The following is a 115,343-nucleotide window of genomic DNA, read 5'->3' as shown; positions in this document are numbered from 1 at the left end:
TTTGTTATTTAATCTTATTTGTGCAGGTATCCTACGACCAATTCTATTATTACAATCGTTTTGTGGAATATCTTCTTTTTCTAGTTTAAAACGCATCTCCACCTCCCTTTGCGATTAGATATAGTTAATTTATGGGTATTAATTATTGATTAATAATGATGATAAGTAAATATGATTATGCTTTATACTAATTTAGTTATAAACTAATTTGTGAAAGAAAGTTATTTTTTTACAACTGAGCATAAAAATGCTTTATATTATCGAATTTCTTACCACTCCAGCTCTTTCATCTTATAGATGATGATGTTCCAGTGCTTGATACTGAAATCTAGTTCTTCCATAATCTCGTTGGAAACGTTTTCAGTATAGGGATAAATTTTATTAATCTACAGAAAAGCCCTCACCCTTAGGGTAAAGAAGCTAGTTAAATTTGTCAAGCAATTTTTTCATGACCAGCTAGATAAATAGCTACTTCTTCAATTTGATTGAAGTAAAAAACTGGTTTCCATTGCGGTAAATAAGCAACATTACTGAATCTTTGCCGTCTTTTTTTACTGCTGAATCAATTTGTTTTTGAAAATCATTAGTATTTTCAATATCGATTCCATCTAGTTGGATAATTATATCACCTTTCTTAATAACACGTAGTGTAGAATTACTACTACTATCTACACTAGTAACTACTACACCCTTTGTGGGTGCATTTTTTTTTAGTTCTTTTGGCAAATTTGAAACGGTTAAACCACTTATATAACTAGATGTTGATTTATTTTCTTCTTGATTATTACCTGAATCATCATTTGTAGATTCCTCGATTGCAACCTTGATATTGACTTCTTTACCTTTTCTAAGTAACTTAACCTGTACTTTCTTTCCGGGCTCAGTTCGTGAAACCATATGAGGTAATTGCGTCATTCTATCAATTTTTTTGCCGTCAAACTCTAATAGTATATCACCTACTTTGATTCCTCCTTTCTCTGCAGGACTGCCCTTTACTACGCTTGCAACTAATGCACCTTTGATATCTTTTAAACTCAAGGATTCAGCAAATTCTTTTGTTATAGGCTGAACTTGCACGCCAAGCCAACCATGTTTTATTTTTTTACCACTTTTTAATGTGTCAATAATTGAAATAGCTAGATTAGATGGTATAGCAAAGCCTATACCCACGTTACCGCCAGACTCAGATGGGGAATAAATAGCAGTATTAATACCTATAACTTTTCCATTTAGATGAAATAGTGGTCCCCCTGAGTTACCTCTATTAATTGCAGCATCAGTTTGAATAAATTCATTCATAGTACCAATACTAATGTCTCTAGATCTTGCAGACACAATTCCTGTACTTACAGAGCCACCCAAACCAAAAGGGTTGCCTATTGCAATAACTGTATCACCAACTCTTGCTTTATCAGAATTACCAAATTCAACAAAAGGAAGATCTTTATCAGAATTAATCTTAAGCACAGCAAGATCAGTTTTTGCATCATAGCCTAAAACTTCTGCTTTGAAATAAGTATTATCGTTCATAGTAACTGTAATATCTTGGGCATTTTTAATAACGTGATAGTTGGTTACTATGGTTCCACTTTTATCTATAATAAATCCAGACCCAAGTAACGTCACTTCTCTATTAATGCTAGGAGCTCTATCGAAAAATTGATCAAAATGCTCGAAAAATTCTCTAAAGTCATCAAAGAAATTATTTCTTGGCGTAAAGGGAATTTTAGTTCTACTGTTATTTTCTTGCTTAACTATTTGCTCACTTGAAATATTTACAACTGCGGGAATAAGTTCTTCCACTATATCAGCAAGCCCTTTATTACAACTACATACAGGATCTGCAACTGTTTTTGCAAACAGATTAGCATATGAAGAAAATGAAATTAAAAAATATGCAAATATAGATAAAATAAATGCTTTACTTTTCATAAACTATTTCCATCCCTTGTTCAAAATATCTAAGAAATTATTATTTGGTGAAAGCACAAATTTAGTATTACCCTCAGCAAATGATTTACTGTAAGCTTTCATAGAGCGATAAAAGTTAAAAAACTCTTCATCAACCTTGAATGCCTCATTATAGATTCTAGTTGCTTCAGCATAACCACGGCCTCTTATTTCATGTGATTCTTTTACTGCACTAGAGACAATTCCCCTTTTTAATTTATCAGCTTTTGATCTAATTTCTTGTCCAGCTTGTTCTCCTTCTGCTCTAATTTCTTTTGCTTCCTTTTCTCTTTCAGTTTGCATGCGGCGGAATATTGCAGAACTATTTTCTTCTGGTAGATCTGCTCTCTTAATTCTTACATCTATTATCTCTATGCCAAATTTTCCAGCTTCAGAATAAACTCCACGTTGAATTAATTGCATAACTTCTGATCTCTTTTCATTCAACAAACTAATTAATGAAAATCTTCCTATATTCTCCCTTATGTGAGCTTCTATGACAGGATATAATCTTCTAACTAGCCCTGATTCATTTTTCACAGTTTGATAAAAAGTAATAGGATCTATTATTTTATATTTTGCATAAGCATCTACTATAATACGCTTTTGATCTGCAGTTATCACTTCCCTTGGAGTTTTATCAGGACTTAAATCTAAAATTCTCTTATCAAGAAATTCTACGTTATTTATAAATGGCAATTTAAAATATAAACCACTGTCCCTAACATCTTTTACGACTTTACCGAGTTGTATAACTATTGCTTGTTTTGTTTCTTGAACAACGAAGATTGAATTAGATAAGGCAATCAATAATACAACAAATATAAAAGCAAAAACAATTTTTATATTACTACTCATGGCTATTTTCCTAAATTTGTAAGAGGTAAATAAGAGAACATACCTTTCAGATCGTCTGTTATAACAAACTTATCTACCTTGCTGAAAATATTTTCCATAGTTTCAAGATAAATACGATTCTTAACAAGAGAAGGATTTTGTCTATATTCTTCGTAAAGAGATAAAAAGCGATTTGCATTACCTTTTGCTTCATTTATTATTTCATTCTCGTATGCTTCTGCATCTAATTTTATCTTTATTGCTTCACCTTTTGCACGAGGTATAATATCATTACTGTAAGCGTATGCTTCGTTTATGGTACGCTCCTTATCTGCGCGAGCACTTTGTACATCCCTAAATGAGCTAATCACCTTTTCTGGTGGATCAATTTTTTTCATTTGAACGGATAAAATCTCTATACCCATTTGATATCCATCAAGAATCTGTTGCAATAAAATTATAGTATCTCTGGAAATTTCAGCCCTGCCTTGACCTTCGAGTGCAAAAGAGATCGTATTCTTACCTATTATTTCTCTCATAGCACTTTCAGCAGCATTTTTAACGCTAAAACCAGGTTTATAATCCCGCACTTTGAATAAATAATCTTTAGCATCCCTGACTCTCCATTGGACCTCAAAGTTAACGTTGACTATGTTCTCATCTCCGGTAAGCATCACTCCTTCACCACGATCTGTATCTCGCCCATAAGAGCTGCTTATCCCAATTTCTTCACGATTTACTTCTTTAACATTTACTTTAAAAACCTTACCAATAGGGTAGGGAAAGTGATAACGCAAACCAGATGTTTCTGTATTGGAATATTTGCCAAAAGTAAGTTCTATACCTTCCTCACTCGGATGGACAATATAGAAACCAGTACAAAGATAAAACAACAAAACAATAAAAATGATGAAATAAGGTTTTTTCCCTCTATTTCTGGTTAAGCCATTAAAAAAGCATCTTATATCAGACACAGCTTTACTTAAAATATCTTCATTACTTGAACCTGACGGTTTCTTTCCAAGATTCCAAGGATTACGCTCATCCATAAAAATTATTAATTGTATAACTAATACGCTGATATTACTTAATCTTATCAAAAAATGCAAAACTATTTTGTTTGCAGATTAATGATCGGAGTGAAGGATGTGATCATACACTTCCTTTTTCTCTATATGATATGGTCAATTCTACAGAATTTCTGGCTTTTTTTGAATTCTTTATTGTCGTTTTTGATAAGTATCTTTAGTTGTATATTAATTATTAACATAAAAGACAATGCCTGGGATTTAGGAAACTTAATTTTAATCAAGTAGCTGCATAATAAATCATCGTCAAGTAATAGAATGACATTATCTACTATACAAATTACCTGCAAATTGCAATGTTCGAACAATTGTGTATCTGAGTTTTGAGATGACGAAACTAGGGTTGTATAATCTATACACATTTGTGACAATTTCTTACCTTCGCTCAAATAACTTTTCAATATCGCTTAATTTCATTTCTATATAGGTTGGTCTTCCGTGATTGCATTGTCCAGAATATGGTGTTTTTTCTATTTGCCTCAACAACTCATTCATCTCCTCTAATTTCATCTTTCTACCTGCTCTAATTGATCCATGACAAGCAATTGTAGCTAGTATTTTATTTATTTTATCCTCTATAGGTAGAGTATCTTCTATTTCTATTAATCTATCCACTATATCAATTAGCATTTTCTTCACATCTATTGACCCTAAGATTGCAGGTATTTCTTTTACTATGATCGCATTTTCTGATTTAATTTCGATATCAAAGCCCATTTCGAAAAGCTTATCCTTATAAACTTCTATCATTTCCATACCGGCTTGACTTTTGATTTCAACCATTTCAGGCAAAAGAAGTTTTTGTCTTTTTATACTTGATTTCTCCTTTAAGCACTCGTATACTAGTCTTTCATGGGCTGCATGCTGATCTACTATAATTAGTTTGTCTCTTACCTCGGCAATAATATAAGTATTGTAGATTTGACAGTGTGCAAACCCAAGTGGATAGTCCCTTATTAGATCGGTTTGTTTCCTTTCCAAAATTGTAGTTTCTGCTCGTGGAGGAGATTTTTGCATACCAGTATAATCAAACGATTTTGAATGTTCTGATAAGCTTTTTCTCTCTATATTTGGAGAAGTAAATTCTCTCATTAACTGGTTTTCAAAAGGATCCGACCTTCTTCCATAAAATTCATTTTTAAGACTAGACCTACTAAAAGGATCTGATGATAGATGATTCGTTGTTGTTCCATTCTGGGCCAATACAGTTTCTGCAAGATCTATTCTCTTTGATAGCACTTTTATTAGCCCTCTTCTCACTATTTCATATATTAGCCTCTTGTTCTGAAACCTTACCTCTGATTTATTTGGATGCACATTTACATCAACTTGATCATACGGTATCTCTAAGTGCAGCGCTGCAAAAGGATATCTATTGCTTGGAATAAGGTCGTGATACGCATAACGAATTGCACCAATAAGTAGATTATCTTTAATTGGTCTACCATTAACAAATGTATAGATCTGAGTTGAATTGCTACGATTGACAGTAGGTTTACAGATGTATCCTGTAAGTCTAATGCCATCTTCTTCTTCACTAATTTGCAAAGAGTTTTCATGAAATTCTTCTTCTACTTCGCATAGCCTGCTAAATAATGAGTTCTGCTTAGCATACTTAAGAAGCTTCTTATTATCGGAGATAAGAGTAAACTCAATTCCATAATTGATCATTGCTAAGTTGTTTACAATATCAACAATGCTTTGTGTTTCTGCCCTTTCGGTTTTGAGAAATTTTAGTCTATTTGGTGTGGCAAAAAATAAATCTCGTACTTCAATATATGTTCCTATCGATAAAGGATAAGGAACAAGCTCTCCTATTTTTTCTCCCCCCTCATACCTTATAGACCATGCTTGATCTGCTTTGCTTGCCTTAGATGATAATTTTATTCTGCTTACTGCTGCAATTGAAGGCAAAGCTTCTCCTCTAAAGCCAAGATGCTTGATCTCTATCAATTCACTGTCACTCAATTTTGAAGTAGCATGGCGCATAAACGCAAGTTCTAAATCATCCTTTTTTACTCCGCTACCATCATCGATTACAGTAATGAGGTTACGCCCACCACTTTCTATCTTAATTTCTATCTCTGAGCTTCTGGCATCTATTGCATTTTCCACTAATTCCTTTACCACACTTGCAGGCCTTTCTATTACCTCTCCTGCTGCTATACGATTTATGGTTTTTGTATCTAAAAGAACTATTGCCATTATAATGTTGGTTTTTCTTTTACTGCTTTAGTTTGCCCCTCTCTCCATTTTTTTAATCTATCTGCAATTTCACTATTAGAAATCGACAATATAGATGCAGCAGTAATAGCGGCATTGCATGCTCCACTCTCTCCTATAGACATTGTTGCAACTGGAACACCTTTTGGCATCTGCACTATAGATAATAGACTATCTAGCCCATTTAATTGCTTGCTATGCACAGGAATACCGATAACAGGTAAATAAGTAAGCGATGCAGTCATACCAGGTAAATGAGCCGCTCCTCCTGCACCAGCTATAATAACCTTAAAGCCTTTTTCTTGAGCAGACTTAGTAAAATTAAAGAGTCTCTCTGGTGTTCTGTGTGCGGATATTATAAATACATCATGTGAAATTTCCAATTCTTTTAATAGGTTAATAGCATGCACCATAGTGCCATAATCCGACTCGCTTCCCATAATTACAGCAACATCCTTTTTCATTTTTTCTGTATTAGACATGATTTTATTTACTAACCAAATAGTATTTCAGAAGCAACAGATATTTAAATTAAATTACGAATATGATATAGCATTCTTATTAAATAGAAACTTTAAAAATTGAAATGAATCCCTATATTAAAATATAGAGGTATAAATTTCGGATATAAGGGTCTATTCATAATCTTTTTAGAAGCAAAGCGGTGGAAGCAAGAAGACGATTTGTAAGCTAGTATTGAATTTTGCTTATCACAATTGTCTACACTTTTCTATAAGAGTATTAGAGACTTACCTTTTGACAATACGGCAAAGATTTCTACAGTTACATCCTTTTATTTGTTTCTTTGCAATTACTTTTTTATATATGTTTCAAAACACTTTCTTTACTTCCGCTATGTTTTTTACTTCATTTATTAAAATAATCTTGCCATTTTGAAAACATTGTTGATTCACTGAAGCCACTTTTTAGGACCTGTAACACTATGTAAAATATATCCTAAATCTTCTTGATTTTGTTTCTTTCTACAGAACTCTACTCAGTTTTTCTCCTACTCATCTTGCTCTGTTTTCATAATTTACATACTCTATCTCCTGCTTTATTCCTTTCTTGAGATCATGTACAGTCTCTAAAACGAGTTTGTAAAATGATTATTTCTGTATTTTAAACTTTGCAATTTCAACTTATTCTCTTTAATAGTAAGTTTTTTTCAAAATAATAGTGGCTTTGTTGCATAGCACTGATAGGCATGTAAATCACAGTGAATTTACGCAGCTAATTTAAATTTAGCCATACCTATATCAGTAAATTTGTTCAATAAGTAGCACTTAATTAACAGCTCTTTTTCACGATTTACCTCTGATTTATTTTTCAAGCCAAACCCAAATATTTGCTTCAACCTATAGAAAAAGACTTCAATATAAGACCGTGCTCCATACTTAACTTTTTTCTTCCATTCATTAATACCATCTTCATAATTCTCATATGACCTAATTCTACTAATATACTTGTTTCTTTCTGATAAGTAGTCAGCTAAACAAATTTTAGTATCCTTCCTAGGGCGAATAATAGGCACAATATTGTATTTTCTGCATTCTTTATACACACTTTTTATATCATAAGCCGCATCTGCTCGAATAGAACAAATGTTATATTTATCACTGACTTCTTCTAACATATCGCAGACCGGCAAATAGTCTACAGCAACACCACTAGTGTAGTTCATGCTTATTGCTTTCTTATCATTTATGTTTAAAACAACATGTAATTTTCTTACTTGACCATAACCACTGTATTTCCTTTTTCGAATATTAAGCTTACTATGCCCACCGTTATTATTGTAGATACTAACTCTAGTGCTATCTACGGCAATTTCAACATTTTCCAGATCATCTTTATTGCTTCTATGGTCATCAATCTTCAAATTAAGCTTTTTAAATCTTCTGGAAGCTTGTGTATAGCTGATAATCTTAAGTTTTTTGCCTATTTGTACCATATAACCTTTTACAAAACCTACAGCTTGTCTCAAGCCAATTCTAAAAAGATGAACTATTATGTGTATTAAAATTACAACTTTATCACTATAAGTGTTATTGCCACCTGCAACTTTTGGACTATTTTCATACCAATTTTCTATGGCTTGATTAACAAAATGAAAAACATTTCCTCTTTTTTTGAGAAACTCGTTATATTCTCTTTGGTTACTTACTCTCATTTTTTGTGGCATAAGTTGTACTTGTTTGAAAAATGCCTATTTTACAACAAAATGCGTTAGTAGCCATATATTAAAAAGCTTTTCTTCTTACAATAACCTCAACCAACACTAGCTATGCAACAAAGCCAATAATAGTTTGAAATTACTAGTATTTTGATAAAAATTATAGTCAATTTAAAATTTTGAGTATCAGTATATCATTATAGTTATTGACAAATTATATAATATTAATATATTGGTATATTAAATATTATGATATAATATTTAATAAAGCTAGTTGGTATGTGAGAGTAAAAATTATGGAAACAATATCATTAAACAATCTGGATAGTGAAGCAATAAAAAAAAAATTGCTGAGCATAATAAGTAAAATTATAGGAAAAAATACTTGGACTCAAGCTTGTGCGGCTGAGAAACTTGGTATTGATCAACCAAAGGTGTCACAAATTAAAAGTGGTAAGACAAGTGGTTTTTCTTTAGAGAGACTGTTAGGTTTTTTGAAAAAGCTTGATCATGAAATAACAATTACAATAACAGAAAATCAATCAGTAAAAGCTAAAGAAGAAAAAGTAGAATGTAGAATTGGATCTCAATAGATCCGAAGTTGACATCTTATTTTTTGTGATATAGTATAAAGTTTATCAAGGTAGTATTTTATGATTGAGTCTATTGTAGAAAAGTGTGTAGAACAGGTACACAACCGTTTTAAATTGGTTCTGCTAGCAAGTCAAAGAACGCATGATTTGAGTACAGGGGCAAGCGATCCCGTTGAAATGGTTAAGTTTAAAGATCATAAGGATACGATAGTTTCTTTATATGAAATAGCAGAAAAGAAGGTGAATACTCATGAGTTGTTTAACCTTTTGGTGAAAAGGTGCAAGGAGCACATGAAAGGAAACACAGATAATACTTATATTAATAGTCCAAGTAAGCTAGCAAATTTGTTAAATTTTTCTGATCATCAACTTAACACAAGTCTGGATGTAAGTCAAGAAAGCCACTATGATGAAATAGATGATCAAGATAGTGGTGAAGAAGTACCGATTTAGAAATCTGCAGAGGTTATAATAGCTTATAAATGATTAGTATTGCTATCTATGCGCTTTTGTTCTGTATGAGTGTAATGTTATGTTGTATAGTATTTAGGTCAAGTGATGTGTACAATAAGATTTTAGCATTCAATAGTTTATCAACACAAGTAGTTTTACTCATAACAGCAATATCGATTACTCTGAATGATTTTTTTTTAATTGATATAGCATTACTATATGCTAGCATCAGCTTTATATCAACTATAGCGCTAATGAGATTAATGTTGTTTTGATAATTTATGGTAGCATCCATTCTCATATTTTTAGGTGTTTGTTTAATATTCATTTCAAGCGTAGGAGTAGTAGTATTTCCTGATTTCTATACTAGACTACATGCTGCAGGTATTGCAGATTCTAGTGGCGCAATGTTGTTGTTGATTGGTTTTGCTTGGCAAAATGAATTTTCAATCAATACTATTAAAGTTATATTATTGATTTTTATAATATGGATAGCCAATTCAACTAACAGTTATATTTTAGCGCGTACTTATTATAAAAGTAAAGACTATTAAAGAAGGTTAAGATGCTAGAAATACTGAATCTAATATTACTTTTGCTGTTACTCACGGTTACAGTTTTTATAGTTCTTTCGAAACATTTGGTTGTAAGTGCTGTTCTAATGTGTGTATTTAGTTCACTTATTGCACTTATGTACTTGATTATGAATGCGCCAGATGTTGCAATTACTGAAGCTTCTGTTGGTGCAGGATTGAGCACAGTCTTTATGTTTGCAGCACTCTCTTTGGTAAAGAATTACAAAGCAAATTTATCTCATAGCCCCACAACACTTTTTTTTATGTTATTTTTGACTGCATGTTTATCATACTTTATGATTCAATTACCAGATTTTGGCAGTCATAATGCTCCAGTTCACTTGCACGTTGCTCCTTATTATGTAGAAAATACTGAAAAAGCTATTGGTATTCCTAATATAGTGACAGCTGTTTTAGCAAGCTTTCGTGGCTATGACACATTTGGAGAAACTATAGTAGTTTTTACTTCTGCACTTTGTATAATGTTAATATTAGAAGAGAAAGAAAGTGATTAAAGATCCGGTATTAAGTGCAGTAACATTTTTGATGATACCTTTTATCATTTTGTTTGGTTTATACATACAGTTTCATGGTGACTATACTCCAGGTGGAGGTTTTCAGGCGGGAATAATTATTGCTTCTGGGATAATATTATATTCTATGTTATTTGATATACCTACAACTTTAAAAGCAATACCTTACTCTATTATCAAATTTACTAACGTACTAGGTATTTTAACCTATGGAGGAGCTGGTATTATAACAGTTTTATTTGGCCAAAATTTTTTATCCTATAGTATATTGTCAGCTGATAGTAGAACAGGTCAAAAATTGGGTATTTTCTTAGTGGAGCTGGGTGTATTGCTTACCGTCTCTTCTTCCATGTTAATCATATATATAAATTTTGCTCGCAGGAAAAAACAATGACTCTATATAATTATTTAGGCATTACTATATTAATGGTGCTAGGTTTCTATATCATTGTAAATGATAAAAACTTAATAAAAAAAATGATGGGATTAAGTGTCTTACAAGCATCTGTTTTGTTGTTTTACATATCTTTAGGGTATGTAAAAAGTTCTTTACCTCCTATATTGACTTCAAATTTTCACTTATATACCAATCCTATACCTCACGTCTTAATGCTTACTGCTATAGTGGTTGGAATTGCAACATTTTCAGTTGGATTGTCCATAGTAGTAAGAATGGAGAGATTAGTTGATTAAGAAGAGTGTGAATAAATTGACAGTATCTTAAACTATATGAAGTAGCAAGTAACTATAAATTAAGAATAAAACTATAAGCTTGCTAATTGTAAGTTTATTTGATAAATAAGAAATAAAATTATAAACTGTAAAGGTAATGATGTCAACTATTAATGGTACGGAAGATAGGAAAAAGATCATCAAAGATCTTGTAACCAAAAGTATAAGAAAGGGCGGTTTTATCACTTTTGATGATATAAATGATAAGTTGTCAGATGAAAGTTTTCCACCTGATTTTATAGATGATACTATAGCTTTATTGCAAGACTCTGGAATTAACATACTCGAAAGTAGTGAAGATGAGGAAGAAGCTCCTTCTAATGATGATGGTAATAAGCTTGATGATGATGAGACATCGTTGAATACTACTACAACTTTAGTGCAAAATGATGATCCAGTAAGGATTTATTTACAAGATATGAGCTCTGTAAAGCTTTTGTCACGAGCAGATGAAATTAAGATAGCAAAAAAAATTGAATCTGAAAAGCATAACATGTTACGTGCAATAATTGAAACATCAGTGGCATTCAACATGATCAAAACATGGCGTGATGATTTAAGTGGGGGAACTTTTTTGCTGAGAGAAATGATAAATCTAGATGCAATTTATAACTCTGATTTCAATATGGTAGCCAAAGAAGAAAGTGAAGCTGAAGATGTTAAAGATTATGTTGATGATGAGGAAAAAGGCAACGATGAAAAGGGAAATGAGAGTGAAGATATAAGTTCAGCGAATTTAAACATTTCTGTTCTTGAAATGGAAAGTGATTTATTGCCAAAGGTTATCACAGCATTGGATGAGATCATTACTTTAACAAATGAAGCATTGGTATTGAAAAAAAATTCTAAAGATTTCTCTAATGAGCTAGAAAATTTATATAATCAAATATGGTCTGTAGCATTACAAATTCAGTTTAGTGATGCTGCTATTGCCAGAATTACACAAAAACTTTACGAAATAAATAGACTAATCACGTTTGAAGAAGCTAATCTTATTACTGAGGCTAGAAAGTACGATATTGATAGAGAAAGTTTCTATAATATTTATTGTGCTGTGCTTTTAGAGCACGAATTGAGCGAAATCAGTCTTTTAAAGAAGAATGAAAATCATTCCCTTTTTACAGGTGAATTAAAAAATAAATTCTTAAGGTTTATAAACGATAACTATGAATATATAGCTAGTGCCTTAAGAAATATTAAGAGTTATGTACAAGGAGATAAAGTACAAGAGTTTAAGGAGCTAATCAAGAGAATACAAAAACACGAACGAGAAGTCTCTGAAGCAAAGCAAGAGATGATAAAGGCTAATTTAAGGCTAGTGGTTTCAATTGCTAAAAAGTATTCAAAAAGAGGACTTGATCTACTTGACTTGATACAAGAAGGCAATATTGGTCTTATGAAGGCTGTAGATAAGTTTGATTACAAACGTGGATATAAATTTTCGACTTATGGTACTTGGTGGGTAAAACAATCAATAACTAGGGCAATACCTGAACAGTCTAAAGTAGTTAGAATACCAGTTCATATGGTGGAAATTATCAGTAAAATCAATAAAGCATTAAGAAAGATGACTCATGGAATGGGTAGAGAGCCAACATTAGAGGAATTAAGTATAGAATTGGCAATGCCGATAGAAAGAATACGTAAAGTTATGAAAATAGCAAGAGATCCAGTAAGTCTTGAAGCTCCAACAGGAAAGGATGATAGTAGTACCTTCGGTGATTGTATAGAAGATAAGCGAGTTTCTAAACCAGAGGATGCTGCAATACTTGCCGACTTGCGTGGCATTACGACCAATGTTCTTGCAACTTTAACACCAAAAGAAGAAAGAATTCTAAGGATGCGCTTTGGCCTTGGTAAAGATGGAAAGGAGCATACCTTAGAAGAAGTAGGAAAAATTTTTAATGTTACACGTGAAAGAATTAGGCAAATAGAGGCAAAAGCACTACGTAAGTTGAAACATCCAAGCCGTGCTAAAAAACTTAGAGGTTTCTTTTAAGGCAGAAGGGCTGCTCAAAAAATAGGTAAAATTCAGCCAAAGTTCTATAATTTTACCCTATTTTTCTTTTTTTATAGGCTTCATAGAGCAGTATGATTAGATATTGAATGTTATGGCAAATGAAAAGAATAACTCTAATTCAAAGTGTAAAAATTTTTGTGTTCTGGGTGATAGTTTATCTGATAATGGTGTAATTATTGAAATTTTAATAACTTATCCTTTGTAAGAAACGTGAAACTTAATGCCCCTTTTTATTAAGGAGGATTTTTAGCAATGGCCTTACTGTTGTTGAATATGTAGCAAGGTATTTAGGTTTAGAAGAATTTAAGTCATCATGGAGATGCTCATTTTTTGATCGATACTATGAACAGTAAGGTCATAACTATGCGATTTTATATGCAACAGCATCTGAAATTCTTAACCCTATTTTTTCTTATTTCCTCAATAAATTTCGTTTAGTTAATCAGCTAAACGCAGTAATTAAACATCATCCAGACGTAGGTAAAGGAGATTTTATTTTTCATTATAATCGAGGAAATAATATTATGGGTGCCACTGCTTATAACAATGTTAAAGCAGAAAAAGTATTGAAATAAAGCGGTTAGTGAAATATGTAATGCATTTGGTTCTAAATGAATATGGTGTAAAGCATGTGATTGTTGCAAATGTGACTGAGGTTGGTTTGATACTAGCTTTAATAAAGACGAAAAGCAAGAGAGCTGGCTGCAAAGCTTACACAGAGTTTCAATACAAAATTAGCTAATGATTTAGATTATATGAAGAAAGGTGCAGATCTTGAAATAAAAGCATTCGATCTTAATTCTAAAATGAAAAGTATGCTTGGTAAATATAAGAGCAAAGGGTTAAATGATCGAGATGCATACCTATCAAACATCGTAGACCAGTTTGGGGGAGGGTGATTTGGAAAAAGTATAAAGATACTCTTGTTGATATTTAAAGGAAGGCTTGATACTTACTATAATTCTGGATGCAGCACAGAAATACTAAAGGATTATTTCTTTTTTGATTATTTTTATCCAACTGCAGAACCTTATTGTGAAGTTGGTAATGAAATGTATGAGTTGATAAAAAATTAGATTTCTTTTAAACATCTTTACGGTTTGTAGTAACTATCTGCGTAGCTGAATGGTAAAGGGAGGGGGGTAAACAAAGTAATCTAAAATATAGAGAAAATACAACGGTGCTTGATACATAGCTATTGCGATTTTATCCTCTTTTTGTCATTTTAGTGCTAGAATGACATTCTGCGAGTGAAGTTTATTCTTTGATATATTAACTATAAATATAGAGAAGTCTTACTAAATAAAAAGGTAAAAGGAACCTCTGAGTAGTGAAATTTTGACTCTATATTACTGTAAGTGGTGCTGTAATAATGTTCTAACAAGCGCGACTTGGCTGAGTATAGAAAAAATTTAAAAAACCGCTATAATTTTACGTAATCTACCAATAAACACCTAAGTTTTTACTGGATTTTGTGATTGATCCTACAGTCAAAAACAAATTTTGAGTCATAAATACTTTTAGTGCCATAATAAAATAGGGAGGTTTGTCAAGTAAAGTTCTTTATTTCATTAGATGCGCTGCCAAATTGTTATGCAAGCAAGTTTTTTAGTTTTCGTATATCCGAAGTAATTCTTGTGCATTGGCCTTGATTAGAGTCGGACATTCTCTATCATTTAATAATGAATGCAATATTTCAATTGCACCTTTAATGTCGTTACTGTGTATCTTTACTATAGCGATAGCTTCTTGGCTTGAATAAGGGTACACTGCATTTGATTCTAAATTACTAATTTTATCTCTATTTGTTTTTTCACCGCTGGAGTGAAGTAAGCTCATTACTTCTAAGTATTGTGCTAACTCACGCAAAACATCAGGAGCATCTTTATCGTCTGCCAAATCATTATAAATAATAGATGCTGTGTCTGTTGGCATTGAATCTGAGATATGATTGAATGCGCGTTCAAAATTTGCTAAATACTCCCAATTTGAATCTATTTCTTCTAGCAGTGACTTATTATCTTTTTTTAAGAATAATACTTCGTAAAACTTGTCACCTGCAGTTATAGATTGTTTTGTGTTATCAATGTTGCGCAATAAGTATAATGTGATGCCAACTAACATTGGCGCGAGTGCAAGCAGAAAGATGTATTTTTTCATGGTAATATTCCAAATAGTTATATATTTATACATTAATGCTTTTGATTTGCAAAAACATATTGACATAGTGATTATATCACATAATAATATTCTTAGAGTTGTTTGAATAGTTGGAGATTAAAATATTTCTAAAGTAGAAATAAAGACAGCAGTATTAAGCTAAATTATTTTTTGTCGGATTTATCCGATGTACCCTCAACCTTTTATAGGTTGAAGTCTAAATTTGAGAGTTTGATCCTGGCTCAGAATGAACGCTGGCGGCAGGCCTAACACATGCAAGTCGAACGGAGTTATATTGTAGCTTGCTATGGTATAGCTTAGTGGCAGACGGGTGAGTAATGTATAGGAATCTACCTAGTAGTATGGAATAATTGTTGGAAACGGCAACTAATACCGTATACGCCCTACGGGGGAAAAATTTATTGCTATTAGATGAGCCTATATTAGATTAGCTAGTTGGTGGAGTAATAGCCTACCAAGGCAATGATCTATAGCTGATCTGAGAGGATGATCAGCCACACTGGAACTGAGATACGGTCCAGACTCCTACGGGAGGCAGCAGTGGGGAATATTGGACAATGGGCGAAAGCCTGATCCAGCCATGCCGCATGAGTGAAGAAGGCCTTTGGGTTGTAAAGCTCTTTTAGTGAGGAAGATAATGACGGTACTCACAGAAGAAGTCCTGGCTAACTCCGTGCCAGCAGCCGCGGTAATACGGAGAGGGCTAGCGTTATTCGGAATTATTGGGCGTAAAGGGCGCGTAGGCTGGTTAATAAGTTAAAAGTGAAATCCCGAGGCTTAACCTTGGAATTGCTTTTAAAACTATTAATCTAGAGATTGAAAGAGGATAGAGGAATTCCTGATGTAGAGGTAAAATTCGTAAATATTAGGAGGAACACCAGTGGCGAAGGCGTCTATCTGGTTCAAATCTGACGCTGAAGCGCGAAGGCGTGGGGAGCAAACAGGATTAGATACCCTGGTAGTCCACGCTGTAAACGATGAATGTTAAATATGGGAAGTTTACTTTCTGTATTACAGCTAACGCGTTAAACATTCCGCCTGGGGACTACGGTCGCAAGATTAAAACTCAAAGGAATTGACGGGGACCCGCACAAGCGGTGGAGCATGTGGTTTAATTCGATGCAACGCGAAAAACCTTACCACTTCTTGACATGGAAATCATACCTATTCGAAGGGATAGGGTCGGTTCGGCCGGATTTTACACAAGTGTTGCATGGCTGTCGTCAGCTCGTGTCGTGAGATGTTGGGTTAAGTCCCGCAACGAGCGCAACCCTCATCCTTAGTTGCTATCAGGTAATGCTGAGTACTTTAAGGAAACTGCCAGTGATAAGCTGGAGGAAGGTGGGGATGATGTCAAGTCATCATGGCCTTTATGGAGTGGGCTACACACGTGCTACAATGGTGTCTACAATGGGCTGCAAGGTGCGCAAGCCTAAGCTAATCCCTAAAAGACATCTCAGTTCGGATTGTACTCTGCAACTCGAGTACATGAAGTTGGAATCGCTAGTAATCGTGGATCAGCATGCCACGGTGAATACGTTCTCGGGTCTTGTACACACTGCCCGTCACGCCATGGGAATTGGTTTCACTCGAAGCTAATGGCCTAACCGCAAGGAAGGAGTTATTTAAAGTGGGATCAGTGACTGGGGTGAAGTCGTAACAAGGTAGCAGTAGGGGAATCTGCAGCTGGATTACCTCCTTAGGCTTTGTACGTAATTCACCATTTCAAATAATAGTGTCATTATGTACTATACTGCTGTCTTTACTTCTACTTTATTTTTTAATTTCTCGATAACGAAATTTTATGAGTAACAGGCCTCTTTCCCCACATTTACAAATATATAAAGTACAAGTTACTAGTTTTTTTTCTATTATGCATAGATTGACTGGTATCTTGCTATTTCTTTTATTAATCATACTTTCTTGGTATTTTATATTATATGTTTACTCCCCTAAGTTAATTATAGTAAGGTGCTTAAATGCATTATTGTTCACTCCTGTTGCTAAATTAGCTTATATCTTATGCTTTGTAAGCTTTATGTATCATTTTCTTAATGGTATTCGTCATTTATTGTGGGATGCTGGGCTTAATTTAGAAATTGCTAGTGTTTTAAAAAGTGCTATATTACTAACAATAATGCTATTTCTTTCTACTATGGCTTTTTTATTTATATTTATATGAGTCAATCTGTAAATTCAGTACATCATTGGTGGATCCAGCGTGTTTCTGCGGTGATTTTGTTATTTTTATTTCCTTGGTTTATTTACTCATTTTCTTGCACATTTTATGTTGATAGCCCTTTATCTTTTAATGAAAAATTATTTCAGGCTATTAATCATCCACTAGAGCTTTTGTTTTTTGTTATACTGGTGTTTTGCATTTTTTGGCATGCAGTTCTTGGAATGCAGGTAGTGTGTGAAGATTATATAGACAGAGTACCTCTAAGGATTTTTACAATTACATGCATGAAATACTTATCAAGCATTACTTATATAGTCCTTGCTTTTACGACTTTTTTCTTTTATAGGCATATTTTCTTGTAAAGTTGCCAGTTCTATGTTAATATATTATTAGTGTACTAGTTTTATTATTGAACTACAGCGATTTTGGTTTAGCAATATGTTAGAGACATTGAAAAAGTGGGGAATAGACCTTACGCTAAAGGTGAAGGATCTATTTAGTTCATCTGAGTCTCAAGTTTATGTCAAAGACCTTAGAAAGGTAATGATATATGAGGATGGACGAAAGTGTCAATATCCAAAAAATTATGATCAGATTGTAGATTCTGGGAGAGTTGTAAAAAAAAATGACAAGCTTGTAAAAGATAAAGACGGAAATCCAGAGTACCAGCTTATATATAATGAATACAAATTTGATCTAGCCTTGGTTAAGGAAATTGATAAAAAATCTTACTTTACTATTGACTTTTTAGTTAGTAAAGGTAGGCGTGAGGTTAATGATTATAGTAAATTTTATAAGCCATTTAAGTTTTCAAAAATAGATCTTGAAAAACACTTGCCGGTCTTTGAGGTTGATACTAAGTTACTTAGATTAACTAATTCTTCTTTTCTTGCTAAAAAAGGTTGCTTCATCAATGATGACACGGGAGAAGTTGATGAGAAAGATAGAGATGAAAAAGGAAGAAATGGAAAATTACTATACGCTAGTGATTACAAGAAGCTAAGCACCCATTTTTCAGAAATTAGAGATCAGGATGGTAATCTAGAGCTAGATAAAAGTCTTATATCTGTTTCTATCGTTTTTGCTACAAGCTTGGCTAAAGTTTGTACTAAATTGTTGACCTCTCTTCCTATAAAGTTAGGGGAGTATTTAATAAGCGAACAAAACCCAATTGCAAAGTCTTTTGGCTATCTTTTGTTCACCCCTGCAATGGCAGTAAAAAATTTAGTGAATATGGGAGCTACCATACTTAAGGCTCCAATTTTATTGTTTGTAGCAAATGAGAAAAAGTATGGTGATGCTTATCTTACTATGTGGAAACACCAATTGAAAGAATGTTGGAAAGAAGTAAAAAGCGACTTTAATGTTGTTACAAATGGGGAAAGGCCAAAGCCGAAGCAGAAGGATCATAAGCCACTTAGCATAGCGGGTACATGGAAAGAGCTTAACGCTAGAAAATCAGATATTGAAAAAAACTTAGAGAAGGGGTTGAGCAAAAATAGTGAAAGTATAGATAAATCTAGAGAACTAGGTGTTGGAGAAAGCTTAAAGGAAAAGTTGCAAAACAAAACTGATGAAAAAGTAGCTGCAGCCGTTAATCAAAAAAGCAACACTCCTCATATTGATAGAGAGATAGAAAGAAGACAAGACTCATCACGAAATGTAGGGACTCCATCACGCTCGTAGTCAACCATCACTTTAAATTACTTTTTACTTTAATCATCTCACAATAAAAACTTGCATGCATTTTGCCGTTAGTATAAGATATTAATCAAATAATTAATATCTTAATTAAATGCGCCCTGTAATACTGTGTGGTGGTAGTGGCAGCAGACTTTGGCCTCTATCTAAGCCAAAGCAATTTCAGAAAATATTTAGTCAGAATACTATGTTTCACAACACTTTGTTGAGGCTAAAAGGCGATTATATGCCACCCATCATTACCACAAATATACAATATGAGTCATTATTGATGCAGGAATTACATGCATTACAGGAATGTAAAGTAGTTTTTGAACCAGTTAAAATTGGGACAGCGGCAGCAATACTAATTGCTGTGCTTCTCTGCGATAGGAACGAGACAATCTTAGTTCTGCCTTCAGACCATTTTATAGGTGATTTGAATAGTTTTTATGTTTCTATTGAGAAAGCGTCTAAGCTAGCCTCTGAAACTGACTCTATAGTCACTTTTGGGATAAAGCCTCATGAATTCAATTCGGAATACGGCTATATAAATGCAGTATATGGTCAGAAAGGGAAATATCACATAGTAAAGAGCTTTATAGAAAAGCCTGAATATGAGCTGGACAATAATCATTATTGGAACTCTGGAATATTTGTGTTTAGAGCAAAACGCTATATAGATGAGATAAAAAAAATTGCTCCGACTCTCTATAATTTATGTTGTGAAAGTATGAAGCATTTTGTACCACGAGAGAGATTTCTGTATTTAGAACAGCAAAATTGTGCAGGAATGGGTGATACATCTATTGATCACCTAGTGATAGAAAAAGCAGAAAATATTGCAATGGTAGAAGCTAATTTTGATTGGATGGATATTGGTACTTGGAGTTCAGTTTTAGAACTGAGTAAGAGATTTAGTGAGAATTTAGTTTCATTTCAGCATGTAACAAAAGGAAGAGAGCCAGTTTTGATGACAGAAAATGATGAAAAGATTTTATTAGGTAGAGTTTATAAACGGCAAAATAAGAGCCTAATGTTGTTCATTAATAAAGTTAAAGAAGCAAAGCCAACAAGGAAAGAGATTAAGCCATGGGGATTTTATAGTGTGATTTTAATGGGTAAGGATTTTCTTATAAAATACCTTTTTATAAATCCACTGAGCTGCACTTCTAAGCAATTTCACCACTATAGAGATGAGTACCATATAATACTATCAGGGGTTGGATGCGTGAGTTTAGATGACAAAACATATGCTATAACAAAAAATCATGTAGTAGAGATTCCAAGGAAGGTGTTTCATAAAATTGAGAATAAAAGTACAAGATTTCCTCTTGAGATAGTTGAGTTTCAGGTAGGAAAGTTTTTATCTGATAATGATATAGTAAGATCGGACGATATATATGGAAGGTCTTAATATAGAATATTGAATATATTCTATAAGCTTGCTAAATTTAGACAACCTAATTTGAGGTAAAGGAAAAATTACAGTTATATGAAGCATAAAAAGTATGATATTTAAATCTTAGTATAATGTCTATTGCCTTTGAATTTACTATGGCTATTCGCTATTTGCGAGCAAAGAATTCTAGATTTTGCTCTATAATGGCCTTGTTTTCTATTATTGGTATTGCTCTTGGAGTTGCAACGCTAATAGTAGTAATGTCTGTAATGAATGGGTTCAGAGCAAAGCTGCTCGACTCTGTACTTGGCATTAATGGCCATATTAATGTTTACTTTGATAGAAGCATAAATTCAGATTACCACGCAGTGTTAAAATCTATTGAGAAAATCCCAGGTGTATTAAAAGCTACTTCTATGACCAATGATCAAGTGATCGTTGCATCAAATGGTGGAATTGTGGGTAGCGTAGTTCGTGGTGTATCAGCTAAAGACTTATTTAATAACACTACCGTTAAGAATAATGTAATTATGGGTAACGTGGAAAAATTCGATGAAGGTATCATAATAGGGGCAAGATTAGCAGAAGCTTTGAATATTGATTATGGTGATAACATTATGCTTATATCAACTGAAGGATTTGACGCACTGTCTGGTGAAATACCAAAAATGAAAGAATATAAAGTTGTAGCAATATTTGATATGGGTATGTTTGAGTACGACAATACCTTGATGTATATGCCCATGAAATCAGCTCAGGCTTTTTTTAATTATAAAGATAGTGTGAGAAATATAGAAGTGTTCATAGACGATATTGCTGCGGCTAATAAGCTAGCAAATGCTATAGTAGAAGAAACAGGAATGAAAGCTGAAAGTTGGCAATCTCAGCAAAGCCATTATGTTAATGCTTTAAAAACTGAAAGAAATGTGATGTTTTTAATTCTTACTTTGATTATAGTTGTGGCAGCATTCAATATTGTTTCAAGTTTGATGATGATAGTGCAAGAAAAGAAATCCGCAATTGCAATTATGCGTACGTTTGGTGCAACAAGTGGAAGCATTATGCGCATATTTTGTGCTTGTGGGCTATTAATTGGTTTTACAGGAACTTGTCTTGGCTCTGTTATAGGAGTTATTTTTTCTCTCAACATTGAAAATATTAGAGTGTTTTTAGAAAACATTACCAACATCAAGCTATTTGATCCTATGATATACTTTTTTTCAAGTTTGCCAGTGATATTAGTTTCTCAAGATGTAGTGAACATTTCTGCACTTGCATTGTTCTTGTCATTTTTAGCAACAATTCCTCCTGCATTGCAGGCAGCTGCACAAGACCCAGCGGAGATATTACGTTATGAATGATACTCGAAAAAAATGCATAGGTTGGTTCTTAATTATATTGTTATTTGTTAGCCATATTGCAATAAATAACATAATATTTTTCAAAATAAATCAGCAAGAAAGTGAAAATAGTATAAATGGTTTAACGGAAAAGATGGATGAACTTAGAGTATTGCTTGAAGTGAATCAATCTAGGGTAGAGAAAAGGATATTTGACTTAAAGAGAAATCTGCACACTCAATGTGAGCAAGGTGATGGTAGTTTAAGGCATAAGAACCTCGCAAAGTTGCTGCTACTTGTGATTAAGATGAAGAATTCGTTATTGCGAGAAGCCAAGTTTGATAATCATATAAATTCAATAAAGCCTTTGATATCAGAGCTTGACGATCCAGAGATAGAAAATGCAGTAAATGAATTGGAAAATTTGAAAGAGGTAGATACTTTACGCGGGTTGAAATTGTCTTTTGAGAAGAACATGACTGTTATTAACTACAATAAAAGTAACTTGTTTAAAAAAATCATTTCAAATTGGATAAAGATAGATGATCGTAGTGATCCACTCAGGTTAAAGCTTGCGGAAATTGAAGAATTAATAAGCGATAATGATTGGCAGAGCATAGCCACCGCAATAAGTGACTTAACATACCCAGAATTCAAACCATGGCTTAATAAATTGAATGATTTTATTGTAGCTTTCAAGAATACTTCAATAATATATCGTCACTTATTACAATACATCTCATGATTTATTTTATAATTTTTGCTTTTTCGTTTTTATTTGGCATATGGATCAAGGTAAGTGGTGAAGTAATAAAATTGGAATTAGGCAATTACACTATAAGTATTGATCTATATTTCGTTATTCTTGCTTGCGTAGTCTTATTATTTTTATTGATTGCAGTTGCACGTTTTTGTTCTTCTATTTCATCAACATTTGCTAACATAAAAAATAGAAGAAGAAGTAGGGAAGAATTGCTTCTCTTTGAAGCTTTCTTTAGCTTAGACTTAGGTAATATAGAGAACACCAATAAGCTAATTAAAAATCTAAATGAAGAAAGTGATAAATTATCTTTAGTAAAGCTCTTTAATTCAGGTAAAACGGGAAATTACAGCTTTTTCAGCCATAATTTAACGAGTATTGCAAGTAAAAATCGCAACTTAGCTCTACTTCTGATAAATAAACTGATTATTCACCTAAAGCAAGAAAGGTTAGTCTTTCAAAAATTTATAGAATATTGCTCTAGTTCAATTAATGATAAAATTTTGTCTATTCCCTTTCAAATAGAGCATTGTATATTGCAAGAAGATTGGATAAATGCAATTTCAAAGTTAAAGGAAGCTATCAAATTCAATATTTTTCTTCCCTTTGATCGTAAAAAGATGTTAGCGGTTTTTTATTGCGCTTTAGCAAAGCAATACGAAAGTAAAGGAAGTTTTTACAAAGCTATAGATTATTTAGCTAAAGCACAAAGTTATTATGCAACTTTTCAGCCCATCAATTATTTAAAGGCAGAATTATATATCAAGCTTGAAAAAATCAGAAAAGCTTCCACAGTATTAGAGGAAGAGTATACAGTAAATCCTACTCCTCAATCAGCTAGAATGTATATCAAGTTAAATAATAAAGGCGCTGAAAGACTATATAACTTACGCCCTGATTATTATTTTAGTTATTGCTTGCTTGCTTTGTCTTCAATTAGCTTAGGGAAATATGATCTTGCAAGTCAGCATTTAGATATTGCTATGAAAAAAGCTAATTACATATCAATCTACCTTGTTATGGTACAGCTCAAGATTATGTTGCAAGAGTATGATCAAGCAATTTATTGGTTAAACAGGATGGACTCAGAAGCTGTGCCTGATCCAGGTTGGAAATGTGCTGATTGTAATAAAGAGCTAAAGCAATGGGATTATAAGTGCTCAAGTTGCAATAGTCTTAATTGTATTTACCTTATATTATAAGACTCCATAAGGTGTGATACTTTTACATCGAGATTGCTTTAATATAATCTTTATCTCAAAACAGTAAATCTGTGAGTTTCTTAGTTAGGTTTGACTCCAATGTCAAAAAAACTTGTTTTTAGACATTACCAGTTATATATTTTAATAAATTAGAATTATATACAAAATGAAGAGCTTAAAGGAATTATCCTTAAGAATTAAAAATATTAAGTCTGTGCAGAAAACCACGAAAATAATGCAAATGGTTTCTGCAGCAAAATTATTACAAAGCCAAAAGAAATTATCAAATTCAAAATTGCATATATCTAAGCTGCATAGCATTATTTCTTCACTAGCGCTATCAGCGGATCAAGAGTTACTAGCAAGAATTCTAAATATCAATAATGAAGATTCTTTCCTAGTATTTATTATTGCATCTGATCGTGGTTTATGTGGCAGCTTTAACTCCTCTGTTGTTAAATTCAGTCAGGAGCATATAAACAAATTAATTGCAAATGATAAGAAAGTAGACATTGTTTTTTTTGGTAAGAAAGCTTTTGAGACAGGCAAAAATAGATTTAATTCTAAAAATATCTTGAAGGTTGAAAATAGTAAGGGAATCACACTAAAGCGTGTGGAAGCCTTGGTTAGTGATATAGATCTAAGTAAATACAATAAAGTTAAGGTTTTTTACAGTAAATTCTATAATACCTTCATGCAAAAGCCAATATTAGAAACAATAAAACCATGGAGTAAAGACTCATTATTAATTGATAATTCTGTAGTTAGTCCTCTAACAGATTACAGCTATGAGTATGAACCACAAAATATTGAGTTTATTTTAAAATCTTTGACTCAAGATTATGTTACAGCTGCTCTTTATTCTGCTTTACTTGAAAGTGCAGCAAGTGAAAATAGTGCTAGGATGGTTGCTATGGAATCAGCAAACAGAAATACAAAAGAAATGCTAAATAAACTAGCATTACTTTATAATCGTTCTCGTCAAGCAGCAATTACAACTGATTTGATTGAAGTTATAGGTGGTGCAGAATCTTTATAGAAACTCAAGGAATGAAAAATGAATATATTAAATATTGCAGCAGATATCACTAAACTAATAAAAAAGCAGAATCAAGACGCAGAAGTTACAATATATGAAACTAATAAGACCTCGGTTTCTCAGCGTCTATCAAAAATTGAACAAATATCACAATCTAGAAACTGTACTGTCGGAATTAGAGCTATAGCAGGTAAGAACAAAGCTGCGTATATTTCCACAAACGATTTGAATAATCTTAGTAGTGCAGTGAGCCAAGTGGTGGAAATGGCAAAGAATGCCCAGGAAGATCCTTATATTAGTTTTGCTGTAGATGGCAGTAATTATATCTCTTCTGCAGATTTAAATATCTCAGATAATAATGTTGTAACAATTGATAAATTAAAAGAAATTACTGAAGCTACAGAAAATTCAGCTCTTGCACATAAAAATATTATTAATTCCGAAGGAGCTTCATCTTCACATACTTCAGTAAATACAGTATTATCAACCGTTTCTGGTTTTGTTGGTTCATTTAGTAAGTCAACTTTTGTTAATCAGGTTTCTGTTGTTGCTGGAGAAAAGAGTGAAATGAAAATAGGCTACGATTACGATGTAGCATGCAACTTCAGTGATTTAAAAACACCGGAGTCAATAGGGAAAGAAGCAGCAAAAAGAGCAATAGATCAATTGGGTTCATGTACAATCAGGACAGGCAAATTTCCGGTTGTTTTTGAAAAAAGAGCAGCAAAAGAGCTAGTAAAGAGCTTTGCTTCTGCCATAAATGGTAGCAATATTGTAAATAATAGCTCTTTTTTGAGAAATAGTTTAAATAATCAAATTTTTAATACTGAGATTAGCATTATTGATGACCCATTGTTACCAAGGGGTATAACATCAAGACCGTTTGACGGGGAAGGAATAATGAGCAGAAGAAATGAATTTGTAAAAAATGGAGTACTGCAAAACTGGATTTTAGATCTATATTCGGCTAGGAAATTAAACTTGGAAACGACCGCAAATGCAACTCGTGCAAGTAATGCTGCAATTATTCCTTCAGCTAGTAATTTCTATTTCAAAAATGGTAATAGATCGTTTAAGGAATTAATTGACGAAGTAAAAGAAGGAATATATGTAACTGATTTATTTGGTTTTGGTGTTAATTTAATCAATGGCGATTATAGTCAAGGTGAATGCGGATTTTTTATAGAAAATGGTAAAATAACGTATCCAATACACGAGATTACTGTTGCCGACAATTTGAAAAATATGTTTAGCAATTTAGTTGTTGCAAATGACCTAACTTTCTGTGGGCAGTTTAATTCACCAACGATTAAAGTTAGCGAAATGACAGTAGCAGGTTCACTTAGTGATTAAAAATTTTAGTTGCATTAAGTACAATAATTGTGTAATATTACTATGTAATGTTAAGAATAGACTATGGAGTATAGAAGTTTAGTTGCAGTAACTAAGCTTAAAGCATTCTAAATCGTAATTTCAAAGTTTTTCATCACATTAATAATATTAGTTAGTAGTTTAGGAGTTATCCATATGGAATTTGGTAATATAAAATGGTTTAATGTTGAAAAAGGCTATGGTTTCATTAAGCCAGAAGGTAAAGGTGAGGACGTTTTTTTACATGTTAGTACATTAGAACGTTCAGGAATAAGACCTGATGCACTTCGAGGAGAGGATAAAAAGGGAGGAATGAAAGGGGAAAGAGTAAGTTATGAGCTTAAAGAAGAGCGTGGTAGGAACGGAGAAAATAAAAAGTCTGCAATAAATTTAAGATTGGAAGATTAGTCTATCGTGAAGCTTTTTAATAGGGTAATGTATTGTGAGTAATTTTCATGAAATGGGGCTTCCAACTTTGCTTAGGCAAGCTCTAAGTAAAAATAATCTTTGTGTTCCAACCCCGATTCAGGTGCAAGCGATTCCTCTAGCTCTTCAGGGCAAAGATATTCTTGGGTCTGCTCAAACGGGAACTGGAAAAACCTTAGCGTTTGCTATTCCACTGGTTGCTAAATTGATGAATGAGCCAAGCATTGGTTCAGCTTTAGTCATCGTGCCAACCAGAGAGCTTGCTCATCAGGTAACAAGTGAGATAAGAAAACTCTTATCTCAAAGTTCTTTACTAAGAGTTGCTTTGTTGATCGGAGGCGAGCCTATTTTTAGGCAGCTAAATCAGCTTCAGAAAAAACCACAAATTATAATAGGTACTCCTGGTCGTATTATAGACCATATTGAGCGTAAAACTTTAGTTACTCGGAATGTTGGTATTCTTGTGCTTGATGAGACGGATCGTATGTTTGATATGGGCTTTGGAATTCAGATTGAAGAAATTATGAAGCATTTGCCTAAAATAAGGCAAAATCTTATGTTTTCTGCAACTCTTCCTGGAGAAATAGTAAAACTTACTGAAAAATATCTTAATCAACCAGAGCGTGTTTCTGTTGATTGCCAGGCTACAACTTCTGTAAAAATTAAACAAGAAGTTGTTTATGCATCAGAATCAGAAAAATATGGCAAGCTTGTTACACAATTATGTCAGCGCAAAGGATCGATCATTATTTTTGTTAAAACAAAGCGAGGAGCGGATCAGCTAGCTGACAAATTGCACAAAGATGACTATAGCGCTTTGGCAATTCATGGTGATTTAAGGCAGCACAAGCGTGAAAGAGTCATTGATTCTTTTCGTCGTGGCCGCAATCAAATCATGGTTGCAACAGATGTTGCTTCTCGCGGCCTTGATATTCCGCACATTCAACATGTTATCAATTATGATGTACCACAATCGCAAGCTGATTATGTTCATCGTATAGGTAGAACTGCACGTGCGGGAGCTGAAGGATTTGCATTATCTTTTGTTACACCTCAAGATAAGAGAAGACTGCCTTCACTAGCAGATAAAGAAGGAGAGCCAAATTTTGATTGTAGTATGCAATCTCAAAAACGTAACAGCAAAAAGATCTTTAAAAGGCCAAGTACGTTAAAGGCTAAATACGGTAGAAAAAAGATCAATGTATTTAAGAAGAAAAGCAGAGTACTAGAAAAAGCGTATTAATGTACTTAACTATTCTTCTATTCTTTAAAAGCTCCAGTAAACTTGCTGCAAAGTGAAGTGATTGGAGGATGGTAGAAAGAATATATAGCTAGCCCAAATTAGATTTACCTACAATTTGATAATCTTAATTCTGCTGCTTATAACGTTTTGAGATTATCACAACGGTATAATGTTAGGCTGTGTGGACTATAATCTGTAGCTTAATTCAATTTGGCTACAACGAGCTGCTAGATTTCAGTTTTTTTAATAATTGTGTGCTACTAATTATATATAAATTTACACTTTTAAAGAGAATAGATGATTTCTAAAAATTTAGAGGCAAGTTTAAATAGAGCGTTACAGATTGCTTCTGATTGTAAGCTTAAATATGCAAAAGTGGAACATTTGTTGCTAGCATTAACCAAAGATGTGGATGTAAATTATGTTTTATCAAGATGTAACATCAGAGCTGGTGAAATCATAAATATAGATAATATTATATTAAGGAATGATCGTGGTAATAATACAAAAGGTTTTTTACAAGACAACTCCGAATTAACTGTCAATAAAGTTGAGCCTGATGTGCTATTTCAACGCATAATACATAAAGCCATGATACGAGCTCATCGTCTGGGAAGAAAAGAAATAAATGGAGCAAGTATTCTATTAGAGATTCTGTCTGAGCAAGATTTATATATTGAAGAGCTATTACGCAAACAGAATGCAAAGGATTCTAATTTGATTTATAACATATCCAATATAAAATATTCAGGTGATATAGAAGAATATGTAACTAATCGCAAGATAAAACTTGATAAGAATAACGATATCTCTACTGTAGCAAATAAAGGTGAATTATTAAAAGATGAAGAAGTTCTACAAAATTATTGTAGAAATTTAAATGATTATGCAAGAAGCAAAAAAATAGATTATGTCATTGGTCGTGATTATGAATTAAATCGCACTATAGAAATCTTGCTAAGACGCAGAAAAAATAACCCTTTATATGTCGGAGAACCAGGTGTTGGTAAAACAACAATAGTTGAAGGCTTGGTATTGAAAATTATTGAAGGTAGTGTTCCGAGTGCACTGAGATCCAGCATAATTTATGCTTTGGATTTAGGATCACTTCTTGCAGGAACACGCTATAGAGGTGACTTCGAAGAGAGAATAAAATCTATAATAAAAGTAATTGAGGCAAAACCTGGCGCTATTCTTTTCATTGATGAAATACACACTATTATTGGAGCAGGTTCAACAAGTGGCAGCTTTCTTGATGCTGGCAATCTGCTCAAACCTGCACTTGCAAGAGGTGCGTTGCGTTGTATAGGTGCAACTACATATAGAGAATATAGCAATAGCTTTGAAAAGGATAAAGCATTAGCAAGGAGGTTTCAAAAAATTAATGTAAAAGAGTCTTCTATTAATGATACAGTAAAGATACTAGATGGTATAAAGCATTACTATGAAAGGTATCATGGGGTATATTACACGAAACATGCCATTAAATCTGCAGCTGAACTTTCACACAAGTATATTACTGGGCGAATATTACCTGATAAAGCAGTTGATGTTATAGATGAAGCAGGGGCGTATTGTAAGTTACAAAAAAACAGGCGAAAAATTATAAACAGTAGAGATATTAAGAATACTATCACTAGGATTACAAACGTACCTTGCGAGCTTGATGATGTGCAAAGAGTAAAATCTTTGAAAGAAAATCTCAAGAAAGCCATTTTTGGTCAAGAGCAAGCGATAGAGTCTCTTGTTAATTCTATTAAAATTGCTAAATCTGGTCTAAGAAGTTACAGTAAACCCTTGGCAAATTATCTTTTTGCAGGACCAACTGGCGTAGGTAAGACTGAGCTTGCAAAGAAATTAGCACAGAATATGGGTATGAACCTTATACGATTTGATATGTCCGAGTATATGGAACCTCACACAATATCTAGAATGATTGGTTCCCCTCCTGGATATGTGGGTTACGACCAAGGTGGATTGCTTACAGAATCTGTATCTAACAATCAATATAGTGTGGTACTTCTTGATGAAATTGAGAAAGCTCATAGTGATATTTACAATATATTACTACAAGTCATGGATTATGGTTATGTTACAGATACTTACGGGCGTAAAGTTAATTTTTCCAATACAATTTTAATTATGACAACCAATGCAGGTGCATTTGAGCGTAGCAAAAGTTCTATTGGCTTTGGGTATAAGGACTTTAATATTGGTGATAGCGAAAAAGCAGTAGAACGGATTTTTAGCCCTGAATTTCGTAATCGCTTGGATGCAGTCATTTCTTTTTCTGACCTCAATTTAGATGTCATTTTGTATATTGTGGATAAATTTGTTCAAGAATTGAAAAAGCAACTTATGCAAAAGGGCATAAGTTGCTCAGTCGAAGAGGAAGTAAAGTTTTATCTTGCACAAACTGGCTACAGCAAAGAAATGGGAGCACGTCCGATAGAGAGGTTGATTGAAAAAGAGATAAAAAGTCATTTGGCTGAAGAAATGCTGAATCGTCAATTAATCAAAGGAAAGAAATTAAGGATTTATATGGATAAACAAGAAATTGCTTTTGATATAGTTTAAATTCTTGCTTGAGTATTAAATTTGTAGTATAGTCACTATTTTTTAATGAGGCTATAGTGGCAAGTTTAACCAGAAATCAATATTACAGTAATCAAGATTTACAGAACTTATTTTCAAGGCTGGGAATAAAAGCAGAAGAAGTAATAAGCCAGGAGTTTGATGATGTACTTAAGTTAGTTGAGCGGCACTTTAGAAGAGCTTCATTAAAATGTCACCCTGATAAAGTAGTAGGAGAGAAAGAGAAAAAAATAGCTGAAGAAAAGTTTAAAAAACTTAGTGCAGATAAAGATAAGCTAGAGAAATATCTTAACGACTTAAAAGCAGCTGGCATATCTATAACATTACAGCGAGAAGTGCAGGAAAAACAAAGGAGAATCAATGAGATTCTATTGCGTAGAGAGAAAGCTGTGAATAGAGCATGTTTATTTTTTATATTAGCAAATGTGGTACTTGGTCCGTCGCATAAAGTCAAATATTGCTTATCGCAGCTTGCTAACAGTGGCAAAGTGCAAAATATTGCTTATAAATTTTATGCATTCAGCATCGGAGTTTGGCCATGGTTATTTATTATATCCTTTTGTAGTATTATCTATGCAGCAAGTAAACAAAGAGGCTCACAAGAGGAAAATCTAGATAGGTTAAATAGAAGATACAATCTACTTATTGCTGCTGATAATTATGTGATATGTATGGCAGCAGCGTTTGCTGTGTGCAGTTTAGCATCGGAAATTGCACAAAATGGCTGTCCTGTTCAATATGGAACAATGCTGATAGTTAATTTGGCATTGGATTTATTACTTATTGCTTTACTTAGAACTTTTACGAAAGCTTCTGAATTATATAGCGAACACTGCATTCAGCGTTTATATGAAGAAGACACAGAATTTAGCTACAAGGAAAAATTTGCATGGTATGACTACAAATTAGTGCTTATGCCACTCATTCTTCCTATTGTTAAAATGTATTTTGAAGATTTAATTCAAGAAAAACCACAGCAGCACACCACCGATCCTAAAGTTACACCTTTAAATATAGGTGTAGGAACAAGAGCATAAAAAGATCTTTGCTTCAACTATGGTTTTTGCTACACTTTAAGCAAACTTGAAGGTGTTAATGAGTAAAGAAGTAAACCGAATTCTAGATTATTACGAAAGTGAAAATCCTGGGGTAAAAGCAAATCTTGCTCGTATTCTTATGCATGGAAAACTTAGTGGAACTGGCAAGTTAGTAATTCTCCCTGTAGATCAAGGATTTGAGCATGGGCCAATAAAAAGTTTTGAAGTTAACCCTAATGCTTACGATCCGCATTATCATTTTCAGCTTGCAGTTGATTCGGGAGTAAGCGCGTACGCTGCTCCGCTTGGTATGATCGAAGCTGGTGCTTCAACTTATGCTGGAATGCTACCACTTATTTTGAAGCTTAATAGTGCTAACTCCTTGCACTCGAAAAACTTAACTTCTGATCAAGCAATAACTGCTTCTGTAAAAGATGCGCTGCGTTTGGGTTGCGTAGCTGTTGGGTTTACTATATATCCTGGTTCTGCTAAGTGCTTCGATATGATGGAAGAAGCTCGCGAAATTATAGCTGAGGCTAAGTCTTGCGGCCTTGCCGTAGTGCTATGGTCTTATCCACGCGGTGAAGGAATTTCCAAAGAAGGCGAAACAGCAGTTGATGTTATTGCCTATGCTGCGCACATAGCAGCTTTACTTGGCGCTAATATAATCAAAGTAAAACTTCCAATTAACTATTTGGAAAGGGAGAAAATAGAAACAGAAAATATTGAGTCATTATCTAAAAGAATTGAATATGTTAAAAGATCTTGTTTTGCAGGGAAAAGAATAGTAGTTTTTTCTGGTGGCGAGTCAAAATCAGTGAATGACATATGCAATGAAGCGAAAGAAATTAAGCAAGGCGGTGGTAATGGTTCAATTATCGGGCGTAACACTTTTCAAAGAAAAAGAGAGGATGCTTTATCTATGCTAAAAGATATAATGGATATCTATGCATAAAAAACGGCTGGGTGGCAGAATGGCTTATGCGGAGGACTGCAAATCCTTTTATACCGGTTCAATTCCGGTCCCGGCCTCTTACTCCAATTAGATCGTTTTTTCTTCTGAAATTTTAACAAGAAGTGTGGCTTTTAATGAAATATTTAAAAAAATAAGATACTATATTCAAAATATAAGCAGTAAAATGCCAAAGAGATTAACAGAAGTTTTATTATTGATTGGTTTGCCCTTCTTGCTTACCAGTTGCACTTTTCACTATTTATTAAAGAGCTCGTATACTCATCTTGCACCAGAAAAGTACCCTTCATCCAACAAACAGCCGGTTTACGTCGGTACAGCTTACAGTGCACAGACTATATATAATGCGTTATTTAATGACTTTCTGTTAATAGGTAAGTCATCATTCACAGCCAAACATGGGCGTGCTAGTCAATATGTTAACTATGGAAGAGAAGTTGGAGCAGATGTGATAATCGTATCATTTCAAAATATGCAAAAGGATAAAGAGCATTTTAGCATCACAGAAAAACTATTATGGGACACAAGCTTAACAACATTTCATACAAGGACCATTATAAACTTTGATCAGGACGTACTCTTTCTAAAAAAGGTAGGTGATGCAAAAGCTCCATGGGAATATGTCAAAGGAGAGTTCAAGCTTCACGAAAAAGACGATACTGATCCATATCTAGGGAATTGGGTAGGGTATAGAATATGCAAGATTGCAATATCTTCTTCAGAAGATGAATACTTAGGATTTGTAAATGAAGATAATTGTAAAGAAAAATCTGGAATAAATAAGATGCTTGCTTGGAAAAATGGGGATGTAAGGTTGCGGATTAATAAACAATCAAAACAGGGATTTTATTTAAATCGAAATAAGATTCCTATACTAATAAAATCTCAAATTAACAAATTGTATCCGTTCAGCGGAGTGGCAGAATAAGGTAGACAAGGTGATCTAAAAAGATAATCATAGAGCAAAAGTGAGGTAATGTGGTAAACCTTTTAGAGCTTTGCAAAAATTTACAGCAAAAAATAGAAAAGTTAGAAGCAAAAATAGAAAAGCTGGAAAGGGAGAATGAAAGTTTAAAAGCAGAGAACAAGGCTTTAAAGATAGAGAACGCTGAATTAAAGGAAAGGCTTGGTTTAAACTCGAAAAATTCATCTCTACCAAGCTCTAGAGAGTTGTACAAAATAAAAAAGGACAAGCCAAAGAGCGACAGAAACGTTGGTGGTCAGGTTGGTCATAAAGGAAGTTTTCGCGCCAAAATGGATGCAGATGAGGTGATAAAAGTAAAGTTGTCATCTACTTGTGAATGCGGAGGAGGGATTGCAATATGCAATGGACCGTACATTCATCAAAAAGTTGATCTTCCGGAAATTAGGCCTTATGTAGTGGAATATCAGATGGAGCATGGTCGTTGCCGGAGATGCGGAAAAAGAAGAAGCAGTAAGTTACCAGAAGGTGTTACGTCAGATACATTTGGTCCAAGGGTTAAGTCAATAATTGCAGCGTTCAGCGGATTCTACAAAAATTCAAAACGCGAAATAGCGAGTGTCGTAAATGATATCTTCAATTTGAACATAAGCGTCGTTAGCATATCAAATAGTGAACATAGAGTTGCTTCAAAATGCAAAAAAATGTATGAGCAGATCGAACAAGAGATAAGTAGGAGTAAAGTTCTACATATTGATGAAACGAGCCATTATAACAAAGGTAAACTCGCTTGGTGTTGGATGTTTGCAAGCAATACGGCAAGTTTTGTGAAGTTGACAGAGTCAAGAGGAATGAAAGTTTTAAAAAATAACGCATGCTGCAATCATAATAGCTTAGTGGTAACCGACAGGTACGCAGTATACAATTACTTTGCTGATGAAAAAAGGCAAATCTGCTGGGCACACTTAGCAAGGGATTTTGAAAGATTAGCGCATAGTTGGAATATTGAAGTCAAAGTTCTTGGCTGTTACTTAAGAAATGTAGCTACTGAATTATTTGCACTAAAAAAGGCTTTGCTAAAAAATGAGATAGATGTTTTTAGATTTGCCAGACGTGCCAGAAAGTTGCGAAAACGTACAAGGTATTACTTGAAGGAAATATCCTACTTACCTGAAGCAATTGGAGCCTCTCGAGTTGCGAAAAATATTTTGAAATCTGAAAGAATGATGTGGAATTTTTTAGATGACCCAAAAAACATTCCGCTGACAAACAACCATGCTGAACAGCAGATACGGCATTATGTCGTTTACCGCAAAAATTCGTATTTTACACAATCAAAGCGGGGAAATGCATTCCTTGAACGGATAATTTCGTTATACTTAACATGGAAACAAAGGGGTCTCAATCCTTTCCAAAACCTCTTATCTATTGTTTCTTAAACCACTCTCCTGAACGGATACAACAAATTTGGCTACCTCGAATTAGTAGATAAAAATACTGATCAAGTTCTGGTTTCCCTTCAGAAAAATTAGTTTTTACTACTCATAGAAACTATATACTTACTATTTTGATAAACCTCAAGCTTTCTAAGTTATTCTTGTTGCATGGTAAAAAATAAACTAAAAATAAGCAAAGTGTTTTACAAAATGATATTACGTAATTTATTGTTTTTACTGCCGCCTGAAATTGCTCACTCCTTGGTAATAACGGCGTTAAAAAAGATGCCCTGTAGGAAACCTATAGAACTACCTAAGTCTTTAAATGTAAACTTTTTTGGTAATAAAATTAGGAGTCCTGTAGGTCTTGCTGCAGGTTTTGATAAAAATGCGGAAGTTATAAAGCCGATGCTCTCATTTGGTTTTGGATTTATTGAGGCTGGTACTGTAACTAAACATCCCCAATATGGAAACAAAAAACCGAGAATTTTTCGATTAATTAAAGATGAAGGAATAATTAATAGATTGGGATTTAATAATAAAGGAGTAGACTATTTTCTTAAACAGATAAGTGAAACTAAACTTGGTGATTGTATTTTTGGTATAAATATAGGAAGAAACAGTACATCAAAGGACCAAATCAGCGATTATGTTGACTTAATAAAGATAGTATATGGAAAGAGCAATTATATAGTACTGAACATCTCATCCCCAAACACACCTAACTTGCGCGATTTGCACAATAAACAAGAATTATCCAAATTGTTGAAATCTATCACTCTAACTCGGAAATCAATCGATAGCTCTGAATCGATACCGATAATATTAAAAATTTCTCCAGATATAGATCAGCAAGCAAAAGAAGATATCGCTGAGCTTGCACTAGAATATAAAATTGACGGCTTAATAGTAAGCAACACTACGATAAGTCGAGATTCTTACTATAATGAGAGTGGTGGGTTGAGCGGCAGACCATTGTTTCAACTTTCAACCGAGTTATTGAGTGATATGTACAAGCTTACTAAGAGCAGGATTCTATTGATAGGATGTGGGGGAGTTTCAAGTGGTATTGACGCATATGAAAAAATAAAGGCAGGAGCCTCTTTAGTACAACTGTACACTGCTCTCGTATATCAGGGGCATCAAGTTGTGAACAAAATCAATCTGGAGCTTGCAGAATTGGTAAAAAGAGATGGATTTAGTAACATTACTGAAGCAGTGGGTTGTATACATTAATTTTGGAAGTTATTGATATTGTTTTAGTAAAGTAGAGCTAACTTTTTAGTGTAAAGGTATGATAGGGAGTGCTTTTCTTTTGAATGATGAACATGAAAGTTTTGAACGATATAATATCTAAAGTTATTAATTATAAATTTACAGATCATGCAATATTAGAAGAGGCATTAACCCATCCAAGCGTAAATAAAAGGAATAGCGAAGACCAGATCGTAAGCTACGAAAGGCTAGAGTTTTTGGGCGATAGTATTTTGAACATGGTTGTATCTGCTATGCTGTTTAAAATGTTTCCTGAAGAAAAAGAAGGAGCATTGGCAAAAAGAAAAACGGATCTAGTTTGTGGCAGTACCATTGCTAATGTTGCTAAAGAAATAGAGTTAGGTAACTTTATCATCATGAATAATAGTGAACGTTGCAACGGAGGGAAATGTAACTTAAAAAATTTAGAAAATTCGCTTGAGGCACTAATAGGTGCAATTTATATTGACGGTGGACTTGAGAGTGTTGAAAAATTTATTATCCGACATTGGGAAAAGCTAGCTAAAGACATCCTCGATCCTCCTCAAGATCCTAAAACTTCACTGCAAGAGTGGACTCAGAAAAACAAATTACCTTTACCAGAGTATGAACTTGTAAAACAAACTGGACCAGCACACAATCCTGAGTTTACTATATCAATTTTCATAGAGAATTATGGCAAAGTTTCTGCATGCGCTTCTAGTAAGAAAATTGCTGAACAAAAAGCTGCTGAGTTGATCCTAGAAAAAATTAAAAAAACGACTTAGTTTAATCAAAATAGCTGTTAGCATAAATTTAAAGTAAGCTAAGCTCTTTAGTTCGTATCCGTTCAGCGGAGTGGCAGAATAAGGTAGACAAGGTGATCTAAAAAGATAATCATAGAGCAAAAGTGAGGTAATGTGGTAAACCTTTTAGAGCTTTGCAAAAATTTACAGCAAAAAATAGAAAAGTTAGAAGCAAAAATAGAAAAGCTGGAAAGGGAGAATGAAAGTTTAAAAGCAGAGAACAAGGCTTTAAAGATAGAGAACGCTGAATTAAAGGAAAGGCTTGGTTTAAACTCGAAAAATTCATCTCTACCAAGCTCTAGAGAGTTGTACAAAATAAAAAAGGACAAGCCAAAGAGCGACAGAAACGTTGGTGGTCAGGTTGGTCATAAAGGAAGTTTTCGCGCCAAAATGGATGCAGATGAGGTGATAAAAGTAAAGTTGTCATCTACTTGTGAATGCGGAGGAGGGATTGCAATATGCAATGGACCGTACATTCATCAAAAAGTTGATCTTCCGGAAATTAGGCCTTATGTAGTGGAATATCAGATGGAGCATGGTCGTTGCCGGAGATGCGGAAAAAGAAGAAGCAGTAAGTTACCAGAAGGTGTTACGTCAGATACATTTGGTCCAAGGGTTAAGTCAATAATTGCAGCGTTCAGCGGATTCTACAAAAATTCAAAACGCGAAATAGCGAGTGTCGTAAATGATATCTTCAATTTGAACATAAGCGTCGTTAGCATATCAAATAGTGAACATAGAGTTGCTTCAAAATGCAAAAAAATGTATGAGCAGATCGAACAAGAGATAAGTAGGAGTAAAGTTCTACATATTGATGAAACGAGCCATTATAACAAAGGTAAACTCGCTTGGTGTTGGATGTTTGCAAGCAATACGGCAAGTTTTGTGAAGTTGACAGAGTCAAGAGGAATGAAAGTTTTAAAAAATAACGCATGCTGCAATCATAATAGCTTAGTGGTAACCGACAGGTACGCAGTATACAATTACTTTGCTGATGAAAAAAGGCAAATCTGCTGGGCACACTTAGCAAGGGATTTTGAAAGATTAGCGCATAGTTGGAATATTGAAGTCAAAGTTCTTGGCTGTTACTTAAGAAATGTAGCTACTGAATTATTTGCACTAAAAAAGGCTTTGCTAAAAAATGAGATAGATGTTTTTAGATTTGCCAGACGTGCCAGAAAGTTGCGAAAACGTACAAGGTATTACTTGAAGGAAATATCCTACTTACCTGAAGCAATTGGAGCCTCTCGAGTTGCGAAAAATATTTTGAAATCTGAAAGAATGATGTGGAATTTTTTAGATGACCCAAAAAACATTCCGCTGACAAACAACCATGCTGAACAGCAGATACGGCATTATGTCGTTTACCGCAAAAATTCGTATTTTACACAATCAAAGCGGGGAAATGCATTCCTTGAACGGATAATTTCGTTATACTTAACATGGAAACAAAGGGGTCTCAATCCTTTCCAAAACCTCTTATCTATTGTTTCTTAAACCACTCTCCTGAACGGATACCTCTCCTGAACGGATACCTTTAGTTCAGCTTACATATTTTTTTATCTCAGCCAGAATCTTATCAGATTGACTTTCATCTGAATTTAAATCAGCTACAAAGTGTGTGACATATTTTCCTTCAGGGCTAATAAGGTATATCATTGAAGAATGGTTAATTTCCTCTTCTCCATCTACTTTACTTGCATATACTTTATACTTTGCAACTACTTCATCTATTTTTTGTCTTTCACCAGTTAGCATTTGTATTCTATGGTCAAATTGCTGCTGAAATTCTTTAAGCCTTTCTGTGTTATCGCGCTCAGGATCAACTGTGATAAAAAATGTTTGTAGCTTATTGTCAGTTTTCTTATCTAACTTTGCAAGTGTTTCTGAAATTATGCCGAGATTCATAGGGCAAATTCTTTTGCATGAGGAAAATCCGAAAAAAATCATCATATACTTATTTTTAAAATCACTACTGCGTACTGTTTGTCCGTCTTGATTGATCAAAGAAAAATCTCCACCTACCTTAATTTCTGTATTTTGTGAAACAAATATGCCTTGCTTGGTAAAATAACAATAACCTAAGAAGATAGCTGCTACTGTTATTAGCAAACTAGACAATAACCTTATAAACTTTATCATTAAAGCGTTTCCAATAAAGTTAAATCATATATTGATTAGTTGATTGATTCAATATATTCCTTCCAAAGTGGGTTGTTAATTTTATCTAACAATTTCTTATGCTCATCAATTTCTTTAATACTTGGTGAATGTTCTCTGCGAGCTAAATTACGCACTTTATGCTGAATAAACGTAGAGTTATTGTCCTGAGCACATTCATTATTAAATAAAAAGGTTTGCAATCCTCCTGTAAGCTCAACATAGACCTTTGCAAGCAATTGAGCATCAACTAATGCTCCGTGTAACTCTCTACCTTCTAGCGATATATCAAAACGCTTGCATAATGCATTTAAAGAAGCAGGTGATCCTACAAACTTTTTTCTTGCAAGTGGTAATGTATCTAGCACTCTATCTGAGGAAATTAACCCGGCATTCAACTTGTTTAACTCCATATTAAGGAACTTAATATCAAACTCAGCATTATGAATTACCAAGATGTCATTAGATATGAAGTCAAGAAATTCAAGTGCAACATCTGAAAATAGTGGCTTATCTTCCAAAAACTCCTCACTAATACCATGAATCTTAAATGAGTGGTAAGGTATATCTCTCTCTGGATTAAGATATCGATGAAATGTTTTACCTGTTGGAATACGGTTAATTAGTTCTACACATCCTATCTCAATAATTCGATGGCCAGACTCAGTGTCAAGACCTGTAGTTTCAGTATCAAGTACTATTTCTCGTAGCCTACTTTCCATCGGTGTAACTAATCTCACTTGTCATTTGCTGTTAAATTTTTATCGGTACTTACCTTCTTGTAGTTAATGGAAACAAGCAACCAGGTTGGATCTGATGAATTAATATTTTTTTTGAATTGCCATACATCCTCAACTTTGTTAATAGTAGACATACTACCTGATATGATATCTCCTTCATTATTCTTAACGAAGTTAATTTGCTCTGAAAGGAAATATACTGCAATAAATATTACGTTTTTTACTAGCTTTATTTCTAAGATCTTTTGTGAAACGATAGAAACAATTATAGACTCGTGTATCTCTTTACGATGCTTAATCTTATCCACAAAGCTGTTATACAAATCTTTGTCCAGAAGGGATTTTAATTGAGGTAAATTCCCTTGGTTAAAATATTTAATTATTAATTCAAAAGCTATGCTTGAACCTTCTATAAAATTGGAAATAGAGAACTCTCTGTTTTTTTGTAATATTTGTTTATAAGTAGCTTCTATTGAACTTTTGTCGTTGCTATAAATATAATCTTCGATATTTTCTACCACATCCTCTTTACTTTGACTTGCATCCAATACAACTGTTAGCTTTTTTAGGTTGAGACTGGCTGATCTTCCTAAAGAATTGTATAAGCGTGAAAAAATAAACGCCGCTAGTAAAGCATATATTACAAGCTCTATCATGGTAACTTAACCCCTTGGTATATAAAGTATCTAAATATTATTAATTATTGATAAAAATATGTTTTGCATATTAGCCTATAGTTAGGTTTGCTATTCGTTTATAAATGAATATATTATATAAGAAAGTATTAAATATCTCAACTTAATTAAAGGAGAAGTAAGAAATGTTACAACACAAAATGAAAATTCATGGTCAGTATGTCAAAGATCTTTCGTTTGAGAATCCAAATTCGCCATTCCTTCCTTCTAGTAAAGCTCCCGATATTAATGTAAAGGTTAATATTAATTCAGCAAAATTAGAAGGAACGGAAAGCAAAGAAGGAATAAATGAAGAAAAACCTTTTCATGAAATTACTTTGCATATAGAAGTCAAAGCGACGATAAAAGATGAAGATATAAAAAATGGTATAGCTTTCATTTGTGAGATAAAGTATTGTGGTATTTTTTCAATAGAAAATTTGAAAGAGTTGAGTGAAGAGGAAGTAAGACAAGCTTTGTTTATTGGCGGGCCTACTTTTCTTTTTCCTTTTGCAAGAGAAGTAATTGCAAGAACTACAAGTAGTGGTGGGTTTCCTCCACTTATGCTAGATCCTATAGATTTTGAAACTATGTATCAGCAGCAAAGTCAACAACAAAAAAGTAGCGCTAGTAATTCCAATTTTAACTAATACAGGATGAACAATTCTTTAAATGCAAAGACGACTTTAAATATTGATGGAAGGTTATATAACTACTTTAACCTAAGTAACGCTGGTAAATTCTTAGGAGTAAATTTAACCAAATTGCCTTGTTCACTCAAGGTATTGCTTGAAAATTTATTGCGCAACGAAGATGGAGTAAGCGTTAAATTAGATGACATAAAGATATTAGCAAATTGCGTCAAGAAACACATTAATCACGAAATTAGCTACAAGCCAGCAAGGGTTTTGATGCAGGATTTCACAGGAGTTCCTGCTGTCGTTGACTTAGCTTCAATGCGTAATTATGTGAAGAAAAACGGAGGTAACCCAAGCAAAATAAATCCATCTGTAACTGTTGATCTTGTGATCGATCACTCTGTTCAAGTAGATAGTTATGGAAGCACTTCCGCATTCAGTAAAAATGTTGAGCTAGAAGTAAAAAGAAATTTGGAGAGATATCAATTTTTAAAGTGGGGAGAGTCGTCCTTCACAAATTTTAGAGTAGTACCACCAGGTACTGGAATTTGCCATCAAGTAAACCTTGAGTATTTAGCGCAAGTTGTGTGTAATAATGATGGGGTCATATATCCTGACACTTTAGTTGGTACTGACAGTCACACTACAATGATTAACGGGTTATCAGTCCTTGGTTGGGGTGTTGGAGGCATAGAAGCTGAGTCTGTGATGCTTGGTCAACCAATTAGTATGGTGATTCCAGAAGTAGTTGGATTTAAATTAATTGGCAGACTACCGGAAGGAGTAACTGCGACTGATTTAGTGCTGACGGTTACCAGTATCCTAAGAACAAAAGGTGTTGTTGGTAAATTTGTAGAATTTTATGGTGATGGTTTAGATTATTTATCTCTAGCAGACAGGGCCACTATAGCTAACATGGCCCCAGAATATGGTGCAACTTGTGGGTTTTTTCCAATTGATCAGAAAACACTCGATTATTTACATTTAACAGGGCGACCAGAAGAGCTGATCAAATTAGTTGAAGTCTATTCAAAAGAGCAGGGATTGTGGCGTAGCAGTAATGAGTTAGCATTTTTTGACACACTAGAGCTTGATTTATCAAGCGTAAAGCCAGTGATGGCTGGTCCTAAAAGACCACAGGATAAGATTTTCCTTTCAGAAGTAGCGGAATCTTTTTCTACATCTTTTCCTATTAATGAGACAAACAGACCTTCGTTGGAACCTATCTATGGCGATCAGCTCCAGAGTGGCAGCGTAGTGATTGCAGCAATAACAAGCTGCACTAACACCTCAAATCCAAGTGTGATGATTGCTGCAGGTCTTGTAGCTCGTAATGCAATTAAACTTGGATTAAAATCAAAGCCTTGGGTTAAAACTTCTCTTGCTCCAGGGTCACAAGTTGTGACAGAATATTTAGAAAAGTCTGGATTGCAGGTAGATCTAAATGCTTTGGGTTTTAATCTAGTTGGATATGGCTGCACAACTTGCATTGGAAATTCTGGTCCACTTAATAAGGATATAGAGGATGATATAAAAAACAAAAACTTAACTGTTGCTGCAGTTTTGTCTGGCAATCGTAACTTTGAAGGAAGAATTCATCCGTTAGTCAAAGCTAATTACTTGGCATCTCCGCCACTTATTGTTGCATATGCACTTGCAGGCACTGTGCAAATTGATTTGACAAAAGATTCAATATGCAAAGATAAGAATGGAAATGATGTCTATCTCAAAGATATATGGCCAACAAATAATGAAGTTGAGAGCTGTGTTAAAAGTGTTGTGACGCGTGAAATGTTCATACAAAAGTATAAGGATGTTTTTTCTGGTGATGAGCATTGGCAAAAGATAAAGTGTGAGAAAGGTGAAATCTATGATTGGGACGCGAAAAGCACTTATATACAAAACCCTCCCTATTTTGATAATTTATCGACTAAGAACAATGGAAGCAACATAGTTGATATAAAGAATGCGCAAATACTAGCGATGTTTGGCGATAGCGTCACTACCGACCACATTTCCCCTGCTGGAAATATTGCCTCAAATAGTCCTGCAGGCATATATTTAAAAGGTCTTGGAGTTGAACCGCAAGATTTCAATTCATATGGATCTCGCCGCGGTAACCACAACGTAATGATGCGTGGAACCTTTGCTAATATCAGAATAAGAAATAAAATGGTGAGCGCTGAGGGTGGCTATACAAAACATATTCCTTCTCAAGAAACTATGTCAATTTTTGATGCAGCAATGCAATATAAAAGAGAAGCTGTTCCATTAGTTGTCATTGCAGGAAAAGAATATGGTACAGGTTCAAGTAGGGATTGGGCAGCAAAGGGTACTGCATTACTGGGAATTAAAGCTGTGATTGCAGAAAGTTTTGAACGCATACATAGGTCCAACTTGGTCGGCATGGGTGTTCTTCCACTTATATTCCAAAATGGAATAACCAGAAAGATATTTGATGGTAGTGAGATAATAAGCATAAAAGGTGAAATAGTATCAAATGGAAATCTAGAATGTATCATTAAAAGACAGGATAATTCAAAGCAATCAATACAACTCAAATGCTGTGTACAAACCGCAACTGAGATTAAATACTTAATGAGTGGTGGAGTGTTAAGCTACATACTTCTTTCGACTTAGTAAAAGTAAGTACTAGACTTCTTTTAGCTCCAGCCCTGGTCCTTTTAAATAATGATTTGTTCTATGCGAAGTTATGATATAATTTTACCTTACATATAGTAAAGGTGTTTTATAGATAATTATGATTAGCTCTATACAAGAACCTAATGAACTCAGAAAACGTTTACAAGGATTTTATCGTACTGATGAAAAAAGCTGTGTACGTTATCTTGTAGAAAAAGTAGAACTTTCGGTTGATTCGAAAAACAGAATTTACAATATTGCAAAACAAGTTATTGAAAAAATCAAACACAATAAATTAAGTATTGTAGATTCCTTTATGCAGCAATATTCGCTTTCCAATGATGAAGGAATAGCATTGATGTGCCTTGCTGAATCGCTACTTAGAATACCAGATGATTACACAATAGACGAATTGATCAAAGATAAAATTACCAACCAAGAATGGAATAAACACTTGGGGCGTTCCTCTTCATTGTTTGTTAATGCTTCCACATGGAGCTTGATGATAGGTAGCAGTATATTGAGAGATAATGAAGGCGATTCGAAGTTCTATTACGCAATTTCTAAGTTACTTAAGAATTTAGGAGAACCGATCATTCGCAAAGCAGTAAAACAAGCAATGTCTATGCTTGCTAATCATTTTGTTGTTGGAGAAACCATAGAAGAAGCTTTAAGATATGCAAAACTAGATGACAATAGTAAGTTTTTATACTCTTTTGATATGCTTGGCGAAGCTGCTCACACAGCTGAAGATGCAGAAGAGTGTTTTGATTCATACATGCACTCAATAAAAGCTATAGGTGCAACTACTGAAGTGAATGATTGTTTTAAATCCCATGGAATTTCAATAAAACTTTCTGCTTTGCACCCACGTTATGAATTTGGTCAATTTGACCGAATTGCTGGTGAGATATTTACTAGGGTTTTAGAGCTCTGTCGTGAAGCAAAAAAATACAACATTTCACTATGCATAGATGCAGAAGAATCAGAAAGACTTGAGATGTCATTAGTTTTATTCGAGCAACTGCGTCTTGATGAGTCACTTTCTCAGTGGGGAGGGCTTGGCTTGGCTGTACAAGCATATCAAAAACGTGCTTTATCTGTGCTTGATTTTGTTGAGGATGTTGCTATCCGATCAAAGCATAAAATTATGGTGAGGCTTGTGAAAGGTGCATATTGGGACTCAGAAATCAAGTGTGCACAAGAGCTAGGGTTAAGTGGTTATTCAATATTTACAAGAAAAAGCTATACTGATGTATGCTACCTTGCGTGTGCACAGAAGCTTTTAAGCAAAGTAAATCACTTTTACCCATGCTTTGGAACTCATAATGCCTATACTTTTGCTACTATAATAGAGCTTGCTGACAAAGATCATCCTGGATTTGAGTTTCAGCGTTTACACGGAATGGGTGAGGATTTATATGATTATGCAATGTCAGAACTTGCAACAAGCATCAGCTGTCGTATATATGCACCAGTTGGTAAACGTAGTGATTTATTACCATATCTTGTTAAGCGTCTTCTTGAAAATGGAGCTAATAGTTCGTTCGTCAATCAAATAAATGATCCTAACGTTAAAATTGAAGAATTAGTCTCGGATCCATTAGAAAAAGCTAAAAGTTTAGAATATGAACCTCATCAAAACATTCCATTGCCACAAGATATTTTTGGAGAGGAAAGAAAAAACTCCTTGGGGATGGATATTAGTGATTCAATTACAGTTTCGCAATTTGCAAATGATATAAAAAAATTTAGTGAAAAGAAATGGCAAGTTGGGCCAATAATTGATGGAAAGGCACTACTTGATAGTGCTGAATTTATCGAAGTAGTGAATCCTGCACATTTGGAAAATGTAATTGGAGAAGTGTCAAGTACAACAAGCGCTCAGGCTTTAAATGCTCTTGAAATAGCACATAGTGCTTTTACTAAGTGGCAGAATATTTCAGCAGAAGAGCGCGCTAAATGCCTTGAAAAAGCTGCAGATTTGCTTGAGGAAAGGATGAAAGAGTTGGTTTACATTCTCATCTTGGAAGCAGGAAAAATTTTATCCGATGCAATAGCAGAAGTAAGAGAGGCAATCGACTTTTTGCGCTATTATGCAATGATAGCAAAAAACGAACTGAATGACTGGAAAAAATTGCCAGGTCCAACAGGTGAAGATAACTTCATCTTTTTTGAGGGCAGAGGAGTTTTCTTATGCATATCACCGTGGAATTTTCCACTTGCTATCTTCATTGGGCAGGTTTCAGCTGCACTTGTAGCAGGTAATGCAGTGCTGGCAAAACCGGCAGAGCAAACGCCGATTATTGCCTATGAAGCCGTTAAGATACTACACGAAGCTGGAATACCAAAAAATGTATTACATCTTGTTCCAGGAGATGGTCGATATTTAGGTAAAATATTAGTGCCAGATAATAGAATTTCCGGTGTAGCTTTTACCGGCTCAACACAGACCGCTCAAATAATTAATAGAATGCTTGCCAGCAGAGATGGTCCTATTGTGCCACTTATCGCTGAAACTGGTGGATTAAATGCTATGATTGTTGATAGTTCTGCTCTTTTAGAGCAGGTAACTAAGGATGTTTTAATTTCTGCATTTCGCAGTGGCGGTCAACGTTGTTCTGCTCTCAGAGTGCTATTTATTCAAGAAGATATAGCAGAAAAACAGATAAAAATGATATGCAATGCAGCTCAAGAACTAAAGATAGGTGACCCAATACAACTGAGCACAGATATTGGTCCAATAATTGACAAAGCATCTATTGATATGCTCACTAAACATACGGAAAAAATATCAAGGGATGAAGATTCAAACCTTTTGTCCAAGGTACCCATGGATACAAATTCTTATAATGGTTATTTCTTTCCTCCGTACATTTATGAGATACAAAAAATTTCGCAATTAAAGCAAGAAGTGTTTGGGCCTATTTTACATATCATACGTTTTAATAAGTCGCAGTTAAATGAAGTTATAAGTGATATAAACAATACAGGATATGGACTTACGTTTTCTTTGCAAAGCCGTGTACAAAGTAAGATCGATTTAATAAGCAAGAAAATATCAGTTGGAAATGTATACATCAATCGCAATCAAATAGGTGCAGCAGTTGGAATGCAACCATTTGGCGGTAGAGGACTGTCAGGTACCGGACCAAAAGCTGGTGGTCCTAATTATCTGCAACGTTTTTCTATAGAAAAGGTTGTAAGTGTCAACACTACAGCATGTGGCGGTAACATTACACTTGCGTGTTTGGATTGATTTGCAATTTCTAAATTGGAAGTCCGTGCAGTTGTGTATGCAGTACTAAAACCTAAAACTCATACACTGAAAGGATAGTTGTGATTCTAAGGAGGATTCAAAGAAAGTCTTGTCTTTAATAAAAGAAAAAGGTTGCTATAATTCTGATAAAAGCACTATAAACAAAATGAATGTAAAAAATATCTTATTAGCGTTTTTAGTACAATTTATATTCGATTTGTCATTATTTGCGGCTGATCCTATTTTGCTTAATTGTATTGAAACTCCAGGGATTTATGATCTTGAAACAAGGCCAAAAAGCTTTAACTCTTCAAATAATTTAAGAAGAAAACCTGGCTCTCCAAATAATGCAGCAGGAGAATTAATAAATGTAGTGGGTAGAGTTACTGATGTAAATTGCTTACCGATACAAAATGCTGTGGTTTCTATATGGCACGCAGACTCACTTGGCATGAGCTATTATGATGAAAATGTGGAGCTTGATCCAAATTTTGCTGGATCAGGAAGATTTGTAGTAAATAACCTTGGCTATTATAATTTTATTACAATAGTACCAGGTAAAATTGGTGATAGGGCTCCACACATCAACTTTTTGGTCCAACATCCAGATTTTCCAGAATTCACAACACAAATGTTTTTTGCTGATCATAATTGCGATAACTGTGATGATCTTCTTCTTGGTAATCTTATTGAGAGTGGACTTGCAAGCCTTCTGATAGCACCATTTACTTATAACAATCAGGCCATGAAGACCTACACATTTAATATAACCCTAGGTGGGCATAACAAATTTTCTGATAAAAGATAAAGCCCTTGCATATCAGGGGAGTTCATAGTAGTCTTAAGCGCTATTGTACTTAAAATGTATATGAAAAATATCTTACTAATGTTTTTACTATGTTTTATGTGCAGCTTACAATTATTTGCAACGGAGATGTCAACGATGAAGATAACAATTTCTAAAGCTTTACCCGATTTTGAGACGCTAGTGGTAGGTTTGTTTGAGGGTGATAAGCTCATAACTAATGTTCTACAAGATAAGCAAGCTATAGATAACATCAAGAAATTTAGTGGTTTTAATGGAGGTTTTGGTGAATTTTTCTCCGTTACTTCATCAGAGGGAAAAAATATTATAGTTGCTGGTCTTGGAATGAGAGATGAATGGGATGAAAGCAAAGGATTAAATATTGGTGGTAAAATATATTGTGAGCTAAGCAGATTAAGAATCAAGCGAGCAGCTATTTCAATCGAGGGCAGTACAGCAAATGTTGCATATGGAGCATTTCTGCGCAGTTTCAAGTTTAATAAGTATAAAACTAAAAAGGATGAAAAAATTACAGAAGTAGAGGAAATTACATTATTAGTAAAAGATGAACAGTTAAGTAGCATTGAAAAATCATTTGAGCGTTTAAAACACGAAGGTGAAGGTATCTTTCTTGCACGTGCTTTTACTACTGAGCCACCTAATATTTTATATCCAGAGTCTTACGCTAATCGTATAAAAGCTGAACTTACTAAACTTGGTCTTGAGGTTGAAGTGCTTGATAAAAAGCAAATGGAAGAGAAAAAAATGGGAGCCCTGCTTGGAGTAGCACAAGGAAGTAGTAAAGAGCCAAAGTTAGTGGTGATAAAATGGAATGGGGCTTCTCAAGAACAAAAACCAATAGCTTTTATAGGCAAGGGTATAACGTTTGACACTGGTGGAGTGTCACTTAAACCCTCACGCGGTATGGAGTCAATGAAATATGACATGGCAGGTTCTGCTACTGTAGTTGGAGTGATGCATACTCTAGCTGGGCGAAAAGCAAAAGTAAATGCAATTGGTGTGGTTGCACTTGCAGAAAATGCAGTGGATGGTAATGCTCAAAGACCGAGCGATGTAGTCACTTCAATGTCTGGACAAACAATAGAAATATTAAATACCGATGCAGAGGGAAGACTAATACTTGCGGATGCTTTATGGTATACACAAGATAGATTTGCACCGAAATTTATGATCGACCTTGCAACTTTAACTGGTGCTATAGTGGTTGCACTGGGAAGTAATGAATATGCTGGTCTTTTTTCAAATAACGATGAATTAGCGAATCATCTGATTGATGCAGGAAATGAAGTAAATGAGAAATTATGGCGCTTTCCTATGAATGAAACTTATAACAAAATTATTGATTCGCCGATTGCTGATGTGCAAAATATAGCTCCTGCAGGTTCTGGTGGAGATAGTATAATGGCTGCACAGTTTCTACAGCGTTTTGTAAACGACACTTGTTGGGCACATTTAGACATTGCAGGCACTGCTTGGCACGAAAAAGGCACTGATATTTCTCCAAGAGGGGCAGTAGGTTTCGGTGTAAGGTTGCTAAATAAGTTGGTTGAGAAGTACTATGAGATTAATAATTAAGGATCTTTGTATTGAGTTTATAGCTTAATTTACGGCTACATGAATGTCTATTTATAAGACGTAGAAAATGATATCATCAAAGTAACTTACATTTTCTTTTTTGGGGATTCTAAAGTTACACACTTGAGCAGCATCAAGAGAAAGTATTTTGTTCAAATGATGATTGTAATGATGGACTATTAAAACTTTAAAGCTATTTGGTATTGACGGTATATACTTAAGTGTTAGAATAAAATAGGAAGTTTTTAGGAGTTTATATGGCAGCAGGCGGAAAAGCGAAAACAGCTAGTAAAAATAACCCTACTCAGCGTAAGAAAGCAGAACAAAAAATGTATAAGGATAAACCGGTAAAGCCGGTTAGATATATAGACCGTGATTCACGTATGAACTATATGTCTGCTCAATACGATAACGGCAATCTAGTTGAAGATGAGGTAAGCGGCAATCCTATAAAGTGGGAAGCTGTATAGTAGTTGTGGTTAAAGTTACTATTAATTCTAAGGAATGTGAAGTAGAGCATGGGCTCACTATAATTCAAGCTTGTGAAGTTGTGGGCGTTGAAGTTCCGCGGTTTTGTTATCATGAGCGTTTAGCAATTGCTGGTAACTGCAGAATGTGTTTGGTTGAAGTTGAGGGTGGCCCTCCAAAACCAGTAGCTTCTTGTGCAATGCCAGTTGCAGAGGGTATGGTTATTCACACGGATACTCCCAAGGTAAAAAAGGCGCGTGAAGGTGTGCTTGAGTTTTTGCTAATAAACCACCCGCTTGATTGCCCAATTTGCGATCAAGGTGGTGAATGCGATTTGCAAGATATCACGATGGCTTATGGTAAAGGAATCAGCAGACTTGATGAATATAAGAGGGCTGTGCCAAAAAAACATTTTGGTCCGCTGATTGAAACTGCAATGAACAGGTGTATTCATTGCACTCGGTGTGTTAGATTTTTGTCTGATGTTGCAGGTACAAATGAACTTGGAGGAATTGGAAGGGGAGAAAATATAGAGATTAGTACTTACATAAAAAGGCATATTAGCTCTGAATTATCTGGGAATATTATAGATCTTTGCCCGGTGGGAGCTTTAACTTCAAAGCCCTATTCTTTTACAGCACGTCCATGGGAGCTATCACATTGTGAAACTATAGATGTGCTAGATGCTGTGGGAAGTAATATTAGAGTTGATTGTCGTGGTCCTGAAGTTATGCGAATATTGCCAAGACTCAATGAAGAAGTGAACGAAGAATGGATATCAGACAAAACTCGTTTTGCTTACGATGGACTCAAAGTACAACGCCTCGATCGACCTTATATAAAAAAAGAGGGCAAATTAATTCCAGTTGATTGGAATGAAGCATTGGCTTTTGCTGCAAAGAAACTAAAGAGTACGAAATCAAACAAAATAGCTGCAATTGCAGGTGATTTAGCAGATTGTGAGTCTATGCTTCTACTCAAAGAAGTGATGCAGAAGCTTGGTTCGGGGAATATAGACTGCAGGCAAGATGGTGCAAATCTTATATCAAGTAATCGTGGATCTTATGTGTTCAATACCACTATTCAGGGTATAGAAAGTGCAGATTTATGCTTGCTAATCAATACGAATCCAAGGATAGAAGCACCAATAATTAACGCAAGATTGAGAAAGAGATATTTACAAGGTAATTTCACTATTGCAAATATTGGTCCTAATCTTGAATATCTATATAATGTTGAAAGATTAGGTGATGGTCCAAACGTTCTAAAAGAAATAGAAGAGGGAAATCACAAATTCTGCGAGTTACTGAGTGCGGCTCAGAACCCTATGCTAATTATCGGTCAAGATGCATTAATAAGAGATGATTCTGAATCAGTTTTAGCTCTAGCTGGCAAAATTGCAGAAAAATTTAACATGATCAGAGATGACTGGAATGGCTTTAACGTACTGCATAAGGCTGCAGCAAGGGTTGGTGGACTCGATATTGGATTTGTTCCTAGCAAAGGTGGAAAAGACATTAATCAGATGCTAAAACAGGCAGAAAGTGGCGAGGTGGAAGTTGTTTATCTTCTTGGTGCAGATGAAATTGATACATCAAAATTAGAAAATACATTTGTAATTTATCAAGGCCACCATGGTGATAGGGGAGCGCATATAGCAGATGTCATTCTACCTGGAGCTGCATACACAGAAAAATATGCAACTTATGTAAATACTGAAGGGCGAGTACAGAGAACAAATTTAGCTGTTTTTCCTCCTGGTGAAGCAAAGGAAGATTGGTTGATTATTAAAAATTTATCCCAATATTTGAGCCTTTCCTTGTTATATGATAGTTTATTTGATGTGAGAAAAAAATTAGATACTATCGGTCCACAGTTTAGAAGTGTTGATCAAGTGGTAAAAAATACATGGGTACCAATCAGCAATGGTAAAATAAATTTAAGTAATACGCCTTTTACTTTAAAGGAGTGTAATTTTTATATGACAGACTCAATAGGTCGCGCTTCAAAAATAATGTCAGATTGTACTAAGGATTTTTATGAACACTCTACTTAATATTTTATTTATTCTAACACCATTATTACTAATAACTCTGGTATATTTTCAACGAAAATTAAACTCTATATTTTTGTGTAAAGAACAAAATACATTAGAAAAACAGTTCGTTTATAAGCTAGTTGATTTTATCAATGATATTATTGCACTATTTACGGAAGGATATGTATGGATGGCAATAACATTTATTATAGTTACCGAGGGAAGAGGGAATTATTTGCCTCTCACAATGATCTTAATTATGATGTCACTAGTGTCATTCATATGCATATCATTTTACTATTCTATTAAGCTAAATGCTGTACAGAAAAGTGTTGTCCTATTGATTTCAATAGGGACATTGTCTTTTGTGTCTAGAGCATTTGCTGTATTTTTTATTGCCACAATTATGAACTATTTTTTTGATTTAGGGTTGCATGTACTTGATATTTGATATTCTTTTTCTTCTTATTCCACTTTTGCTTTCAGTAGCATATTTAGTATATTTTGAGCGCAAAGTTATTGGTGCAATTCAACTGAGACATGGTCCAAGTGTAGTAGGGCCATTTGGTTTATTGCAGCCGTTTGCAGATGCTATCAAATTGATAATTAAAGAGCCGATAATACCATTTAGAGCAAACACAATACTGTTTATTATGGCTCCAATGATCACCTTTATTTTAGCATTAATTTCCTGGGCAGTTATACCATTTGGAGCTGAAATAACTACAGAAAATGGACAGCAGGTAATAATCCCTAAGGTAATAGCAAATATTAATGTTGGAGTGCTTTATGTGCTAGCTATATCCTCTTTGGGAATATATGGCATTATTATTGCAGGCTGGTCTAGTAATTCTAATTACGCATTTCTTGGCGCTATAAGGTCAGCTGCTCAAATGATTTCATATGAAGTTTCAATAGGTCTAATAGTTGCTACAGTTGTTATTACAACTGGCACATTAAATCTTGGAGAGATGGTGGTAGCGAAACATAATATGCCATTTTGGATTGATTTATTACTAATGCCTATAGGAATGATATTTTTTATTTCTTTGCTTGCCGAAACTAATCGTCACCCATTTGACTTACCAGAAGCTGAAGCAGAGCTCGTCTCTGGGTATAACGTCGAGTATTCATCAATGCCTTTTGCTCTCTTTTTCTTGGGAGAATATGCAAATATGATTTTAGCAAGCGCTATGATGACAATATTCTTTCTAGGAGGGTGGTATCCTCCATTAGAGCTTAGTTTGCTGTATAAAATTCCTAGTTTAATCTGGTTTGTTTTGAAGATAGTTGTACTTTTGTTTATATTTGTTTGGATTAGAGCTACAATACCTCGTTATCGTTATGATCAATTAATGCGTCTTGGTTGGAAAGTATTTTTGCCAATATCGGTACTTTGGGTTATACTCATTTCAGGAGTGTTGCTTTTTACTGGGAATTTGCCTGGATCCAATGTTTAATTTCCCAAATACAAGGTTAAGGCGTAGGCGCTCAGGCAAGTGGATTCGCAATTTAACAAGTGAAAGCACTTTATCAGTAAATGATTTGATTTTTCCCTTATTTGTTCATGACGGAGAAGAAACAATTGAGCCAATTTCTGGCTTACCTGATATCAAATGTTATTCAATAGATGGATTAATTTCTATAATTCAGAAAGCTAAGGACTCGGGGATTAATGCTGTTGCAATTTTTCCTGTAGTTGATAGTAAACTAAAATCTGAAAACGCCGAGGAAGCGTACAATCCTGACAATTTAATCTGTAAAGCAATTTGTGCTGTAAAATCAAATGTACCGGATATTGGCATTATTGCAGACATTGCACTAGACCCATACACTACTCACGGTCATGATGGCATTTTAAAAAGCAGTAGGATAGATGTAGAAAATGACGAGACTGTGTCAGCATTATGTAAGCAAGCACTTGTTTTAGCAAAAGCAGGATGCGATATAGTTGCTCCTTCTGATATGATGGATGGCAGGATAGGAAAAATAAGAAAAACATTGGATGATAATAACTTTCAGAATGTGTCAATATTGTCCTATGCAGTAAAGTACTGTTCTAGCTTCTATGCGCCGTTCAGGCAAGTTGTCGGTTCGTGCGCATCATCAAATTTCATCGACAAAAGTGGTTATCAAATGGATTATCGAAATGCACGCGAAGCAATCTGCGAAATTGAAATGGATATAAATGAAGGTGCAGATTTTATTATGATAAAGCCGGGTATGCCATACTTAGATATAATAAAAACAGCAAGTGACAAGTTCAATTTTCCGATTTTTGCTTACCAAGTAAGCGGTGAATACGCAATGATAAAAGCTGCAGCAAATAATGGCTGGCTGGATTATAACAGAGTGATTTATGAGTCCTTAATTGGTTTTAAACGTGCAGGTGCAAGTGCAATATTTACCTATGCTGCACTTGATGTTGCAAAAAATTTGGTATCTACTTAGCAGTGTGGAACATCTAAGTAGGTAGCTGGCCGAAGTGACTTGACAAACCTTCCCACTTTCCTTATCATATCAATAAAAGTATTTATCCTTGTTTTTAATCTCTGCAGATTTAACAACAAAAATTCAGTAAAAAACTCAGGTATTTATTGGCAAATTACATAAAATTATAGCGGCTGCATGTCTTTTTTATTTTTTCTACGTTCAGCCAAATCGCGCTTGTTAGCACATTATTACAACGCCAATTTAAATTATAAAACTCGCTATAAGGGGGTTCTTTTGCCTTTTTTTATTTAGTAAATTTTTTAATATTTTGAATTAGCTATACATACTGACATCATATCACAGTGCGTGACACTGTGATCCAGAAAAACTAACCGCAAATTGAATCATAATAAAGACTAGATTCCAGCGTCATGAGCTGGAATGACATCAACTTTTGAATTCCAGTTATGCAAGAGATCTAATGACGCAAAGGGGCTACTTGAATGACAGGAAAAGGAGCACTGGGATAGAGGCACTAATATGAAGAAAGAAGGGATAACGGTTATTGGTAAATTTAGATCGTTTTTAACTATTTGCCTTTTTTCTATGCAAGAAGTGTATTGATAAGTCCATTACAATTCAGTATTGTGAAAAATATAAGTCAAGTGTTAGTTAGGACATGGGGATTTTTTTTCAATTTTTGGGTAAGGTGCTAGGCAAGGTTTTTCCTGCCAAAATAGTAAGCTCTTTTTTAGGAGTAGGATATTTACCGGGTTGGCAGCATTATTGGTCTTCTTTTCTAATATTATTTATTACCGACATTATATTAATGCTTACATACGGAGGTGATTTTATACTATATAAAATGCCGAATTCAGGCATAGTTGTAGCTGCTATTTTTACCAAGCTAGCAATAGTTATGTTAGTGCTGCAATTAGTTGGCATATCTATTTTTCATACTCAAGATCCTTCAGCCAGCAGTGATGAGAATATAGTAATACAAATAGCATCAGGACAGGTGATGACTGTTGCGTTTTCGATGCCGGCAATAATGTCAATTTATTATATTGTAAGTAAATTCTATTTAAGTATATGCAAGGCAATACTTAAATGTCCATTTTGGTTTAATGATCTTATGCATTTGTTCTTTTTCTTTATAATACCTTATTTATTTTTTAATATTGTAGAAGTAATAAAACCATGGCCGATAAGTACGATACAGCTTAGTTATAACAATGCAATATCAATCACATTTGAAGGGATTTTTCATGTGTTTTATGCAGTGATTTTATTGTACTTGACTGCATTTATATTCTGCGATCTGACTATGCATGATGCGATTGTTTTAAACAAAAGCATATTTGAGTATGTAAAAGAAAGTTCAATAGCCTTGAGTGACTATTTTCATGGCACTATTAAAAAAATAAGTATAGAATAGTACTTATTTGCTTATGTATTCAGTTTAAAAGATATACAGTTTGCGTGAATCTACAGGATATAATAAAGGGATTACAAGATTTTTGGGCAGATGAAGGGTGTACTATACTTCATCCATATACGTCTGAAGTTGGAGCTGGAACACTACATCCCGCAACAATCATGTCAGCGATTGACGAAAAATCAACAAAAATTGCGTATCTACAACCAGTAATCAGACCTGCAGACGGACGCTATGGCGACAACCCTAATCGTTTATATCAGCATCATCAATACCAAGTTATAATAAAACCATCTGGCAGCAATTTGCAAGATATTTACTTAAATAGCTTAAAAGCTCTTGGTGTATCGACAAAAGAATATGATATTAAGTTTATTGAAGATGATTGGGAAAACCCAAGTGTTGGCGCATCCGGTCTTGGTTGGGAGGTTACATGCAACGGAATGGAAGTAACACAACTTACTTATATACAGCAAGTGGGAGGTATTGACTGCAGAATAATTCCTGGTGAAGTAGCATATGGGTTAGAGCGTTTAGCAATGTGCATACAGGGTGTAGATAATGTTTACGACATAATGTGGAACGGTAGCGGTGCAACTTATGGAGATATTTTTAAACAAAGAGAGCGAGAGTTTTCTTACCTGGCACTTGATTATTATGATACTAAAGTAGTACAACAGCAGTTTGAGGATACAGAAAAACTGTGTAAATTCCTTGTTGAAAAAGAATTGCCGATAGCAGCTTATGACCAATGTATTAAAACGAGCCATCTACTTAATCTACTTGATGCAAGAGGTGTGCTTGGTGTGAATGAACGTACAGCCTATATTGGTAGAGTGAGAGAGTTAACAAAAAAATGCTGTGAATTATATAGAGCAAAGTAGAATATGTTGTCACAATTATTGTTTGAATGTCTTTCAGAAGAAATTCCATCAAGAATGCAGAATTCATCTGCAGCTCAGGTTAAGAGCTATATCACTAATGCTTTTAGTAAAAATAATGTGAAATTTGCATCTATAGAAGTTTATGTGACTGCACGTCGCATTGCTCTTTTTATTGATGGCATAAGTGCTTTAGAGCTAAAAGATTCTAACAATGAAATTAAAGGACCAAGAGTTAATGCACCGAAAAGTGCTATCGAAGGTTTTTTGAGAAAAAACCGGAAAGGTGAAGAAGATTTACTCATTCGCAAAGTAAACGATGAAGATTTTTACTTCATTAAGAGAGAAAGCTGCTTATTTAACATCAACGGGTTTCTCAAAAATCAACTGGAGGAAATGCTAAAAAACTTTTCTTGGCCAAAGAGTATGAGATGGAGTGAAAGAAAAGAGAGATGGGTTAGGCCAATTAAAAATATTCTATGTATTTTAAATGACGAAATAATACCTATATCTTTTGCAGGGGTTACAGCATGCAACGTGACGTATGGTCATAGGTTTCTTTCAGGTGATGTAGTACTTACTGTTAAAACACCCAAAGACTATTTTGAATTGTTAGAAAAAAATAATGTCATTCTCCAGTTGGACAAAAGAAAGCAATTTATACTAGATCAGATTAATAAGTTTACAAAAGAGGAGAACTTACAACTTGAAAAAAATGATTATTTACTTAATGAATTGGCAGGGCTTATAGAGTGGCCAATAGTATTATTTGGTAAAGTAAAATCATCAGAATTACCGAAGAAAGTAATACTTAGTATAATTAATACGCAGCAAAAGTATCTTGCTTTAAGTGATGGACAGAAAATATCACATTTTGTTACTGTTGTAAATGTTAACAACAATGAAGTTGTCAAAGGCCATGAAAGAATATTAGAAGCACGTCTTGCTGATGCCCAGTTTTTGATATCTCAAGACAAGAAGGAAAACCTAGATTACTATGTCAAAAAATTGAGCTCTATTTCATTTCATGCTTCGCTCGGTAGCGTAGAAGAAAAAGTGAAGCGTATTATCGCTCTTTCAAAGTATGTAGCGATATTTATTCCACATGCTTCATTAATTAAAGTTGAACGTGCTGCATATTTAGCAAAGGCAGATCTTGCAACGTTGATAGTGAAAGAATTTCCGGGATTGCAAGGAGTAATGAGTGGATACTACGCTTCTTATTTTCAAGAGGATAAAGAAGTAGTGGAAGCTATAACTGAGCACTATAAGCCAATTGGATCGGACCAAGAATGCCCTAAATCTCCTACTGCGATTGCTGTAGCTATTGCAGACAAAATGGATAGTTTGGTTGGCTTAATTGCAGCAGGTGAGAAAATCTCTGGTTCTTATGATCAGTTTGGTTTGCGGAGAATGACAATTGGTATAATTAGAACAATACTTGAAAATAATTTGCATATTCCAATTAGATTGCTGATAGATAAGTCAGTATCTTTATGTTCAAGGCTTCTATTGAATAAAAATATAACTCCAGTTGATAAGCCAAGTGAAAAACAAATTTTAGAACTAGTATTTAAATTCTGCTTAGAAAGGTTCAAGATTATTTTAAAAAATAGAAATATAAGGCAAGATGTTGTAGATTCAATACTATATAAAGTCGATATTAATGATCTGCTGAAAGCGGAAAAGCAAACTGTGATATTGGATCGTTATCTTAGTACAAAAGAAGGTGAACAGGTTCTAAGCACTTATAAAAGAGCCAGTAACATGATGAGCAAAGTGAGAAAAAGTGATGGCACTACTTATAATGCATCTTACAGTAAGAAGTTTTTGATTGAAGATGAGGAGATTGCGCTATCAAATTGTGCTATAGCTGCTTGTAAAAACATCAAACAAGCGATAGAAAATAACGACTTTAATACAGCGCTTGATGAACTTGCTCGTTTTGCTCCGTTTATCAATCAATTTATGGACAGTGTAAAGATTAACTGTGATTCTAATGAGCTTAGAATAAACAGGTTATCTTTGCTTGCAAATGTTGTTTCTACCTTTCATTTAGTAGCAGAGTTTAACCTTATACAGGTTAAACAATTGATAAATGCTCAGGCAATATAAGGAACAAATCAAATCATCTCCACAATCCTGTGGCGTTTATAAGATGGTTGGAGATAAGAGTAAGGTTTTATACATTGGTAAAGCAAAAAACTTGAAGTCGAGATTATCCGACTACCTTCAATTCGAAAACCTTTCTGAACGAATCAGAGTAATGATCTTACAGGTTATTAAGGTTGAAATATTCATCACTGAGAATGAAATCGAAGCATTGCTTCTTGAAGCACAGTTAATAAAATCGTTAAAACCATCTTATAATATTTTGCTTAGGGATGGAAAATCTTATCCTTATATAACAATTTCTAAGCATGATTATCCAAGAATAGCGAAATATAGAGGTAAGTTTAAGAAGAATGAGTTTCATTACTACGGCCCTTTTCCATCTGCCGCTGCTGTTAAGAACACTATATTATCATTGCAAAAAGCTTTTCTCTTAAGAGTATGTTCAGATCAATATTTCTCTTCAACAAAAAGACCATGTCTTGAGTATCAAGTTAAGCGCTGTTCAGCACCATGCGTAGATAAAATTACAAAAGATGATTACTGCAAATCAGTAAAACAAGCACAAGATACTCTGCTAGGAAGGAATAAAGAAGTGCAAAGACAGCTATTTTCTACAATGGAAAAGTGCAGTAGGGAGATGAACTACGAGCTTGCTGCTGTCTATAGAGATCGATTGAAATTTCTTCAGCAGATTCAAATGCAGCCAATGGATTTTTCTTTTGAAGAAGATGCAGATTTCTTTAGCGTTGTACGTGAGGCAGACTTAGCATGCATTGGTGTACTATCTTTCAGAGATAAAGGTAACTATGGAAGCATTCCTTACTTCATTGAGAATTGTAGTGATCATTCAAATGATGAAATTTTATCCACCTTTTTGGTCAATTTGTATAATCCAGTTAACACACCACCAGCGCAAATTTACGTTCCATATTCTATTGTGGATAAGGAAATTATAGAACAAGCACTGTATGCTCTTACTCAAAAATCAATAAAAGTTTTGCATGCGAAAAATAGTAAAGAACGTGATTTGTTGAATTTTATTTACAATAATTCTCAGCATAGCCTAGAGCAGAAGCTTACTGATTATAGAAATAACCTAGAAAAGCTCGAAGAGCTTAGCAAGATCTTCTCGTTACCAAATATTCCAAAGCGTATCGAGGTTTATGATAATAGCCATATATCTGGAAATCAACAAGTTGGTGTGATGATTGTTGCAGGGCAGGAAGGTTTTTTAAAAAGTGAATACAAAAAATTTACTATAAAAGAAGAAATTTCAGGTGATGACTATAAAATGATGAGAGAAGTGCTGACTAGACGTTTCTCTGGCAATATAAAAGATATAATCCCTGATTTTTTACTGATTGATGGCGGTCCAGGACATGTTTCCATAGTGCAGAATGTATTGGAAATATTGAATATAAAAGTTCCTTTTGCTTGTATGGCGAAAGGTCATGATCGTAATGCAGGAAATGAAAGATTTTATGTGCCGGACAGAGAAGAATTTACTCTAGCAAGTGACAGCAAGGTCATGCTTTATTTACAATTGCTGCGTAATGAAGCTCACCGTTTTGCGATAACTTCGCATAGAAAAAAACGCGATAAACAGTTTTTTGCTTCACAATTAAGTAAAATATCTGGTGTTGGCAGTAAAAGAAAGAAGGCACTCATGTCTCATTTTGGTTCGGTAGAAAACATAAGCAAAGCTTCTCTAGCTGAAATTCAAAACGTACCTGGAATTAGTAAAGGTTTAGCAGAAATCATTCTTCAACACGTGAATTCTAAGAAAGGTACTCCTAAATAGGTACTCTAAAATTAACCTTTATTTCTTCTTAATAAGACATAAAAAGCTCCTTTGCCACCATGTTTTTTTATGGCTTGCTGATAGTATAAGATCATATTTCGAACTTTTGTGTCATTCAACCACTTATTTAAGCTATTCTTTATAGTGTCTATTTTATCTGTACTATTACCATGCCCCGTAATTACCAATAAGCACCTATTCCTTGCTTGATAATTTTTGATAATAAAATCTATCAATTTACAATAAGCATTATCTATACTATAGCCATGCAAATCGAGTTTATCGCTTATAAAATATTTGCCTCTATCGATCTTTAATTTTGTATTGTAGTCAAGACAAAATGATGAATCACCATTATCAGTATTAAGAAAATTTTCTTGTAAGCCAGAGATACCTTTATCAATCATAGATTTTATATTTACTTTGTGATCAACTTTCAAAGTAACTTTTCCACATTCTATTGGCTTAACATTTTTTTGCCAATCTAACTCATCATCTGACATAAATTCATTAATTGAACTGCATAATTTTACAACAATATATAAACACAGTAAAATATTGCTTACTCTATAAAAATCTGATTTTTAATAATGAGATGAAATCATCAAAAGCTAATGAAAACTGTTGGATATATGGAAAGCACACTTGTATTTCAGCATTAAGAAACAAAAATAGGCGGTGTATAGAACTGTTAGTAACAGAAAATTTCTACAGAGAATTTGAGAAAGAAATTAAACAATGTGCAGATAGTAAGGGCATTAAAGCTCGACTGGTAGAGAACAAAATGTTCAATGATGTTTTACCCAAAGGTGTAAATCACCAAGGAATTGCTTTAAAAGTTACTCCTATTTTTCACAGCTTAAATATTGAAGAAATAGCTGAAAGATCAGGTGAAAACTCTACTATAGTCATTTTAGATCAAATTACTGATACACACAATATAGGTTCGATTTTAAGAACCTCAGCTTGTTTCAACATTGATGCATTGGTTTTACCGTATCACCATTCACCAAGCGAAAATGCATCTATCGCAAAAGCAGCAAGTGGAGCACTGGATATTGTCCCTCTAATATACGTTACAAACATAGTAAAGACGATGGAGTCTTTAAAAAAGATAGGCTACTGGTGTTATGGGTTTGATTGCAATGCCAAGGAAAATATAGATGAAATAAAGAACTTTGGGGAAAAAAGAGTAATTGTTTTTGGTTCTGAAGAGAAAGGAATGCGGAGACTAGTTAAAGAAAGTTGTGATTATCTTTTAAAAATCCCAATGTCAAACGTAATTGATAGTCTAAATGTTTCAAACGCAGCAGCAATAGGACTATATTCCATCTACATTAAAACAAAAATCACTGCAAATTAGTTGCAATGAAAAATATACTTCTTGCCTGTTATCAAGACCGTTGGAATCTAGAAAAAAGAATGCCATTTTAGCTTCACATGCACAGCTGGAAGATGTCATCCCAGTGCGTGACACTGGGATCCAGTTAAATTTGCGAGTATAAAAGTAATGTTAAAATATAACGTTTCTTATGATGATGGGAAAATGGATGCCAGTGTCTGGGCACTGGCATGACATCTTCCTACAGAATAATGTTTGTACAGCTGTGTATCACATGCTGTAATGACAACAGTAAATGACATAGCGAGATATCATCTACTGGCACTTACATTACCAATCCCAAGAAAGTGGTGCACTTGAATCTGTTGGAATTTCGAAAGATGGCTGTGACACTATCTCTTTTATCTCATTTCTAAGCCATTCACTACCTTCTTGCCCAGCATCCTTGATAGCTTGCTTGAAACTGCTCTCTAGTACAGCTTTAGCAGCTGCAGCTGCCTCAGGAGCACCATTTAGAGTTTTTGCTATTGTAGTTAACTTAATTAACTCATCGTTTAAGTTATCAGGCATCTTATCAGTCTTAGTTTGTATTGCAGTAACCTTATTTCCTAAATTAGCAGCACTTGTAGCATCTTTTATAGCAGCAACATCAGCAGTAAAGGTATCTGTAATCTTATCAGTCTTAGTTTGTATTGCAGTAACCTTGTCTCCTAAATTAGCAGCATTTGTAGCAGTTTCTATAGCAGTTACTTTAGCTGTTAAGTCAGCTGGAATAGTATCAGTTTTAGCCTTTATAGCAATGACATCAGCTCCTAAGGTATCTGTAATCTTATCAGTCTTAGTTTGTATTGCAGTAACCTTGTCTCCTAAATTAGCAGCATTTGTAGCAGTTTCTATAGAAGTTACTTTAGCTGTTAAGTCAGCTGGAATAGTATCAGTTTTAGCCTTTATAGCAGTGACATCAGCTCCTAAGGTATCTGTAATCTTATCAGTTTTAGTTTGTATTGCAGTAACCTTGTCTCCTAAATTAGCAGCATTTGTAGCAGTTTCTATAGAAGTTACTTTAGCTGTTAAGTCAGCTGGAATAGTATCAGTTTTAGCCTTTATAGCAGTGACATCAGCTCCTAAGGTATCTGTAATCTTATCAGTTTTAGTTTGTATTGCAGTAACCTTGTCTCCTAAATTAGCAGCATTTGTAGCAGTTTCTATAGAAGTTACTTTAGCTGTTAAGTCAGCTGGAATAGTATCAGTTTTAGCCTTTATAGCAGTGACATCAGCTCCTAAGGTATCTGTAATCTTATCAGTTTTAGTTTGTATTGCAGTAACCTTGTCTCCTAAATTAGCAGCATTTGTAGCAGTTTCTATAGAAGTTACTTTAGCTGTTAAGTCAGCTGGAATAGTATCAGTTTTAGCCTTTATAGCAGTGACATCAGCTCCTAAGGTATCTGTAATCTTATCAGTCTTAGTTTGTATTGCAGTAACCTTGTCTCCTAAATTAGCAGCATTTGTAGCAGTTTCTATAGCAGTTACTTTAGCTGTTAAGTCAGCTGGAATAGTATCAGTTTTAGCCTTTATAGCAGTGACATCAGCTCCTAAGGTATCTGTAATCTTATCAGTCTTAGTTTGTATTGCAGTAACCTTGTCTCCTAAATTAGCAGCATTTGTAGCAGTTTCTATAGAAGTTACTTTAGCTGTTAAGTCAGCTGGAATAGTATCAGTTTTAGCCTTTATAGCAGTGACATCAGCTCCTAAGGTATCTGTAATCTTATCAGTTTTAGCCTTTATTCCTGATATCAGATCTGTTCCGACTTGAGTTTTTATGGTAACTAAGTCAGCGCTTAAGTCAGCTGGAATAGAATCAGTCTTAGTTTTTATTGCACCTACGTTAGTTCCAATACCTAATAATGTAGCAATTGCACCTCCAGTCATGAAGTTTGTTGCTGTAGCACTGTAATCTATTTCAGCAGCACCATTAGGTTCATACCTAAAAGTGTTGAAAACACTAGTATTATCTACACCAAAGGTATACTTATTACCTGTATTATCTTCATAAATTATAGTTTTAACACCAGCTAAATCTGTTGCATCAGTTTGTCTATCTACTTTTTTAAAACTTAAACTAGCCATATCACTTTCCGTTAATTATAAAAACCATAATGTGCATGAAAATAATATAAATTCCGTAAATACTAGATTTTGTATAAGATTTCCTTGAAGCTTTTCGCTTCAGAATTCTTCTCTTGTGATCTAAGTATGTAGCAGACGATGTCATCCTAGTAGCCCCTTTGGTGTTATTCCAGTGCTTGACACTGGAATCCATTTTTCCATCATAAGAAACGTTGATTACTTTTATACTAGCAAATTTAACTGGATGCCAGTGTCTGGGCATTGGAATAACAAAAAGAGGGCAGGGCCCTCCTTGTATATTAGATATAGGCTGAGTTATGATCGTGATAAACGTGATCGCTTGCGCAGTCGAACATTTTCACAAAACTATTCTCTAGATAGAGATTATATTCATGATGTTGATCTAATAACTCAAAGTTATCTTGTGTTTCTAAGCTGAAGTGACTTGAATCTGATAGCAATTCGTAATTTGGATTATCTATTTTACTAATGCTGCTTATTACTTTGCCATTACCATTTGATATAGCCAAACTATAACTATCACCATCCTTCATTATTTTGATGGATACCTTATCTTCAGGTAACACTATAAGCTTTTTCGTGTCACTATCGTGAATTAGAAATTTGCCATCTTTAAAGTAATACTTGTCTTCCGGCAAAGCACCAATCTTATAATCCGATGTATGCAGTTTGTTCCAAAAATCTAACACAGATTGCTTATCTGCTCCTTCTGCTCTATTATACAAGGCTTTCACATCATTATAATCTATGATTACATTTGCCTTATGCTTTCCTTCTACATCTCTATCATAGCTCTTTTCTATTTTCAAGATTGTGTCTTTCAACACTACCTGCTCTTTCTCCTCCACTGAAGCTGACCTTTTTGCCCTTGTTGGAATTTGTGGTTGATCAGACTGTATTTCACTATTGTCGTTTGATACAGTTCTCTCTTCAGCAACAACATTAGTAGTACTATGAACTTCTGTCTTAGTTTCACTTACTTGCCCTTTTGGACTTTCGGTTTGTTTCTCTTTTGTGAATATTCTCTGATAGTCCGTGTAGCCTCTGTTAGTATCGCCGATATCGCCACTGCCTTGATCAAAAGTTATTTTTTTGCTTCCATTTCCCATATTCTCAATTTCAACTTGAGGAGAAACAGATGCGAGGAAATCATTATAGCTGTAGTTATAATCAGCAGAAAAGAATATTTGCCCTTTGAAGTTATGGAAGTTATTAGATAACATTCCTATTTCTTCATCAGTATCACCATCAAATAGTTTTACTTTAGTGAAATATCTTTGATTGTTGATTCTCACTATTTCACCACTCGAGTTTCTTTGTATCTGATAATCATTTGGATCATGTTTAATGGTAAAAAGTTTACCAGGGGCATATTTTTCTAAGTTTATAAGGCCCACATTTATATGTTTATGAGAATAATCTCTCTTTTCATATTCATGTGCAAATACTGGATCAATATATTTGTATTCGTCTGGTATGCTACTGTATTCTCTTCCTTCAGAATCAGATGGTGCTAATTTATATTGTCCATCTTTTTCCACCAATTTTAGGTGAGTAACATTGCCTGGCAATTGAAACCTTACGTTTTTTCCATGATCATGAATGAACAAGTTACTTTCATTTATAACTTCACCTCTTTCATTTTTCATCTCTTCAGTGATATAGAAGCCCATATTTTTGAATGCATGTAGATTTTCGCCTCCTTGCTTTACAACCGCTTCGTATACATCGTCGTCTGTTCTATCAGTCCCTTTATCATCCAATAATGTTCCTTTTTCTACGATTACACCGCTTTCTCTTTGCTCATCAGAATATTGAGCATGCTTTGAATCCTGATGATTTAGAATTTTGGTCCCTCTAAGAACCTGTACGTGATCTCAAAAAAGGGATAGAATGAGAGGATAAAGTATATAAAGTAGGATATGCGAAATTTATATCCAAGTGATATAAGTCGAGAAAAGTTTGAGATTATTGTAGCAGATCTGGAGTCTTGCAGGAAGAGAACAAAGCCGAGAACACTTGATTTATATGATGTATTTTGTGGAGTATTATACGTCCTAAAAAGTGGATGCCAGTGGAGAATGTTACCAAAAGAGTTTCCAAAATGGCGGAATTGTTACGACTATTTTAAGAAGTGGAGTGAAAAAGCAGATGCAAATAAAGAAAGTGTTCTGGAGCTGGTATTAAAAAAAAATAGTTGGCGTAGTTCGACAAAACAATGGTCGGAAAGAAAAAACCAGCTTCTGCATAATTGATGCACAAAGCGTAAAAAATGCAGATACTGCTGAAGAAAAAGGCTATGATGCTGGTAAAAAGATTTCAGGAATAAAACGCCATATTGCAGTTGATACTCAAGGTCTACCACACGCAATTTATATCACAACAGCAGAAATAACTGACCGTAGCAGTGCTGTAAAAATGATCAAAAATGCAAGAGAAAACCTCTCTGAAGTCCAAAATATACTAGTTGATGCGGGTTATACGGGAGAAAAATTTGCAACTCAAATAAAAGATATTATTGGAGCAACTGTTGAAGTGATAAAGCGCAGCGAATTACACATCTTTGCTGTATTGCCGAAAAGATGGGTTGTTGAGAGATCTTTTGCTTGGTTGGAAAAATGTAGGCGATTGTGGAAAAATTGCGAGCGGAAACTCAATACTAGCCTGCAAATGGTTGTTCTAGCCTTTACTGCTTTACTCCTCAAAAGATTATGAACAGGCTCTAAGAAGCAGAGAATCTAAATCTTTTTGAATGTGTCCAGTGCTAGGATGCAACAATTCATTTTCATGTAAATGTGCTTCATCAAAGTATTCATCACGTTCAACTGTTCTGCCATCTATCAGAGAAGCTTTATAATGACCATTTTCTTTTGTAATAGCCATATAAGCACCACCGTCATATTGAGTATTCAAGTTGTGCAATATGTCCTCAAAAACAAAAGTTTCTTTAGTTTGACCTTCAACTTGCTTAAAAAAGCCCGATTCGCTCGACAACTCTCCAAGCTTTGTATTCCCATCATATATAGATAGTGCACCCATATCTCCGTGACCAAGAGCTTTGATAGAGAAAACTTTACCTTCTTGTAGATTAATATGAGCACCTCTGATTAGGTTTGGATCGATATTAACCATCTCTTCTAACATCTTTTCTACGTCAATGTTCTGAGTTTCTTTTACTTGTTTCAAGCCAGCGTTTATGGTTTTATCAAGCAAATCATCTTTCAGTTGTGTATATTTGTCCTGTGTAGCATTATATAATCTCTTATCTTCATTATGATAATTAGTGCTGGCTGAATTGCATTTTTCTACAAATTTCTCATAAGAGATCTCTCCTCTTTTGTATTGCTCGTATGCATCATGACGCTGTGTTTCTTCCTGTTCACGCAGGCTTTTCAACACATCATTATATTTTATATCCTTCTGCTTATCTAAGTCTTCTTTCCCATCATAGTAAGATTTTCTAAGATCTTCACCATGTTTTGATAATATCCTCAAAGCTTGCATTTTATACTCTTGACTGTTTTGATATTCATTACCTTGTTGATCAGAGTAAGTCAGCTTAACCTGCCCATCAGTAGTTTTTACTGCCTTTAAGAAATGATATTCCTTTGATATATCGAGGGTATCATTTGTTGCCCTATTAACAGCACGAGCATAATCGTAAAATGACACATGCTCTACAGCAGAGAAACTTCCAACGTTTTCTCCATCTATTTTTTCTATATTTGCTTTATAATACGATACATCTTTAATTTCTCCACCCACTATTTCTTGACCAGTTGCTATAAAATCTCCTTTTGTAACTTGCAAAGCGTTGAGATGTTCCATTGCAGTTTCTGTATCATTCTCAGCAAGCCAACTTTTGAAGTCAGCATCATGTCCTTTTATGTCTTTCAAGAAACTTTTTGATTCATCTGAGTTACCTTGACGTAAAGCATCTAGGTAGTCTCTTAATAAACTAGGATCTTTTTCCTGTAAGTACATTATCAACGCATGACCAGTTTTATACACTAAACTGTTTTCTTCACCATTGGCTGAGTATTGTAAATTTAAAATTCCACCTAGATCCAAATTTGCGGCTTCAGTTTTATCAATGCTTGACCCTTGAGCATTGAACTTGTGATCTGAATGATGTTCAAAGTAATCTGCAATTCCCTCCATTAATACTGTAGGTAGAGATTTTCCTCCTGTAGCCAAGTAAGTTAAACCATGTGCAAATTCATGCTGAAGGTTATGAACGCCACCTTGCTGATAGACATACATCTCAGCAAAAATATCAGCTTCTCCTTTGTAGTAACATTTACCACCTTCATCTCCAAGGTAAGAACCAAAACGTTCGCTTCCACCAAGGTGAGTGTAATCAGCCTTATCATCAAACACATAAATTTTGAATGTTTGTTCTGAGCTACCAGGCTCCAGCTTAAATGCATCTTTAAAATTAGTAGCTGTTTCTCTTATCTCACTTTCAATGTGAGCAACTTTACTTGCTCTTAAATTATGAGAATAAACTTCTACTTTAATATTTAAATCTTTAACTTCTATGATATGCTTGTTGTTAAAATATTCATCTTTAGATATATTTTTATTTACTTGTCGATTGATTGTCATTACTTTAACCCCTAGTTTATTAGTCTTTACAATATCAAGCATAAAGTGACTCATCTGAAAAAAACGTAAATTCTCATATTAGTATAATTTATATCTTAATAAAAAAGTATAGATAGTTAACTCAATATGAAAAATCGAGAATATAGCTAAAATTCCATAGCTGTTAATAAGTAGCGGAATTATAATTAAGAAATTTACTGAGTAGAAAAAAAGGTAAAAAAATCCTTTAGTAGCGAGTTTTATAATGTAAATTGGCGTTGTAATAATGTGCTAACAAGCGCGATTTGGCTGAATGTAGAAAAAATAAAAAAAGCCGCTATAATTTTTATGTAATTTGCCAATAAATATCTGAGTTTTTTACTGAATTTTTGTTGTTGAACCCGCGAGGATCAAAAATAAGGATAAGTACTCTTATTGGTATGATAAGGAAAGTGGGAAGGTTTGTCAAGGAGTTTCATTCAGCAAGAAGTCTAAAAGCAAATTGACTTTCATTTCACTGAAGCACTATACTAAGGTTAAGATGGGTAATTAGCTCAGTTGGTAGAGCACTTGCTTGACGTGCAAGGGGTCGCTGGTTCGAGCCCAGTGTTACCCACGTTTTTTTGCTCATAAAAAGATTTTATATGACAGCAGTGCACAATGGCAAACACTCAATAGCAGAGTCCAAGCGCTTAATTTATTCCATAATAATAGTTGCAATAACAATGCTTATGGAGATAGTAGGTGGAGTAATTTCACACTCGCTTGCTCTGTTATCAGATGCAGGGCATATGCTCACTGATCTTTTTGCCTTGATTTTAAGCTGGGTAGCGCACAAATTTTCAGCTAAGAAATCTGATTTACAGAGGTCATATGGGTATCACAGATTGCAGATAATTGCAGCATTTGTTAATGGTTTAACTCTATTTTTCATTGCAGCAGTCATTATCATTGAATCAATAAAGAGATTCATTTGTCCGGTCAATGTTGAATGGAAAGTAATGCTAATAATTGCCACACTTGGCCTGATCTCTAACATTATAGTCTTTTTTATATTACATAGTAAATGCGAAAGTAATATAAACATAAAAAGTGCTGTATTGCATGTTATCGGAGATATTTTAGGTTCTGTAGCTGCTATACTTGCATCCATAATTATCATGTTTACCGGATGGCAAATAGTGGACCCTATTTTGTCAGTATTTGTCAGTGTAATAATCTTAAACAGTGGCTATAAAATTCTCAAGAATTCTTGCCATATACTCCTTGAAGGTACACCTGAGAGTGTATCTGCTGAGGAGATAAAAAGTGAGATTGTATCTAAGTTACCTGAAGTGATAGATGTGCATCATATACATGCATGGTCACTATCTGATAATTATTTTATACTTACTATGCATGCCAAGATAAAGCAAAATGGACAACACACTAATATTTTGTATGAGATAAAAAAAATACTATTAAATAGGTTCGAAATTGCGCACTCTACAGTTGAAATTGAATACGATGAGTGCGTAGACAGTAAAATACTTAAGCATTGACATCTATAGGCTATTTGTTATTACTACAATATCATAATATTATAGAGAGTAGGCTATGATAGGTGTTTCCCAAATACAATTTCCTGGAAAGGATTCTTACAGATTAAAGACAGCAAGTTATAGCTCTTCTCACAATAATCCGAACAGGTCATAATAACATACTGCTGGCCTCTTGGCTTATAATAGCTATAAAGACGTTTTTACCTCCGTTCGGACTATTATAAGAAGAGCTATACTTCGCAGCTTTTGTTTCTTTAAGCATTTTAGTTAATCCTGCCAATGTCTTTTTATCTTTTGCCACATTGTTTTTTAGATCTGAAATAAAAACTTTTTACGTTTATAAAGACATAAAAGCTGCAAAGCAGGAAAAAATAAGTAAAAAGGAATATTGGGAAATATTTTTTGAGAAAAATAAAATTAAGATAGCATCTTTCCTTTTATTTTTTGCTTCTGTAACATATCTAACTTTTACAATTACTTTTCTACTTGTTTCGTTACTTGCAACAATACCACTTGCAATGGTTTTAATTCTATTACAAAGTGAATTAAGGCCAAAGGATTTTAATCCATTTACGTTACTCAAAGCTGCTATAAGTTTCTTTTTAGAAGGCATAAAAGAAAATACTCGCAGTATGACAAATAAGTTTGATGGTACTTATGAGCATTTACTGCCCCATCAATTGAATGACGATATTAGTAATAATATTGGTAAGTTAATACGCAAATATGATCCAGTACCAGAAGACGCTATTAATGATGAGGGATTTAAAGAGTTTATTGAATATATAAATCACTTACATATGCTTGATGGCCAACCATTTAGTAATGAGAATAAGGGAAAATTAGTAATGTTTTTGCAAGATTTTTGCAAAGGTAATGAGAAACATAGCTCTGGTTTCACTGGTGGACAAATTCTTCTGTTAGTTCTTAGAGCCTGCAATGATGGAGATAGAGAAGCTGTAAAAAATAAAAAAGACGCGTTGATTGCAAATTTACTAGATAGCCAAACTTTCTCTAGAAAAGAACGAATTCCTAACACATGTTTTACTGGTGTTATCTACAGAATGTTAAGTACATTAGAGGGTATTCATTCCGATCCAGAGATTAAATTTACACCACCTAGACAAATGCTCCTTACAGAAGCAGAAAATGAAGCACGTAAGTTTATGTTAGACAGGCTAAAAAATAAGAAGAACAGTAAAGAAATTCTTAGGGCTTGGCATAACGCCCAAAATAATTATGAAGATGATAAAAGTCAAAAAATAGTTGATGATTTTATTGCAGAAGTAAGTATTTCCTTAATGAGAAATTTACTGAGTTTTACTTCTCAATATAGTGAACAAATTGTGCTGACGTTAATGAAAAATATTAACTCTGTAAAGTTAAATAAATTAGAGCACTTTGCGCTGTCTCAGCACATAACAAATAAACTACAGGGGGATGGTTTAGACGATCAACTCGAAAACATCAAAGGAAAAGTCTTTTTGGAGCTTTTAAACCAAAATTTACTTAGAACAGATTTTTTTCTCAAGGACTCATCTTTAACTGAAGCTAAGAGAATAGCTAGCAAAATAATAAAAGAAGAAGTAAAAGAATTAAAATTGAAAGCCAAGAAGACTATTAAGGGTCAAGTGGCCAGAATGTTAGATAGTTTAAGAACGTTACCACTAGAGAAAAGGTGTTATAGGGTATACACGGAACTGAGTAAAAATAGCAGAGACGATAAAGAAGAAATAAAGAAAATTCTGCAAGAAAAGCTAGCAATAACAGAAGCAGTGATAAATAACATGTTAAAAAAAGAAGCTTCACACAGGCTAGAGATAGAGATTGAAGATATTTATAATCAAAATAAGCGCAATGTAACCACACTTTATGAAAAAATACAAGAAGTGAAGCAAAGATTCATTGAAGATGAATTTTTAATACCTCAAGAAGTAGAGAGTATAACAAGAGTAAAAATTACAATCTTAAATAAAGAAGATAAAATAATACCATCAAGCAGTTTATCTCGTAGTTTAAGTGTCAGTGATTTAACATCTCATTGCTTATAGAAACTTATGCTCTCTGCCTTGCAGAAGATTTGCAATATTTTTGTAATGCTTCAAGAAAATTAATATCGCTACAGTGAGTAGTATAAGGAATAACTCCTTTTGAAAAAAGAAAGATGCTATAACAGCTGCTGCATTAGCAGCCAAGGAAGCAAGAGAGGAGTACCGAAAGATAAAAAATACTATTAGCCAGACAAATACAAATGCTAATGCTATAGAAATGTTAAGTGCTACTAAAACTCCCAAAGTTGTTGCAACCCCCTTTCCTCCATTGAACCTTAGCCAAATAGGAAACATATGCCCTAGAACTGCTAAAATTGCAGATACATATATATAAAAATCGTTATTATCACAAAATTGTTGTGCTGTATAAACCCCGACAAATCCTTTCAAAGAGTCTAAAAATAATGTGAGGACAGCAAGTCTCTTATTTCCTGTTCTTGCAACATTTGTAGCACCAATGTTTCCTGAACCTACTTCTCTTAAATTTATACCATTTATTTTTGCAATAATTAAGCTAAACGGTATTGAACCTAATATGTAAGATAATACAAAGACTACAAATATCTCTATCATAGCAGAAATCTAGCTAATTTTGTTATTCCTTAGCCTTTTTAGATAACATTGGACTTCATTGTTAATCTGATTGCTAAACAGTATAAGTGCTGTCATATTGATGAGTGCTAAACAAGAGAATAAAGCTCCACCAATATTAGCAATAGCCATTATATCTTTAGACAAACCTGACAAAAATGCAACTACCACCACCGCTATACGATATATTACTACACTTTTTACACCAAACAAATACAGCCATCCCATTTCACAACAATATACAAATGAAATTACTGAGGAAAACGCAAACAAAGGCGCAGCGATGGTTAAAAGTATAGGAAACCAAGAAGAAACTGTTTCAAATGCTTTTTGGGTGATCAATATTCCCTCGCCAATGCCAGTCTGGTATGCGCCTGTTATTACTATTGTTATTCCTGTCAAACAACAAATTAACATTGTATCAAAGCATGGTTCTATCATAGCAACTAGACCAGTCCTAACCGGCTCCTCATCTTTAGCTACAGCGTGAGTAATTGCAGCAGAACCAACACCTGCTTCACTGGCAAAAATTGCCCTTTGAATCCCAGCGACAAATGCTCCTACTACTCCACCACCAACAGCATTGAAGTCTATCATACTGGAAAACAATATTTTTAATGTATTGCTAAAATTGTGAATATTGAATGCAATAATCGTGAAACAACTCAAAATATATATGAGTGACATAATAGGCACTAGTGCAGAAGATACTCTAGCTATTCTCCTGATTCCACCGATAATCACTAGAGCAAGTAATGTAGAAATTATGAAGGAAAGAACCCAAGGATGACTATCTATCCAGCTTGAATAGCCAGATAATATTGAAACCATTTGATTAGTCTGAAATGCTACACTTCCACCAAGACCTGACAATACAAAAAACACTGCATATATTGCAGCTATCACAATACCAAGCTTCTTAAATCCAAATTCCTCTAGTCCATTTCTTATATATTGAAAGGGACCACTGAATAACTGCTCCTGGCCTTCTGTTCTGTGTCTGAATGCTAAAGTTACTTCAGCAAACTTTGCAGACATACCAAAAAAGCCTGTGATCATCATCCAAGGTACCGCTCCTGGCCCTCCCATTGAAATTGCAATTGCAACACCAGCAACAGTTCCAAGACCTACTGTGCTTGATAGCGCGGTTACAAATGCCTGAAAATGCGTAATGTGACCATCATGATGATCTGTGTCATATTTTCCACATAAAATAGCGAACGCATGCTTAAACATCCTTATGTTGAGAAATCTAAAACGTAGTGTTAGAAATATATAACCAAAGGCCAATAAAAGAATTATAAATGGTACGTGAAAGATCTTGAAAAACAACACTTCATTCATGAAGTTGCTTACTCCATTTAATGCAGTGTCATAACTTTTATGAAAAACTGAAGCAGCGTATACATCATTAAATGGTAGGCAAAATAACACTATATAAAGCATTCTATAAATCATGTTTAATACCTTTTGTAATAAGAATCTATTGTATTTAAGACTTCCCTTCTCAGTAGATATATCGCAACAGCATTTGGAATCATAAGGCACATAAACAGGCTATCGCCTAAATAAGATATAAATTCTATATTTTTTGACATACAACTGATATACACTGAACCCACTATAAGAATTTGGAACAATATCAGTACTTTTTTGTTACCAAATAAGTATAACAGGGCAACTTCACAGTAGTAATAGTAAGCTATTATTGTGGAAAATGCAAAGGAAAACATTATCAGCGGAAGAGCTAGCTTGCTAAATAAAGGTAAGGCTGTTGAAAATGCTGAGCTAACTAACGTAATATCACCTACGGTATTAGTGATATGCATATCGGTGATAATTATCACAATACCAGTCAAAAATGAGACTAATATTGTGTCTACAAATGGTGCAATCATTGCAACACTTCCAACTTTAACTGGGTCTTTCTCTTTTACAATCGAATGTGCTATAGCTGCTGTTCCAGTACCTGCTTCATTAGCAAACACTGACCTTCTTACCCCTGCTATTAATCCACTCAATACTCCACCTCCTATAGCTGATTTGTTAAAGATATCTTGAAATATTACAGATAGAGCATTCAGTAGATTATTTCCGTTTACACAGATTAAATATATACACATGCCTATATATAACATTATCATGATCGGCCCTAAACCTGTTGCAACTAAAGCAATTCGCTTTATTCCTCCCAGTATTACAATTAATACAAATAGCGAGATAATAACAGATGTGTTGTATTCAAATAAGTTACTTGACAACGCTGCAATTTGATTTGCCTGAAATGGTATGCCGCCTAGAATCATTGCAACAAGCAGCATAACTGCGTAGATAAATGCAAGGAATTTGCCAGTCTTCATAAATCCAATCTTTGCAAGTCCATGTTCCATATAATAAAAAGCCCCACCAGTTGTGTTTTCAGAGCGATGAGTAAATGCAAGCACTACTTCAGCAAATTTTATTGACATGCCAAGTACTCCGGTAATTATCATCCAAAAAACTGCACTTGGCCCCCCTATTGTAATAGCTATTGCAACTCCTGATATTGTTCCAAGACCAACTGTTCCTGAAATTACCGTTGCAAATGCCTGAATGTGGGTGATTATGCCGTTATTATTATGGCTCTCTAGGTTGAATAGTGTTTGTATCCCATATTTGAACAACCTAAAGTTAATGAATTTGAATCGAATCGTACAAAAAACCCCAGTTGCAATTACCCAAATAATTATAAATGGTATGTTGAATATCTTTATATATAAAAAAGAGTTTAATAGATCAGTTGCTTTTACAATCATGCTGCTCACTACTTTTATATATCTAATGAGTTTTATATGTGTAGTATATATAAAGTCCAGTGCTTATTGGAATAGTAAGTATATACAATGCGCCTAAAATTGGTAGTGTTATCCAGGGCTTGCTTATAAACAGTATGATCAATATTCCAAAAAACGACACAAATATATAGGATAGGCTTCTAGGAACATAAATGTACTTTGCAGAGAAAGTTGGAATATGACTTATCGAAAAAAATGAAATGGCCAAAAAGTAACAAGCTGTATTCTTTACGTTAAAAAATTGCTCTATAAGAAGTAAGTATTCACTCTCATGAGATTGAAAGGTAATAATTATTGGTAACAGAGCAAGTAAAGCGCATACAGGAGCTGGAACGCCGGAAAAGAAAAATTTTTTCCAGTATAATTGTTCTGAATGTAACGAAACATTGAATCTGGCAAGTCTTATTGATATGCAGATTACATATATCATTACTAAAATCCATCCTACAACTTTAATTTCATTTAACTTCCAAAAATATAAAAGAAAAGCAGGTGCTGAACCAAAATTTAGAAAATCTGCAAAAGAATCGAGTTGTGCTCCAAAATCGCTAGTTGATTTTAAAATTCTGGCTATCCTGCCGTCCATTCCATCTATTATTGCTGCAATGATAATAAAAATTGCTGAAAATTCCCATTGTTCATTAAATGTGAATTTAAGTGAAGTAAGGCCAGCACATAAACCCAGTAAAGTTATAAAATTTGGAAATAACTTGGTAATAGGTAAGGATTTACTGTTACTTTCATCATTATTCATATAACATCAAAAGTAAGCTTCTCTTGTTTATTAAAATCTGCTATAACTGTCTCACCGCCAATAACAGTTTGTCCTTCTGAAACTCTTACTTCTATACCAATAGGAATATAAATATTTACTCTGCTACCAAATCTTATAATTCCAAATCTTTCACCTGCTTTTACGCTCTGAGATGTCCTCAAATTACAAACAATGCGGCGTGCAATAAATCCAGCTATTTGTTCCACAATGATTTCTTTTCCCTTTTCATATTCAATCACAATAATCTGCTTTTCATTTTCATTACTGGATCTATTACTCATTGCAGAAACAAACTTGCCTTTCTTGTAGCTCATTTCCTTTATCGTACCAGATATTGGTATACGATTCACATGGACATTCAAAACGCTTAGAAATATGCTGACAAGTGTAAATTTCTTTTCTTCTTCATTCTCTTCTGATAAAGAGTAACTAACTTCTTCTATCTTTGAAATCACACCATCAGCGGGGCTTAATATAAAATCCTTATTGCTTGGTACAGCTCTTGCTGGATCACGAAAAAAATAGGTACATAATAACGTTGGAAATAAGCAAGTAATTCCAGCTCCCCAAGATATAGAGAATGCTATACATGTTACGATAAAGGAAACAACTATAAATAAATAACCTTCTCTGTTTATGTTAGGTAAACCAAAGCACATAATTTATTCTCGATAATTCATTATTAACAATTTATCATTTATAATTTCTCATGAAAAGCTTTTTTTCACTTCTTCACTTTTGGAATGCTTATATAAGCATTGATGAATATTAAATCTTTAATAAAAATTAAAGATTTTTAGCTGTTGTTAATATTATTTTAATAAAAACTTAATAATAATCCTTAATAATCTATGAATTAATATGTTCGCAATTTCGTATGACAGGGGAAATAGAAAAAGATGAATCTCCTTCCTTATACTCTGCAATTCGGATGGGTGATATTGAAGCTACAGAGCTACTAATAAAGTCTGGTGCAAACGTCAATGATAATTATAAACGTAATCGTACGCCACTGCATGTTGCTATCGGGTATAAGCAGTTTGAAATAGCGAAATTGCTGATAAATAACGGAGCAAACGTTAACGCAAAAACTGGAAATCATGGCAAAGATGACTTAACACCAATGCACCTTGCAATTTTTGCAAACACGCCAGAGTTTATAGAATTGCTAGCTAGCAATGGTGCGTTAATTAATGAAAGGGAAAGCACTGAAGGACATACACCTTTTCACCTTGCTGCTTTATATGGGAATAAAAGTGTAATACAAGCCTTAGTTGATAAGGGACAGGATATTGAAGATATTGATAATAATGGGCGGACAGCTTTATTTTTAGCTATTAGACAATGCACTGAAGCAAAGGATGATAGCAGAGTAGAAGTTATCGAGTATTTGATAAATAAACTCAAAGCAGACATAACGAAAAAAGATAATAATAACAACACAATACTTTTTCCTGCTGCTAATAATTGTCCTGGAAAAGTAGTGGAACTCATCATTAAACAATATATAGAAAGCTTTGGTAGAGATCGGTTGAAGAATTTTATCAACCACAAAAATAAAGCTGGAATGGATGCCTTGGATATTGCACTCAATAGTGGAAATGAAGAGGCCATTGAAGTACTTAGATCATATGGAGCAGACATTGAGAAGATAGAGGGTGAAAGTCGTCTATTTCGTACAGTAAAAGAAGGTAATATAGAAAAAATGAGGCTTCTTTTAGAGCAAGGAGCAAACGTTAATATAAAAAATGGAAAGGGGCTTACTCCTTTAGATATTGCGATGCGGGAAAACGATCAAGACATGGCTCGATTCCTAAGAGAGAATAAAGCAAAAACAAGTTTAGAGATAAAAGTTCAGTTAGCGGCATTAGTTACGCTAACTATTATAACTCTTGGTTTAGCACTAGTAGTGTATTTTGTTGTGAAAGGTATTCAAGAAATTGCTGCACAAAAAACAGGCAGTACTCTCAATAATGTAGAAAGTACAAAGATAGAACCTCCTATCAAGCAAAAATAAAGCTTTTTACAGGTAGTTGATAAGTTTCTTGCTTTATTTACATTCTTTCTATAGTATGATATATTAATGTTAGAATAGGGTATGTTTGCAGGTCAAAATAATAATCAACAGCAAAATAGAAATAGAGTACAGGCTTTAATAGAAAGAGTGCAAAATGCTTACAACAACACTAATAAAATTAAAAGATTCATTAATATAGTTTTATTAGTAAGTATGATTCCTTCATTTTTTCTTCTTGTACAGCTCTCTTTGTATTTATCATTAGTAAATTATTTTTTCAAACCAAGGGAAAATGAAAAAAGATTATCAGCGTGGCCAAAAAATGTTATTAGAATAACATTAAGCATTTTTTTAATTATACACATTATTAATTCCTGTGTGCTTTTGGTACTGCCTATATTGTGCTTATGGTTGCTAAACAAATCACTCATTGAAGAAATACAGCAGTTTAACGATTTAATACAACAAATTCCAGAGGAAGAAAGGCCTATTTTCTTTCAAGATTTAGCAGCCATTCCTTTTATGGCACAAACTACTCATGACCCAAGTGCAGTTGCTAGTATAAACTTGAGTGTTGATAGACTCATAGAAAAGTATAAAGAGAATTTAAGCAAAGATGAATTCTATGTACAGCTAAATAGAGGCAACACAACCGACATTGAAGAGTACATCAAACAGTCAAATGAATTTACAGAAGGCGATAAATCTAATGCACTTGAATGCTTAAGATTTATCAATAGAACAGGAGATAATTTTAAAGACAATCATAGTAAGTTAACACTAAAGCAAGCAGCTATTTTATGTTGGAAAGCCTGCAATGATAGAAATACAGGAACAGAGAATCAAAGAACTCCTTTGAATGATGAAGACATAAAAAACAGAAAAGATATGTTTTTAAAAGGTCTTGTAGACGCTGCAACAACTTACGGTAATCAAGGTCAAAGTTGTGCAGGTGGAACATACAATAAATTATTTGAGTCTTTATCTGGCTTACATCCATCAGTGGTTATTACACTCGATGGAGAAGAGGCTAGAGAAATGATAAAAGAAACGATCACACAAAAATTCCCTGAAATGGCCAGAGCCAATTTCACCAATTTCTCTGGAACAGAACAAGAAAGGATCCGTAGCGAGTTACCAGAGTTATCATCTGAAACAGTAAGGTATATTATGACTACGCATTCAGCTCTTGAGAGAAGGTGTCAAGAGTTCAGCAATAGATTAAACAATGATAAAAAGAATGAAATATTAGAAGAGTGTATGAGCAACTTATCCTGTGTTGAGCTAGAAAGTCCAATTGAAAGAAGAAGGTAAATTGTATTTGATTGTAGCCATTTATCTTGAAATATGAAGCAGAGTTTTGTATGATTATTTGAACTTAAGTTTATGTATTGAAATAACATGTAAAACCACTTCGTGTAGGTGATGTATTATATTTTATCTACATGTCAAGGATCCTTCTTTCAACTTAAAGATGTTGCTAATCAGCACATACAAATGTAATATTAATTAATATTTATAAATAAAGCAATTCCATGGAAAGTAACTACAACGCTGACGCAATAAAAATCCTAAGAGGTCTTGATGCTGTAAGAAAGCGTCCAGGTATGTACATTGGTGATACTGATGATGGATCTGGTCTGCACCATATGGTGTACGAGGTTGTTGACAATGCGATAGATGAGTCTTTAGCTGGTTATTGTAGTAAGATTGAAGTTAGCATAAATGAAGATGGCTCAGTATCTGTAACCGATAATGGTCGTGGCATTCCAACTGATATTCATGCAGAGGAAGGAATATCAGCAGCAGAAGTGATAATGACCCAATTACATGCAGGAGGTAAATTTGACAGCAATACCTATAAGGTTTCTGGAGGATTACATGGTGTTGGAATTTCAGTTGTTAATGCGTTATCGAGTTGGCTGGAATTAACCATATGGCGCAATAAGAAGGAATATTTCATACGCTTTGAAGATGGTGAGTCTGTTGAATCTTTAAAGGTAATTAATGAAAACAAAAATAAAAGAGGAACTAGAGTAACGTTTATGCCATCAACGGGGACTTTTAGTAGTATTGATTTTAGTTACTCCACTCTTGAGAGTCGCATCAGAGAATTGGCATTTTTAAACTCAAATATTGAGATCATTTTGTGTGATCTCCGTAATAAACCACATGTAAAGTCTCATTTTAACGATAGTAAAGAGTCTGAAGATAATTTTGGTACAGCTAATTTTGTACGGTACTTAGACAAGAATAAGACACATGTTACTAAAATTGCCAGCATTAGAGATAATGTAAAAGATCTAGGTACCAGTGTAGAAATATCAATGGAGTGGAATGATTCCTACTATGAGAATATGCTATGCTTCACAAATAATATAAGACAACGGGATGGTGGTACGCATTTGGCGGGGTTTAGATCTGCACTAACCAGATGTATCAATAACTATGCAAACAATGAAGGTTTTTTGAAGAAGGCAAAAGTGAATTTGACTGGAGAAGATGTTAGAGAAGGCTTAACTTGTGTTTTATCTCTCAAGATGCCTGATCCTAAATTTTCTTCACAGACAAAAGATAAATTGGTCAGTTCTGAAGCGCGGGCAGTTGTAGAGAGCATAGTTTTTGACAAGTTGAGTACAATACTTGAAACTGACCCCAAGTTAGCAGCAAGTATAGTAGAAAGAGCGATTAGGTCAGCAAAAGGAAGAGAAGCCGCAAGAAAAGCACGAGAGTTAGTTAAAAATAAAAACAATATTAATATTGCAACTTTACCTGGAAAGCTTGCCGATTGTCAGGAAAAAGTTCCTGAGTTATCGGAATTGTTTATAGTAGAGGGTAATTCCGCAGGTGGTACTGCAAAGCAGGGACGTAATCGTAAAACACAGGCGGTACTTGCTTTAAGAGGGAAAATTCTAAACGTAGAACGTGCAGGGCTGGATCGTATTTTTTCATCTGCAGAAATTGGCTCTCTGATCACGGCAATTGGAGCTGGAATAGGGAGTGAGCACTTCGATATTGAAAAAACTAGGTATCATAAAATTATCATTATGACAGACGCAGACGTTGATGGCTCGCATATAAGAACTTTGATTCTAACTTTCTTTTTTAGACATATGCGTGAAGTAATTGAGAAAGGATATTTATACATAGCGCAGCCACCGCTCTATAAAGTTACAAAAAATGCTAAAGATACTTATATCAAAGATGATGAAACTTTTGAAGAGTATATAGTAAATTCAGCGATTAAAAGATTAACATTAAATGGTGTAGGCAAAGATTTGCGTTTCGTTTTGAATAAGTGCCTCAGTATTTCAAACATTAGCAAAAATTATGATAGGGAAATACCAAAAGATCTCTTAGAATCATTGCTAATTTTAAGCAAAAAGAATGCTCTATTGTCTGCTGATGAGATATTAAAATATTTAAAATTGATGTATAGTGAATATAATTGGGAAGTAGAAGTAAAAGATGAGGAAATTCACATTGCTAAATTGTTTCAAGGGTTAGCAGACAAATATGTATTCTCGCTTAGTATGCTTGAAAGTAAAGAAATACGGAATATATTGAGTTCTCTTGATAACATAATTGACTTATTTAATGGTGATTCATTTTTACAGTCACAAGAAACTGAAATAAAAATAAAGTCTCCAAGTGCACTCGCAAAAATAGTGATGGATTATGGTAAAAAAGGTTTAACTCTGCAGAGATTTAAAGGTCTTGGTGAAATGAATGCTGATCAGCTTTGGGAAACTACACTCAATCCAGAAACTAGAACTCTGCTAAAAGTTGAAATAAAAGATTGTGAAGAAGCAGATAGCATATTCTCGGTGCTAATGGGTGATATAGTTGAACCACGTCGTGACTTTATAAATAACAATGCACTTAACGTGCATGATGTTGATATTTGATTTTAGAAACGCTAAACCCTTATGGCTTAGCATTGTGTGCCAAACCGGCTATTTAAAACGTACTACTAACCAATCCATTTCAGAAATCTGAATTGATCTCGGTTGTATTCCCGTTTTCGATCATAAATATATAGATTTTCTGCCCTATTGTTGTTATAATTAATACCTCGCTAAAGTTGAATATTAATGAATGAATTGAGAAGGCTAAGTATTACAGAGATGCATGATGGACTTAGGCGGGGAGATTTTTCTGCTGTTGAGCTTGTAGAGACGCATGTTAATGCAGTTGAAAATGAGCAACTAAATGCATTTGTAACAAAAACCCCAGAAATCGCGATAAAAGCTGCTAAAATAGCAGATGAATACTTCTTGAAACAAAAAGATAATATTTCACCACTTATGGGCATACCAGTTGGTGTTAAAGATTTATTCTGTACAAAAGGAATAAAAACAACAGCATGCTCAAAAATGCTGGAAAATTTCATCCCTACTTATGAATCTACGGTATCTAACTTGCTTTTAAAAAATGGAGCAGCCATGCTTGGTAAACTTAACATGGATGAGTTTGCTATGGGTTCTGCGAACACAAATAGCTATTTTGGTCCTGTTAAAAATGTATGGATTAGAAAAAGTGACGGAGAAAAAGTTGTTCCTGGTGGATCATCTGGTGGATCTGCAGCATCAGTTGCTGGGTTTTTATGTGCTGGAGCACTAGGAAGTGATACTGGTGGTTCTGTACGCCAACCAGCAGCTTATTGTGGAGTTGTTGGAATAAAGCCAACTTATGGAAGGTGTTCGCGTTTTGGTATGATTGCGTTTGCAAGTTCTCTCGATCAAGCAGGAGTAATTACTCGTTCCGTTTCTGATTCAGCATTAATGCTTGAAATAATTTGTGGCTATGATGAAAAAGATTCAACATCGAGCAAAAGGACAGTGCCTAAATTTTCCAGTTTTATAAATGGTGATATTAAGGGTAAGCGCATTGGTATACCAAAAGAGTATAAGATGGATGGAATTTCAGATGAAATAGTTCATAATTGGGAAAAAATTGCTTCCTATTTAAAAGAAAACGGTGCTGAAGTTGTTGACATTACTCTGCCTCATACTAAATATGCGATACCGGTTTACTATCTAATTTGTTCTGCTGAAACTTCATCTAACCTTGCTCGCTATGATGGTGTACGTTATGGATTCAGGGTTGATGCTGATACCCTTGAAGAAATGTATTCGCTAACAAGAGCAGAAGGTTTTGGTAAAGAAGTGAAAAGGAGAATTTTAATTGGTGCTTATGCGCTTTCTTCAGGTCATTACAATGAGTATTATGAAAAAGCACAGTGCATTAGGGCATTAATTAGAAATGATTTTATAAAAGCGTTTGAAAAAATAGATTATATACTTGTGCCATCTGCTCCAACAGAAGCTTTTGGCTTAAATGAAAAGCCAGACCCGCTAATTATGTGCATCAATGATGTGTTTACCGTGCCGGCAAGCTTAGCGGGGTTACCTGCTATTTCTGTTCCTGTTGGACTTTCCAATGAAGGCTTACCACTTGCCTTGCAAGTAATTGGAAATTATTACGATGAAGCTGGAATATTAAATATGGCAAGTGTGATAGAGCAAAATTGTGGCAGAATAGTTAATTCCCTTACGTAATATGTTTTCTTATAGTAACTATAGCATTATGATTATTTTGGCTATAGGAAACAAGAGCTTGATTTTTATAGCTAAATAACAGACCATCAAAGGCACACATAAATATCTACAATGAAAGAAAAAACTTTCACAATCATTGATGGTTATGGTTTTCTTTTCAGAGCTTATTACGTTTTGCATCATTTGACTACCACAGCTGGTATTCCAGTAGGTGCTGTGTACGGTTTTCTTAATATGGTTCTGAAGTATATTTCCCATTCGGACTACTTAACTATAGCACTTGATTCTGGCAAAAAAAATTTCAGGCACAGTTTATATTCTGAGTACAAAGCAAACAGAGTAACACCTCCTGAGGATCTAATTCCACAATTTACAATACTGAGAGAAGCGGTAGAAGCTTTTAACTTCAGCTATGAAGAGATTGAAGGCTATGAAGCAGATGACATAATTGCAACACTAGCTGCAAAATATGCCAACCACGAAGACTTTAAAGTAGTAGTAGTCTCATCAGATAAAGACTTATTTCAACTTTTGAATTACAACATTCTAATATTTGATCCTATTAAAAATATATACATAGATGAAAAACAAGTGATAGAAAAATTTGGTGTAAATTCAAATAAGCTTCTTGATTTATTTTCTCTAACTGGAGATGCATCTGATAACATTCCAGGCGTTCCAGGAATAGGCCCAAAAACTGCAGCTAAATTGCTGGATAAATTTGATTCGTTGGATAACATTATAGAAAACATCAATAACATTGAGCAAACAAGAGTTCGTAATATTCTTACTGAGCATAAGGAAAAAGCACTAATTTCAAGAGAACTTTTGTCACTATGCAAAAAAGTAGATCTTCAACATGATATTGTAAAATATGAAGTCCATCCTCCAAATATGGAAAAATTGTTATCCTTTTTGAAGAAATATGAATTTAATTCATTGATAGGAAAAGTAGAAAAGCTCTTTTCTTATAGTGGATCTAGCACAAAAGAGAAAATAGAATATAGTAGTGAAGAATTAGAAAAATTTTTGGAGCATTGCAGATATGAAGGTAAAATTGCAATTCATTGCCACTTTGAAAACAATAGATTGAACAAAATCTCCTTATCTTGCAGTGAAGATAATATTTTCTACATAGATCAAAGCTGCCTACAAGATGCACTTACTATAATAAATTCAACTTTATTTTCAAATGGGGTGCTTAAAATAGTACATGATATTAGAAAGATCAGAGAAATATTTCCTACAATAGAGAGAGTGCTAGACTCAATTGATGACCTGATGATCATGTCATACAGCCTTGACACAGGTAAGCATGATCACAGCATTCCAAACATAATTGCACACAATTTAAGTAAAAATGTAGAAACTTTCTCGGCAAAAATTTTAATAGCGATCCATGAGAAACTGACACAAAGATTATTTCAGGAAAAACTTTTTACGATTTACGAGCGCTTTGATAGACCTCTCATGAAAGTAATATTTGATATGGAGCAAAATGGAATACTGCTCAATATTCAAAAACTACAGGAATTGTCTGATAAGTTTGAGCAGCTAATTGCTGTACTTGAAAACGATATACATAATTTAGCAGGAGAAAAATTCAACATTGCATCGCCAAAACAATTAAGTGATGTTTTGTTTAATAAAATGGAGCTAAGTAAAAAGAAAAAGTCAAAATCTGGGTCTTATAGCACAAACTCTGAAGTTCTAGAGGCACTTGAAGAGGAGGGGACAGAAATCGCAGGTAAAATTTTAAGTTGGCGACATTCAAGTAAATTAAAGGGTACCTATACTGACGCGTTAATAAAACAGGTTGATCCGCTTGATGGTAGAATACATACAAGCTTTTCAATAACCACAACTGCAACTGGAAGGCTGAGCTCTAGCAATCCTAATTTACAAAATATTCCTATCAGAAGCGAAGAAGGTAGTCTTATCAGGCAAGCCTTTATTGTGCCAAAAGGTTGCAAGATAATTTCTGCTGACTATTCACAAATAGAATTAAAAATCCTGGCACACGTTGCAAATGTTACCGCATTTAAAGAAGCTTTTGCAAACAGGCAAGATATTCATGATATCACTGCAAGACAAGTTTTTGGAGTGCAAGAAATAGATGAGCAATTAAGACGCAAAGCAAAAACCATTAATTTTGGCATTATATATGGCATTAGTCCATTTGGCCTTGCAAAGCGACTTGGCATTACCTTTCAAGAGGCTGCTGAATACATTAATTACTATTTTTCTTGTTACCCAGAAATAAAGGTCTATATGGAAAAAGCAGTATCTATCGCGAGAAATCATGGTTATGTAGAGACTTTGTTTGGTAGAAGATGTTTTGTAAGAGACATCAACAATAAAATTCCTTATCTAAGACAATTTGCAGAAAGGGCAGCAATAAATGCACCACTGCAGGGAACTGCCGCTGATATAATAAAACGCGCGATGATTCGGCTTTTTGATCAGTTAAAGTCAGGTAAAATAATCCTCCAGGTTCATGATGAATTACTTGTAGAAGTGGAAGAGAGCAGAGTGCAAGAAACAGCAAAACTTATGAAAGATATAATGGAAAATGCAGTAGAAATTTCTATACCACTTGAAGTAGAAATAAAAATTAGCGACAACTGGGGCTTTTCTTAATTATACCGTAGACCCTAAGAACCTGTCTTGAAAGGACTTAATTAACAAGCATAGTCATATTAAATATTTCTTGAAGTAAGGAGAGCACGCTCATACGTCACGCAAACAACGTTTGGGAATAATCTAAGGTTCTGTGATATCAGCAGCTTTCTTGCCCCGTTTTCAGTAAACAGTGATTTTTCTATATATTAGAAAAATTTTTATTTTAATTAGCGTTAAACAATAGGCGCCTATTGGTTTTTAGCTAAAATAAAGGTCAAGTATCTGGAATTCTGAACATAAAATCCCCCTGTGTAAAAAAGATTAGAAAAAAGTGCAGCGCACATACGACAGAGATTAAGTATACGTGTATACACTGAAGAAGATACACTACATTTTTTAATTAATTTGATTGTTTAGTAGAAAAAGTCTGCAGACAAAGATAAGTTTTTGAGCTCTCAAAATATCTCTAACTGTAATTATAATCAGATTTAAAATATATGGAAGCAATTTTTTACATTCCCTTATCATTTGTTACTTTTCTATTTCTTGCTTTATTCTTTTCTTTTTTCCCTTTCAAGACAGGTTCTAAGAAATTTGAATTAATGCGAAAAATATGCTATAATTAAAGCATAGGTTAGTACGGATAGATCAGTTATGACAGGAATACCAATTTCACAATCAAAGAATCAGGAACCTTCGAAGCCACCTGTTCAGGCGGTGGAGAAAAATGAGATGGTCCTCAAGGAGGAACATAGGGTAATTTATGATGACTTTGTGAAAGTGCTACAAGATAAGGCCAAAGAGAATCAAGGAATAACTAATGCTTTCATATCAGTTTATAAGGACATACTACTTAATAATGTCAATCCGGAAAAAATAAGACCACTCAGTGAAGAGAATTTTTGTCAGTTTTTACTTTCTGTATTTAAAGAAGTTAGAGAGAAAAAATTAGCGAACAAAGAGAATGTCAAGAATGTTGAAATAAAGAAATTAGTAGATGATTGTGTAGCTGATATACGTGGTACAGAAGCTAAGGATTCACTAATAAAACTTGTTGGGTTACCATTGGGAATAAAAATAGACCCGAAAAATATTTCTGATTCTTGTATGAGTGGGCTAAAAGAGAAAATACCATTCTTAGGCGGTGGTAAAAAAGAGGATGATGAACCACCACTTAGTGATGAAGAGATGGTAACAAAGTTCTTACGTAAAGTTTTTCTTCCTATTCTTTTTTCCATTGCTTCAATATTAATTTTTGGTCCTACTACACTTGCAATAGTTGCTGCTGTTATTGGTACAATATTTGCTGTAAAGGGAGGAGTTGAGGTTCTTTTTTCAAATAATAGGCCAGGTACTTTATATGACCCTAGCTCACCAGATAAAGATGATACAGAAAAGAGAGAAAAATTGAATGAAAAAATTCGCAATGGCATTGATGATATTTTAAAAACCGAAATCAAAGAGATTGCTGAACAAATTTCTCAGGGAGACGGAGAGAATAAACAGCATTTTACTTCTGAGCGAGTTTGCAGTCCACGAAAAGAAACACCTGCTACCCTTAAACAACCTACTTTAGATCAGCCAGCTAAAAGTACAGGACAGCAAACAGATTTACCAAATATGTAAGAGGTCTTTTATTGTTTTATAACACATACAACAGGAGTATGATCAGATGGGTTTTCTAGTTTACGCAACCTATCATCTATGTAACATGTTTCCAATTTATCTGCAGCTTGTGGCGATAGCAGCATATGATCTATTCGCATTCCTTGATTGTTTCTGAGTGAATTGCCTTGATAATTCCACCAAGTGAATTGTTGTAAGTTGAGGTGAGATATTCTAAATGCATCTTTAAAACCAAGATTCAAGATCGCTCTTAATTTCTCACGCTCTTTTATATGAAAGCACACTTGGCCATTTAATAAATTTGAATCAAAAACATCAATTTCATCCAGTGCAACATTATAATCGCCAGCTATAATAGTTAACTCTTCATTTTTCAACAAAGTGCCCATCCTTTCATATAAGTTATCAAAAAACTTGAGTTTATACTCAAAAGTATGAGAGTCTGGGCTTTGACCGTTTGGAACGTATACACTTCCTACCCTTACCTTATTATTGGTGTGTTTTATCACACACTCTATATAACGTGCTTCTTGATGACTCTCTACAATATCAATTTTAAACTTCTCCAGTATTGGATATTTAGATAAAACACAAACACCATTTCTTGCAACCTGTCCATAGACAGCATATTCATATCCTAATTCTTCTATCTCTGCATAAGGAAATTGCTCTTCTGTACATTTTATCTCTTGCAGCAAAACTATATCTATCTGACTATCAACTATAAAACTACAAAGTTGGTTAATTCTTTTACGTATGGAGTTTACATTCCAAGTTGCAATCTTTAGCATCAACAATCCTTATTAATTATATCAATTAAACTCTCCCCTGTAGGCAACCTCGATGTTATAATTTTTTTCCACTTGATTAACTTTAAACTATCAGCAATGTTTTTACTCATGGTATATGCAACTGTATTATTCATCACAGGAGATAGCCCACTTTTTAGAACTAATGAACAAAATACCCTTGCAGTTTGTGAGGAAAAAAAAGCAACGCTATCAATTTTACCGTCCAATAGTAAATTTTTACACCTATTAGTTAGACTCCTTTTAGTAATTGTTTTATAGAGTACAACTTCTCTTACGTTAAAACCTTCTTCAGATAATCTTTTTTTTAGGTCACATGATACTTCTTGTCCCCTTATATATAAGAACTTTATTGCATTTGAATAATGAGATTTTATGAATGATATCAGACCATCAACGTTGCTGTCTGCTGAGATTATATCGGAAAATCCCAAATTTTTTGCAGCCTGCATAGTTGAATTACCAACCGTAATAATCGAAAAGTTATCCTCTTTGCATATTTGACTGAAAGCCTTTACACTGTTTTTACTTGTAGATATCACAACATCAAATTCGTGCGCGGATATATCAGGATTTAAGTACTTTATTGTGAATACTGGTTCTATAAAAACTTTGTATCCATATTTTTTTAGCGTGCTTCTTGTGCTCAACGAATCTAATAAAGGCCTTGTCAATAAAATAGACTTCATTCTGGTTTATTTCACTAGCAGTAAAATAATATCCCTTATACACAAATTATTGAATAAAAACTTTTATTTTTTAAGTTTCTTACGTAACCTATGAAAAAGGCAAGAGAAACTCCATAAATTGGCCTAGTGCTAGAAAATTGATATTAAATAAGCGAACGTTTTGATCAAATGGAAAAAAGGATGTTACTCATTGAGTAACATCCTTTTGAAGAAAGTAGGTAATTTTGTTTACTGTCTTTCATTCGTTTTTGGAGCTTGATGCTCTACATCGACTTCAGCAGTTACTGTTGAAGAAGGTCCCACCAATTTTTCCAAAGAACCTGTCTTTCTTAAGTTATCTTGGGTTTTTAACTTGCCATTTTTCTCAGTGAACATACCATGTTGCGGAGAAGAACTTGGTGAATTGAACCCACTATCAGAATTACGACGGTAACTGGCAAAGCTAGAAGTTGTAGCAGTACTGTCAGTGCTTAAAGAACCCGTTGAATTGCTTCTTGGCGGTTTCTCCGGAGCAACATAAAAACGGCTATTTCCTATCTCCGCAGATGGCATCTCATCCTCAGAAATCCTTTTATATCCTGTGCAAGTAACTTCCTCTGGCTTTTTGCCACCTTTTAGTGATGATGACAACTTGCTCCAAAATGAAGTAGGTGCTTTTACTTCCTTATGCTCATTAGGATTTAATAATTCTGCTTTGCTGCTAACAGTACTTATAGAACTCGTTGAACTACTACCTGATAAGCTATTTTCCAGTGAATTCATAGAACTTGCTTTATGCCTTTTTGCTGACTTATTAAGCCTTTCTAAAGTATTAAAACGAGTATGCTCTTCCTTGCATTCTTTAATAACTTCCTTAATCTCATCATGATGTTCAGAAAAAATTTCATATAGGCTGCTATTATCTTTAGCTAACAAATGTTGCAACTTCTTAGCATCTAATTTATTGATAAAATCTATTTGCTGCTTCAATCGGTTGATCAACTGGTCCTTTTTGGCACTGTGTTGACCATCAACAGAATAAGCTTTCTCTAATATTTTTTCCCCCAGCTTAGAAAATATTTTCCTAGTTAAAGCAGAGCTATTCACACCTTTGTCTTCAAAAACTTCCTTGACAAACATTTCCTTTACACTATTAAAACTTCTCGTTTTTTCTTTTGTTTTCAAAATAACAGTTTGATCTTCATTACCTATTGAATATGCGATGCCATCTAAACTAGACATGCTTGCACCACTATCACTCATCTTCCTTCCAAGGTTTTGAATGTTATCCCCCATTTTTCTTAATGTAGAGCTAGCTCTCTCTTGTGTTGCCTGTTTTACAGAACTTGCAGTTTCTTTTACCGAATTCTTGGCATATACAGCACCATCTTTGATTTTTCCGCCAATATGCTTCGCTCCTTCAACTGTTTTTTCTGCTGACCATTTGAGCCCTTTATATCCAGATTGAACTGCTTTTACAGCAACTTTCGCAGCGAAAAATAGAGTAAGACCAACTATAGCACTTGGTATAGCAAGTGTCGCACCAACTGCCAAAAATGGTAACACTGCTGCAAATAATCCACTTGCTGTACCTACTACAAGGGCCTTATCTCCTTGCTTCATCTTGGAGAATTCTGTATCTCCTTTTAACAGATCCATAATTCTGTCTTTTAGCTTCTTGGGATCGTGAATGATATCTGAATTTAATGAAGAATCTTGAATCATTTTAAGATCATCTTGCTTAGTTTCAACAAAATTTGAAGAGTTTTTTTCACTAGGTGACATTTTAAACCTCACTATTAATTAAACATACTAATATTGTATATATCTGATTCTTAAGTTAGGGTTAATTCATCTAACAATGTCCACTTACTCTCAAATGATTTTGCTTGATGTGTTTTTTTGAAAGCACAGAAAATTAGTGATTGTTGCGGTATGATGTTTCGTTTGGATTAGCTATAGTTGAAGTAAAAACTCATCCTTTTGAAGGAGTAGATTTTTCTGAAGCCTGAGCAGAGACTGCGCTTGGATCTGATAGTTCTGTTCTGACATATTTGCCTTCTTTATTGTATAAATCAATTACTTGCTCTTCAGTTTGAACTGCCACTGTATTAGTCTCTTTTTGACCTGTTAAAGATGATGCATTAACACCTGCATTTGTACCTTGGTCTTGTGTTTTAGGAACTGTAGTTTCGTGATTACTTGCCTGGATTCGTCTACTTTCATATTCAGCTTCAGTTGAAGTAGCTACTTTCGCATTTACTTCACTGAACTCATCCGCAAGTGATCTTCCGGGTTCAAGTTGTCGAATTTTCCTCTCTAAATCTTCATTTTTTCTTTGTAGTTCATTGAATTCTTGAGACAATTGTTTCATCTTTTTAGCCAATGTATTGTTTTTCCCTTTTTCTTCCGTCAATTCTTCTACCAACTGCTTTTCGTGATTATCTTGTGAACCTTCTTCCAATGTTTTCTTTAGATTATTTTCCAAATTTGCATTCTTTTTTTCTAGTGCACTTAACTTAGCTTCACTTTGCTTAAATTTTTCCTGTAGTTCCGCATTTATTCTATTTGTTGACTGAATCTCGCTTTCTTTATCTTTCAATTGATTAATTAAATCTGTTATTCTAACATTTTTATCTTCTTGACTTTGTTCTAGTACGGTTACTTTTTGTGCTAATTGCTCTATGTCTTTATCCTTTTCAGCTAACTCTTTTTCCTTTCTTTTCAATTCATCTTTAAGTCTTGTGACTTCTTTTTCCAGATCTTGCTTTCCCTCGATTAATTGACTTGCTTCTGCTTCACCTTCTTCTGTTATCTTCGTATTACGGCTTTTTAACTCCGCGTTTTCCTTCTTGAGATATGTGTTTTCTTCCTCTAACTCATTTCCTTCTTGTTTGTTCTCTTCTTCATCACTAAACGTATCACTCTCAAATATTTCATCTTCACCATTAAATTCACTACTAATAGACAAAGAACTTCTGCGTGAAGAAGGTGTATTAAGAGAAGAATATCCACTGCTACTTGGTGTAGCTGACTGTGGTGAATCTTTTGTAAATGTTTCCTCTGCTGGTGTTTGCTGCTCGTTCACACTTTTGACCATGTCAGTGAAAGTTTGATATAGAGTTTTGCCATTGATAAAAACTTCTTTATTCTGCTCAACTAATTTTAATACCTCTTCTGGGTCAGTTATTTCTCCAAATTTTGGTTCATCAAACACTCTTTTTATGCCCTTAGAATTTACTTCTACAGTCATGCTACAATCTATGCTATTGCCTTTAGAATCCTTAGCTTGCCAGTTAATGGTCATCTCACATGAGCTTGAACCAGTAAAATCATAGTGCCTTTCGCTGCCTTTTTTGGTTGCAGTTATTTGACTATCTTTCCCTAAAGATAGGTTATAAACCTTGCCTTCGTCACTGGCTCTTAAAAGGGTGCTAATCTCTATTGGTTTTTCTTTATTTTCAAATCTAATTTTAAATTCATTATCTTGTGTTGTATATACTAAGAAATTTTCACTTGGTAGAGATTCTGCGAATTTTTTATGTGTTGCATTTATTGATTGCTCAAACTTTTGAAACTCCTCTTTCCACTTTGAACTTACCTGTTCTTTAATGTTCTCATCTTTGTGTAAAGGACCAATAAAGTACCAGATTAAATTTTCTTCTTCTAGTTTTCTGATAAAATCCTGAAAATTTTTGCAAGATTTAATGAAACTTAAAATATCATTTTTCTTTTGCTCATCTACATCTAAACCTTGATTTTCAGCTATAAATAAGTTTTCTTTTAGCATAATTTCTATTTTTAGAGAACTATATTATAATATTAGCATATTTTCTTAAAAAATCAACTAATCTTATAGTTAAATAAACTTGAGTATTTGGCGGGAATGTTATATATTAACCACTCCAAGAAGTGCAGTATGGACAATACTATTATAAGAAAATACGATATTAGAGGTGTGGTAGGCAGAGACCTGCAAATCAGTGATGGGTATGAAATAGGTAGAAAATTCGGTCAAACTGCAGCTAACGTTTGTGTAGGCTATGACAGCAGGATAGATTCACCAAGCATAGAAAAAGAATTAATCAGAGGCTTGATTTTATCCGGTGCGAATGTTATACGCGTTGGGCTCTGTTCTTCACCTATGCTCTACGCTGCAACAATGCAGGCAGATCTTGGGATTATGATCACTGCTTCTCATAATCCCAGAGAATATAACGGCTTTAAATTTTTCAGTAGTAAAAAAGTTTACTCAGATCAAGAAATGAAGGAAATTATAGGCAATACAATTAAAAACAGCACGAAAATTGGAAGCTTAATTAACACGAATATATATAGTGAGTACGTTAACATATTAAAAAATGCGCTCAAGAATAACGCTACACAAAAACTAAAAATAGCTTGGGATTTTGGCAATAGCCCAACAATTGTAAGGTATATTGAAAAGATTTTACCAGATCATATACACATCGTAACCAATAGCTTTATAGATGGAACGTTTCCACTGCATGACCCAGATCCCATAGAAGAGAAAAATCTTGCTCAGTTAATAGATATTGTCAAGAAAGATAAATGTGATCTTGGTATTGCACTTGATGGTGATGGTGATAGGGTACGCTTGATTGATAATAAAGGTAATGTTGTTTCCAATGATCACTTGTTTATGATTTTTTCACGTGAAGTATTGGCGGAACACCCAAAAAGCAAGGTTATTGCCAACGTAAAAATGAGTATGAAAGTGCATGATTTCGTTAGCAAATTAGGAGGGCAAATAATTACCTGTGCCACTGGACACTCACTAGTTAAGAAAAAGATGGTAGAAGAAGGAGCAAAGTTTGCCGGTGAACTGAGTGGACATTTTTTCTTTTCTGAGCTAGGTTTTGATGATGGACTATATTCTGCTATTAAAGCCATTGACATTTTACTTAAGAAAAACCAAAGCCTATCTGAGATGATTAAAGATTTACCAAAGTTATATATCACTCATGAAGTGAAAATTGTAGTGAAGGATGAGAAAAAATTTCAAATAATTGAATCAATAAAGGAGACACTAAAGCAGCAAAACATTGTATTTTCAGAGCTTGATGGAATTAAGGTAACTGATGATAAAGGTTGGTGGCTTCTTAGAGTATCAAATACGCAAAACTGCATAACAGCAAGATGTGAAGGAAATACCTTAGAAGATTTTGAATTCACTAAAAAAGTTTTGTTGTATTACATTGATGAACTAAAATTATACATTTAAATTTTTTTGATGATTTACTTATTCGTCAATGTTTGCAGTTTTGTTTGATTAGTAATAGGAATTGGTAACCTATGGCGCACTGCTGTGGATAACAGCCGTCTAAGCTAATTTAGCTATAGAAAATGAACACTCACTTTTCTTTATTGTTTTGAGATTTTTCTTGATCAACCATTTCCTCACCAATCTCTTTTATTTTTAGTATCAATGACTCTGGTACATACATGTTAATTACTTCTTCTGTTGTCACAAATAAAGCCTGATAAGAGTGTGAATTTATTATCCAATTGGGCAATATGTCTTCTGCGTCTATTTTAGACTCTCCCTCTTTTTTATCATATACTGTGTGGCAATATAAGTGCACAGCAAAAAATAGTACATAAGAAAGCAATATTCCTCTGAGTGCTCCGACAAAGATTCCAGTAACTCTATCCATTAATCCCAACCTTATGGGTGATAATATGTACATTATCCAGTTATTCATTGTCATGAATGTAAGATTAAGTACGATAAATACAGAGATTGTAGAAAGTATGTTTTGTGTAACTTTAGAGTCAAAATACTTACTATAATTTATAATAAAAAAATCATAGTAATTGGCTGTCAAAAAGACTGATAAGAGCAAGAACATTAATGCACATAGCTCTTTTATAAAACCTCTAGTTATCGATATTATTACACACAAGACAATAATAAAGATAATTAGGCTATCGAAAAACATATTTTGTATCTATATGATTTTCAAGATATAATAGTTGTAAATAACAAAGTTGTAAAATTAATTGTGTTGATATTTTATCAGCTGGTCTAAGTACCGAGCAATCATATCAACTTCTAAATTTAGGTAATTACCTGTTTTGTTATATTGAAAAGTTGTATTTTTCCATGTGTAGGGAATAATGTTCACAGTGAATTCTTGATCGACAACTGAATTTACTGTAAGGGAAACTCCATCTAGCGTTACAGAACCTTTTTTTGCAACAAATTTAATTAATTCTTGTGGGCATGATAGTCTGATTTCATGAGATTCTAAATTTTGATTGATTGTTAAAATTTCTGCCGTGTCATCCACATGACCCTGAACCAAGTGGCCGTCAATTCTGTCACTCAGTTTCATTGCTTGTTCTAGGTTTATTTTTTTCCCTGTTTTCCACGTATTTAAGTTAGAAACCTTCATGGTTTCTTGAGATACTTGAACTGTGAATACATTGCTCATTATGTTGACAACAGTTAAACACACTCCGGAGCAGGATATTGAATCTCCTTTGTTTATAGAGGATAAATTTTGTGTCTCAATATGGAAGATTTGATCAGAGTTAGGGTGGATAGTGATATCAGTTATAGTGCCAATATCTTTGATAATTCCTTTAAACATGCAATAAAATAAATAATTATATCACAAAAGATCTTATTTGTTAGGTGCGCAAAGGAAGATCTTTTTTACTTATCTGCTCAATAGATTCTACAGAATATTCAGAATATAGAAAGTAAGCCAGGTTCAAAACGCACAGTGTAATTAATATTGGTAACCCTATGTTTAATGTTAGACCGATACTTTCCCTTTTTTCTGTTAGCACCAATTCCTTTAAAATTGACACTTTTCCCAGCGGCAAGTGCCATAGGCAGAGTGCTGATATAGAAGCTGCTACTAAAAATAGACAAAAATAAGTCTCTTTCGAAGAAAACATAGCTTTTAATGGTGATTTGAGCCTAATATTAGTAGGCAATCGAGTTTTAGCTTCATTTGTTTTTGGTAAATGGTCTACAGCTTTGCTTGGTAAAATTTCATGAGAAACATTTTTAGGCTGTGGAGAAGGTTGGCCTGAAACTAATTTAATCAACTGCTCTTTTTTTCTATATACTTGCTTGTGTAAATACTCTTTTGGAAAAGAAGATTTGCCGGCTGTTTGTGGTATCTTCAGCATTTCTAATGCTTCTGATATCTCATCTGGTTCTAATACTTCATGTAGTTGTTTATCTTGGAAATAAATAATATTAAACATTGAGTTGAAAATATTGTGAAATATTTCTGGATCTTGATTTTTATATTCACTTACTACTTCTACGAATATTTCATCGAGTTTTTTTCCCTTGTGCTTAGCTACATTATCTATCATAGCTACTCTAGCATCAATTTGAGCTTGTTTTATGATTGATTGTTTTTCTTCTTGCAATAATTCTTTAGCCTGCTTTTTTGACTTCTTTTTTCTATTAGCCTTAAAATAATCTGTGTGTGACCTAATTTGACCTATATCCCGCTCTGTTTCTTGAGGGACTAAATTTCCTATACTACCCTCTGTTATCCGAGTGTCTAACACTGGTTCTTTTTCTTTTTGGTCAAGTGCTGGAATAACACCAGGTGGCATATTGTTACTCTGTATAGAAAATTTGGGCAGTTGTGGGAAAAAGAATTGTGCCGTATTAAAAAAATTGAATGGCTGAAAAAGAGACCTAAGCCAGGAAATATTTTCATGCATTGCAGCAACAATTACTGGTGCGCGTGTAATTTGCTTTCTGTTACTTACTATATTGTAGCCAAACGAACCTTGCACAATTTGTTTATCTTGCTTGTTCCTTTTTTCAACCACATTTTCGTTTTTATTTTCAGTTTCTTCTACTTGTGATATATCTTGACTTTGCTCCTCATTTTTGGCTTTTTCTACATGTTTTAGCTTCTCATTTAAGAGTGCCTCGATTTGTTGCAAGCTATCTAGATTGATGTTTTTGTCTGTTTTTAGCGTTATCGTTATGCCCTGCAGAAGGATTTGAATTGAAGCATTACTTATGAATTCTTCTACAGTTTTATTCGCTTTATGGTGGTTGTTGTATAGTTCTTCACTTTCTTTTGGTACTTTTATATTGGCTGTGAAGTTTTTCTCCTGAGAAAGGCAGATTTTAAAAAAGTCAATTAAATGTTTTATTTGAGCTAATATTGTATTAGGGTTTACCTCTGTTAGCAGCTTGAGCTTAAATGAAAACTCTTGTGTATCACTTACAACACTTCTTGAGCGAATGGTGCTAATCTCCAGTACTTCATTAGAAAATGCCTTACTTATTTTTTTAGATCTATCCTTAAAAAACTTAGGTAAACCCTCAATTTCGTATTTTTTCTTAGTTTCTATGTTACTACTATGCATGAGTAAATTTTTTAATGTAGAGTGAAATAAAAAACATAATTAGTCAATAAATTAATAATTATAGCACCCTTGCATAACAGCGGCGCGTTGGATTCAATAAGAGCAGAAGAAGTTACTTTACAAACCTCATCAGTTTCCTTATCATGACAATAAGAGTATTTATCCTTGTTTTTGATCTGCGCAGATTCAATGACAAAATTCAGTAAAAAAACTCAGATATTTATTGGCAAATTACATAAAATTATAGCGGCTGCATGTCTTTTTTATTTTTTCTACATTCAGCCAAAATCCGCTTAAAATAAGCGTTAGAACATTATTACAATGCCAATTTACATTATAAAAATCACTACTGGGAGATTCTTTTGCCTTTTTTTTGCTTGGTGAATTTCTTAATATTTTGGATTGGTTAGGAGTCCTATAGAGATGTCATTCCAGCACTTGATGCTGGAATTCAGGAATTTTTTGAGCACGAAAGTTATGCTAAGTTTTTATTGTTAAGTAAAGGCTGGATTCCAGTGTCGGAGCACTGGAATGACAGAAGAAGGAAACACTCGGATAGGGGCAATTTTAATGATACCATCATAGAGATCAGCTACTCTGATGACAACTTTTTATGCGAATAGTTTTATTGATGATATTAAAGACTTCACTATAATGAAAGTTTAAGCTAGCGTTTTTAAGGTGAATAAAGAGCTAATAAGTGAAATACCTTTACTTGAAGATAAGGCAGTTTCTGAGATTGAAAATGCTGCTTCTTTGCAAGATTTAGAAAAAGTTAGGTTGTCATACTTGGGGAGAAAGGGTCTAATAAAGGCTTATTTCGATGACTTAAAGAATATAGATGATGCAGGAGAAAAACGCGACCTAGGTGCAGTGATTAATGTTTTACGCAATAAGATAGACCAGCTTATAACAAGCAAAGAAAATGAACTAAAAGATAAAGAAGTTAAGTTAAAACTGCAAAATGAAGCAGTTGATATCACACTGCCTGTCAGACCAGAAAGAATTGGCAAGATTCATCCACTGAGCAAAGTTATAAGTGAAGTAAAGCTCATTTTTGCACATATGGGCTTCAAAGCAGTTGATGGTCCTGATATTGAAGATGAATTTCACGTGTTTGATGCGCTAAATACTCCAAGTCATCATCCTGCGCGAGAGGAGCAAGATACCTTCTACTTAAAGAATAAAATAAACGATAAAAGAATGGTGCTGCGCACTCATACCTCATCTGTGCAGATTAGAACTATGGAAAAGATAAAAGCTTTTCCAATTAAAATAGTGGCTGCAGGCAGGGTATACAGAAATGACTTTGATGCAACTCACACTCCTATGTTTCATCAGATAGAAGGGCTTTATGTTAATGAAAATGTCAATATGGGCCAATTAAAATTTACTATTCATCGCTTCCTTAGTAAATTTTTCGGAGATAAAGGTCTAAAAATACGCTTTCGTAATAGTTTTTTTCCTTTTACTGAGCCTTCTGCAGAAGTGGACATAAGTTATAAAGGTAGTAAATGGATTGAAGTACTTGGATGTGGTATGGTGAATCCAAATGTCTTTAAAAATGTTGGAATAGACCATACTAAATACAGTGGCTTTGCATTTGGGATTGGTATAGAAAGGCTAGCAATGCTGAAATATCAAATTAGTGATCTAAGGAGCTTTTACGACAATAGAGTTAGTTGGCTCAACCATTATGGTTTTCATTTTTCGTCTTTAAGATAAGTGACAAATAAATCTTATACATTTGTTGTACTTGCTGCTGGGCATGGTAAACGAATGAATTCAAGCTTGCCTAAGGTTCTGCACAAAATAGGTAATTTCTCCATGCTTGAGCATGTCATTTACAATGCAAAGCAGCTGAATCCTGAAAAAATAGTTATTGTAGTCGATTTGCCTTTAACTCAAAGGCTGAAATGCTTTGAGGGTATAAAACTAATTACACAAGAGTCAACGCTCGGTACAGGGGATGCAGTCAAAATTGCAATGAGAAACCTGAAAGAATTGTCAGATATAGTTGTTGTGCAGTATGGGGATACTCCACTAATAAAAAGCAGCACAATAACTAAAATGATAAGCTGCTTAGGAGAGAGCAATGCTTTAGTTTGTCTTGGGTTTAAAACTAATAATAAAGGATACGGTAGACTAATTATTGAGAACGGTTCCCTAAGAGAAATCGTAGAAGCACAAAATGGTAGAAATAATGATGAGGAATTTCTTGCTAATGCCGGAATAATGGTTGCACGTGAAAAGAATCTACGTGAATTGGTGGAGAAAATAGAGTGTAATAACCAAGCTCATGAATATTACTTGACCGATATCGTTGCCATTGCAGTAAAGAGTAATTTAAATGTCGGCTATGTTATTGCTGATGAGGAGGAGGCAACTGGCATAAATAATAGGAATGACCTTGCAACGGCCGAGTTTTACTTTCAAGAAGAAAAAAGAAAGTTTTTCACTAACTCTGGAGTAACGCTTGTTGCTCCAGAAACTGTTTTCTTCTCTCTTGATACGCAAATTGGTATGGATTCGATTGTTTACCCATACGTTTTTTTTGGTCCTGGAGTAAAAATAGGATCTGGTGTTAGGGTTGGTCCATTTGCCAAATGTGAAAATACAACAATAGGTGATGGTGCAATCATAGGTAATTTTGTTGAAACAAAAGCAAGTGATATAGGTATAAATACTAAGATAAAGCATTTAAGTTATATAGGAAATACTCAGGTAGGGCAGGGGAGTAACATAGGTGCAGGTACTGTTGTTTGTAATTATGATGGTAAAAAGAAACGTAAAACAAATATTGGAAGCAATTGTTTTATTGGTGCCAATAGTTCATTAATTGCACCGCTTAATGTGCATGATGACTCTGTCATTGCAGCAGGTAGCGTTATAGTGAAAGATGTGCCAAAGGGAAGTCTTGCAATTGCAAGAGAAAGGCAAGTAACTAAAAAAATAAAATAATTCCAATTTTTTTCTTGATGGTTATGCTTATATATGCATATGCTGAGATCTTAGATAAAAATGAAAAAATTATTTACCTTGTTGGTTTGTTGTTCTCTTTCAGTACCATCTTTTGGAGTTGATTGGATTAAAGATAGAATTTATACTTCTTTGTCATATAGCCGACTTGGTGTTAATTATGACGTTGGTTTTCACTATACAGATAGCGTTAAAATTTCAGTTGGCTATGTAATCAAACCTATTATTAATTCTCTAATCAAACCTACTCTTGATGAAGAATTTGGAGCAGTGGTGGGGCTTATGGCAAAGCTTCATTATCATCATAAATTTGAAAATACGGGTATTACTCCTTATATTACTGCTGGTGTTGGTGCTGTTATAGTGCGTACAATGAAGGCTAAACCTAATGTAGGTAGAGCTGATAGTATAGGTGAAAACATAAGTGCTCTACTTGGAGAGGCTTTCAAAGCTGTAGTCAATGATGAATTTTTTTCTTATCAAATAGGTTCTGGTATTAATCTTCCACTTTCTGAAAGAACAAGTGTTTTTGCTGGCTACAAATTGCAAAGGTTTCATAAAATTTTCCAGGGAATTGAGCTAGGAGTGAGTTTTAATTTATAAACTCTGATTGAATATTTTTAGTAAAGGCTAGTGGGAAATTATATTGAAGTGAAAGTAAGTGATGTAGACTCAAATGATGATTGCAGCAGATAGTGAAAGATATGCCAATTTGCAATTGCAAGAGAAAGACAAATAACAAAAAAATAAAATAATTCCAATTTTTTACTTGCAATTTATACTATTTTTAATATTTATATGCTTGTATATGCATATATTAATCTTTGGAGGATAAAAATGAAAAAGTTACTTACTTTCTTGGCTTGCTGTTCTTTGTCAGCACCGTCTTTTGGAGTTGATTGGGTTAAAGATAGAACCTACACCTCTTCGTCGTATGGTATGCTTGGTATTAATTATGATCTTGGCTATCATTGTACAGATAGCATTAAAATTTCATTTGGTCCTGCAGTTAAACTTGTTATGAGTGAAGGGATTTTAGACGCGGGACTTATGACAAAGCTTCATTATCATTATAAATTTGAAAATACAGATATTACTCCTTATGTTACTTTTGGTGTAGGAGGAGTTGCTAAAATTCCTCTTTCAGAAAATCAAGGGCCAGACGTAGAAGAATTTTTTTCTTATCAAATAGGTTCTGGTATTAATCTTCCACTTTCTGAGAGAACAAGTGTTTTTGCTGGCTACAAGCTGCAGAAGTTTCATGAACTTTCGCATGGGGTTGAATTTGGAATGAGTTTTAATTTGTAAGCTCCGATTGAATGTTTTTAGTGAAGTCTGGTTTGAATTTTTGTTGAAAAAAAGCAAGTGATATAGGCTAAAATGATGATTGCGGTAGGTAACAAAATGTGACAAAGAGAAGTTTGGCAATTGCAAGAGAAAGGCAAGTAGCTAAGAAAGTGATTCCGATTTTATTATGTAAGTTATGTAATTTTTAACTTTTCTGTGAGTATATATGCGTATATTCATGGTTAGAGGGTAAAAATGAAAAAATTACTTACTTTAGTAGTCTGCTGTTCTCTGTCAGCACCGTCTTTTGGAGTTGATTGGATTAGAGATAGAATCTATACTTCGTCGTCATATGGCAATCTTGGTGTTAATTATGATCTTGGCTATCATTATACAGATAGCATAAAAATTTCAGCTGGTCCTGTAGTCAAATCTGTTTTTTTTGGAGGATCTTTTGCAGAGCTAGGATTCATGGCAAAGCTTCATTATCATTATAAATTTGAAAGTACGGATATTACTCCTTATGTTACTTTTGGTGTAGGAGGTGGCGCTAAAGTATCTCCACCAGCACAGCAAGGTCAACAGCCAGACGTAGAAAAGTTTTTTTCCTACCAGATAGGTACTGGTATTAATCTTCCACTTTCTGAGAGAACGAATGTTTTCGCTGGCTATAAACTTCACAAGTTCAGTAATTTTTCTCATGGGTTTGAACTTGGAATGAGTTTTAATTTATAAGCTCCGATTGAATGTTTTTAGTGAAAGCTTGAGTTTTTGTTAACGTCGTAAAGTTTTCATGAGACTAAGAGAATTTGAGAGTAGTCAAGTTTTAAAACTTGACTACTCTCCACGAGGAAAAGCAGATAAAGGTAGAAGTATTTCATGTTTTTATTTATATTGACAGTATGTGTAACATCATTTACGATTAGTGTTAATAACAATAATTGATATTTGTCATGTTTGCAGTAATCGAAACTGGTGGAAAGCAGTATTTAGTAAAAAAAGGCAGCATAATTAAAGTAGAAAGATTACAAGCTGAAGAAAAAGAGGAAGTGGAAATCAATAAAGTGATTTGTGTTTCAAACAATGGCTTATCTTGTTCATCTAATGCTGTTGTTAAAGCTGAAGTACTGGAGCAGTGTAGAGATAAAAAAATTATAATCTTTAAGAAAAAGAGAAGAAAAAATTACCGTAGGAAAAATGGTCATAGGCAGTATATTACTGTTCTTCGTATCAATGAAATTAGTCTTCAAAAGTAAGAGGTAAGATATGGCAACTAAAAAATCAGGTGGTAGTTCCTGTAATGGTAGAGATTCGGCAGGGCGTCGGCTCGGGATAAAGAAGAATGGTGAGGTTATTCCAGGTAACATAATTGTACGTCAAAGAGGTACAAAATTTCATCCTGGAAAGAATGTTGGTATGGGTAAAGATCATACGATTTTTGCTAAAACGAAAGGCTGGGTGAGTTTTAGAAAATCAGCAAATAAAAAGACGTTTATTGATGTTGTGCCTACAGATGATATGCAAGCCTTGGCTTGAATAGATACGGGTCTGTAGCTCAGGTGGTTAGAGCGCACGCCTGATAAGCGTGAGGTCGGAGGTTCAACTCTTCCCAGACCCACCATTTAAATTTGCAATAGTTTTGATATTGTGTAACTAAACGATGGTTTTACATAAGAATTCAGTAACCAGTGAATCAGTAGCAGCCGGTCATCCAGACAAAGTAGCAGACCAGATTTCAGATGCAATACTTGACGAATACCTTTTTAATGACTCTTCCTCTCGTACTGCAATAGAGACTTTAGTTACTAAAGATAATGTTATTATAGCTGGGGAAGTATTTGGGCCGAACATTGAAAATAGCAAGATTGAAAGTATTGTACGGAATACAATAAAAGGTATTGGTTATGAGCATGATGGTTTCCACTGGGAAACAGTGAAAGTAAATATATTGCTACATGAACAATCAAATGACATTGCAATAGGTGTGGATCAAGGTGCTGGGGATCAGGGCATAATGTATGGCTATGCAACAATAGAGACAGAAAGCCTCATGCCGGCACCCATTTTTTATGCACACTCGATTCTGAGAAATATCATGAGTATGGTCAAAGGGGTAAAGCTTGGTCCGGATGCAAAATCGCAAATCACTTTGGCGTATGAGAATAACCTTCCAGTGCGTGCTGAAAGTATTGTTGTTTCAATACAGCATCTTGAGGATCTGAGTCAATCGAAAGTGAAGGAAATAATTTATCCTTGCATAGCTTCATCTTTACCTGAAGGGTGGATGTGCCCTAAAGAAAATCTCTTAGTCAATCCAACAGGTAGATTTGTTATTGGTGGACCAGTTGGTGATTGTGGATTAACCGGACGAAAAATTATGGTTGATACTTATGGAGGCTATATTCCACACGGTGGAGGAGCGTTTTCTGGAAAAGATGCAACAAAAGTTGATAGATCCGCAGCTTATATGGCGAGATACCTTGCTAAAATATTGTCTTTGCAGGTTTAGCTGAACGTTGTCTTGTGCAGCTTTCTTATGCAATTGGTGTCTCAAAACCTACTTCATTTTATATTGATACATTTGGCACGAATACAATAGATGAAGAGAGGATTAAAGGGTTTATTGAAGGTAACATAGATTTATCAACTAAAGGCATAATAAGACATTTATCACTTAATCGTCCTATATATAAACGTACAGCCTACTATGGACATTTTGGTAAAGAATCGGAAAGTGATGGTGGATTTTCTTGGGAAGGTGTGGACTTATCTACTGATTTTTGTAAAGAATTTAATATAGAAGAAAAAAGGAGAGAATTTCTTTAAACTATTAAACTCTTTTATTTCTAGCTTGATACTGATATAATAACTTATTATAAATTGTAAGTAACTTTTTAGTAACTATACTAGTTTTAATATTTATGAGGCTTACAAGATGTCCGACAAACCAAAAGAAGAATTTTACGATATTGCTGTAAGAGAGTCATCTGGCCTTATTGAAAAAATAATAAAACATCCTTTCAATGTTGAATTGATGAACAATACGCTAGATTATGAAAAGTTCAAATTTTATCTTCAGCAGGATTTTTTGTATGTAGTAGACTGCACTCGTGCTTTATTGATTATTGCAGCTAAATTTAATGACGTTGAAATAATGAATAAACTAGTTTGTGTAGCTGTGGGTACTTTTGCCACACGAGATTACTATAGAGAACATTTTGCAGATTGCGATTTGTCTGATAGCCACAAAAAGTCGAAGTCTTGCTCAGCTTTTACTAACTTCTTTGTACGTGTTGCACATCACAATTCTGTTGCTGAAGGTTTAGCAGCTTCTTACCCGTGCTTTTGTATATATCAAATAGTTGTACGTCATATTGCGAAAGGTAAAACTGTTGCTGATAACAAATATCAAAAATGGATAGATTTTTTTAACTCTGATGCAGCAAATACCATGATTGATGATGTAACTAACATTATGAACAGTCTATATAAAAAATCCAATGATAATGAGCAAAGGAATATGTTAGAATTCTTTCGTAGTGGGATGCAGCTTGAAATGGAATTTTGGAATGAGATATATTATAATGCAGGTAGCGACTTAGAATCTAATATAGAGTTACTCGTGTCAGAACCTTTATTTTGAGTGTTTTGCATGTTTAGTAATATAATTAAGAATTGCTATGGATCAAATCTTTTAAGAGATTTAACTAATCATCCTTTTAATGTTGAGTTGATGGAAGGTACTTTAAATATAGAGAACTTTAAATTCTATATCCAGCAAGACACGTTGTTTTTAGACGATTACATTCGTACCATATTGATTATTGCGTCCAGAATAGAAGATTGTAGTAATGTAATTCCACTTGCCAAAGTAGCGCAAGGGTCAATAGCTGTTAATAAGTTCTTGTGTGATCACTACTTTACTATATACGGTGTGAGACGCGGAAAAAAATCTCCTGTATGTTTTAATTTTACCAATTTTCTTTTATCTGTCTCATATAGTGATATCTATGAAACTGTAACAGTTTTATATTCTTGCATGTTTATATACAAAACTGTTACTGATAGTATGAAAAGTGGGTTCAAGGAAAATAACAGGTATAAGGATTGGTTTGATTTTTATAGTGGTAGTTTAATGGAGTATGGGTGCACTACTTTAGAACATATTGTTGATGAGTATTGCCAAAAAGTAGGAGAAAAAGAAAGAAGTAGAATGCTTGAGTTATTTAGGATAAGTGCACAATTTGAGTTAGATTTTTGGAATAGCGCATATAATTTTTCAGAATTTGATCGAGATTTTAAGAAATATTGACAATTTTAAGCTAATTTGTATGCTTGATACGTATTTTTAAAGATGATATGAAAAGTAAAGAGCATGATTTTCATTTAGTGGATCCAAGCCCCTGGCCAATTGCTATATCAGCAGCAATTTTTGTTCTTGCACTTGGGTTAGTTGGTGTATTTCATAAACAAACTTCTGGAATATTTGGTTTAGTTTTAGGAATCTCTGCAGTATCAGGTGTACTGTTTTATTGGTGGAGAGATGTAATAAGAGAAGCAATTTATGATAAATGCCATACTGCCATTGTAAAACATGGACTCAAGCTTGCAATGTACTTATTTATCCTCTCGGAAGTTGTGTTTTTTATAGCGTTCTTTTGTTCATTCTTTAAAGCCTGGCTTGATCCGGTTTTTTTATTTGAAGCGTTTTCTCCTACAAAAAAAGTTGAATGGCCCCCTGAAGGGATTTTACCACCGGATCCGTGGTCGTTACCATTTATGAATACACTAATATTATTGCTTTCTGGTACAACAATTACTTCAGCACATCATTTTTTACTTGAAAATGATAAAAAAAGCATGATTAAAATGCTGTCTATAACTATATTGCTTGGGATATTCTTTATAATAGTGCAAGCAATCGAATATCATGAAGCAAGTTTTTCTTTGCGAGAAACAGGAGAAAAACTTATTTATACATCCAACTTTTACATGATTACTGGTTTTCATTGTGTGCATGTTATAATAGGAATAATATTTTTGTCAGTATGCTTATTTAGAGCTCGAAAAGGTCAATTTACACCTCAAGATCACTTATGCTTTGAGTTTGCTTCTTGGTATTGGCACTTTGTCGATCTAGTCTGGATATTTTTATTTCTGTTTATTTATTGGTTAAGCCTTTATTAAGTGATTAAAATAATAGGCCTAGATCCAGGGATGAGTAAGACTGGTTGGGCCATTATTAGACTGGAAGAAAAGAATAATATTAAATTTTTGGGTGGCGGTACCATATCAACTGATGGTAAATTGGGTGTAGGTGAACGTCTACATATAATTTTTGAACAATTAAAGAAAGTAATTTTCCTATACTCTCCAAATGAAGCTGCTGTGGAAAAAATTTTTATTAATAAGAATCCAAAATCTTCGCTAACTTTAGGATATGCAAGAGCAATTGCAATTTTAATATTACGAATGACGGATTTACCCATGAATGAATATGATGCAAACTATATAAAAAAGAGCATTACTGGAAATGGTCATGCTGATAAGGGTCAGATTATATTTATGGTAAAGCAAATAGTTAAAAGCTCAAATATAAAATGTCACCATACTGCTGATGCTCTTGCTACAGCAATTTGTCATGCTTATACGAAAAATTTTTGTTTTATTGAGTAGTTTTACATGAATTCAGTTTAAAAAACTATTTGATGGCGTTTATCTTATCTAATGTTTGTTGTAGAATAATACATGCAGCAATTTTATCATCTATTTTTTTTGATTTTGTGATTGATATTCCAATAATTTTTAGTGCGTGAGTTGCAAGAGATGTTGATAGACTTTCGTCTTGTAGGTATATGTGTACTTTGCATTTTTTTATTATTTTATTTGCAAACTGGATTATTACTTTGCACCATTCGGTCTCTTGTTCATCTATTGTGAATGGTAGTCCTATTACCATTGATCCAGCTTCATTTTCTTTAAGCATTCTATTTAGATAGCCTAAATCTTTGCTCATATTTCTTCTATAATATATACTATGAGCTGTAGCTATAAGCTGTGTTTTATCACTAAATGCTATGCCTATTTGTTTTTCTCCCATATCAAGGCACATTATACGTTTATCTCTTGGAATAGACTTTAGAAATTCATCTGGATTTCTATGTAGCATCTATGAAAACATAACTTTTGTACAATTGTATTTTTGTGACAGTAAGTTATGTACAGTCTACTGGCATGATAGACATTCATCATAATTAATATCTGTTTTTTGTTGCAATATTTCACTTTTTTTGAATATGTCATGTGAGACCTTGTCAGCTCTCTGCATTGATTGTGATCTGCAGTAATACAAGCTTTTTAATCCTTTTTTCCAAGCAAGCATATGTATTTTGTGTAAGTAGCGTTTATGCACATTGGCAGGTAAGAACAGATTTACTGATTGAGATTGACAAATATAAGGAGTTCTATCACTTGCATGTTCTATGATCCATTGTTGATCAAGTTCGTATGCTGTTTTAAATGTCAGTTTTTCATGCTTGCTAAGAAAATCTAAATGCTGAACAGAACCCTCATTTGTTGAAATTGAGGACCATATTTCATCATTGTCTTGATTTTTTTCTGCTAGTAGTTTTTGCAAGAATTTATTTCGTACTACAAATGAACCTGTAAGTGTCTTCTGTATAAATACGTTTGCTGCATATGGCTCTATTCCAGGGGAAGTGTTGCCTGCGATAATCGAAATTGAGGCAGTTGGAGCAATAGCGAGCTTATGTGTAAACCTTTCCATTAGATCGATTTCTTTAGCATCAAGACATGGCCCTTTTTCTTCTGCTAATTTTTTAGAAACTACATCCGCTTGCTCGCGCAAATGCTTAAATACTTTTTTATTCCATTGTTGGGCTGTTACTGATTCAAAAGGAACCATTTTACTTTGTAAAAATGAATGAAAACCCATCACGCCAAGACCGATACTACGCTCTCTTATTGCGGAATATTTTGCTCGCTGTATTTCATTTGGTGCTTGGTTTATGAAATCCTCTAATACATTATCAAGAAAACGCATTATATCTTCTATGAAAAGCTCATTATCTTTCCATTCTTCGTAGTATTCAAGATTTACGGATGATAAACAACATACAGCAGTGCGCGACTTGTTCAGGTGATCGTAACCTGTAGTTAAAGTTATTTCACTGCATAGGTTTGACATTTTGATATCTAAATTGAGCTTTTTGTAAGGTTCTGGCTTATTGTTATTTGTTGCATCAAGGAAAATAATGTAAGGTTCTCCAGTTTCAACTCTTGCTGTTAATATTTTAATCCATATATCCTGTGCTTTTACTGTTGAAATAACTTTATTGTTATGAGGGCTTATTAAATCCCATTCTTGATCATCTTCAACAGCTTGCATAAACTTATCTGTTACTATTACAGCATGATGTATATTTAATGCTTTGCGATTTGGGTCACCACCAGTTGGCTTACGTAAATCTAGAAACTCTTCTATTTCTGGATGCCATACAGGAAGATAAACTGCTGAGCTTCCTCTTCTTAAGGATCCTTGGCTGATTGCAAGCGTCAGAGCGTTTTGTACTACGATAAATGGCACAATTCCTGATGTTTTACCGCTACCTTTGACACTTTCACCAATTGAACGTAAATTTCCCCAATAACTACCTATTCCACCACCACGTGCAGCGAGCCAAACATTTTCATTCCATAGATCAACTATTCCCTTCAAGCTATCTTCAGTTTCATTAAGAAAGCAGGAAATAGGCAATCCTCTTTTGGTACCGCCGTTACTAAGTATTGGTGTTGAAGGCATGAACCACAAGTTGCTCATGTAATCATAAAGACGTTGTGCATGTTTTCTATCATCAGAATAGTAATTAGCAATACGTATAAAGAGATCTTGATAACTTTCATTTTCTATTAAATACCTATCCAATAGAACTGCTTTTCCAAAATCGGTTAATTTACTATCTTTTGCGTAATTAATAGTAATGTAATTCATAAGGCTCCTTTTATGATAATATAGAAATTTATTTGAGCGATTTCTCGATTAAGTTGTTGAATTTGTTTGTGGATGTTGTAATGCAAATAAGATACCATCAACCTGACTGCCATATATTTTACAGTAACTCATTTGACTTATTTGCATATTTGTTTCTTTTGCAACATGCTGAATATAATCTTCTGAATGACGAAAATAATCTCCTTTGTTTACAAAGTCAATACCTTTACCTTCCTTTCTTCTTACTAAACATACAATAACCCCTTTTTTGTTTGTCAATCCTTTTGCTAGTTCCAATTCTGCTAGAAAATCATGTAGATAGTGTAGCACTTCAGCAAAGATAATTACATCATACTGCTGGTTCTTCTCTTGTTTAAGAAACTCTTTCATTTCTGTATGTATTAACTCATCGTAAACAGGTTTACCTTTTATAAGGCATCCTCTTGCAATATTGAGCATTCTATTTGAGATGTCAACTCCTGTTATGCGACTTCTAATATTACTTATTTTTAGGAAGTGACCACATATTCCAGTACCGCAACCAAGGTCGAGTATATTCAGTTTAGAAGTGGAGTTGTTAAAGACTTTTGTAATTATCATGTGTACTAGTTCATGCCCTCTGTATTGTTTGGCAATTAGCCAATGCTCAACAAAATATTCACCTGTGTAATCAAAATATTGTTTTATGAGATTTTCAGGCAATTCTACGATATCTGATGTGTTTGTTATTTTTTTTAAGTAGTAAGAAGCTTCTTTGTGACTACTATCTAATTTTAGTGTCTTTGTTAAATAATTATAAGCTTTATTAGTATTTCCTACTGCAAAATGACATCTTCCAATATTATAACAGACTAGAGGTAAATTGGGGTAGAATATGCTAATTAACCAAAATCTTAACTTTGCATCTGATATATTACCTTTATAGAAGTGATATAACCCGATTTCAATGTTGGTATTTAACAGGTTTTTAGATTTTTCAAGAAACACTACAATTTCTTTATGGAGAGTATTGTATTTATCCATAATGAAATTTTTTACTTTTTTAATATTTAATAAGCCAGTGAGCTTAGATATACAATTTAAAGCAAAGTTTTTTATAAAAGATAGATTACTTTTCATACATTAGAAATACTCCAAATGTTCATTTTCATTTTTAGGTAACTAATTTTAACACATTTTATCTTACAAAATATCTTTTTCATTAATTTTTCTGTACATATCAATTTGTCGAATATTTCTCAGATTGTACTGTTTAAGATTGCTGGTATATTGTTGTTGATAATAATAGGTAAATGTTTTGTGTAAAAAGGCGTTGACATATGATTTATCAGATTGTAACATATAAAAGATTAGTTTTTAGATGTTTGAAAAGTTTTATGGTAGAGATTATTTAATCTCAATTCAATTGTAAGTTAATATTTAACTCTGCATATTCTACATATAGTCAGATAAATAAATTATTAAGAGCACTTGATGGATGCCTTGGCGTTAAGAGGCGATGAAGGACGTGGCAGGCTGCGATAAGCTGTGGGAAATTGTCAACAAATTTTGATCCGCAGATTTCCGAATGGGGAAACCCAACTAGCTTAGCTAGTTATTATATACTAAGTATATAAAGCAAACTTGGTGAACTGAAATATCTAAGTAGCCAAAGGAAAAGAAATCAACCGAGATTCTGTTAGTAGTGACGAGCGAAAGCGGAAAAGGCTAGTGATTTAAAAATAAGAATTAGAATACTCTGGAAATGGTAACCATAGAAGGTGATAGTCCTGTATAAATAGAAAGTTTTTAAATCCTTGAGTAGAGCGGGGCACGTGAAATCCTGTTTGAATATGGGGGGACCATCCTCCAAGCCTAAATACTCCTTAACGACCGATAGTGAACAAGTACCGTGAGGGAAAGGTGAAAAGAACCCCGGGAGGGGAGTGAAATAGAATCTGAAATCAAGTGCTTACAAACAGTTGGAGCTCTATATCAATTTATTGATATTTAGAGTGACAGCGTACCTTTTGCATAATGGGTCAGCGAGTTAATCTATGAAGCAAGCTTAAGCCGGTAGGTGTAGGCGTAGCGAAAGCAAGTCTGAATAGGGCGTTTAGTTTTATGGATTAGACCCGAAACCAAGTGATCTAGTCATGACCAGATTGAAGGTATGGTAAAACATACTGAAGGATCGAACCAGTTAATGTTGCAACATTATTGGATGAGTTGTGATTAGGGGTGAAAGGCCAATCAAACTTGGAAATAGCTGGTTCTCCGCGAAATCTATTTAGGTAGAGCGTTGTATGTATGTTGTTGGGGGTAGAGCACTGGATAGACTAGGGGGATTCATCATCTTACCAAATCTAACCAAACTCCGAATACCAATAATTAATTATACAGCAGACACACTACGGGTGCTAAGTCCGTGGTGGAAAGGGAAACAGCCCAGATCACTATCTAAGGTCCCAAAATTACAGCTAAGTGGGGAAGGAAGTGGAAAAACCATTACAGCTAGGAGGTTGGCTTGGAAGCAGCCATCCTTTAAAGAAAGCGTAACAGCTCACTTGTCTAAATAAGTTTTTCTGCACCGAAAATGTACCGGGGCTAAAGCTGTATACCGAAGATGTGGGTGCTTATTAATTTCGATTAATAGGCGCGGTAGCGGAGCGTTCCGTAAGTCTGTGAAGGCGGTTTGTGAAAACTGCTGGAGATATCGGAAGTGAGAATGCTGACATAAGTAGCGTAAAAGAGTGTGAAAAACACTCTCACCAAAAATCTAAGGGTTCCTACGTTAAGTTAATCTGCGTAGGGTTAGTCGGTTCCTAAGGCGAGTCCGTAAAGGAGTAGTCGATGGCAATTAGGTTAATATTCCTAAACCTCTTAAGTGTGACGGGTTTTGTATTTGTATAGGTCTTATTGGATTGATCTATGCTTAAAAGAAGCTCCAGGAAATAGCACTTATATTTATGAGGCCGTACCGTAAACCGACACTGGTGGATGAGTAGAGTATACTAAGGTGTTGAAAGAATGATGTTGAAGGAACTCGGCAAATTATACCTGTAACTTCGGAAGAAGGGTAACCTGCTTTTAGGCAACTATGAGTAGGTGGCACAAAATAGGGAGTAGCGACTGTTTACTAAAAACACAGGACTCTGCAAACACGTAAGTGGAAGTATAGGGTCTGACGCCTGCCCGGTGCTGGAAGGTTAATAGGAGGGGTGCAAGCTCTGAATTGAAGCCCCAGTAAACGGCGGCCGTAACACTGACGGTCCTAAGGTAGCGAAATTCCTTGTCGGGTAAGTTCCGACCCGCACGAATGGCGTAACGATTTCTCCACTGTCTCCAACATCACTTCAGCGAAATTGAATTCCCCGTGCAGATGCGGGGTACCCGCGGTTAGACGAAGAGACCCCGTGCACCTTTACTATAGCTTTACATTGCTATTAAAAGTGTGATGTGCAGGATAGGTGGGAGACTTTGAAGTTATGGCGCTAGCTATAATGGAGTCAACCTTGAGATACCACCCTTTACACTTTTGATATCTAACTACGTTTCATTATCTGGAACTAGGACATTGTATGGTGGGTAGTTTGACTGGGGCGGTCGCCTCCTAAAAAGTAACGGAGGCGTGCGAAGGTAAGCTAGAGCTGGTCGGAAATCAGCTTGATAGTACAATGGCATAAGCTTGCCTGACTGCGAGGCTGACAAGCCAAGCAGAGACGAAAGTCGGTCATAGTGATCCGGTGATTCTGTATGGAAGGGTCATCGCTCAACGGATAAAAGGTACGCCGGGGATAACAGGCTGATGGTGTTCGAGAGTTCATATCGACGACACCGTTTGGCACCTCGATGTCGACTCATCACATCCTGGGGCTGGAGAAGGTCCCAAGGGTTCGGCTGTTCGCCGATTAAAGTGTTACGTGAGTTGGGTTTAGAACGTCGTGAGACAGTTCGGTTTCTATCTGCCGTGGGTGAAGGAAATTTGAGAAGATCTGACTCTAGTACGAGAGGACCGAGATGGATATACCTCTGGTGTACCAGCTGTTATGCCAATAGCATCGCTGGGTAGCTATGTATAGATGGGATAATTGCTGAAAGCATATAAGCAAGAAACCCTCTTCAAAAAGATTTCCCAATTAAGGCCGTGGAAGACTACCACGTTGATAGGCTAGGTGTGGAAGTATGGTAACATATGAAGCTAACTAGTACTAATAGCCTGATTGATTTATTTCCTTTCTATATGTGCATATGCAGTGTTAAATATTAAATTGAAATTTGTTAAGTCAGAAATTTTTATTGACTTGGTGACTATAGCAAAAATGAACCACCCGATCTCATTTCGAACTCGGAAGTGAAACTTTTTAGCGCCGATGATACTTAAAAAGGGAAAGTAGGTCGTTGCCAAGTTTATAAAAATTTCTTTTTATTTATATCTGTTCAGTAGAGCGATGAAACAAGGTAAACATAGAGTAGCTGTGAGGTAATATAACTGATCTTTTAGAACTTTGCGAAAACTTTAAAATAAAAGTAAAAAATTTAAAAGTAGAATTTGTCACCTATTTGTAAATGAGGAGAGAGATAGCAACATTTAACAAATCATCAAACAATTGGTCTTCCGAAAATCAAACTTTATATAATTGAATATTAATTAAGTTGTTGGAGATGAGGAGAAAGAAGAAGTAGCAAACTACCAAAAAGTAGATACATTTGGTCCAATAGTTAGGTGATAATTGTAGCACTCAGTGGATTTTATAAAAATTCAAAACGTGAAAATTATAAGTGATGTTTTTAATGTGAATTGAAAGCGTATCAAATAGTGAATATAGAATTCCCTCA

At 34.2% G+C, this 115,343-nt stretch carries 94 protein-coding genes, 3 tRNA genes, 3 rRNA genes and 3 pseudogenes (2 of these 103 running past the window's edge); 72 read left to right on the top strand and 31 right to left on the bottom strand.

Features of this window, described 5'->3' with window-relative positions:
- The 7 genes from ONG75_RS05545 to ONG75_RS05515 all read right to left on the bottom strand — a co-directional run.
- Positions 1-96 carry the beginning of a collagen-like protein gene (locus tag ONG75_RS05545; RefSeq protein WP_264375973.1) on the bottom strand. Its footprint begins 3,171 nt before the window's first position, so only the first 96 of its 3,267 coding nucleotides appear in the window; the start codon lies at positions 94-96; its stop codon lies off the left edge, out of view.
- Between the two features lie 372 nt (positions 97-468).
- Positions 469-1,932 (bottom strand): DegQ family serine endoprotease, encoded by a 1,464-nt coding sequence (locus tag ONG75_RS05540; RefSeq protein WP_264375972.1) that lies wholly within the window; start codon positions 1,930-1,932, stop codon positions 469-471.
- Between the two features lie 3 nt (positions 1,933-1,935).
- Complete coding sequence (gene hflC / locus ONG75_RS05535; RefSeq protein ID WP_010407101.1) at positions 1,936-2,808, bottom strand: protease modulator HflC; 873 nt, start codon at positions 2,806-2,808, stop codon at positions 1,936-1,938.
- A gap of 2 nt (positions 2,809-2,810) precedes the next feature.
- Positions 2,811-3,836: an FtsH protease activity modulator HflK gene (gene hflK, locus ONG75_RS05530; RefSeq protein WP_264375971.1), complete on the bottom strand. Its 1,026-nt coding sequence runs from the start codon at positions 3,834-3,836 to the stop codon at positions 2,811-2,813.
- Between the two features lie 414 nt (positions 3,837-4,250).
- Complete coding sequence (gene mutL / locus ONG75_RS05525) at positions 4,251-6,080, bottom strand: DNA mismatch repair endonuclease MutL (RefSeq protein WP_264375970.1); 1,830 nt, start codon at positions 6,078-6,080, stop codon at positions 4,251-4,253.
- Positions 6,080-6,580, bottom strand: coding sequence for a 5-(carboxyamino)imidazole ribonucleotide mutase (gene purE / locus ONG75_RS05520; protein ID WP_007302433.1), 501 nt, complete (start codon positions 6,578-6,580; stop codon positions 6,080-6,082). The genes mutL and purE overlap by 1 nt, the downstream gene beginning before the upstream one ends.
- A 743-nt stretch (positions 6,581-7,323) precedes the next feature.
- A complete protein-coding gene (locus ONG75_RS05515) occupies positions 7,324-8,283 on the bottom strand; it encodes an IS5 family transposase (protein ID WP_264375556.1) in 960 nt (319 codons plus the stop codon).
- Positions 8,284-8,570: 287 nt separating this feature from the next.
- On the opposite strand from ONG75_RS05515, the gene ONG75_RS05510 reads away from it, so the two are divergent.
- The 9 genes from ONG75_RS05510 to ONG75_RS05470 all read left to right on the top strand — a co-directional run bounded on the left by ONG75_RS05510 (position 8,571) and on the right by ONG75_RS05470 (position 14,079).
- The gene (locus tag ONG75_RS05510; RefSeq protein WP_064085421.1) at positions 8,571-8,867 is read left to right on the top strand and encodes a helix-turn-helix domain-containing protein; all 297 of its coding nucleotides are present in this window, start codon (positions 8,571-8,573) and stop codon (positions 8,865-8,867) included.
- Positions 8,868-8,927: 60 nt separating this feature from the next.
- Positions 8,928-9,320, top strand: coding sequence for a DNA-directed RNA polymerase subunit omega (rpoZ, locus tag ONG75_RS05505; RefSeq protein ID WP_264375969.1), 393 nt, complete (start codon positions 8,928-8,930; stop codon positions 9,318-9,320).
- Between the two features lie 29 nt (positions 9,321-9,349).
- On the top strand, positions 9,350-9,595 hold the full coding sequence (locus ONG75_RS05500; protein ID WP_010404268.1) for a monovalent cation/H+ antiporter complex subunit F: 246 nt from the start codon (positions 9,350-9,352) through the stop codon (positions 9,593-9,595).
- 6 nt (positions 9,596-9,601) lie between these two features.
- Positions 9,602-9,874 carry a monovalent cation/H(+) antiporter subunit G gene (mnhG, locus tag ONG75_RS05495; protein ID WP_064085418.1) on the top strand — a complete coding sequence of 91 codons (273 nt, stop codon included), beginning with the start codon at positions 9,602-9,604 and terminating at the stop codon, positions 9,872-9,874.
- Between the two features lie 11 nt (positions 9,875-9,885).
- A complete protein-coding gene (locus ONG75_RS05490) occupies positions 9,886-10,410 on the top strand; it encodes a DUF4040 domain-containing protein (RefSeq protein ID WP_264375968.1) in 525 nt (174 codons plus the stop codon).
- Entirely contained in the window at positions 10,403-10,822 is a 420-nt protein-coding gene (locus ONG75_RS05485) for a Na(+)/H(+) antiporter subunit B (RefSeq protein WP_064085417.1), read from the top strand. The genes ONG75_RS05490 and ONG75_RS05485 overlap by 8 nt, the downstream gene beginning before the upstream one ends.
- Positions 10,819-11,121: a cation:proton antiporter subunit C gene (locus ONG75_RS05480; RefSeq protein ID WP_264375967.1), complete on the top strand. Its 303-nt coding sequence runs from the start codon at positions 10,819-10,821 to the stop codon at positions 11,119-11,121. Before ONG75_RS05485 ends, ONG75_RS05480 begins: the two co-directional genes overlap by 4 nt.
- A gap of 139 nt (positions 11,122-11,260) precedes the next feature.
- Complete coding sequence (rpoD, locus tag ONG75_RS05475; protein ID WP_264376177.1) at positions 11,261-13,159, top strand: RNA polymerase sigma factor RpoD; 1,899 nt, start codon at positions 11,261-11,263, stop codon at positions 13,157-13,159.
- 776 nt (positions 13,160-13,935) lie between these two features.
- Positions 13,936-14,079, top strand: a complete 144-nt coding sequence (locus ONG75_RS05470; RefSeq protein WP_029237693.1) for a hypothetical protein — start codon at positions 13,936-13,938, stop codon at positions 14,077-14,079.
- Positions 14,080-14,788: 709 nt separating this feature from the next.
- On the opposite strand, the gene ONG75_RS05465 is transcribed toward ONG75_RS05470, so the two are convergent.
- Positions 14,789-15,406, bottom strand: a complete 618-nt coding sequence (locus tag ONG75_RS05465; RefSeq protein WP_029237695.1) for a hypothetical protein — start codon at positions 15,404-15,406, stop codon at positions 14,789-14,791.
- Between the two features lie 153 nt (positions 15,407-15,559).
- Between ONG75_RS05465 and ONG75_RS05460 the strand changes: the two genes are divergently transcribed.
- The 21 genes from ONG75_RS05460 to tnpC (ONG75_RS05360) all read left to right on the top strand — a co-directional run bounded on the left by ONG75_RS05460 (position 15,560) and on the right by tnpC (ONG75_RS05360) (position 38,505).
- A 16S ribosomal RNA gene (locus ONG75_RS05460) occupies positions 15,560-17,063 on the top strand.
- A gap of 102 nt (positions 17,064-17,165) precedes the next feature.
- Positions 17,166-17,543, top strand: a complete 378-nt coding sequence (sdhC, locus tag ONG75_RS05455) for a succinate dehydrogenase, cytochrome b556 subunit (RefSeq protein WP_010407125.1) — start codon at positions 17,166-17,168, stop codon at positions 17,541-17,543.
- On the top strand, positions 17,540-17,905 hold the full coding sequence (gene sdhD / locus ONG75_RS05450; RefSeq protein ID WP_064085698.1) for a succinate dehydrogenase, hydrophobic membrane anchor protein: 366 nt from the start codon (positions 17,540-17,542) through the stop codon (positions 17,903-17,905). Before sdhC ends, sdhD begins: the two co-directional genes overlap by 4 nt.
- Before the next feature lie 76 nt (positions 17,906-17,981).
- The gene (locus ONG75_RS05445; protein WP_139686622.1) at positions 17,982-19,229 is read left to right on the top strand and encodes a hypothetical protein; all 1,248 of its coding nucleotides are present in this window, start codon (positions 17,982-17,984) and stop codon (positions 19,227-19,229) included.
- A gap of 109 nt (positions 19,230-19,338) precedes the next feature.
- Positions 19,339-20,640, top strand: a complete 1,302-nt coding sequence (locus ONG75_RS05440) for a sugar phosphate nucleotidyltransferase (RefSeq protein WP_264375966.1) — start codon at positions 19,339-19,341, stop codon at positions 20,638-20,640.
- Positions 20,641-20,756: 116 nt separating this feature from the next.
- On the top strand, positions 20,757-21,986 hold the full coding sequence (locus ONG75_RS05435; protein WP_264375965.1) for a lipoprotein-releasing ABC transporter permease subunit: 1,230 nt from the start codon (positions 20,757-20,759) through the stop codon (positions 21,984-21,986).
- On the top strand, positions 21,979-22,710 hold the full coding sequence (locus ONG75_RS05430; protein WP_226079284.1) for a hypothetical protein: 732 nt from the start codon (positions 21,979-21,981) through the stop codon (positions 22,708-22,710). Before ONG75_RS05435 ends, ONG75_RS05430 begins: the two co-directional genes overlap by 8 nt.
- Positions 22,707-23,927, top strand: a complete 1,221-nt coding sequence (locus ONG75_RS05425) for a tetratricopeptide repeat protein (protein WP_264375964.1) — start codon at positions 22,707-22,709, stop codon at positions 23,925-23,927. The genes ONG75_RS05430 and ONG75_RS05425 overlap by 4 nt, the downstream gene beginning before the upstream one ends.
- 166 nt (positions 23,928-24,093) lie before the next feature.
- Complete coding sequence (atpG, locus tag ONG75_RS05420; RefSeq protein WP_063630933.1) at positions 24,094-24,966, top strand: ATP synthase F1 subunit gamma; 873 nt, start codon at positions 24,094-24,096, stop codon at positions 24,964-24,966.
- A gap of 18 nt (positions 24,967-24,984) precedes the next feature.
- The gene (locus ONG75_RS05415; protein WP_264375963.1) at positions 24,985-26,319 is read left to right on the top strand and encodes a TldD/PmbA family protein; all 1,335 of its coding nucleotides are present in this window, start codon (positions 24,985-24,987) and stop codon (positions 26,317-26,319) included.
- A gap of 174 nt (positions 26,320-26,493) precedes the next feature.
- Positions 26,494-26,745, top strand: coding sequence for a cold-shock protein (locus ONG75_RS05410; RefSeq protein WP_064085705.1), 252 nt, complete (start codon positions 26,494-26,496; stop codon positions 26,743-26,745).
- Between the two features lie 34 nt (positions 26,746-26,779).
- Positions 26,780-28,006, top strand: coding sequence for a DEAD/DEAH box helicase (locus ONG75_RS05405; protein ID WP_264375962.1), 1,227 nt, complete (start codon positions 26,780-26,782; stop codon positions 28,004-28,006).
- A gap of 297 nt (positions 28,007-28,303) precedes the next feature.
- A complete protein-coding gene (locus ONG75_RS05400; protein ID WP_064085706.1) occupies positions 28,304-30,583 on the top strand; it encodes an AAA family ATPase in 2,280 nt (759 codons plus the stop codon).
- Between the two features lie 56 nt (positions 30,584-30,639).
- Positions 30,640-31,638, top strand: coding sequence for a molecular chaperone DnaJ (locus tag ONG75_RS05395; RefSeq protein ID WP_264375961.1), 999 nt, complete (start codon positions 30,640-30,642; stop codon positions 31,636-31,638).
- Positions 31,639-31,696: 58 nt separating this feature from the next.
- A complete protein-coding gene (locus ONG75_RS05390) occupies positions 31,697-32,593 on the top strand; it encodes a class I fructose-bisphosphate aldolase (RefSeq protein WP_264375960.1) in 897 nt (298 codons plus the stop codon).
- A gap of 5 nt (positions 32,594-32,598) precedes the next feature.
- Positions 32,599-32,670: transfer RNA gene (locus tag ONG75_RS05385), tRNA-Cys, on the top strand.
- A 107-nt stretch (positions 32,671-32,777) separates the two neighbouring features.
- On the top strand, positions 32,778-33,539 hold the full coding sequence (locus ONG75_RS05380; protein ID WP_264375959.1) for a hypothetical protein: 762 nt from the start codon (positions 32,778-32,780) through the stop codon (positions 33,537-33,539).
- Positions 33,540-33,589: 50 nt separating this feature from the next.
- Positions 33,590-34,972 carry an IS66 family transposase gene (gene tnpC, locus ONG75_RS05375; protein WP_264375454.1) on the top strand — a complete coding sequence of 461 codons (1,383 nt, stop codon included), beginning with the start codon at positions 33,590-33,592 and terminating at the stop codon, positions 34,970-34,972.
- Between the two features lie 165 nt (positions 34,973-35,137).
- Positions 35,138-36,205, top strand: a complete 1,068-nt coding sequence (locus ONG75_RS05370; RefSeq protein ID WP_264375958.1) for a quinone-dependent dihydroorotate dehydrogenase — start codon at positions 35,138-35,140, stop codon at positions 36,203-36,205.
- A gap of 92 nt (positions 36,206-36,297) precedes the next feature.
- Positions 36,298-36,990, top strand: a complete 693-nt coding sequence (gene rnc, locus ONG75_RS05365) for a ribonuclease III (RefSeq protein ID WP_029237654.1) — start codon at positions 36,298-36,300, stop codon at positions 36,988-36,990.
- A 132-nt stretch (positions 36,991-37,122) separates the two neighbouring features.
- Entirely contained in the window at positions 37,123-38,505 is a 1,383-nt protein-coding gene (gene tnpC, locus ONG75_RS05360; protein WP_264375454.1) for an IS66 family transposase, read from the top strand.
- A gap of 45 nt (positions 38,506-38,550) precedes the next feature.
- On the opposite strand, the gene ONG75_RS05355 is transcribed toward tnpC (ONG75_RS05360), so the two are convergent.
- Genes ONG75_RS05355 through ONG75_RS05345 form a run of 3 tightly spaced genes read right to left on the bottom strand, consistent with a single transcriptional unit; the run spans position 38,551 to position 40,564 of the window.
- Entirely contained in the window at positions 38,551-39,150 is a 600-nt protein-coding gene (locus ONG75_RS05355) for an SCO family protein (protein WP_010404358.1), read from the bottom strand.
- Between the two features lie 35 nt (positions 39,151-39,185).
- Entirely contained in the window at positions 39,186-39,890 is a 705-nt protein-coding gene (gene dnaQ / locus ONG75_RS05350) for a DNA polymerase III subunit epsilon (RefSeq protein WP_010404360.1), read from the bottom strand.
- Positions 39,891-39,904: 14 nt separating this feature from the next.
- Positions 39,905-40,564, bottom strand: coding sequence for a Tim44/TimA family putative adaptor protein (locus ONG75_RS05345; protein ID WP_264375957.1), 660 nt, complete (start codon positions 40,562-40,564; stop codon positions 39,905-39,907).
- A 164-nt stretch (positions 40,565-40,728) separates the two neighbouring features.
- On the opposite strand from ONG75_RS05345, the gene secB reads away from it, so the two are divergent.
- The 14 genes from secB (at position 40,729) to uvrC (ending at position 60,697) form a co-directional block, all read left to right on the top strand.
- Positions 40,729-41,232: a protein-export chaperone SecB gene (gene secB / locus ONG75_RS05340; protein ID WP_264375956.1), complete on the top strand. Its 504-nt coding sequence runs from the start codon at positions 40,729-40,731 to the stop codon at positions 41,230-41,232.
- A gap of 6 nt (positions 41,233-41,238) precedes the next feature.
- Positions 41,239-43,860 carry an aconitate hydratase AcnA gene (acnA, locus tag ONG75_RS05335; protein WP_264375955.1) on the top strand — a complete coding sequence of 874 codons (2,622 nt, stop codon included), beginning with the start codon at positions 41,239-41,241 and terminating at the stop codon, positions 43,858-43,860.
- A 121-nt stretch (positions 43,861-43,981) separates the two neighbouring features.
- Positions 43,982-47,122, top strand: a complete 3,141-nt coding sequence (gene putA / locus ONG75_RS05330; protein ID WP_264375954.1) for a bifunctional proline dehydrogenase/L-glutamate gamma-semialdehyde dehydrogenase PutA — start codon at positions 43,982-43,984, stop codon at positions 47,120-47,122.
- Positions 47,123-47,288: 166 nt separating this feature from the next.
- The gene (locus ONG75_RS05325; protein ID WP_064085711.1) at positions 47,289-47,930 is read left to right on the top strand and encodes a protocatechuate 3,4-dioxygenase; all 642 of its coding nucleotides are present in this window, start codon (positions 47,289-47,291) and stop codon (positions 47,928-47,930) included.
- A 96-nt stretch (positions 47,931-48,026) separates the two neighbouring features.
- A complete protein-coding gene (locus ONG75_RS05320) occupies positions 48,027-49,523 on the top strand; it encodes a leucyl aminopeptidase (protein ID WP_264376176.1) in 1,497 nt (498 codons plus the stop codon).
- 257 nt (positions 49,524-49,780) lie between these two features.
- Positions 49,781-49,993: a hypothetical protein gene (locus tag ONG75_RS05315; RefSeq protein ID WP_006279675.1), complete on the top strand. Its 213-nt coding sequence runs from the start codon at positions 49,781-49,783 to the stop codon at positions 49,991-49,993.
- Between the two features lie 5 nt (positions 49,994-49,998).
- The gene (gene nuoG / locus ONG75_RS05310) at positions 49,999-52,047 is read left to right on the top strand and encodes an NADH-quinone oxidoreductase subunit NuoG (protein ID WP_264375953.1); all 2,049 of its coding nucleotides are present in this window, start codon (positions 49,999-50,001) and stop codon (positions 52,045-52,047) included.
- A 168-nt stretch (positions 52,048-52,215) separates the two neighbouring features.
- Positions 52,216-52,338, top strand: a complete 123-nt coding sequence (locus tag ONG75_RS05305; protein WP_264375952.1) for a hypothetical protein — start codon at positions 52,216-52,218, stop codon at positions 52,336-52,338.
- Positions 52,339-52,463: 125 nt separating this feature from the next.
- Positions 52,464-53,489: an NADH-quinone oxidoreductase subunit NuoH gene (gene nuoH / locus ONG75_RS05300; RefSeq protein ID WP_264336835.1), complete on the top strand. Its 1,026-nt coding sequence runs from the start codon at positions 52,464-52,466 to the stop codon at positions 53,487-53,489.
- Entirely contained in the window at positions 53,482-54,480 is a 999-nt protein-coding gene (gene hemB, locus ONG75_RS05295) for a porphobilinogen synthase (RefSeq protein WP_264375951.1), read from the top strand. Before nuoH ends, hemB begins: the two co-directional genes overlap by 8 nt.
- 661 nt (positions 54,481-55,141) lie before the next feature.
- The gene (locus ONG75_RS05290; protein WP_264375950.1) at positions 55,142-55,900 is read left to right on the top strand and encodes a phosphatidylglycerophosphatase; all 759 of its coding nucleotides are present in this window, start codon (positions 55,142-55,144) and stop codon (positions 55,898-55,900) included.
- Between the two features lie 44 nt (positions 55,901-55,944).
- A complete protein-coding gene (locus tag ONG75_RS05285) occupies positions 55,945-56,784 on the top strand; it encodes a glycine--tRNA ligase subunit alpha (RefSeq protein ID WP_264374578.1) in 840 nt (279 codons plus the stop codon).
- 3 nt (positions 56,785-56,787) lie between these two features.
- On the top strand, positions 56,788-58,896 hold the full coding sequence (gene glyS, locus ONG75_RS05280) for a glycine--tRNA ligase subunit beta (RefSeq protein ID WP_264375949.1): 2,109 nt from the start codon (positions 56,788-56,790) through the stop codon (positions 58,894-58,896).
- Complete coding sequence (gene uvrC / locus ONG75_RS05275) at positions 58,880-60,697, top strand: excinuclease ABC subunit UvrC (protein ID WP_264375948.1); 1,818 nt, start codon at positions 58,880-58,882, stop codon at positions 60,695-60,697. The genes glyS and uvrC overlap by 17 nt, the downstream gene beginning before the upstream one ends.
- A gap of 11 nt (positions 60,698-60,708) precedes the next feature.
- Here the strand turns inward: uvrC and ONG75_RS05270 are convergent, their stop codons facing one another.
- Positions 60,709-61,200: a Smr/MutS family protein gene (locus ONG75_RS05270; RefSeq protein WP_264374581.1), complete on the bottom strand. Its 492-nt coding sequence runs from the start codon at positions 61,198-61,200 to the stop codon at positions 60,709-60,711.
- A 92-nt stretch (positions 61,201-61,292) separates the two neighbouring features.
- Here ONG75_RS05270 and rlmB point away from each other — a divergent pair, with 92 nt between their 5' ends.
- A complete protein-coding gene (rlmB, locus tag ONG75_RS05265; protein ID WP_264375947.1) occupies positions 61,293-62,060 on the top strand; it encodes a 23S rRNA (guanosine(2251)-2'-O)-methyltransferase RlmB in 768 nt (255 codons plus the stop codon).
- 309 nt (positions 62,061-62,369) lie between these two features.
- Here rlmB and ONG75_RS05260 read toward each other — a convergent pair whose 3' ends face one another.
- A complete protein-coding gene (locus ONG75_RS05260) occupies positions 62,370-64,166 on the bottom strand; it encodes a hypothetical protein (RefSeq protein ID WP_264375946.1) in 1,797 nt (598 codons plus the stop codon).
- Positions 64,167-64,465: 299 nt separating this feature from the next.
- Positions 64,466-65,950: a hypothetical protein gene (locus ONG75_RS05255; RefSeq protein ID WP_264375945.1), complete on the bottom strand. Its 1,485-nt coding sequence runs from the start codon at positions 65,948-65,950 to the stop codon at positions 64,466-64,468.
- Between the two features lie 159 nt (positions 65,951-66,109).
- On the opposite strand from ONG75_RS05255, the gene ONG75_RS05250 reads away from it, so the two are divergent.
- Positions 66,110-66,902 (top strand): IS5 family transposase gene (locus ONG75_RS05250; RefSeq protein ID WP_264375461.1). Its coding sequence is split into 2 segments (ribosomal slippage): positions 66,110-66,373 and positions 66,375-66,902, totalling 792 coding nucleotides; the frame shifts between segments, so codons are not numbered across the junction.
- On the opposite strand, the gene ONG75_RS05245 is transcribed toward ONG75_RS05250, so the two are convergent.
- On the bottom strand, positions 66,897-68,837 hold the full coding sequence (locus tag ONG75_RS05245) for a hypothetical protein (protein ID WP_264375944.1): 1,941 nt from the start codon (positions 68,835-68,837) through the stop codon (positions 66,897-66,899). The two genes, ONG75_RS05250 and ONG75_RS05245, sit on opposite strands and share 6 nt — an antisense overlap.
- A 480-nt stretch (positions 68,838-69,317) precedes the next feature.
- Between ONG75_RS05245 and ONG75_RS05240 the strand changes: the two genes are divergently transcribed.
- A tRNA-Val gene (locus tag ONG75_RS05240) sits at positions 69,318-69,390 on the top strand.
- 28 nt (positions 69,391-69,418) lie between these two features.
- Positions 69,419-70,315 (top strand): cation diffusion facilitator family transporter, encoded by an 897-nt coding sequence (locus tag ONG75_RS05235; protein ID WP_250120286.1) that lies wholly within the window; start codon positions 69,419-69,421, stop codon positions 70,313-70,315.
- A 148-nt stretch (positions 70,316-70,463) separates the two neighbouring features.
- Here ONG75_RS05235 and ONG75_RS05230 read toward each other — a convergent pair whose 3' ends face one another.
- Positions 70,464-70,616 carry a hypothetical protein gene (locus ONG75_RS05230; RefSeq protein WP_264375943.1) on the bottom strand — a complete coding sequence of 51 codons (153 nt, stop codon included), beginning with the start codon at positions 70,614-70,616 and terminating at the stop codon, positions 70,464-70,466.
- Here ONG75_RS05230 and ONG75_RS05225 point away from each other — a divergent pair.
- A pseudogene (locus ONG75_RS05225) lies at positions 70,549-72,366 on the top strand (hypothetical protein); the annotation flags it as partial. The gene ONG75_RS05230 and the pseudogene ONG75_RS05225 sit on opposite strands and share 68 nt — an antisense overlap.
- Here ONG75_RS05225 and plsY read toward each other — a convergent pair.
- From plsY to ONG75_RS05200, 5 genes are read right to left on the bottom strand one after another with little or no spacing between them, the layout of a single operon-like run.
- Entirely contained in the window at positions 72,361-72,939 is a 579-nt protein-coding gene (gene plsY, locus ONG75_RS05220) for a glycerol-3-phosphate 1-O-acyltransferase PlsY (protein ID WP_405197659.1), read from the bottom strand. The pseudogene ONG75_RS05225 and the gene plsY sit on opposite strands and share 6 nt — an antisense overlap.
- A gap of 9 nt (positions 72,940-72,948) precedes the next feature.
- On the bottom strand, positions 72,949-74,415 hold the full coding sequence (locus tag ONG75_RS05215; protein ID WP_319606836.1) for an alanine/glycine:cation symporter family protein: 1,467 nt from the start codon (positions 74,413-74,415) through the stop codon (positions 72,949-72,951).
- A 2-nt stretch (positions 74,416-74,417) separates the two neighbouring features.
- A complete protein-coding gene (locus tag ONG75_RS05210) occupies positions 74,418-75,752 on the bottom strand; it encodes an alanine/glycine:cation symporter family protein (protein ID WP_264375941.1) in 1,335 nt (444 codons plus the stop codon).
- A gap of 22 nt (positions 75,753-75,774) precedes the next feature.
- Positions 75,775-76,545 carry a CDP-alcohol phosphatidyltransferase family protein gene (locus tag ONG75_RS05205; protein WP_064086015.1) on the bottom strand — a complete coding sequence of 257 codons (771 nt, stop codon included), beginning with the start codon at positions 76,543-76,545 and terminating at the stop codon, positions 75,775-75,777.
- Complete coding sequence (locus ONG75_RS05200) at positions 76,542-77,225, bottom strand: phosphatidylserine decarboxylase (protein ID WP_264375940.1); 684 nt, start codon at positions 77,223-77,225, stop codon at positions 76,542-76,544. Before ONG75_RS05200 ends, ONG75_RS05205 begins: the two co-directional genes overlap by 4 nt.
- A gap of 218 nt (positions 77,226-77,443) precedes the next feature.
- On the opposite strand from ONG75_RS05200, the gene ONG75_RS05195 reads away from it, so the two are divergent.
- The 6 genes from ONG75_RS05195 (at position 77,444) to ONG75_RS05170 (ending at position 88,392) form a co-directional block, all read left to right on the top strand.
- Positions 77,444-78,583, top strand: coding sequence for an ankyrin repeat domain-containing protein (locus ONG75_RS05195; RefSeq protein ID WP_264375939.1), 1,140 nt, complete (start codon positions 77,444-77,446; stop codon positions 78,581-78,583).
- A 411-nt stretch (positions 78,584-78,994) separates the two neighbouring features.
- Positions 78,995-79,897, top strand: a complete 903-nt coding sequence (locus ONG75_RS05190) for a hypothetical protein (protein WP_264375938.1) — start codon at positions 78,995-78,997, stop codon at positions 79,895-79,897.
- 221 nt (positions 79,898-80,118) lie between these two features.
- Positions 80,119-82,491: a DNA topoisomerase (ATP-hydrolyzing) subunit B gene (gene gyrB, locus ONG75_RS05185; protein WP_139686601.1), complete on the top strand. Its 2,373-nt coding sequence runs from the start codon at positions 80,119-80,121 to the stop codon at positions 82,489-82,491.
- 186 nt (positions 82,492-82,677) lie between these two features.
- Entirely contained in the window at positions 82,678-84,144 is a 1,467-nt protein-coding gene (gatA, locus tag ONG75_RS05180; protein WP_264375937.1) for an Asp-tRNA(Asn)/Glu-tRNA(Gln) amidotransferase subunit GatA, read from the top strand.
- 111 nt (positions 84,145-84,255) lie between these two features.
- The gene (polA, locus tag ONG75_RS05175; RefSeq protein ID WP_264375936.1) at positions 84,256-86,784 is read left to right on the top strand and encodes a DNA polymerase I; all 2,529 of its coding nucleotides are present in this window, start codon (positions 84,256-84,258) and stop codon (positions 86,782-86,784) included.
- A 714-nt stretch (positions 86,785-87,498) separates the two neighbouring features.
- Positions 87,499-88,392, top strand: coding sequence for a hypothetical protein (locus tag ONG75_RS05170; RefSeq protein ID WP_405197679.1), 894 nt, complete (start codon positions 87,499-87,501; stop codon positions 88,390-88,392).
- An 8-nt stretch (positions 88,393-88,400) separates the two neighbouring features.
- Here ONG75_RS05170 and ONG75_RS05165 read toward each other — a convergent pair whose 3' ends face one another.
- The 4 genes from ONG75_RS05165 to ONG75_RS05150 all read right to left on the bottom strand — a co-directional run bounded on the left by ONG75_RS05165 (position 88,401) and on the right by ONG75_RS05150 (position 93,659).
- Positions 88,401-89,183: an exodeoxyribonuclease III gene (locus ONG75_RS05165; RefSeq protein WP_010407149.1), complete on the bottom strand. Its 783-nt coding sequence runs from the start codon at positions 89,181-89,183 to the stop codon at positions 88,401-88,403.
- Positions 89,183-89,890, bottom strand: coding sequence for a uroporphyrinogen-III synthase (locus ONG75_RS05160; protein WP_064085243.1), 708 nt, complete (start codon positions 89,888-89,890; stop codon positions 89,183-89,185). Before ONG75_RS05160 ends, ONG75_RS05165 begins: the two co-directional genes overlap by 1 nt.
- Before the next feature lie 228 nt (positions 89,891-90,118).
- Positions 90,119-91,654 (bottom strand): actin-bundling T4SS effector WalE1 family protein, encoded by a 1,536-nt coding sequence (locus ONG75_RS05155; RefSeq protein ID WP_264375935.1) that lies wholly within the window; start codon positions 91,652-91,654, stop codon positions 90,119-90,121.
- Positions 91,655-91,844: 190 nt separating this feature from the next.
- The gene (locus tag ONG75_RS05150) at positions 91,845-93,659 is read right to left on the bottom strand and encodes a coiled-coil domain-containing protein (protein WP_264375934.1); all 1,815 of its coding nucleotides are present in this window, start codon (positions 93,657-93,659) and stop codon (positions 91,845-91,847) included.
- A gap of 129 nt (positions 93,660-93,788) precedes the next feature.
- Between ONG75_RS05150 and ONG75_RS05145 the strand changes: the two genes are divergently transcribed.
- Positions 93,789-95,114, top strand: coding sequence for a phosphomannomutase/phosphoglucomutase (locus tag ONG75_RS05145; protein WP_010407162.1), 1,326 nt, complete (start codon positions 93,789-93,791; stop codon positions 95,112-95,114).
- A 130-nt stretch (positions 95,115-95,244) separates the two neighbouring features.
- On the opposite strand, the gene ONG75_RS05140 is transcribed toward ONG75_RS05145, so the two are convergent.
- The 3 genes from ONG75_RS05140 to ONG75_RS05130 are packed head-to-tail and all read right to left on the bottom strand — an operon-like array spanning position 95,245 to position 98,248.
- Positions 95,245-95,832, bottom strand: coding sequence for a CvpA family protein (locus tag ONG75_RS05140; protein WP_264375933.1), 588 nt, complete (start codon positions 95,830-95,832; stop codon positions 95,245-95,247).
- A gap of 57 nt (positions 95,833-95,889) precedes the next feature.
- Positions 95,890-96,486, bottom strand: coding sequence for a riboflavin synthase (locus ONG75_RS05135; RefSeq protein WP_063631027.1), 597 nt, complete (start codon positions 96,484-96,486; stop codon positions 95,890-95,892).
- Between the two features lie 40 nt (positions 96,487-96,526).
- Complete coding sequence (locus tag ONG75_RS05130; RefSeq protein ID WP_264375932.1) at positions 96,527-98,248, bottom strand: hypothetical protein; 1,722 nt, start codon at positions 98,246-98,248, stop codon at positions 96,527-96,529.
- 681 nt (positions 98,249-98,929) lie between these two features.
- Between ONG75_RS05130 and pheS the strand changes: the two genes are divergently transcribed.
- From pheS to ruvC, 13 genes and pseudogenes are all read left to right on the top strand, one after another.
- Positions 98,930-99,973 carry a phenylalanine--tRNA ligase subunit alpha gene (pheS, locus tag ONG75_RS05125; protein ID WP_264375931.1) on the top strand — a complete coding sequence of 348 codons (1,044 nt, stop codon included), beginning with the start codon at positions 98,930-98,932 and terminating at the stop codon, positions 99,971-99,973.
- Positions 99,974-101,209 (top strand): NTP transferase domain-containing protein, encoded by a 1,236-nt coding sequence (locus ONG75_RS05120; RefSeq protein ID WP_264375930.1) that lies wholly within the window; start codon positions 99,974-99,976, stop codon positions 101,207-101,209.
- A 60-nt stretch (positions 101,210-101,269) separates the two neighbouring features.
- On the top strand, positions 101,270-101,830 hold the full coding sequence (locus tag ONG75_RS05115) for a P44/Msp2 family outer membrane protein (protein WP_264375929.1): 561 nt from the start codon (positions 101,270-101,272) through the stop codon (positions 101,828-101,830).
- 234 nt (positions 101,831-102,064) lie between these two features.
- A complete protein-coding gene (locus ONG75_RS05110) occupies positions 102,065-102,535 on the top strand; it encodes a P44/Msp2 family outer membrane protein (protein ID WP_007302508.1) in 471 nt (156 codons plus the stop codon).
- A 234-nt stretch (positions 102,536-102,769) separates the two neighbouring features.
- Positions 102,770-103,249 (top strand): acyloxyacyl hydrolase, encoded by a 480-nt coding sequence (locus ONG75_RS05105; protein WP_264375928.1) that lies wholly within the window; start codon positions 102,770-102,772, stop codon positions 103,247-103,249.
- A gap of 218 nt (positions 103,250-103,467) precedes the next feature.
- The gene (gene rplU, locus ONG75_RS05100; RefSeq protein WP_007302510.1) at positions 103,468-103,770 is read left to right on the top strand and encodes a 50S ribosomal protein L21; all 303 of its coding nucleotides are present in this window, start codon (positions 103,468-103,470) and stop codon (positions 103,768-103,770) included.
- Between the two features lie 10 nt (positions 103,771-103,780).
- Positions 103,781-104,050: a 50S ribosomal protein L27 gene (rpmA, locus tag ONG75_RS05095; RefSeq protein WP_006012184.1), complete on the top strand. Its 270-nt coding sequence runs from the start codon at positions 103,781-103,783 to the stop codon at positions 104,048-104,050.
- Between the two features lie 8 nt (positions 104,051-104,058).
- Positions 104,059-104,135 (top strand) — tRNA-Ile (locus ONG75_RS05090).
- Between the two features lie 39 nt (positions 104,136-104,174).
- A pseudogene (gene metK / locus ONG75_RS05085) lies at positions 104,175-105,340 on the top strand (methionine adenosyltransferase).
- A 109-nt stretch (positions 105,341-105,449) separates the two neighbouring features.
- Positions 105,450-106,157, top strand: a complete 708-nt coding sequence (locus tag ONG75_RS05080) for a TenA family protein (protein ID WP_264375927.1) — start codon at positions 105,450-105,452, stop codon at positions 106,155-106,157.
- 9 nt (positions 106,158-106,166) lie between these two features.
- Positions 106,167-106,826 (top strand): TenA family protein, encoded by a 660-nt coding sequence (locus ONG75_RS05075; RefSeq protein WP_139686591.1) that lies wholly within the window; start codon positions 106,167-106,169, stop codon positions 106,824-106,826.
- A 47-nt stretch (positions 106,827-106,873) separates the two neighbouring features.
- Complete coding sequence (locus ONG75_RS05070; protein ID WP_264336919.1) at positions 106,874-107,701, top strand: cytochrome c oxidase subunit 3; 828 nt, start codon at positions 106,874-106,876, stop codon at positions 107,699-107,701.
- Positions 107,702-108,190, top strand: a complete 489-nt coding sequence (gene ruvC, locus ONG75_RS05065) for a crossover junction endodeoxyribonuclease RuvC (RefSeq protein WP_264336920.1) — start codon at positions 107,702-107,704, stop codon at positions 108,188-108,190.
- A gap of 25 nt (positions 108,191-108,215) precedes the next feature.
- On the opposite strand, the gene ruvX is transcribed toward ruvC, so the two are convergent.
- The 3 genes from ruvX to ONG75_RS05050 are packed head-to-tail and all read right to left on the bottom strand — an operon-like array spanning position 108,216 to position 111,644.
- The gene (gene ruvX, locus ONG75_RS05060) at positions 108,216-108,683 is read right to left on the bottom strand and encodes a Holliday junction resolvase RuvX (RefSeq protein ID WP_264336921.1); all 468 of its coding nucleotides are present in this window, start codon (positions 108,681-108,683) and stop codon (positions 108,216-108,218) included.
- Between the two features lie 57 nt (positions 108,684-108,740).
- Positions 108,741-110,525: a ribonucleoside-diphosphate reductase subunit alpha gene (locus ONG75_RS05055; RefSeq protein WP_264375926.1), complete on the bottom strand. Its 1,785-nt coding sequence runs from the start codon at positions 110,523-110,525 to the stop codon at positions 108,741-108,743.
- Between the two features lie 48 nt (positions 110,526-110,573).
- A complete protein-coding gene (locus ONG75_RS05050) occupies positions 110,574-111,644 on the bottom strand; it encodes a class I SAM-dependent DNA methyltransferase (RefSeq protein WP_264375925.1) in 1,071 nt (356 codons plus the stop codon).
- 331 nt (positions 111,645-111,975) lie between these two features.
- On the opposite strand from ONG75_RS05050, the gene ONG75_RS05045 reads away from it, so the two are divergent.
- The 3 genes and pseudogenes from ONG75_RS05045 to ONG75_RS07845 form a co-directional block, all read left to right on the top strand.
- A 23S ribosomal RNA gene (locus ONG75_RS05045) occupies positions 111,976-114,740 on the top strand.
- Between the two features lie 67 nt (positions 114,741-114,807).
- Positions 114,808-114,914: ribosomal RNA gene (rrf, locus tag ONG75_RS05040) — 5S ribosomal RNA — on the top strand.
- A gap of 190 nt (positions 114,915-115,104) precedes the next feature.
- Positions 115,105-115,343: pseudogene (locus tag ONG75_RS07845) on the top strand (IS66 family transposase) (its annotated part continues 572 nt past the right edge of the window); the annotation flags it as partial.

It is taken from the genome of Wolbachia endosymbiont (group B) of Sphaerophoria taeniata, from assembly GCF_947179355.1.
GTDB lineage: Bacteria > Pseudomonadota > Alphaproteobacteria > Rickettsiales > Anaplasmataceae > Wolbachia.
This window is presented reverse-complemented; position numbering and strand designations above follow the sequence as displayed.

Coding starts and splice junctions, on each gene's coding strand:
- putA (WP_264375954.1), top strand. CDS start 43,982: ATGATTAGCTCTATACAAGAACCTAATGAACTCAGAAAACGTTTACAA.
- ONG75_RS05510 (WP_064085421.1), top strand. CDS start 8,571: ATGGAAACAATATCATTAAACAATCTGGATAGTGAAGCAATAAAAAAA.
- ONG75_RS05370 (WP_264375958.1), top strand. CDS start 35,138: ATGGTAAAAAATAAACTAAAAATAAGCAAAGTGTTTTACAAAATGATA.
- purE (WP_007302433.1), bottom strand. CDS start 6,580: ATGTCTAATACAGAAAAAATGAAAAAGGATGTTGCTGTAATTATGGGA.
- ONG75_RS05260 (WP_264375946.1), bottom strand. CDS start 64,166: ATGGCTAGTTTAAGTTTTAAAAAAGTAGATAGACAAACTGATGCAACA.
- ONG75_RS05290 (WP_264375950.1), top strand. CDS start 55,142: ATGGGGATTTTTTTTCAATTTTTGGGTAAGGTGCTAGGCAAGGTTTTT.
- ONG75_RS05440 (WP_264375966.1), top strand. CDS start 19,339: ATGCGCCCTGTAATACTGTGTGGTGGTAGTGGCAGCAGACTTTGGCCT.
- hemB (WP_264375951.1), top strand. CDS start 53,482: ATGTTTAATTTCCCAAATACAAGGTTAAGGCGTAGGCGCTCAGGCAAG.
- ONG75_RS05425 (WP_264375964.1), top strand. CDS start 22,707: ATGATTTATTTTATAATTTTTGCTTTTTCGTTTTTATTTGGCATATGG.
- ONG75_RS05465 (WP_029237695.1), bottom strand. CDS start 15,406: ATGTCAATATGTTTTTGCAAATCAAAAGCATTAATGTATAAATATATA.
- ONG75_RS05380 (WP_264375959.1), top strand. CDS start 32,778: ATGCCAAAGAGATTAACAGAAGTTTTATTATTGATTGGTTTGCCCTTC.
- rpoZ (WP_264375969.1), top strand. CDS start 8,928: ATGATTGAGTCTATTGTAGAAAAGTGTGTAGAACAGGTACACAACCGT.
- dnaQ (WP_010404360.1), bottom strand. CDS start 39,890: ATGGAAAGTAGGCTACGAGAAATAGTACTTGATACTGAAACTACAGGT.
- atpG (WP_063630933.1), top strand. CDS start 24,094: ATGAAGAGCTTAAAGGAATTATCCTTAAGAATTAAAAATATTAAGTCT.
- hflK (WP_264375971.1), bottom strand. CDS start 3,836: ATGGATGAGCGTAATCCTTGGAATCTTGGAAAGAAACCGTCAGGTTCA.
- ONG75_RS05165 (WP_010407149.1), bottom strand. CDS start 89,183: ATGCTAAAGATTGCAACTTGGAATGTAAACTCCATACGTAAAAGAATT.
- ONG75_RS05470 (WP_029237693.1), top strand. CDS start 13,936: ATGAAGAAAGGTGCAGATCTTGAAATAAAAGCATTCGATCTTAATTCT.
- ONG75_RS05075 (WP_139686591.1), top strand. CDS start 106,167: ATGTTTAGTAATATAATTAAGAATTGCTATGGATCAAATCTTTTAAGA.
- rpoD (WP_264376177.1), top strand. CDS start 11,261: ATGTCAACTATTAATGGTACGGAAGATAGGAAAAAGATCATCAAAGAT.
- sdhD (WP_064085698.1), top strand. CDS start 17,540: ATGAGTCAATCTGTAAATTCAGTACATCATTGGTGGATCCAGCGTGTT.
- rplU (WP_007302510.1), top strand. CDS start 103,468: ATGTTTGCAGTAATCGAAACTGGTGGAAAGCAGTATTTAGTAAAAAAA.
- ONG75_RS05325 (WP_064085711.1), top strand. CDS start 47,289: ATGAATGTAAAAAATATCTTATTAGCGTTTTTAGTACAATTTATATTC.
- ONG75_RS05130 (WP_264375932.1), bottom strand. CDS start 98,248: ATGCATAGTAGTAACATAGAAACTAAGAAAAAATACGAAATTGAGGGT.
- ONG75_RS05315 (WP_006279675.1), top strand. CDS start 49,781: ATGGCAGCAGGCGGAAAAGCGAAAACAGCTAGTAAAAATAACCCTACT.
- acnA (WP_264375955.1), top strand. CDS start 41,239: ATGAACAATTCTTTAAATGCAAAGACGACTTTAAATATTGATGGAAGG.
- secB (WP_264375956.1), top strand. CDS start 40,729: ATGTTACAACACAAAATGAAAATTCATGGTCAGTATGTCAAAGATCTT.
- ONG75_RS05200 (WP_264375940.1), bottom strand. CDS start 77,225: ATGTGCTTTGGTTTACCTAACATAAACAGAGAAGGTTATTTATTTATA.
- ONG75_RS05320 (WP_264376176.1), top strand. CDS start 48,027: ATGTGCAGCTTACAATTATTTGCAACGGAGATGTCAACGATGAAGATA.
- ONG75_RS05055 (WP_264375926.1), bottom strand. CDS start 110,525: ATGAATTACATTACTATTAATTACGCAAAAGATAGTAAATTAACCGAT.
- gyrB (WP_139686601.1), top strand. CDS start 80,119: ATGGAAAGTAACTACAACGCTGACGCAATAAAAATCCTAAGAGGTCTT.
- ONG75_RS05145 (WP_010407162.1), top strand. CDS start 93,789: ATGGACAATACTATTATAAGAAAATACGATATTAGAGGTGTGGTAGGC.
- ONG75_RS05115 (WP_264375929.1), top strand. CDS start 101,270: ATGAAAAAATTATTTACCTTGTTGGTTTGTTGTTCTCTTTCAGTACCA.
- hflC (WP_010407101.1), bottom strand. CDS start 2,808: ATGAGTAGTAATATAAAAATTGTTTTTGCTTTTATATTTGTTGTATTA.
- ONG75_RS05210 (WP_264375941.1), bottom strand. CDS start 75,752: ATGATTGTAAAAGCAACTGATCTATTAAACTCTTTTTTATATATAAAG.
- nuoH (WP_264336835.1), top strand. CDS start 52,464: ATGTACTTGATATTTGATATTCTTTTTCTTCTTATTCCACTTTTGCTT.
- uvrC (WP_264375948.1), top strand. CDS start 58,880: ATGCTCAGGCAATATAAGGAACAAATCAAATCATCTCCACAATCCTGT.
- ONG75_RS05070 (WP_264336919.1), top strand. CDS start 106,874: ATGAAAAGTAAAGAGCATGATTTTCATTTAGTGGATCCAAGCCCCTGG.
- ONG75_RS05050 (WP_264375925.1), bottom strand. CDS start 111,644: ATGAAAAGTAATCTATCTTTTATAAAAAACTTTGCTTTAAATTGTATA.
- ruvX (WP_264336921.1), bottom strand. CDS start 108,683: ATGCTACATAGAAATCCAGATGAATTTCTAAAGTCTATTCCAAGAGAT.
- ONG75_RS05415 (WP_264375963.1), top strand. CDS start 24,985: ATGAATATATTAAATATTGCAGCAGATATCACTAAACTAATAAAAAAG.
- ONG75_RS05410 (WP_064085705.1), top strand. CDS start 26,494: ATGGAATTTGGTAATATAAAATGGTTTAATGTTGAAAAAGGCTATGGT.
- ONG75_RS05205 (WP_064086015.1), bottom strand. CDS start 76,545: ATGAATAATGATGAAAGTAACAGTAAATCCTTACCTATTACCAAGTTA.
- ONG75_RS05345 (WP_264375957.1), bottom strand. CDS start 40,564: ATGATAGAGCTTGTAATATATGCTTTACTAGCGGCGTTTATTTTTTCA.
- rlmB (WP_264375947.1), top strand. CDS start 61,293: ATGAAATCATCAAAAGCTAATGAAAACTGTTGGATATATGGAAAGCAC.
- ONG75_RS05110 (WP_007302508.1), top strand. CDS start 102,065: ATGAAAAAGTTACTTACTTTCTTGGCTTGCTGTTCTTTGTCAGCACCG.
- plsY (WP_405197659.1), bottom strand. CDS start 72,939: ATGATAGAGATATTTGTAGTCTTTGTATTATCTTACATATTAGGTTCA.
- ONG75_RS05390 (WP_264375960.1), top strand. CDS start 31,697: ATGAGTAAAGAAGTAAACCGAATTCTAGATTATTACGAAAGTGAAAAT.
- glyS (WP_264375949.1), top strand. CDS start 56,788: ATGTTGTCACAATTATTGTTTGAATGTCTTTCAGAAGAAATTCCATCA.
- mutL (WP_264375970.1), bottom strand. CDS start 6,080: ATGGCAATAGTTCTTTTAGATACAAAAACCATAAATCGTATAGCAGCA.
- ONG75_RS05400 (WP_064085706.1), top strand. CDS start 28,304: ATGATTTCTAAAAATTTAGAGGCAAGTTTAAATAGAGCGTTACAGATT.
- ONG75_RS05105 (WP_264375928.1), top strand. CDS start 102,770: ATGAAAAAATTACTTACTTTAGTAGTCTGCTGTTCTCTGTCAGCACCG.
- sdhC (WP_010407125.1), top strand. CDS start 17,166: ATGAGTAACAGGCCTCTTTCCCCACATTTACAAATATATAAAGTACAA.
- ONG75_RS05195 (WP_264375939.1), top strand. CDS start 77,444: ATGACAGGGGAAATAGAAAAAGATGAATCTCCTTCCTTATACTCTGCA.
- ONG75_RS05235 (WP_250120286.1), top strand. CDS start 69,419: ATGACAGCAGTGCACAATGGCAAACACTCAATAGCAGAGTCCAAGCGC.
- ONG75_RS05150 (WP_264375934.1), bottom strand. CDS start 93,659: ATGCTAAAAGAAAACTTATTTATAGCTGAAAATCAAGGTTTAGATGTA.
- ONG75_RS05355 (WP_010404358.1), bottom strand. CDS start 39,150: ATGATAAAGTTTATAAGGTTATTGTCTAGTTTGCTAATAACAGTAGCA.
- ONG75_RS05305 (WP_264375952.1), top strand. CDS start 52,216: ATGGATGGCAATAACATTTATTATAGTTACCGAGGGAAGAGGGAATTA.
- ONG75_RS05515 (WP_264375556.1), bottom strand. CDS start 8,283: ATGCCACAAAAAATGAGAGTAAGTAACCAAAGAGAATATAACGAGTTT.
- ONG75_RS05430 (WP_226079284.1), top strand. CDS start 21,979: ATGAATGATACTCGAAAAAAATGCATAGGTTGGTTCTTAATTATATTG.
- ONG75_RS05540 (WP_264375972.1), bottom strand. CDS start 1,932: ATGAAAAGTAAAGCATTTATTTTATCTATATTTGCATATTTTTTAATT.
- ONG75_RS05490 (WP_264375968.1), top strand. CDS start 9,886: ATGCTAGAAATACTGAATCTAATATTACTTTTGCTGTTACTCACGGTT.
- ONG75_RS05140 (WP_264375933.1), bottom strand. CDS start 95,832: ATGTTTTTCGATAGCCTAATTATCTTTATTATTGTCTTGTGTGTAATA.
- rpmA (WP_006012184.1), top strand. CDS start 103,781: ATGGCAACTAAAAAATCAGGTGGTAGTTCCTGTAATGGTAGAGATTCG.
- ONG75_RS05480 (WP_264375967.1), top strand. CDS start 10,819: ATGACTCTATATAATTATTTAGGCATTACTATATTAATGGTGCTAGGT.
- ONG75_RS05245 (WP_264375944.1), bottom strand. CDS start 68,837: ATGCTTGATATTGTAAAGACTAATAAACTAGGGGTTAAAGTAATGACA.
- ONG75_RS05170 (WP_405197679.1), top strand. CDS start 87,499: ATGGTCCTCAAGGAGGAACATAGGGTAATTTATGATGACTTTGTGAAA.
- polA (WP_264375936.1), top strand. CDS start 84,256: ATGAAAGAAAAAACTTTCACAATCATTGATGGTTATGGTTTTCTTTTC.
- ONG75_RS05435 (WP_264375965.1), top strand. CDS start 20,757: ATGTCTATTGCCTTTGAATTTACTATGGCTATTCGCTATTTGCGAGCA.
- ONG75_RS05445 (WP_139686622.1), top strand. CDS start 17,982: ATGTTAGAGACATTGAAAAAGTGGGGAATAGACCTTACGCTAAAGGTG.
- ONG75_RS05500 (WP_010404268.1), top strand. CDS start 9,350: ATGATTAGTATTGCTATCTATGCGCTTTTGTTCTGTATGAGTGTAATG.
- mnhG (WP_064085418.1), top strand. CDS start 9,602: ATGGTAGCATCCATTCTCATATTTTTAGGTGTTTGTTTAATATTCATT.
- ONG75_RS05080 (WP_264375927.1), top strand. CDS start 105,450: ATGTCCGACAAACCAAAAGAAGAATTTTACGATATTGCTGTAAGAGAG.
- gatA (WP_264375937.1), top strand. CDS start 82,678: ATGAATGAATTGAGAAGGCTAAGTATTACAGAGATGCATGATGGACTT.
- ONG75_RS05155 (WP_264375935.1), bottom strand. CDS start 91,654: ATGTCACCTAGTGAAAAAAACTCTTCAAATTTTGTTGAAACTAAGCAA.
- rnc (WP_029237654.1), top strand. CDS start 36,298: ATGAAAGTTTTGAACGATATAATATCTAAAGTTATTAATTATAAATTT.
- ONG75_RS05215 (WP_319606836.1), bottom strand. CDS start 74,415: ATGATTTATAGAATGCTTTATATAGTGTTATTTTGCCTACCATTTAAT.
- ONG75_RS05270 (WP_264374581.1), bottom strand. CDS start 61,200: ATGTCAGATGATGAGTTAGATTGGCAAAAAAATGTTAAGCCAATAGAA.
- ONG75_RS05135 (WP_063631027.1), bottom strand. CDS start 96,486: ATGTTTAAAGGAATTATCAAAGATATTGGCACTATAACTGATATCACT.
- ONG75_RS05160 (WP_064085243.1), bottom strand. CDS start 89,890: ATGAAGTCTATTTTATTGACAAGGCCTTTATTAGATTCGTTGAGCACA.